At 64.1% G+C, this 115,343-nt stretch carries 104 protein-coding genes, 1 tRNA gene and 1 pseudogene (1 of these 106 running past the window's edge); 57 read left to right on the forward strand and 49 right to left on the reverse strand.

Annotation, left to right across the window (positions count from 1 at the left end; genetic code table 11):
• The first annotated feature begins 76 nt into the window (after positions 1-76).
• The gene (locus tag UP10_RS04505) at positions 77-1,225 is read left to right on the forward strand and encodes an IS110 family RNA-guided transposase (protein ID WP_044585437.1); all 1,149 of its coding nucleotides are present in this window, start codon (positions 77-79) and stop codon (positions 1,223-1,225) included.
• A 425-nt stretch (positions 1,226-1,650) separates the two neighbouring features.
• On the opposite strand, the gene UP10_RS04510 is transcribed toward UP10_RS04505, so the two are convergent.
• The gene (locus UP10_RS04510; protein WP_044586200.1) at positions 1,651-2,076 is read right to left on the reverse strand and encodes a DUF1330 domain-containing protein; all 426 of its coding nucleotides are present in this window, start codon (positions 2,074-2,076) and stop codon (positions 1,651-1,653) included.
• Between the two features lie 131 nt (positions 2,077-2,207).
• Here UP10_RS04510 and UP10_RS04515 point away from each other — a divergent pair, with 131 nt between their 5' ends.
• Entirely contained in the window at positions 2,208-4,475 is a 2,268-nt protein-coding gene (locus tag UP10_RS04515; RefSeq protein WP_044586201.1) for a transglycosylase domain-containing protein, read from the forward strand.
• A gap of 168 nt (positions 4,476-4,643) precedes the next feature.
• On the opposite strand, the gene UP10_RS04520 is transcribed toward UP10_RS04515, so the two are convergent.
• The 4 genes from UP10_RS04520 to UP10_RS04535 form a co-directional block, all read right to left on the reverse strand.
• Positions 4,644-5,483, reverse strand: a complete 840-nt coding sequence (locus UP10_RS04520) for a M48 family metallopeptidase (RefSeq protein ID WP_082076983.1) — start codon at positions 5,481-5,483, stop codon at positions 4,644-4,646.
• A 198-nt stretch (positions 5,484-5,681) separates the two neighbouring features.
• Positions 5,682-7,010, reverse strand: coding sequence for a polyhydroxyalkanoate depolymerase (locus UP10_RS04525; RefSeq protein WP_044586203.1), 1,329 nt, complete (start codon positions 7,008-7,010; stop codon positions 5,682-5,684).
• Between the two features lie 127 nt (positions 7,011-7,137).
• Positions 7,138-7,962 carry an ABC transporter permease gene (locus UP10_RS04530; RefSeq protein ID WP_044586204.1) on the reverse strand — a complete coding sequence of 275 codons (825 nt, stop codon included), beginning with the start codon at positions 7,960-7,962 and terminating at the stop codon, positions 7,138-7,140.
• Positions 7,959-8,789, reverse strand: coding sequence for an ABC transporter ATP-binding protein (locus tag UP10_RS04535; protein ID WP_082076984.1), 831 nt, complete (start codon positions 8,787-8,789; stop codon positions 7,959-7,961). Before UP10_RS04535 ends, UP10_RS04530 begins: the two co-directional genes overlap by 4 nt.
• Before the next feature lie 106 nt (positions 8,790-8,895).
• Between UP10_RS04535 and UP10_RS04540 the strand changes: the two genes are divergently transcribed.
• Complete coding sequence (locus UP10_RS04540) at positions 8,896-10,218, forward strand: ActS/PrrB/RegB family redox-sensitive histidine kinase (protein WP_044586205.1); 1,323 nt, start codon at positions 8,896-8,898, stop codon at positions 10,216-10,218.
• A gap of 130 nt (positions 10,219-10,348) precedes the next feature.
• A complete protein-coding gene (locus UP10_RS04545; protein WP_044586206.1) occupies positions 10,349-10,903 on the forward strand; it encodes an ActR/PrrA/RegA family redox response regulator transcription factor in 555 nt (184 codons plus the stop codon).
• 27 nt (positions 10,904-10,930) lie between these two features.
• Here the strand turns inward: UP10_RS04545 and UP10_RS04550 are convergent, their stop codons facing one another.
• Positions 10,931-11,413 (reverse strand): MmcB family DNA repair protein, encoded by a 483-nt coding sequence (locus UP10_RS04550; protein ID WP_044586207.1) that lies wholly within the window; start codon positions 11,411-11,413, stop codon positions 10,931-10,933.
• Between the two features lie 118 nt (positions 11,414-11,531).
• Here UP10_RS04550 and UP10_RS04555 point away from each other — a divergent pair, with 118 nt between their 5' ends.
• Positions 11,532-13,226 (forward strand): alpha-amylase family protein, encoded by a 1,695-nt coding sequence (locus tag UP10_RS04555; protein WP_044586208.1) that lies wholly within the window; start codon positions 11,532-11,534, stop codon positions 13,224-13,226.
• Here UP10_RS04555 and UP10_RS04560 read toward each other — a convergent pair.
• Together UP10_RS04560 and UP10_RS04565 are read right to left on the reverse strand one after the other, a co-directional pair.
• Complete coding sequence (locus UP10_RS04560; RefSeq protein WP_044586209.1) at positions 13,220-14,827, reverse strand: alpha-amylase family glycosyl hydrolase; 1,608 nt, start codon at positions 14,825-14,827, stop codon at positions 13,220-13,222. The genes UP10_RS04555 and UP10_RS04560 overlap by 7 nt on opposite strands.
• A gap of 96 nt (positions 14,828-14,923) precedes the next feature.
• On the reverse strand, positions 14,924-15,736 hold the full coding sequence (locus UP10_RS04565) for an RMD1 family protein (protein WP_044586210.1): 813 nt from the start codon (positions 15,734-15,736) through the stop codon (positions 14,924-14,926).
• A 129-nt stretch (positions 15,737-15,865) separates the two neighbouring features.
• Between UP10_RS04565 and UP10_RS04570 the strand changes: the two genes are divergently transcribed.
• Positions 15,866-16,534 (forward strand): MBL fold metallo-hydrolase, encoded by a 669-nt coding sequence (locus tag UP10_RS04570; RefSeq protein WP_044536255.1) that lies wholly within the window; start codon positions 15,866-15,868, stop codon positions 16,532-16,534.
• A gap of 3 nt (positions 16,535-16,537) precedes the next feature.
• Here the strand turns inward: UP10_RS04570 and UP10_RS04575 are convergent, their stop codons facing one another.
• Together UP10_RS04575 and UP10_RS04580 are read right to left on the reverse strand one after the other, a co-directional pair.
• The gene (locus tag UP10_RS04575) at positions 16,538-17,719 is read right to left on the reverse strand and encodes an extracellular catalytic domain type 1 short-chain-length polyhydroxyalkanoate depolymerase (protein ID WP_044586480.1); all 1,182 of its coding nucleotides are present in this window, start codon (positions 17,717-17,719) and stop codon (positions 16,538-16,540) included.
• 219 nt (positions 17,720-17,938) lie between these two features.
• Complete coding sequence (locus tag UP10_RS04580; RefSeq protein WP_044586481.1) at positions 17,939-19,345, reverse strand: MFS transporter; 1,407 nt, start codon at positions 19,343-19,345, stop codon at positions 17,939-17,941.
• 186 nt (positions 19,346-19,531) lie between these two features.
• Here UP10_RS04580 and sthA point away from each other — a divergent pair, with 186 nt between their 5' ends.
• From sthA to UP10_RS04600, 4 genes are all read left to right on the forward strand, one after another.
• Positions 19,532-20,923, forward strand: coding sequence for a Si-specific NAD(P)(+) transhydrogenase (sthA, locus tag UP10_RS04585; RefSeq protein ID WP_044586211.1), 1,392 nt, complete (start codon positions 19,532-19,534; stop codon positions 20,921-20,923).
• A gap of 192 nt (positions 20,924-21,115) precedes the next feature.
• The gene (locus UP10_RS04590; RefSeq protein ID WP_044586212.1) at positions 21,116-22,357 is read left to right on the forward strand and encodes an LLM class flavin-dependent oxidoreductase; all 1,242 of its coding nucleotides are present in this window, start codon (positions 21,116-21,118) and stop codon (positions 22,355-22,357) included.
• 166 nt (positions 22,358-22,523) lie between these two features.
• Positions 22,524-23,900, forward strand: a complete 1,377-nt coding sequence (locus UP10_RS04595) for a cytochrome P450 (RefSeq protein WP_044586213.1) — start codon at positions 22,524-22,526, stop codon at positions 23,898-23,900.
• A gap of 250 nt (positions 23,901-24,150) precedes the next feature.
• Positions 24,151-24,945: an adenylate/guanylate cyclase domain-containing protein gene (locus UP10_RS04600; protein WP_044586214.1), complete on the forward strand. Its 795-nt coding sequence runs from the start codon at positions 24,151-24,153 to the stop codon at positions 24,943-24,945.
• Between the two features lie 50 nt (positions 24,946-24,995).
• On the opposite strand, the gene UP10_RS04605 is transcribed toward UP10_RS04600, so the two are convergent.
• A complete protein-coding gene (locus UP10_RS04605; protein WP_044586215.1) occupies positions 24,996-26,018 on the reverse strand; it encodes an adenylate/guanylate cyclase domain-containing protein in 1,023 nt (340 codons plus the stop codon).
• Positions 26,019-26,200: 182 nt separating this feature from the next.
• A complete protein-coding gene (locus UP10_RS04610) occupies positions 26,201-27,043 on the reverse strand; it encodes an SDR family NAD(P)-dependent oxidoreductase (protein WP_044586216.1) in 843 nt (280 codons plus the stop codon).
• Between the two features lie 181 nt (positions 27,044-27,224).
• On the opposite strand from UP10_RS04610, the gene UP10_RS04615 reads away from it, so the two are divergent.
• Complete coding sequence (locus tag UP10_RS04615) at positions 27,225-28,187, forward strand: sensor histidine kinase (protein WP_044586217.1); 963 nt, start codon at positions 27,225-27,227, stop codon at positions 28,185-28,187.
• A gap of 208 nt (positions 28,188-28,395) precedes the next feature.
• Positions 28,396-30,171, forward strand: coding sequence for a putative bifunctional diguanylate cyclase/phosphodiesterase (locus tag UP10_RS04620; protein WP_044586218.1), 1,776 nt, complete (start codon positions 28,396-28,398; stop codon positions 30,169-30,171).
• A 149-nt stretch (positions 30,172-30,320) separates the two neighbouring features.
• Here the strand turns inward: UP10_RS04620 and UP10_RS04625 are convergent, their stop codons facing one another.
• A complete protein-coding gene (locus UP10_RS04625; RefSeq protein ID WP_044586219.1) occupies positions 30,321-30,959 on the reverse strand; it encodes a carboxymuconolactone decarboxylase family protein in 639 nt (212 codons plus the stop codon).
• A gap of 217 nt (positions 30,960-31,176) precedes the next feature.
• On the opposite strand from UP10_RS04625, the gene UP10_RS04630 reads away from it, so the two are divergent.
• The 3 genes from UP10_RS04630 (at position 31,177) to UP10_RS04640 (ending at position 36,925) form a co-directional block, all read left to right on the forward strand.
• Positions 31,177-34,278 (forward strand): bifunctional diguanylate cyclase/phosphodiesterase, encoded by a 3,102-nt coding sequence (locus UP10_RS04630; RefSeq protein ID WP_044586220.1) that lies wholly within the window; start codon positions 31,177-31,179, stop codon positions 34,276-34,278.
• Positions 34,279-34,598: 320 nt separating this feature from the next.
• Positions 34,599-35,003, forward strand: coding sequence for a YccF domain-containing protein (locus UP10_RS04635; RefSeq protein ID WP_044586482.1), 405 nt, complete (start codon positions 34,599-34,601; stop codon positions 35,001-35,003).
• Between the two features lie 212 nt (positions 35,004-35,215).
• The gene (locus UP10_RS04640; protein WP_044586221.1) at positions 35,216-36,925 is read left to right on the forward strand and encodes a methyl-accepting chemotaxis protein; all 1,710 of its coding nucleotides are present in this window, start codon (positions 35,216-35,218) and stop codon (positions 36,923-36,925) included.
• An 8-nt stretch (positions 36,926-36,933) separates the two neighbouring features.
• Here the strand turns inward: UP10_RS04640 and UP10_RS46615 are convergent, their stop codons facing one another.
• The 3 genes from UP10_RS46615 to UP10_RS46320 form a co-directional block, all read right to left on the reverse strand.
• Positions 36,934-37,191 carry a hypothetical protein gene (locus tag UP10_RS46615; protein WP_502692161.1) on the reverse strand — a complete coding sequence of 86 codons (258 nt, stop codon included), beginning with the start codon at positions 37,189-37,191 and terminating at the stop codon, positions 36,934-36,936.
• A 102-nt stretch (positions 37,192-37,293) separates the two neighbouring features.
• The gene (locus UP10_RS04645; protein WP_044586222.1) at positions 37,294-38,331 is read right to left on the reverse strand and encodes a hypothetical protein; all 1,038 of its coding nucleotides are present in this window, start codon (positions 38,329-38,331) and stop codon (positions 37,294-37,296) included.
• 52 nt (positions 38,332-38,383) lie between these two features.
• Complete coding sequence (locus UP10_RS46320) at positions 38,384-38,515, reverse strand: hypothetical protein (RefSeq protein ID WP_283807622.1); 132 nt, start codon at positions 38,513-38,515, stop codon at positions 38,384-38,386.
• 129 nt (positions 38,516-38,644) lie between these two features.
• Here UP10_RS46320 and UP10_RS04650 point away from each other — a divergent pair.
• Positions 38,645-38,721 (forward strand) — tRNA-Arg (locus UP10_RS04650).
• A 245-nt stretch (positions 38,722-38,966) separates the two neighbouring features.
• The gene (lysA, locus tag UP10_RS04655; RefSeq protein ID WP_044586223.1) at positions 38,967-40,232 is read left to right on the forward strand and encodes a diaminopimelate decarboxylase; all 1,266 of its coding nucleotides are present in this window, start codon (positions 38,967-38,969) and stop codon (positions 40,230-40,232) included.
• A gap of 101 nt (positions 40,233-40,333) precedes the next feature.
• Here the strand turns inward: lysA and UP10_RS04660 are convergent, their stop codons facing one another.
• On the reverse strand, positions 40,334-40,615 hold the full coding sequence (locus UP10_RS04660) for a hypothetical protein (RefSeq protein WP_044586224.1): 282 nt from the start codon (positions 40,613-40,615) through the stop codon (positions 40,334-40,336).
• A gap of 213 nt (positions 40,616-40,828) precedes the next feature.
• Here UP10_RS04660 and UP10_RS45715 point away from each other — a divergent pair, with 213 nt between their 5' ends.
• The gene (locus UP10_RS45715) at positions 40,829-41,557 is read left to right on the forward strand and encodes a TetR-like C-terminal domain-containing protein (RefSeq protein ID WP_156179666.1); all 729 of its coding nucleotides are present in this window, start codon (positions 40,829-40,831) and stop codon (positions 41,555-41,557) included.
• 17 nt (positions 41,558-41,574) lie between these two features.
• Here the strand turns inward: UP10_RS45715 and greA are convergent, their stop codons facing one another.
• From greA to UP10_RS04690, 4 genes are all read right to left on the reverse strand, one after another.
• Complete coding sequence (gene greA, locus UP10_RS04675; RefSeq protein WP_044586226.1) at positions 41,575-42,057, reverse strand: transcription elongation factor GreA; 483 nt, start codon at positions 42,055-42,057, stop codon at positions 41,575-41,577.
• 150 nt (positions 42,058-42,207) lie between these two features.
• The gene (locus UP10_RS04680) at positions 42,208-45,354 is read right to left on the reverse strand and encodes an efflux RND transporter permease subunit (RefSeq protein WP_044586227.1); all 3,147 of its coding nucleotides are present in this window, start codon (positions 45,352-45,354) and stop codon (positions 42,208-42,210) included.
• Positions 45,351-46,580 (reverse strand): efflux RND transporter periplasmic adaptor subunit, encoded by a 1,230-nt coding sequence (locus UP10_RS04685; RefSeq protein ID WP_082076986.1) that lies wholly within the window; start codon positions 46,578-46,580, stop codon positions 45,351-45,353. Before UP10_RS04685 ends, UP10_RS04680 begins: the two co-directional genes overlap by 4 nt.
• 348 nt (positions 46,581-46,928) lie before the next feature.
• A complete protein-coding gene (locus UP10_RS04690; protein ID WP_156179667.1) occupies positions 46,929-48,065 on the reverse strand; it encodes a hypothetical protein in 1,137 nt (378 codons plus the stop codon).
• A 572-nt stretch (positions 48,066-48,637) separates the two neighbouring features.
• Between UP10_RS04690 and UP10_RS04695 the strand changes: the two genes are divergently transcribed.
• From UP10_RS04695 to UP10_RS04705, 3 genes are all read left to right on the forward strand, one after another.
• On the forward strand, positions 48,638-48,838 hold the full coding sequence (locus UP10_RS04695) for a hypothetical protein (protein WP_044586229.1): 201 nt from the start codon (positions 48,638-48,640) through the stop codon (positions 48,836-48,838).
• Positions 48,839-49,060: 222 nt separating this feature from the next.
• Positions 49,061-49,642, forward strand: a complete 582-nt coding sequence (locus tag UP10_RS04700) for a cysteine hydrolase family protein (RefSeq protein WP_197086749.1) — start codon at positions 49,061-49,063, stop codon at positions 49,640-49,642.
• A 95-nt stretch (positions 49,643-49,737) separates the two neighbouring features.
• Positions 49,738-50,124: a TfoX/Sxy family protein gene (locus tag UP10_RS04705; protein WP_044586230.1), complete on the forward strand. Its 387-nt coding sequence runs from the start codon at positions 49,738-49,740 to the stop codon at positions 50,122-50,124.
• A 52-nt stretch (positions 50,125-50,176) separates the two neighbouring features.
• On the opposite strand, the gene UP10_RS04710 is transcribed toward UP10_RS04705, so the two are convergent.
• Positions 50,177-50,941, reverse strand: a complete 765-nt coding sequence (locus UP10_RS04710) for a dienelactone hydrolase family protein (RefSeq protein ID WP_197086743.1) — start codon at positions 50,939-50,941, stop codon at positions 50,177-50,179.
• A gap of 48 nt (positions 50,942-50,989) precedes the next feature.
• Positions 50,990-52,255, reverse strand: a complete 1,266-nt coding sequence (locus UP10_RS04715; protein WP_245321660.1) for a serine hydrolase domain-containing protein — start codon at positions 52,253-52,255, stop codon at positions 50,990-50,992.
• Positions 52,256-52,429: 174 nt separating this feature from the next.
• Here UP10_RS04715 and UP10_RS04720 point away from each other — a divergent pair, with 174 nt between their 5' ends.
• From UP10_RS04720 to UP10_RS04730, 3 genes are read left to right on the forward strand one after another with little or no spacing between them, the layout of a single operon-like run.
• Positions 52,430-52,735: a hypothetical protein gene (locus UP10_RS04720; RefSeq protein WP_082076987.1), complete on the forward strand. Its 306-nt coding sequence runs from the start codon at positions 52,430-52,432 to the stop codon at positions 52,733-52,735.
• Positions 52,736-52,748: 13 nt separating this feature from the next.
• Positions 52,749-53,390 carry a glutathione S-transferase family protein gene (locus tag UP10_RS04725; RefSeq protein WP_044586231.1) on the forward strand — a complete coding sequence of 214 codons (642 nt, stop codon included), beginning with the start codon at positions 52,749-52,751 and terminating at the stop codon, positions 53,388-53,390.
• 7 nt (positions 53,391-53,397) lie between these two features.
• A complete protein-coding gene (locus tag UP10_RS04730) occupies positions 53,398-53,910 on the forward strand; it encodes a DUF1697 domain-containing protein (protein ID WP_044586232.1) in 513 nt (170 codons plus the stop codon).
• Here UP10_RS04730 and UP10_RS04735 read toward each other — a convergent pair.
• The 12 genes from UP10_RS04735 to UP10_RS04780 all read right to left on the reverse strand — a co-directional run bounded on the left by UP10_RS04735 (position 53,907) and on the right by UP10_RS04780 (position 61,310).
• On the reverse strand, positions 53,907-55,136 hold the full coding sequence (locus UP10_RS04735; protein ID WP_044586233.1) for a threonine ammonia-lyase: 1,230 nt from the start codon (positions 55,134-55,136) through the stop codon (positions 53,907-53,909). The two genes, UP10_RS04730 and UP10_RS04735, sit on opposite strands and share 4 nt — an antisense overlap.
• Before the next feature lie 69 nt (positions 55,137-55,205).
• The gene (locus UP10_RS43970) at positions 55,206-55,355 is read right to left on the reverse strand and encodes a hypothetical protein (protein WP_156179668.1); all 150 of its coding nucleotides are present in this window, start codon (positions 55,353-55,355) and stop codon (positions 55,206-55,208) included.
• 96 nt (positions 55,356-55,451) lie between these two features.
• Positions 55,452-55,607 (reverse strand): response regulator, encoded by a 156-nt coding sequence (locus UP10_RS04740; protein ID WP_156179669.1) that lies wholly within the window; start codon positions 55,605-55,607, stop codon positions 55,452-55,454.
• Between the two features lie 54 nt (positions 55,608-55,661).
• Positions 55,662-56,066: an aminoacyl-tRNA deacylase gene (locus UP10_RS04745; RefSeq protein ID WP_245321661.1), complete on the reverse strand. Its 405-nt coding sequence runs from the start codon at positions 56,064-56,066 to the stop codon at positions 55,662-55,664.
• Positions 56,067-56,212: 146 nt separating this feature from the next.
• Positions 56,213-56,953 (reverse strand): di-trans,poly-cis-decaprenylcistransferase, encoded by a 741-nt coding sequence (locus UP10_RS04750; RefSeq protein ID WP_044586235.1) that lies wholly within the window; start codon positions 56,951-56,953, stop codon positions 56,213-56,215.
• Positions 56,954-56,986: 33 nt separating this feature from the next.
• Positions 56,987-57,367 (reverse strand): transcriptional regulator, encoded by a 381-nt coding sequence (locus UP10_RS04755; protein WP_044536226.1) that lies wholly within the window; start codon positions 57,365-57,367, stop codon positions 56,987-56,989.
• The gene (locus tag UP10_RS04760) at positions 57,354-57,971 is read right to left on the reverse strand and encodes a hypothetical protein (protein ID WP_044586236.1); all 618 of its coding nucleotides are present in this window, start codon (positions 57,969-57,971) and stop codon (positions 57,354-57,356) included. The genes UP10_RS04755 and UP10_RS04760 overlap by 14 nt, the downstream gene beginning before the upstream one ends.
• Before the next feature lie 255 nt (positions 57,972-58,226).
• The gene (locus UP10_RS04765; RefSeq protein WP_044586237.1) at positions 58,227-58,964 is read right to left on the reverse strand and encodes a DUF899 domain-containing protein; all 738 of its coding nucleotides are present in this window, start codon (positions 58,962-58,964) and stop codon (positions 58,227-58,229) included.
• An 18-nt stretch (positions 58,965-58,982) separates the two neighbouring features.
• Positions 58,983-59,330, reverse strand: coding sequence for an SRPBCC family protein (locus UP10_RS04770; RefSeq protein ID WP_156179670.1), 348 nt, complete (start codon positions 59,328-59,330; stop codon positions 58,983-58,985).
• Positions 59,330-59,812, reverse strand: coding sequence for an ArsR/SmtB family transcription factor (locus UP10_RS04775; protein ID WP_044586238.1), 483 nt, complete (start codon positions 59,810-59,812; stop codon positions 59,330-59,332). The genes UP10_RS04770 and UP10_RS04775 overlap by 1 nt, the downstream gene beginning before the upstream one ends.
• A gap of 86 nt (positions 59,813-59,898) precedes the next feature.
• Entirely contained in the window at positions 59,899-60,213 is a 315-nt protein-coding gene (locus tag UP10_RS42795) for a DUF3551 domain-containing protein (protein WP_502692164.1), read from the reverse strand.
• 125 nt (positions 60,214-60,338) lie between these two features.
• Positions 60,339-61,310: a Bug family tripartite tricarboxylate transporter substrate binding protein gene (locus UP10_RS04780; RefSeq protein WP_044586239.1), complete on the reverse strand. Its 972-nt coding sequence runs from the start codon at positions 61,308-61,310 to the stop codon at positions 60,339-60,341.
• Between the two features lie 170 nt (positions 61,311-61,480).
• On the opposite strand from UP10_RS04780, the gene UP10_RS04785 reads away from it, so the two are divergent.
• Positions 61,481-61,891 carry a VOC family protein gene (locus UP10_RS04785; protein WP_044586240.1) on the forward strand — a complete coding sequence of 137 codons (411 nt, stop codon included), beginning with the start codon at positions 61,481-61,483 and terminating at the stop codon, positions 61,889-61,891.
• 95 nt (positions 61,892-61,986) lie between these two features.
• Complete coding sequence (locus UP10_RS04790; protein WP_044586241.1) at positions 61,987-63,567, forward strand: AMP-binding protein; 1,581 nt, start codon at positions 61,987-61,989, stop codon at positions 63,565-63,567.
• Between the two features lie 120 nt (positions 63,568-63,687).
• On the opposite strand, the gene UP10_RS04795 is transcribed toward UP10_RS04790, so the two are convergent.
• The 4 genes from UP10_RS04795 to UP10_RS04810 form a co-directional block, all read right to left on the reverse strand.
• Positions 63,688-64,977 carry a cytochrome P450 gene (locus UP10_RS04795; protein WP_044586242.1) on the reverse strand — a complete coding sequence of 430 codons (1,290 nt, stop codon included), beginning with the start codon at positions 64,975-64,977 and terminating at the stop codon, positions 63,688-63,690.
• Positions 64,978-65,130: 153 nt separating this feature from the next.
• Positions 65,131-66,228 carry an HD domain-containing protein gene (locus UP10_RS04800; RefSeq protein ID WP_044586243.1) on the reverse strand — a complete coding sequence of 366 codons (1,098 nt, stop codon included), beginning with the start codon at positions 66,226-66,228 and terminating at the stop codon, positions 65,131-65,133.
• A 206-nt stretch (positions 66,229-66,434) separates the two neighbouring features.
• Complete coding sequence (locus tag UP10_RS04805) at positions 66,435-68,720, reverse strand: xanthine dehydrogenase family protein molybdopterin-binding subunit (RefSeq protein ID WP_044586244.1); 2,286 nt, start codon at positions 68,718-68,720, stop codon at positions 66,435-66,437.
• Complete coding sequence (locus UP10_RS04810) at positions 68,717-69,208, reverse strand: (2Fe-2S)-binding protein (protein ID WP_044586245.1); 492 nt, start codon at positions 69,206-69,208, stop codon at positions 68,717-68,719. The genes UP10_RS04805 and UP10_RS04810 overlap by 4 nt, the downstream gene beginning before the upstream one ends.
• Before the next feature lie 287 nt (positions 69,209-69,495).
• Here UP10_RS04810 and UP10_RS04815 point away from each other — a divergent pair, with 287 nt between their 5' ends.
• Genes UP10_RS04815 through UP10_RS04825 form a run of 3 tightly spaced genes read left to right on the forward strand, consistent with a single transcriptional unit; the run spans position 69,496 to position 71,356 of the window.
• Positions 69,496-70,284 (forward strand): alpha/beta fold hydrolase, encoded by a 789-nt coding sequence (locus tag UP10_RS04815; RefSeq protein WP_044586246.1) that lies wholly within the window; start codon positions 69,496-69,498, stop codon positions 70,282-70,284.
• The gene (locus UP10_RS04820) at positions 70,281-70,625 is read left to right on the forward strand and encodes a hypothetical protein (protein WP_044586247.1); all 345 of its coding nucleotides are present in this window, start codon (positions 70,281-70,283) and stop codon (positions 70,623-70,625) included. The genes UP10_RS04815 and UP10_RS04820 overlap by 4 nt, the downstream gene beginning before the upstream one ends.
• A gap of 56 nt (positions 70,626-70,681) precedes the next feature.
• Complete coding sequence (locus UP10_RS04825; RefSeq protein WP_044586248.1) at positions 70,682-71,356, forward strand: dienelactone hydrolase family protein; 675 nt, start codon at positions 70,682-70,684, stop codon at positions 71,354-71,356.
• A 150-nt stretch (positions 71,357-71,506) separates the two neighbouring features.
• Here the strand turns inward: UP10_RS04825 and UP10_RS04830 are convergent, their stop codons facing one another.
• From UP10_RS04830 to UP10_RS04840, 3 genes are all read right to left on the reverse strand, one after another.
• Positions 71,507-72,226: a polysaccharide biosynthesis/export family protein gene (locus UP10_RS04830; RefSeq protein ID WP_156179679.1), complete on the reverse strand. Its 720-nt coding sequence runs from the start codon at positions 72,224-72,226 to the stop codon at positions 71,507-71,509.
• 153 nt (positions 72,227-72,379) lie between these two features.
• Positions 72,380-73,036 (reverse strand): peptide-methionine (S)-S-oxide reductase MsrA, encoded by a 657-nt coding sequence (gene msrA, locus UP10_RS04835; RefSeq protein ID WP_044586250.1) that lies wholly within the window; start codon positions 73,034-73,036, stop codon positions 72,380-72,382.
• A gap of 206 nt (positions 73,037-73,242) precedes the next feature.
• Positions 73,243-73,560 (reverse strand): hypothetical protein, encoded by a 318-nt coding sequence (locus UP10_RS04840; RefSeq protein WP_044537787.1) that lies wholly within the window; start codon positions 73,558-73,560, stop codon positions 73,243-73,245.
• Between the two features lie 356 nt (positions 73,561-73,916).
• On the opposite strand from UP10_RS04840, the gene rpsT reads away from it, so the two are divergent.
• The 10 genes from rpsT to UP10_RS04890 all read left to right on the forward strand — a co-directional run bounded on the left by rpsT (position 73,917) and on the right by UP10_RS04890 (position 88,515).
• On the forward strand, positions 73,917-74,183 hold the full coding sequence (rpsT, locus tag UP10_RS04845) for a 30S ribosomal protein S20 (RefSeq protein ID WP_044537786.1): 267 nt from the start codon (positions 73,917-73,919) through the stop codon (positions 74,181-74,183).
• A gap of 1,193 nt (positions 74,184-75,376) precedes the next feature.
• Entirely contained in the window at positions 75,377-76,807 is a 1,431-nt protein-coding gene (gene dnaA, locus UP10_RS04850; protein ID WP_044586251.1) for a chromosomal replication initiator protein DnaA, read from the forward strand.
• 242 nt (positions 76,808-77,049) lie between these two features.
• Positions 77,050-78,168, forward strand: coding sequence for a DNA polymerase III subunit beta (gene dnaN / locus UP10_RS04855; RefSeq protein WP_044537784.1), 1,119 nt, complete (start codon positions 77,050-77,052; stop codon positions 78,166-78,168).
• Between the two features lie 127 nt (positions 78,169-78,295).
• Entirely contained in the window at positions 78,296-79,435 is a 1,140-nt protein-coding gene (gene recF, locus UP10_RS04860; RefSeq protein ID WP_044586252.1) for a DNA replication/repair protein RecF, read from the forward strand.
• Positions 79,436-79,666: 231 nt separating this feature from the next.
• Complete coding sequence (gene gyrB, locus UP10_RS04865; protein ID WP_044586253.1) at positions 79,667-82,102, forward strand: DNA topoisomerase (ATP-hydrolyzing) subunit B; 2,436 nt, start codon at positions 79,667-79,669, stop codon at positions 82,100-82,102.
• Between the two features lie 422 nt (positions 82,103-82,524).
• Complete coding sequence (locus UP10_RS04870; RefSeq protein WP_044586254.1) at positions 82,525-83,703, forward strand: pyridoxal-phosphate-dependent aminotransferase family protein; 1,179 nt, start codon at positions 82,525-82,527, stop codon at positions 83,701-83,703.
• Between the two features lie 31 nt (positions 83,704-83,734).
• The gene (locus UP10_RS04875) at positions 83,735-84,742 is read left to right on the forward strand and encodes an extracellular solute-binding protein (RefSeq protein ID WP_082076988.1); all 1,008 of its coding nucleotides are present in this window, start codon (positions 83,735-83,737) and stop codon (positions 84,740-84,742) included.
• Positions 84,743-84,746: 4 nt separating this feature from the next.
• The gene (locus UP10_RS04880; protein WP_044586255.1) at positions 84,747-85,808 is read left to right on the forward strand and encodes an ABC transporter ATP-binding protein; all 1,062 of its coding nucleotides are present in this window, start codon (positions 84,747-84,749) and stop codon (positions 85,806-85,808) included.
• Complete coding sequence (locus UP10_RS04885; RefSeq protein ID WP_044586256.1) at positions 85,805-87,442, forward strand: ABC transporter permease; 1,638 nt, start codon at positions 85,805-85,807, stop codon at positions 87,440-87,442. Before UP10_RS04880 ends, UP10_RS04885 begins: the two co-directional genes overlap by 4 nt.
• 17 nt (positions 87,443-87,459) lie before the next feature.
• A complete protein-coding gene (locus UP10_RS04890; RefSeq protein ID WP_044586492.1) occupies positions 87,460-88,515 on the forward strand; it encodes a threonine aldolase family protein in 1,056 nt (351 codons plus the stop codon).
• Between the two features lie 68 nt (positions 88,516-88,583).
• On the opposite strand, the gene UP10_RS04895 is transcribed toward UP10_RS04890, so the two are convergent.
• On the reverse strand, positions 88,584-89,498 hold the full coding sequence (locus UP10_RS04895; RefSeq protein ID WP_044586257.1) for a LysR family transcriptional regulator: 915 nt from the start codon (positions 89,496-89,498) through the stop codon (positions 88,584-88,586).
• A gap of 160 nt (positions 89,499-89,658) precedes the next feature.
• Between UP10_RS04895 and UP10_RS04900 the strand changes: the two genes are divergently transcribed.
• The 11 genes and pseudogenes from UP10_RS04900 (at position 89,659) to UP10_RS04950 (ending at position 99,465) form a co-directional block, all read left to right on the forward strand.
• Positions 89,659-90,624 carry an agmatinase gene (locus UP10_RS04900; RefSeq protein ID WP_044586258.1) on the forward strand — a complete coding sequence of 322 codons (966 nt, stop codon included), beginning with the start codon at positions 89,659-89,661 and terminating at the stop codon, positions 90,622-90,624.
• Between the two features lie 40 nt (positions 90,625-90,664).
• The gene (locus UP10_RS04905) at positions 90,665-91,522 is read left to right on the forward strand and encodes a transporter substrate-binding domain-containing protein (protein WP_050043569.1); all 858 of its coding nucleotides are present in this window, start codon (positions 90,665-90,667) and stop codon (positions 91,520-91,522) included.
• A gap of 68 nt (positions 91,523-91,590) precedes the next feature.
• Positions 91,591-92,250, forward strand: coding sequence for an amino acid ABC transporter permease (locus UP10_RS04910; RefSeq protein WP_044586259.1), 660 nt, complete (start codon positions 91,591-91,593; stop codon positions 92,248-92,250).
• A gap of 3 nt (positions 92,251-92,253) precedes the next feature.
• Positions 92,254-92,976: an amino acid ABC transporter permease gene (locus tag UP10_RS04915; protein WP_044586260.1), complete on the forward strand. Its 723-nt coding sequence runs from the start codon at positions 92,254-92,256 to the stop codon at positions 92,974-92,976.
• Entirely contained in the window at positions 92,973-93,788 is an 816-nt protein-coding gene (locus tag UP10_RS04920) for an amino acid ABC transporter ATP-binding protein (protein WP_044586261.1), read from the forward strand. Before UP10_RS04915 ends, UP10_RS04920 begins: the two co-directional genes overlap by 4 nt.
• Before the next feature lie 3 nt (positions 93,789-93,791).
• A complete protein-coding gene (locus UP10_RS04925) occupies positions 93,792-94,760 on the forward strand; it encodes an arginase family protein (RefSeq protein ID WP_044586262.1) in 969 nt (322 codons plus the stop codon).
• A gap of 11 nt (positions 94,761-94,771) precedes the next feature.
• A complete protein-coding gene (locus tag UP10_RS04930) occupies positions 94,772-95,389 on the forward strand; it encodes a DUF1989 domain-containing protein (RefSeq protein WP_044586263.1) in 618 nt (205 codons plus the stop codon).
• 180 nt (positions 95,390-95,569) lie between these two features.
• Positions 95,570-96,862: a UDP-N-acetylglucosamine 1-carboxyvinyltransferase gene (gene murA / locus UP10_RS04935; RefSeq protein ID WP_044586264.1), complete on the forward strand. Its 1,293-nt coding sequence runs from the start codon at positions 95,570-95,572 to the stop codon at positions 96,860-96,862.
• Positions 96,863-96,938: 76 nt separating this feature from the next.
• Positions 96,939-98,336 carry an MATE family efflux transporter gene (locus UP10_RS04940; RefSeq protein ID WP_044586265.1) on the forward strand — a complete coding sequence of 466 codons (1,398 nt, stop codon included), beginning with the start codon at positions 96,939-96,941 and terminating at the stop codon, positions 98,334-98,336.
• A complete protein-coding gene (locus UP10_RS04945) occupies positions 98,333-98,806 on the forward strand; it encodes a DUF2867 domain-containing protein (RefSeq protein WP_044586266.1) in 474 nt (157 codons plus the stop codon). Before UP10_RS04940 ends, UP10_RS04945 begins: the two co-directional genes overlap by 4 nt.
• Before the next feature lie 3 nt (positions 98,807-98,809).
• Positions 98,810-99,465 (forward strand): annotated as a pseudogene (locus UP10_RS04950) (2-hydroxychromene-2-carboxylate isomerase).
• Between the two features lie 6 nt (positions 99,466-99,471).
• Here UP10_RS04950 and UP10_RS04955 read toward each other — a convergent pair.
• On the reverse strand, positions 99,472-100,587 hold the full coding sequence (locus UP10_RS04955) for an FUSC family protein (protein WP_044586268.1): 1,116 nt from the start codon (positions 100,585-100,587) through the stop codon (positions 99,472-99,474).
• A 163-nt stretch (positions 100,588-100,750) separates the two neighbouring features.
• Between UP10_RS04955 and UP10_RS04960 the strand changes: the two genes are divergently transcribed.
• Entirely contained in the window at positions 100,751-102,121 is a 1,371-nt protein-coding gene (locus UP10_RS04960) for an MmgE/PrpD family protein (protein ID WP_044586269.1), read from the forward strand.
• A 156-nt stretch (positions 102,122-102,277) separates the two neighbouring features.
• Here the strand turns inward: UP10_RS04960 and UP10_RS04965 are convergent, their stop codons facing one another.
• From UP10_RS04965 to UP10_RS04975, 3 genes are all read right to left on the reverse strand, one after another.
• Positions 102,278-103,702 carry a serine hydrolase domain-containing protein gene (locus UP10_RS04965; RefSeq protein ID WP_044586494.1) on the reverse strand — a complete coding sequence of 475 codons (1,425 nt, stop codon included), beginning with the start codon at positions 103,700-103,702 and terminating at the stop codon, positions 102,278-102,280.
• A 377-nt stretch (positions 103,703-104,079) separates the two neighbouring features.
• Positions 104,080-105,141 carry a helix-turn-helix domain-containing protein gene (locus UP10_RS04970; RefSeq protein ID WP_044586270.1) on the reverse strand — a complete coding sequence of 354 codons (1,062 nt, stop codon included), beginning with the start codon at positions 105,139-105,141 and terminating at the stop codon, positions 104,080-104,082.
• 63 nt (positions 105,142-105,204) lie between these two features.
• Entirely contained in the window at positions 105,205-105,780 is a 576-nt protein-coding gene (locus UP10_RS04975) for a GNAT family N-acetyltransferase (protein WP_044586271.1), read from the reverse strand.
• Positions 105,781-105,918: 138 nt separating this feature from the next.
• Between UP10_RS04975 and UP10_RS04980 the strand changes: the two genes are divergently transcribed.
• The 4 genes from UP10_RS04980 (at position 105,919) to UP10_RS04995 (ending at position 111,140) form a co-directional block, all read left to right on the forward strand.
• Positions 105,919-106,836: a pirin family protein gene (locus UP10_RS04980; protein WP_044586272.1), complete on the forward strand. Its 918-nt coding sequence runs from the start codon at positions 105,919-105,921 to the stop codon at positions 106,834-106,836.
• A 75-nt stretch (positions 106,837-106,911) separates the two neighbouring features.
• Positions 106,912-107,826, forward strand: coding sequence for a phosphoribosylaminoimidazolesuccinocarboxamide synthase (locus tag UP10_RS04985; protein ID WP_044586273.1), 915 nt, complete (start codon positions 106,912-106,914; stop codon positions 107,824-107,826).
• 181 nt (positions 107,827-108,007) lie between these two features.
• Positions 108,008-108,805 carry a crotonase/enoyl-CoA hydratase family protein gene (locus UP10_RS04990; protein WP_044586274.1) on the forward strand — a complete coding sequence of 266 codons (798 nt, stop codon included), beginning with the start codon at positions 108,008-108,010 and terminating at the stop codon, positions 108,803-108,805.
• 136 nt (positions 108,806-108,941) lie between these two features.
• Positions 108,942-111,140, forward strand: a complete 2,199-nt coding sequence (locus UP10_RS04995) for an SLC26A/SulP transporter family protein (RefSeq protein ID WP_245321662.1) — start codon at positions 108,942-108,944, stop codon at positions 111,138-111,140.
• On the opposite strand, the gene UP10_RS05000 is transcribed toward UP10_RS04995, so the two are convergent.
• Positions 111,141-112,511, reverse strand: a complete 1,371-nt coding sequence (locus UP10_RS05000) for an NAD(P)/FAD-dependent oxidoreductase (RefSeq protein WP_044586276.1) — start codon at positions 112,509-112,511, stop codon at positions 111,141-111,143.
• Between the two features lie 56 nt (positions 112,512-112,567).
• A complete protein-coding gene (locus UP10_RS05005; protein WP_044586277.1) occupies positions 112,568-113,263 on the reverse strand; it encodes a GntR family transcriptional regulator in 696 nt (231 codons plus the stop codon).
• Positions 113,264-113,397: 134 nt separating this feature from the next.
• Between UP10_RS05005 and UP10_RS05010 the strand changes: the two genes are divergently transcribed.
• On the forward strand, positions 113,398-114,309 hold the full coding sequence (locus UP10_RS05010; RefSeq protein WP_245321663.1) for a transporter substrate-binding domain-containing protein: 912 nt from the start codon (positions 113,398-113,400) through the stop codon (positions 114,307-114,309).
• Positions 114,310-114,463: 154 nt separating this feature from the next.
• A protein-coding gene (locus UP10_RS05015) for a sensor domain-containing diguanylate cyclase (RefSeq protein WP_245321664.1) crosses the window boundary here: on the forward strand, positions 114,464-115,343 show its 5' portion. 740 nt of this gene lie beyond the right edge of the window; 880 of the gene's 1,620 nt are visible here — the first part of the coding sequence; the start codon lies at positions 114,464-114,466; its stop codon lies beyond the right edge, outside the window.

Here is a 115,343-nt window from a genome sequence, read left to right on the forward strand (position 1 = left end):
CGTAGATTCCATGGGGCGGTGAGCGTGGCCTTTCCGATAGGTTTGGGTTTCCACACTCGAACCATCGGAGAGTCAGATGCAAGCATCGACCATAGACACGCCCACCGCGGAGTATAATGGCACAATTTTCGTTGCGATCGAGCTGAGTCAGAAGACGTGGCTTGTGACGCTGCACAGCCCGGACCGGGAGCGGATTTCGCGCCACAAGCTTGAGGGGGGCGATCACGCCGAACTGCTGGCGTTGATCGAACGGACCCGCGCCCGGGCGGCGGAGAAGCTCGGATCGGTACCGCGGGTAGTGAGCTGCTATGAGGCGGGCTATGACGGCTTCTGGCTGCATCGGCTATTGGAAGCAGCCGGGATCACGAACTTTGTGTTCGACCCTGCGAGCATTGCGGTGGAACAGCGGGCGCGGCGGGCGAAGACGGATCGGATCGACGGCGAGCTTCTGCTGCGCACCCTGATGGCCTATTTGCGGGGTGAGCCGCGGGTGGTTCGGATCGTTCGCGTGCCGAGCGTGGAAGCCGAGGACGCCCGGCGCGCCAGCCGCGAACGCGACCGGCTGGTCACCGAGCAGACGGCCCATACCAACCGGGTCAAGGCGCTGCTGCGCCTGTTGGGACTGGCGGTTGGCAACCCGCGGCGCCGAGACTGGCTCGCCTGGCTCGCGCGACAGCGCGACTGGCAGGGCCAGCCGCTACCGGCACATCTTCTGGCCGAGGCCAAGCGCGAGCATGTGCGGCTGATGCTGGTGCGCGAGCAGTTGGCGGCGCTGGAAGAAGAACAAGCTGCACAAGCCCTTCCCGTTCCGGCACCGATCGCGGAGCGACGAGATCTGTTGCTCCGCCTCAAGGCGCTCGGTCCGGCCTTCACCGCAACCCTGGTGCACGAGCTGTTCTACAAGGACTTCCGCAACAGGCGCGAGGTCGCCGGCTATTGCGGCCTGACGCCCAGTCCATGGCGCAGCGGCGGCATCGATCGCGAGCAGGGCATCAGCAAGGCCGGCAATCGGCGTGCCCGCCACAAGGCGATCGAACTGGCCTGGCTCTGGCTCCGCCATCAGGGTGACAGCGCGCTTAGCCGCTGGTTCCGTACCCGCACGGCCAACGCCGGCAAGCGCGCCAAACGCATCGCCATCGTCGCACTGGCGCGCAAGCTGATCGTGGCGCTGTGGCGTTACCTCACCACCGGCCTGGTTCCCGAGCAGGCAACCATGAAGGCATAAAACAAACCACGTCACCACGCGCCGCGGCTTCGCCGCGCTCCGTGCGGGATGGATGATGACCGTGCCACCCTAGGGCTTCAACCGCCGTTTCGTAGATGGGTCTCATCCTCGCCAGGCTTCCTCGCCGCAAGCATGCGGAAGGTGGGTACGGATCAAACAATCCGACCGGATATGAGGTGATGCAGTGAGCTGCTGCAAACTTCGCAAGCCAATCCTCGCCCGTTGCCCGGTCGTCGCGCTGCGCTACGCATGGCTCCGCGCGCCGCCCTCTTTACTCCGCAATCCTGATCCAGACCCGAAGGACAGCCTTGACTCACAAATCCCCATATGAGGGTGGGCAAAGGCGCGCTTCGCGCCGTGCCCACCATCTGACATCCTGCTCGCGATCGTGGGCACACTTCGCTTTGCCCACCCTTGGATCGCTTCTATTTCGGCACCTCGCCGAAATTCTTCCCCACCGGCAGCACAGCGTGCCGGATCAGCCGCGAATCCTCCACCGCGGCCTGACGGTGCTTCACCGCCTCGCGATAGACGGGATCGCGGATCATCTCGACGAAGGCGCCGACGCTCGGATACTCGGCGATGAAGCAATGGTCCCAGCGCTCGGCCTCGGGGCCGATCAGCATCAGCTCGAACTTTCCTTGCCAGACGATGCGTCCGCCGAGCCGCTCGAACACCGGGCCGCTGTCGCGGCCATAGGCGGCGTAGGCTTCGGCACCGGTCGCCTTGCGACCGTCGGGATAGGCGGCGTACTCCCGCAGCCGGACCAGATTGAGCATGTGGATCGGGCCCGGCCGGTCGCTGTCCCGGAACTGCGCGAAAACGTCCTTGGTCGGATCGATATGGCCCATGCGGTGCTCCCTTGTTCCAGCACATCTAAGCACGCCCCGCCCAACGTCCTAATCCGGCGTTAAGCTTTGTGTAACCGCCCCTTAAACCGAGAACGCTAGCTTGCGCCCCCGTAAGGGTGTGAGCATTGCGGATGGCGTGGGGACATAAAAAAAGCGGTGGGCGCAAGGAGCCGCTGTTCGGGCTTCCGGCCGCGCTTTCCGACCTGCGGCTGTCGATCGCCGACCGCATTCCCGGCGGCGACGACGACAAGCCAGCCAAATCCAAACCCAGAGACAACAAGAACAACACCTCCGGCGGCGATTCCGGCGGTGAGAGGCCGCGTCCATCGCGCAGCGGCAGCAAGCGCCGCGGCAAATCACGCGGCACCGTCATCGGCCGACTGTTCTATTGGACCACGGTGCTGGGCCTGTGGGCCGGTATCGCTGTCATCGGCATCGTGGTGTATGTCGGCGCGCATCTGCCGCCGATCCAGTCGCTGGAGATACCGAAGCGGCCGCCGACCATCCAGATCGTCGGCCTCGACGGCAGCGTGCTGGCGCAGCGCGGCGAGATGGCCGGCGCCAATGTAGCGCTGAAGGACCTGCCGCCCTATCTGCCGAAGGCCTTCATCGCCATCGAGGACCGCCGCTTCTATTCGCATTACGGCGTCGACCCGATCGGCATTTTACGCGCAGCAGTCACCAACGTGCTGCATCGGGGCGTCTCGCAGGGCGGCTCGACGCTGACCCAGCAGCTCGCCAAGAACCTGTTCCTGACCCAGGAGCGCACCATGCAGCGCAAGCTGCAGGAGGCCGAGCTCGCGCTGTGGCTGGAGCGCAAGCATTCCAAGACCGAGATCCTCGAGCTCTATCTCAATCGCGTCTATTTCGGTTCCGGCGCCTATGGCGTCGAGGCCGCGGCACAACGCTATTTCGGCAAGTCGGCGAAGAATGTGACGGTCGCGGAAGCCGCGATGCTGGCGGGTCTGGTCAAATCGCCGTCGCGGCTGGCGCCGAACCGCAACCCGGAAGGCGCCGAGCAGCGCGCGCAACTCGTGCTCACTGCGATGGCGGACGCCGGTTTCATCACCGAAGCCCAGGCAAAAGCCTCGATCGGCCAGCCTTCGATCAATGTGAAGCCGGCCGGTGCCGGCACCGTGAACTATGTCGCCGACTGGATCGGTGAAGTGCTCGACGACCTGGTCGGCCAGATCGACCAGGACATCACGGTGCAGACCACGATCGATCCGAAGCTGCAGAACATCGCGGAAGCGGCCGTGATCGACGAGCTCGCCGCCAAGAGCGTGAAGTTCAATGTCAGCCAGGGCGCGCTGGTGGCGATGACGCCCGACGGCGCCGTCCGCGCCATGGTGGGGGGCCGGAACTACGCCGAGAGCCAGTACAATCGCGCGGTGACGGCGAAGCGCCAGCCGGGTTCGTCGTTCAAGCCGTTCGTCTATCTCACCGCGGTGGAATCAGGGCTGACGCCGGATACGATCCGGCAGGACGCGCCGCTCGACATCAAGGGCTGGAAGCCGGAGAATTACACCCACGAATATTTCGGCTCGGTGACGCTGACCCAGGCGCTGGCGATGTCGCTGAACACGGTCGCGGTGCGGCTCGGCCTCGAGGTCGGGCCCAAGAATGTGGTGCGCACCGCGCACCGGCTCGGCATCTCGTCGAAACTCGAGCCCAACGTTTCGATCGCGCTCGGCACATCCGAAGTCTCCGTGATCGAAATGGTCGGCGCCTATGCGCCGTTCGCAAATGGCGGGTTCGGCGTCTCACCGCATGTCGTGACCAGTATCCGCACCAGCTCGGGCAAGGTGCTGTACAACCGCGCCGCCGATCAGCCCAACCAGGTGATCGAGCCGCGCTATGATGCGATGATGAACAGCATGATGCGCGAGACGCTGATCTCGGGCACCGCGCGCAAGGCCGAGATCCCCGGCTGGACCGCCGCGGGCAAGACCGGCACCAGCCAGGATTATCGCGACGCCTGGTTCATTGGCTATACCGCCAATCTCGTCACCGGCGTCTGGCTCGGCAATGACGACAATTCGCCGACCAAGAAGGCAACCGGCGGCGGGCTGCCGGTGGAAGTATGGACGCGTTTCATGAAGGCCGCGCATCAAGGCGTGCCGGTCGCGACCATTCCGAATTCGCAAGGCAATTGGGGATCGGCGAACCTGATCCAGGTGTCATCGCAGGTCACCGCGCCATCTGCACCGACGGGACAGATGCAGACACAGATGCAGCCACCGCTGCCGCCGGCACAGATCCCAGCCGCTCCCGGCAGCTATTACCGCCCACCGCCACCGACCCGCACCTCGGCGCAAGCGAACCCGAACGCGCGGCCCGAAGCGGCGGCCGGACTAGATGGCTGGCTGACGGACCGACTGTTCGGCGGGCGTCGCTGAGCGCTCGGTGGAGCCGACGGGTCGTCATCCCCCGCGAAGGCGGGGGATCCAGTACGCCGCGGCTTCTCGATTAACAACGAACGTCTCTGGAATACCGGATCGCCCGCTTTCGCGGGCGATGACAGCATGAGATGCAGCGATGACAGCGCGGGGTGGGGCTAAGATCGCTCAATCCTCGATCCCGTAGCGATGCAGGTCGTTGCCGTGGGTGTCGAGCCAGTTCTTGGCGCGCGCGACCGATGAACAGACCTTGTCGACCACCCGCCAGAACCGCGGCGAGTGGTTCATCTCGACGAGATGCGCGACTTCATGCGCCGCGAGGTAGTCGAGCACGAAGGGCGGCGCCAGGATCAGCCGCCACGAGAATGACAGCGAGCCGGCCGAGGTGCACGAGCCCCAGCGGCTGGATTGATCGCGGATCGAAATCCGTTTCACCCGCACGCCGAGTTCGGCAGCGTAAAACTGCGCCGCCTTCTGCAGCTCCTTGCGCGCCTCGCGCTTGAGGAAGTCGTGCACGCGGCGGTCCATGTGCTCGACGCCGCCGGCGACGCAGAGAATCTTCTCGCCGCTGTCACGCGTCTCGGTCCAGACCGTGCCGCGCTCGCCGCTGCGGTGAACGAGGCGGTGCGGAACCCCGCGCAGCGGCACCGTCGTGCCGGGCTGGAATGGTGCTGCCTTCGGCAAACGGCCAAGGCGCGCGGCGATCCAGCCGCCATGGAGGTGGGCGAACTCCTTGGCCTCCGCGATCGTGCCGCGTGGCGGCATGGTCAAGATCGCTTCACGGTCCGTCGGATGGATTCGGAGCGTATAACGCCGCGCCCGCCGGTGCCGGCGAAGCCTGATCGTGAAGAATTGGGAGCCGTGCCTGACCAAAAGAGTCGCGGGTTCGGCAGGCCGCCGATAGAGGAGCGCGCGAGTAGCCATGTCTGACAGTCCGGGGAGCAGGAGTTCGCCCGGATTCTGCCATAACCGCCGCCATTGAAATCGCTCGGCGCAAAAACAAATCATTTGCCCAATATACAGGGGCTGGCCAGTTCTTGACCTCTACCTGCAGGGGCTCTGACCGGAATTTTTCAAGTGAATCAACGTCACAAACAATGCCCAAGGAATGAGGCCACATTCACCCCTTAAGCCATGCCGGATTCGATATTCCTTTAGTCAATTCAGCGACTTATGCCGCCGTCGGAATCGCGGCCGGAACGATACCTATTCGGCGGCGGCGGCGAGGGAAATCCGCGTAATGGCCGCCGAAACCATGAAATCGGAGATCCGCGGCACGATTTCGGAGCGGAAGCGCGAGCCATTGAAGACGCCGTAATGCCCGACACCCTTCTGCACGTAATGCACCCGGCGATCATTGGGAATCGCGGTGCAGAGCGCGTGCGTTGCCTCGGTCTGACCGAGGCCGGAGATATCGTCCTTCTCGCCTTCCACCGTCATCAGCGCGACGCGGCGGATCTTCGAGGGTTCGACCGGCTTGCCGCGATGGGTCATCTCGCCCTTCGGCAGCGCATGCTTGACGAATACGAGGTCGACGGTCTGCAGGTAATACTCCGCGGTCAGGTCCATCACCGCGAGATACTCGTCATAGAATTCGCGGTGCTTGTCGACGAGATCGCCGTCACCCTTCACCAGATTGGCGAACAGCGACTTGTGCGCGTCCATGTGCCGATCGAAGTTCATGCTGATGAAGCCGTTGAGCTGCAGGAACCCCGGATAGACGTCGCGCATCACGCCGGGATGCGGGAACGGCACCTTGGTGATGACATTGTTGCGGAACCAGTCGATGCCGCGCTCTTCGGCAAGGTTGTTGACCGCGGTCGGATTGCGGCGGGTATCGATCGGGCCACCCATCAGCGTCATCGACAGCGGCACGAACGGATCGTTGTTTGCTTCCATGACGGAGACCGCCGCAACCACTGGCACCGACGGCTGGCACACCGCAACGATGTGGATGTTGCCGCCCAGCGCATGCAGAATCTCGATCAGGTAATCGACATAGTCCTCGAGATCGAAACGGCCGGCCGCGAGCGGCACCATGCGCGCATCGGCCCAGTCGGTGATGTAAACCTCATGCGTCGGCAGGAACGCCTCGACGGTGCCGCGCAGCAGCGTCGCATAGTGGCCCGACATCGGCGCGACGATCAGCACACGCGGCTGCGGGCTGCGCAGCGGACGCGTCAGCTTGCGATCGAAATGCAAGAGGCGGCAGAACGGCTTCTCCCAGATCGAACGCACCTCGACCGGGGTGCGGACGCCGTTGACCTCGGTCGTCGGCAGATTCCATTCCGGCTTGCCGTAACGGCGGGTGGTGCGCTCGAACAATTCGCAGGCCGCCGCGACGTTCTTGCCGAACTCGGTATGGGTCCACGGATTGAGCGGATTCTGAAACAGGATCTTGGTGGCGTCGGTCACCGCACGAGCCGGATTGAGCGACGCATGCCCCATCTCGTACATCCAATAGAGCGGCGTCGTGAGTCCCGGACTGCCTTCCGCCACCAGTGGCGGGGCACCGCCAAATTCACCAATCGGCATTATCGTTCAGACCCCTGTTTTGCGCCGCAGCATACTGGACAATGCGTAATAATGCGTCAATGCGCCGCTGGTGGAATATAGGGACGGAATTCGCCTAAAAGGTCAAAATTCCACGAGAAAGTGACATTTATTCACCAACGCCGAGCAGCGATCCGTGACGCTTGGCGGCGCGCAAAAGGGCAAGGAAGATCGCAAAAGATGCAGCGAACAGGATCACGTTGATAACAAATGCATCGATCATGAGGTCGGCGCGGAAGACGTGGTCGATCAGCAGCGAGCGCATGCCCTCGAACACATAGGTCGGCGGCAAGGCCCAGGCGACATATTGCAGCCAGACCGGCAGCACCGTGACCGGATAATAGATGCAGGCGAGCGGCATCACCGCGAACATCAGCGTCCACACGATGCTCTCCGCCCCTAACCCGTTGCGCAGTACGAGGCCCGACGCGAACACACCGACCGACCAGCTCGTGAAGATCAAATTACAGAAGAACAGGATCAGCGGCAGCCCGATGGCGTAGAAGTTGAAGCCGAAAAAGAACAGCGCCATCAGCGTCATTGGAATCACGCCGATAGCGAGCCTGATCAGGCTCATGATCATCAGCGAGAGCAGGAACTCGATCGGCTTCAGCGGGCTCATCATCAGGTTGCCGAGATTGCGCGACCACATCTCTTCCAGGAACGAGATCGAGAAGCCGAGCTGGCCGCGGAACAGGATGTCCCACAGGATCACCGCGCCGATCAGCGAGCCGCCCGCCTTGGCGAAAAACCCCGAGGTTTGCGAGATATAGGTCTGCAGGAACCCCCAGGTGATGATCTGCAGCGTCGGCCAGTAGACCAGCTCCAGCAGCCGCGGCCATGACGACATCAGGAGATACCAATAGCGCAGCACCATCGCGTTGATGCGATGCAGCGATATGCCGCGATGCCGGTGACTGACGATCTCGCTCATGACGCGCCCTCCCGCATCCGCCCGCGCGCGACGTCGAGAAAAACCTCTTCCAGCGTGTCGCGGTTGTAGCGCGCCATGATCCGGTCAGGGCTGTCGTCGTCCTGGATCTTGCCGCACTTCATGATGATGACGCGGTCGCACAGGCGCTCGACCTCCAGCATGTTGTGCGATGCGAGCAGGATGGTCGCATTATGGGTCTTGCGATAGGTCTCGAGGTGCTGCCGCACCCAATCGGCGGTGTCGGGATCGAGCGACGCGGTCGGCTCGTCCAGTAGCAGCAGGTCCGGCTCGTTGATCAGCGCCTTCGCCAGCGCGACCCGGGTCTTTTGCCCGGCGGAGAGCTTGCCGCTGGCGCGGTCGAGGAACTCCTTCAGGTCGAGATCGGCGGCAAGCTGGTCGATCCGCTCGCGCAAATGCTTCACCGCATAGAGGCGCCCGAAGATCGTCAGGTTCTGCCGCACCGTGAGCCGCATCGGCATGTCGACATAGGGGCTCTCGAAATTCATCCGGCCGAGCACGTCGTAGCTCTGCTCGGGGATTTTTGCGCCCAGCACCTCGACGCGGCCCGAGGTCGGCAGCACTAGCCCCATGATCATCGCGATCGTCGTGGTCTTGCCGGCGCCATTGCCGCCGAGCAGGCCGGTGATGCTGCCGCGCGCGATGCGGAACGAGATGTCGTCGACCGCGCGGGTGGTCTTGTAGAGCTTGACCAGATGCGCGACATCGATCGCGGCCGGTCCCTTCACGTCGGCCGCGTGCGCCTGCAGATCGGCCGCTGTCGTTCGCAGATCGGGCGGCTGCCCCTGACCTGTCTCGTTCTGTTGCATATCGCCGTTCCTTGAGCCATTGCGACAATAAGCGCAAGGCGCGGGCCGCACCATCGAGCTAAGTCGCAAATTTGTGCGCCGCCCACAGCACAGCTAGAGTTCTGAGATGACCGACGTCGCCGCTTCGGATTTCCGCCAGCCACGCAGCTTTGTCCGCCTGGATACGATCCTGCGGCTACGCTGGCTGGCCGCGCTCGGCCAGCTCGTCGCGATCTTCATCGTCGCCCAGGGGCTGGAATTCGACGTTCCGATCATCCCCTGCGTCTGCATCGTCGCCTTCTCGGCGCTGCTCAATCTGGGACTTCAGATCGCCTTCAACCCGATGCAGCGGCTGGAGCCGGGCCATGCCGCAGCCCTGCTGGCGCTCAACATCGTCGAGCTCGCGGCGCTGCTGTATTTCACCGGCGGGCTGCAGAACCCGTTCTCGTTCCTGTTCCTGGCGCCGGTCTTGATCTCGGCCACGGTGCTGCCGGTCCGCCTGACCATTGCGCTCGGCTGCCTTGCGGTCGCCTGCGCCTCGGCGCTGTTCTTCTACCATCTGCCACTGCCATGGGATGCCGACGATCCGCTGGTGCTGCCGCCGATCTATCTGCTTGCCGTCTGGCTTTCGATCGTGCTCGCGATCGGCGTCACCAGCCTCTATGCGTTTCAGGTGACGGAGGAAGCGCGCCAGCTCTCCGATGCGCTGGCCGCGACTGAACTGGTGCTGACGCGCGAGCAGCATCTGACCCAGCTCGACGGCCTCGCCGCCGCGGCCGCGCATGAACTCGGCACACCGCTGTCGACGATCTTCCTGATCTCGCGCGAGCTCGAGAAGACGGTGCATGACCCAAGCCTCGCAAGCGACGTGAAGACCCTCCGCGAACAGGCGCAGCGCTGCCGCGATATCCTGAGCAAGATCGCGCAGCTGTCATCGAGCGGCGCACCATTCGACAACATGAAGCTGTCGACGCTGATCGAAGAGTCGGTGGCACCGCATCGCGACTTCGGCGTCGAGATCAAGGTGCGGCTTGCTGTCGCAGCTACGCGTGAACCCGTCGCTGCCCGCAATCCGGCGATCCTTTATGGCGTCGGAAACATTCTCGAAAATGCCGTCGATTTCGCGCACCAGACCGTCGAGGTGAATGCATGGTGGAATGCGGAAACCATCGAGATGGTCATCTCCGACGATGGTCCAGGCATTGCGCCGGACATGCTGAAACGGATCGGGGAACCCTATTTGTCGCGCCGCCGCAGCGCAGATGAGGCCCAAAATGCGCGCGGAGGCCTCGGTCTCGGGGTTTTCATCGCGCGGACGCTGCTGGAGCGCACCGGCGCCAAGGTCTCATTCAGCAACCGCATCTTCCCCGATCACGGCGCCGTGGTTCAGATCGTCTGGCCGCGCGAACGCTTTGAGGAAGCCGCCCCGGATGCTGAGACTGCCACCTAAGAACGGTTCTTAATCGCATCTCTTGCGCGTCGCTGGCATTAAGGATGCCGCCACCACGACTTTCGGCTGCCTTGGCAGGGTCGCAGTGCCGTCCCATATAATGGGTGTCTGACACAGGGAAAAATGGACCGTGAACGCTATCGCCGAACTGAATGATCACACCGACCGATCGCTCCTCATCGTCGAGGACGACAAGCCGTTCCTGGAGCGCCTGTCGCGCGCGATGGAGACGCGCGGCTTCACGGTGAAGTCATGCGATAGCGTGTCGGATGGTCTCGCCGAGATCGGCCGCGCTGCGCCCGCTTTCGCGGTTGTTGACCTCAGGCTTGGCGACGGCAACGGTCTCGACGTCGTCTCGGCGTTGAAGCGCAAGCGCCCCGAGGCGCGCGCGATCGTGCTGACCGGCTACGGCAACATCGCCACCGCCGTCACCGCGGTGAAGATGGGCGCCGTCGACTATCTCTCGAAGCCGGCCGATGCCGATGACGTCGTCGCCGCGTTGCTGGCGAGCGGCAACGAGAAGTCCGAGCTGCCGACCAATCCGATGTCGGCGGACCGCGTGCGTTGGGAACACATCCAGCGCATCTACGAGATGTGCAACCGCAACGTCTCGGAGACGGCGCGCCGCCTCAACATGCACCGCCGCACGCTGCAGCGCATTCTGGCGAAGCGCGCGCCGCGGTAAGTCGACGTTTCATATTGTTTTGCGCTTTTAAAGCTCATGCCCTTGCGGATCGACCAGCCGGTTGATCCGCTGCGCCGCGGCGACGGCAAAGCGCACCGTCATTGCCTTGCGCGTCGCGGCCGGCAGGCGATGCTCCGGCGCCTCGCAATGCAGATGCGCGCCATAGGCATCGGCGATGATCAATCCGGTGTCCGCCGGAAATATCTCGCACGGCAGATCCTGCGTGAAGGCGAAGAACAGCCGGTCGCAATGCATCCGATAGTCCTGCCACTTCTGGTCGGCGCGTAAATCCTCCACTGACGACTTGATCTCGACGATCCAGATCTCGCCGCGCTCGTTCAGCGCGACCACATCGGCTCGCCGGCCGGACGGAAGCGGCAACTCGCTGATGCAGGAAAATCCCAGCGATCTCAAAAGCCTCGCTGTGCCGCGCGCGATCGCAAGCGCAGTCTCCGACTGGCGTCGGTCGGGCGCCGGCACGAGCGCGATCTGGCGAGCGGGCTTTTCCATCCAGCAGAGACTAACCGATTCCGCGGCACGTGCCCAACAGCTGATAGCACCGGAACTCAGGGGTCCATTGCCGCTTATCTCACAGCCGCTGCAATGGGCGGACCGATGAGGGCTGCCCGTGATCGACGATCTCTGGTACAAGAACGCAGTGATCTACTGCCTCTCCGTCGGCACCTATATGGATGCCAATGGCGACGGAATCGGCGATTTCCAAGGCCTGCTGCGACGCCTGGATTATCTGGACGGGCTCGGGATCACCGCGATATGGCTGATGCCATTTCAACCCTCGCCCGGCAAGGACGACGGCTACGACATCTCGGACTATTACGGCGTCGATCCGCGCTACGGCACGCTGGGCGATTTCGTCGAATTCACCCATGGCTGCCGGCAGCGCGGCATCCGCGTGATCATCGATCTCGTGGTCAACCACACCTCGGACCAACATACCTGGTTTCAATCAGCGCGAAGTTCAAAGGATTCGCCCTATCGCGACTGGTATGTCTGGGCGGACAAGCGGCCTGCCACTGCCAACACCGGCATGGTCTTTCCCGGCGTGCAGAAATCGACCTGGACGCGCGACAAGCAGGCGGGGGCCTGGTACTTCCACCGCTTCTACGATTTCCAGCCCGATCTCAACACCTCGAACCCGCATGTGCAGGCCGAAATCCTCAAGATCATGGGGTTCTGGATCCAGCTTGGCGTCTCCGGCTTTCGCATGGACGCGGTACCCTTTGTGATCGCAACCAAGGGCGCGACGGTCCGTAAGCCGGTTGAGCAATACGACATGCTGCGAACGTTTCGCGAATTCCTGCAATGGCGTCAGGGTAACGCAATCATCCTCGCCGAAGCCAACGTGCAGCCCGAGACCGACATGGAGTATTTCGGAAGCGATGGCGACCGGATGCAGATGATGTTCAATTTCCATGTCAATCAGCATCTGTTCTACGCGATGGCGTCCGCCGACTCGCGATCGCTGGCGAAGGCGCTTGCCGCGACGAAGCCGCGGCCTGCGACGGCGCAGTGGGGCCTTTTCCTGCGTAATCATGATGAGCTCGACCTCGGCCGCCTCAGCAAGGCGCAGCGGGAGACCGTGTTCAAGGCGTTCGGACCGGAGAAGAGCATGCAGCTCTACGACCGCGGCATCCGCCGGCGCCTGGCACCGATGCTCGGCGGCGACCGCCGGCGCCTGGAGCTGGCCTACAGCCTGATGTGCACGCTTCCCGGCACGCCCGTGATCCGGTACGGAGACGAACTCGGCATGGGCGATAATCTCGACCTGCCCGAACGCAACTGTGCGCGCACGCCGATGCAGTGGTCGAACGAGCCGAATGCCGGCTTCACCGAAGCCGACAAGCCGTGCTCGCCGGTGATCGATAAGGGCGCCTACGGCTATGAGCACGTCAACGCCGCCAGGCAACGACGCGACCCCGATTCATTCCTGAACTGGACCGAGCGCGTCATCCGGATGCGCAAGGAGGTCCCTGAGATCGGTTGGGGAGATTTCAGGATAATCGCAACCCGCGATCCAGCCGTGCTGGCGATCCGTTACGACTGGCGTAACAACTCGGTGCTGTTCGTGCATAATCTTGCCGAACAGCCTCGCGAGATCTCGTTTGCTGTCGGGCTTTCGGACGACACCGGCAACTCTCTGGTCAACCTGTTGAGCGAGGATCACAGTCGCGCCGACGATCGCAGCCGTCACAAGCTTCTGATCGAGGGCTATGGCTATCGCTGGTATCGCGTCGGCGGTCTCGACTATTTGCTCAAGCGCAGCGACATCGATACGAAACCGCCTCGCGCGTCCCGTCAGTGATCCTGAGGTGGCCCGAGGATCACGCCTTCATTGACGCGCAGATCGAGCACGCCTTCGATCTTCTCACCCTGTCGGTCCATGAATGTCGATAGCAGGACTTCATTGCTGAATCCGATCGCGCTGGAGGTGATGGTCGCGGGCTCCGCCCCGAAATTCAGTGCGATCACCGCCACGCCATCGGCGCTGCGCCGCCGGTAGAGCATGACGTCGCCCTGCGCGGCCACGGGCTCATAGCTGCCATCGACGAGCTGCGGCAATCTTCGCCGCAGCGCAATCAGCGCCTTGTAGAGGTTCAGGATCGACGCCCGGTCTGCCTCCAGGCTCGCGACATTGTCCCTGGCGAAGTCGTGCGCCAGCGGCAGCCACGGCTCGACGCTCGAAAAGCCGGCGTTGCGCTCGGCGCTCCATTGCATCGGCGTGCGGCAGCCGTCGCGACCGACGCCGATACCAGGAACGTTCTTCTCGAAGGGATCGCGCACCTGATCCGGTGCGATCGGAACCTGGCGCATGCCGATCTCGTCGCCGTAATAGAGCGTTGGCGTCCCGCGCAACGTCAGCAGCAGCATTGCGGCTACCGGTGCCTGCGCCGGGCCGACCCGGCTCGCCACGCGCGGCCGGTCGTGATTGCCGAGCACCCAGTTCGGCCATGCGCCCGATGGCAGCGCCTTCTCATAGTCGGCGATGATGGTCTCGACCGAGCGCGCGCTCCACAGGGTGGACAGCAGCGCGAAATTGAACGGCATCTGCGCGCCGCTGAGATCGTTGCCGTAATAGGCGACGAGCCGGTGCAGCGGCAGATAGACCTCGCCGATCAGCACGCGGTTGTCGAACTCCTCGGTGACGCGGCGCATCTCGGTGATGACGGCATGCACCTCCGGCTGGTCGGTCGAATATTGCGTCAGGATTTTCTCGTGTGGCGGCCGGCCTTCGCGATAATGCGGGTTCGGCGGGTTGTCGCGGAAGTCGGCATCCTTGATCAGGTGCCAGATCACGTCGACGCGGAAGCCGTCGACGCCCTTGGCGAGCCAGAACCGCATCACGTCGTAGATTGCTTGCCTGACGTCACTATTGCGCCAGTTCAGGTCAGGCTGCTGGGCGAGGAAGGCGTGATAGTAATACTGGCCTGAGGCCTCGTCATATGCCCAAGCGCTGCCGCCGAACTCCGACAGCCAGTTGTTGGGCGCCCCACCGTCCGGCGCCGGATCGCGCCAGATGTACCAGTCGCGCCTGGGATTCTGGCGCGAACTCTTCGCCTCGATGAACCAGGGATGCTGGTCGGAGGTGTGGTTCGGCACCAGATCGAGGATCAGCCTGAGGCCGGCGTCGTGGGCGGCCGTGACCAGTGCGTCGAAATCTTCCATCGTCCCGAACAGCGGATCGATGCCGGTGTAATCGGAGATGTCGTAGCCGAAGTCGGCCATTGGTGACGGGAAAATCGGCGACAGCCAGACCGCATCGACGCCAAGCCGCGTCAGATAGGGCAGCCGCGCGATGATCCCCCTGATGTCGCCGACGCCGTCGCCATCGCTATCCCCGAACGAGCGCGGATAGATCTGATAGAAGATGCCGTGCCGCCACCAGTCCTTGTCGCCCTGATCCATCCCGCCCCCCTCGCAATCCGGCCCCAGCAAGCTAACGCCCGATGGTACCGGTTGGTTCAGGGATGACGCACAATTGGGGGCGGAAAGATGACGGGCTCAGTGCCGCGCCATCGCGATCTGGTAGATCGTAATCAGCACCTCGAACAGGATCAGGAAGACAATGATCAGCTCCAGCCGCAGCGAGCGGCTGGTGTCGATGATGTCGGTGAGGACCTGGGCGCTCTCGGCGATCACGGCGAGCTTGCGGTTCAACGATTCCGCCCGCTCCTTCAGCTCATACTCATCCTCGAGCCGGGCGTAGAGCCGCTCGAGCTGCGGCTTGTCCCAGAGGATGTCGGGCTTCTCCGCGATCTCGACCGGGCCAGCCACGCGGTGCCGCACCGACAGCGCATTGCCGATGTGCTTGAGGATTGCGACACGGCCAGCATGGATCCGCCCGCTCTTTGCCAGGTCGCGCGCGAACGGCTCGGTGGTGTCGAACACCGCCGCGACCTCGCGCTCGTGGCGCGCCAGCACCACGCTCTTGGCGAGCGCCTCGCCGACCAGGATCAGTCGCTCCGGCGACAGGCTTTGCAGATAGATCGGACCGCCGGGCGGGATCTGATCTTCCTTCTCCGAAGCGAGCTCGATGATCGCGATCTCCTCCTCGCGCCGCGCGAACGGACCGGTCGTCCGCGACTGCAGACTGCGCAGGAATTCATCCTCCTCCAGCGCGTTGAGGCCGATCAGGACCACGACGCCGTAACGGAACAGGATCGCGACGCCGTTATCGTTGACGCGGAACGCCAGCGGCGTGGTGGCCAGCACGTCGCCGCGCTCCAGGCCGGACGTGCTGATGCGGTCCGCGACAAAGAACGCGCGAGCGCTGGTCCGGGGTCCGCCGAGCGGCGATTTGGGGGCCTGGTTCATGGAGGTCGGGACTGCGGGGACCAATTGTTCTGTCATCACAAGTCTATCACGGTCTGTTTTGGATCACACGCCGGGCACCGCGCGTTTGTCCGTGTTGACGGCCGTTTCTGGTAGCCTATGGTGCCCCTCATGGATGACACAACCGAGACCAAACCGAAGGCTGGCGCGATCATCGTGCCGGTGACGCTGTTCGAGCAGAACTGCACCATCATCTGGCACGAGCCGACCAAGAAAGCCGTGGTGATCGACCCCGGCGGCGACGTGCCGAAGATCCAGGCGGCGATCAAGCAGACCGGCGTGACGGTCGAGAAGATCTGGCTGACCCACGGCCATATCGACCATGTCGGCGGCGCCGCCGAATTGCGCGATGCGCTGCAGGTCAAGATCGAAGGCCCGCATATCGCGGACAAGGTCCTGCTCGACAATGTGGTCTCGAGCGGCGAACGCTTCGGCATGACCGGGGTGCGCAATTTCGGTCCCGATCGCTGGCTCGACGAGGGCGACCAGGTCTCGATCGGCGACCTCACCTTCGACATCCTGCATTGCCCCGGCCATTCGCCGGGCAGCGTGGTGTTCTTCAACAAGGAGCTGCGCTTCGCCCATGTCGGCGACGTCCTGTTCGCCGGTTCGGTCGGGCGGACCGACCTGCCCGGCGGCAGTCATCCGACGCTGATCCAGTCGATCAAGGACAAGCTGCTGCCGCTCGGCGACGATGTCGGCTTCATCTGTGGCCATGGCGCCGGATCCAGCATTGGCCAGGAGCGGATGACGAACCCGTTCCTGACCGGCGAGATGTAAGCGCTACTTCATCAACCCCGCGGCGGTTAGCGCTCGCGCGATGACGCGACCGACATCGACACCCTTGCTCCGTGGCGTCTGCGGCCGGGCGCTGCTGCGGTCGGACATCGTTTCGGAGACAGGATCAGCCGCCGGCACCGGAATCGTCATTGAGATCGTGTCGGCGCGCTCGCGCGGGATTCCCGTCGGTGCAATCTGCGGCTGACGGACCTGATCGGTCAGGCCGAAGAAGCTTGCGATGTGATAGGTCGAGGAGATCCCGGCCTCGATCATGAACGCGCCTTCCACGCCATAGCGATCGTCATTGTCGGCAAGCCCGAGCGGCGTGCCATGGGCCATGTCGGTGATGCCATAGGATTCGACCAGCGTCTCGCCATCGGCGTTCCACCAGACCTCACGCGGATAGCCGCCGACATCGGCCTTCGACATCGCAGCCGGCGGCAGGCCGTGAACGTCGAGCCATTGCCGGACGATCGCGGCGGCATTGGCAGGACTGACGGTGCGGTCGGCGCTGCCGTGCCACACCGAGATTTTCGGCCAGGCGCCGTTGTGCTTCGAAGCGTTGCGGACGAGCGCCCCGAGCTCGGGGGCGGGCAGCGCGCTGCCCTGCATCATGGCCTGCAGCGCCTCGCGCAGATTGGTGGCGACGCCGAACGGCAGGCCGGCGATGATCGCGCCGCCCGCGAACACATCCGGATAGGTCGCGAGCATGACGGACGCCATCGCGCCGCCGGCGGAGAGACCCGTCACGTAGATGCGCCGCGGATCGATGTCATGCGCACCGGCCATGTACGCAATCATCTGCCTGATGGAGCTGGCCTCGCCCTGCCCCCGCGCGATGTCCTCGGGATCGAACCAGTTGAAGCAGGTGTTGCCGTTGTTGGACGACTGCTGCTCCGGCATCAGCAATGCGAAGCCATAGTGCCTCGCGAGCGTCGACCAGCCGGCGCCGAGATCATAGGCCGCAGCCGTCTGGCCGCAGCCATGCAGCACGACGACGAGCGCGGGCGTCCGCGCGAGCTGCGCGGGCACGAACGAGAACATCTTCAGTGCGCCGGGGTTGGCGCCGAATTCGGTCGTCTCGACGAGCGGCGTCGACACGGCGGGCGCAAATGCGCCGAGGCCGTTGAACGCGTTCATCTTCGGCAGATGACGCAGAAACTCGACGTTGTTGATCAAGGACAACAGCAACTCCTGAGGTGATTATTCTAGTTACGCACAGGGGAACAGATAGTTGCTGCACTGCAAAAAGAAAAGCCGTGTGCTGTCCCTCCCTGCGGAAATGTGAGAATCGGCGTTAATGCGTGATCGGCGCTGAAGTGCACGACGATCGGTTGAAATAGTTGCCTAGCACCTTGTTTGAGCATGATCTTTTCGAAAAAAGCGCGCCACGCGTCTCCGGATTCATGCGCTGACGCGGCGCATCCATGACAGAAATGCGGCTGAAATGGCGATCGACAGCACAAACAATGCGCACGCTGCGAACAATGCCACGCGTGCCGAAATAACAGTCTCAACGGCGAAGAAGACCGCACCGATCGTCGCGACACCGGCCGCGTTGCCGATCTGCGCCGTGGTGCCGTACATGCCGGAGCCCGCGCCCGCACTTGCCGGCTTCACGCTCGAGAGCACTGCGCTCGACAACGGCGCCATCACCAGTCCCTGACCATAGCCGAAGACCATCAGCACGAGCGCAAGCATCAGTGCCGACGGCGCCGCGACCACCTCAACGGTCGCCACCAGCACCGCGAGACCGACGATCTGCAACAGGCAGCCCTCGATCAGCACCAGCGTGCCGCGATGTTTCGCCCTGATACCGCTATGACGCGAGGCGACCACGAAGGTCAGCGCCAGTGGCACGAACACCAGCCCCGCCTGCAGCGGCGCAATCTGCAGGCCCTTCTGCATGAACATGGTCATGATCAGGTAGAAGGACAGATTGGCGAAGAAGAAGAAAAACACCGCGACCAGTCCGCGCATGAAGGCGGCATCTGCCAGCAGCGACAGATCGATCAACGGCATACCGCCGCGGCGCGCCACAGTGCGCTCCAGCCGCCCGAACGCCGCGATGATCGCAACACCTGCCGCCATCACCAACCAAATCCACGCCGCCCAATTGAGATCGCGGCCGAACAGCAACGGCCCGATCAGGCACAGCAGGCCGATGAACAGCACCACGGCGCCAGGAATATCGAGCCGCGTGCCGGCCCGGCGCGGCACCGTCGGCATGATCTTCAGCGCCGCCGCGATAATGACGGCGCCACAGGGCACGTTGACGAAGAACACCACGCGCCAGCCGAGGCCGGCGAGATCGAGCGTCACCAGCACGCCGCCGAGCATGAAGCCCGCGGCGCCCGCAAGCCCGAGCACAATGCCGTAGATGCCGAACGCTCGCGCGCGGGCGCCATCTGCGAACAACAGATGCAGCGTCGCCAGCACCTGCGGCACCATCAGCGCCGCGGTCGCGCCCTGCGCCAGCCGCGCGACAATAAGCTCCGGACCGGATTGCGCCAGGCCGCACCACAGCGACGTCACCGAGAAGCCCGCGACGCCGGTGATGAACACATTCCTAGTGCCGTAGATATCGCCGAGCCGGCCGCCGGTCACCACCAGCGTGGCATAGGCGATCAGGTAGATCGCGATGACAGCCTCGATCTGTGCCGGACTCGCGTGCAGCTCCAACGCGATGGTGGGGATCGCGACGTTGACGATGAAGGCGTCGACACCGAACATGAATTGCGCGGCGACGACAATCGCCAGCACCCACCAGCGGCGGGATGAGTCCGCTCGCGTCGATACGATCTGGTGCATGCGGTGCGGTCCTGTCGGGATTCTGTTGCATGCATCATCACCGGAAACGGTCATCCCGGCGATTACCTCGGAGGTAAGCTTGCTTGCCTCCGAGGGGAGCGAACGCCGGGATTGGCCCGATTGCTGCATGTATTTGAGCGCATTTTGCACCTTTTCAGTCGTTTCGCGCGTTCGGGACTGCCTTCGATGGTCGACTATGACATGCTGGTGATCGGCTCCGGCCCGTCCGGCCGCCGGGCTGCGGTGCAATTCGCCAAGCTCGGCAAGTCGGTGCTGGTGGTCGAAAAGGGACGCCGGGTCGGTGGCGTTTCGGTCCATACCGGCACGATCCCGTCGAAAACGCTGCGCGAGACCGTGCTCAACCTGTCCGGCTGGCGCGAGCGCGGCTTCTACGGGCGTTCCTACCGGGTCAAGCAGGACATTGCGGCCAACGATCTGATCGTGCGGCTGCAGAAGACGCTCGACCACGAGGTCGAGGTGCTCGAGCATCAGTTCAGCCGCAATCTGGTGCGCACCGCCAATGGCGAAGCGCGTTTCGTCGGCCCGCATCAGATCGAGGTGACGGCGCAGAACGGCGAGACCAAAGTGGTCTCCGCTGCCCATATCCTGATCGCGTGCGGCACGCGGCCGTTCCGGCCCGACTATGTGCCGTTCGACGGCAAATCGGTGTTCGACAGCGACGAGATCATCGAGCTGCCGAAGCTGCCGCGCAGCCTTGCCGTGATCGGCGCCGGCGTGATCGGGGTCGAATATGCCACCATCTTCTCTGCGCTCGACGTCGCCGTCACCCTGATCGAGCCGCGGCCGACCTTCCTCGACTTCATCGACAAGGAGCTGATCGACGAATTCATGCACGAGCTGCGCGATCGCAACGTCTCGCTGCGGCTCGGCTCCGCCGTCACGGCGATCGAGCGCGCCACCAGCGGCGCGATCCAGACCCGGCTTGCCGATGGCCGCGCCGTGACCTCGGAGATGCTGCTGTTCGCCGCCGGTCGCGTCGGCGCCACCGACCGGCTCAATCTCGACGCCGCCGGCATCACTGTCGACCACCGCGGCCGCATCGCGGTCGATCCGATGACGCTGCAGACCTCGGTGCCGCACATCTATGCCGCCGGAGACGTGATCGGCTTCCCGAGCCTGGCCTCGACCTCGATGGAGCAGGGCCGCGTCGCCGCCTGCCACGCGCTCGGCATGGAGCCGATGGCGCCGCCGGAATACTTCCCCTACGGCATCTATTCGGTGCCGGAGATCTCCACCACCGGATTGACCGAGGAGGAGGTCCGCACCCGCGGCATCCCCTACGAGGTCGGCATCGCGCGGTTTCGCGAGACCTCGCGCGGCCATATCATGGGGCTGAACAGCGGCATGATGAAAATGATCTTCTCGATCAAGACCCGCCGGCTGCTCGGGGTGCACATCCTGGGCGAAGGCGCGACCGAACTAATCCACATCGGCCAAGCGGTGCTCAATCTGAAGGGGACCATCGACTATTTCATCCAGAACACCTTCAACTATCCGACGCTCGCGGAGGCCTACAAGATCGCCGGGCTCGATGCCTGGAACAGGATGACGCGGTAGGCGCGGCCGACCGCCTGCGGCATCGCGCCGAACTTGCGTTGACGCGCTGGGAAACATTCCGGACCGCGGCAAGCGGGGCCGATTCGCGCAACAACCATGCGGGCGCCGCAGCCTCGAAGCATTGCCTTGCCCCGGGCCACCCCGTAGGTTGGCGGAAAGCCCCCAATAACAATCATCCGGAGAGAACGACCCATGGCGCGCCTCAAATTCGGAGCCTTCCTCGCCCCGCATCACCCGATCGGCGAGCATCCGATGCTGCAATTCCGCCGCGACCTCGATTTCGTCGAGCAGCTCGACGCACTCGGCTATGATGAATTCTGGTGCGGCGAGCACCATTCGTCGGGCTGGGAGACCATCGCCTCGCCGGAAATGTTCCTGGCCGCGGCCGGCGAACGCACCAAGCGCATCAAGCTCGGCACCGGCGTGATCTCGCTTCCCTATCACCATCCCTTCAACGTCGCGCAGCGCATGGTGCAGCTCGACCACATGACCGGCGGCCGCGCCATCTTCGGCTCCGGTCCGGGCGCACTCGCGTCCGACGCGCACACGCTCGGCATCGATCCGATGACCCAGCGCGACCGCCAGGACGAGGCGATTGCGGTGATCCGCCGCCTGTTCAACGGTGAGCGCGTCACGGCGAAGACCGACTGGTTCGAGATGAACGACGCCGCGCTGCAGATCCTGCCGCTACAGGAGGACATGCCGTTCGTGGTGGCCTCGCAGATCTCGCCGTCGGGCATGACGCTCGCCGGCAAATACGGCATCGGCATCATCTCGCTCGGCTCGATGTCGACGCAGGGCCTGATGGCACTGCCGCAGCAATGGCAATTCGCCGAGGACGCCGCGCAGAAAGCCGGCACCACGGTGAGCCGCGCGAACTGGCGCGTGCTGCTGTCGTGGCACGTCGCCGAGACCCGCGAGCAGGCGCGGCGCGAGGCCGGCCCCGGCCTGATGCGCTGGCACAATGATTATAATGTCGGCACATTGATGCGGCCGGGCCTGACCGCGTACGCTTCGCCCGATGAAGCGGTCGACAAGACCGCGTTCGTCGACGGCGCGGCCTCCACCATCGGCACACCCGACGATCTCGTGAAGATGATCAAGAACCTGGTCGATGTCTCCGGCGGCGTCGGCACCATCGTCGGCTTCGCCCATGACTGGGCCAATCCGGAAAACACCCGCCGCAGCTGGGACATGGTCGCGCGCTATGTTGTTCCTGAAATCAACGGCTATATCGACAGCCTGCGCAAGTCGCGCCAGTTCGTGATCGACAACCGCGCGGTGTTCGAGCGCGCCGGCCAGGCCGTGATGGCCAAGATCATGCAAAACGACAAAGCCGCCGCAGCACTTCAGCTTACCGGCACGGGACGTGTCGCCATCCCCGCGGTGAATGCGCCTGATTTGCAGAAGGCGGCCGCGAAACACAAGGCGTGATGTTTTAATCCCGCACTCCCTCAACTTTGGCCCCAGCGTCGCGCAGCAATACGCGGTGTCGTCGCCCAGCTTGTTGAAGACCACGGCGATCCGCCGCACCGGAGCTTTGCGATGGCGCCGCAAACCGGCTATTTATGAGCGAGACGCCCCGACCGGAGCACTGACCATGTCGATGCAGAGTGTCGCGCCCACCGCTTATACGTTCACGCCGCCCAAGCGAAATTCATTGACCCATATTCCCGGCGACGAGGGCTGGCCGATCATCGGCAAGACGCTGCAGGTGCTGGCGGACCCCAAGGGGTTCGTCGAGAAGAGCGCCGCGCGACACGGCCTCTGCTACCGCAGCCATATGTTCGGCGAGACCAACATCGTGCTGCTCGGGCCCGAGGCCAACGAACTCGTGCTGTTCGACCAGGCGAAACAATTCTCCTCCGAGCACGGCTGGGGCCCGATTCTCGGCCTGCTGTTCCCGCGCGGCCTGATGCTGCGCGACTTCGACGAGCATCGGCTGCACCGCCGTGCGCTGTCATTCGCCTTCAAGGACAAGCCGATGAAGTCATACTTCACCGGACTCGACCGCGGCATCGCCGCGCGGGTGGCGCAGTGGAAAGCCAGACCCGGCGAGATGCTGGTCTATCCAGCGATGAAGCAGCTCACGCTCGACCTCGCTGCGACCTCCTTCCTCGGCGCCGACATCGGCCCCGAGGTCGACCAGATCAACCGCGCCTTTGTCGACATGGTGGCCGCGGCGGTGGCACCGATCCGCAAGCCGCTGCCGGGCACGCAGATGGCGCGCGGGGTCAAGGGACGCAAACGGATCATCGCCTATTTCTCCGAGCAGATTCCGATCCGGCGCGCCAAAGGCGGCGGCGACGATCTGTTCTCGCAACTGTGCCAGGCGACCCACGAGGACGGCGCGCTGCTGTCCGAGCCTGATATCATCGACCATATGAGCTTCCTGATGATGGCGGCGCACGACACGCTGACCTCGTCGCTGACGTCGTTCGTCGGCGAGCTCGCCGCCAATCCCGACTGGCAGAACAAGCTGCGTGACGAGGTCGGCGCGCTCGGCATTGCCGCTGATCAACCCACCAGCCTGGACCATCTCAACGCTCTGCCGATGGCGGAGATGGCGTTCAAGGAAGCATTGCGGCTGAAGCCGCCGGTGCCGTCGATGCCGCGCCGCGCGGTCCGCGACTTCTCGTTCAGGGCTTATGCGATTCCCGCCGGCACGCTGGTCGGCGTCAATCCGCTGTTCACCCATCATATGAAGGAGATCTGGCCCGAGCCCGAGAGGTTCGACCCGATGCGCTTCACCGACGAAGCACAACGCGCGCGCCATCGCTTCGCGTGGGTGCCGTTCGGCGGCGGCGCGCATATGTGTATCGGGCTGCATTTTGCCTACATGCAGGCGAAGTGCTTTGCGCGGCATTTCGTGCAGAACCTCGAAGTATCGCTGCCGCCGGGCTACAAGGCCGACTGGCAGATGTGGCCGATCCCGAAGCCGCGCGATGGCCTGCGGGTTATGGTGAAGCCGGCGTAGGACAGAGCCTCATCAACGTCGATAACTGACAGTTTCGTAGGGTGGGCAAAGGAGCGTAGCGACGTGCCCACCATTCACGCCGTGCTCGTGATGGTGGGCACGCTGTCGCTTTGCCCACCCTACCCGGCTCGCGCGTTGGTACGAGAGCCGTTGACGACGTTTCGATGGGAGGAATGTTGCCAACGCCCGAATGGTTGACTACGCTTTGCCCTAGATAAGCCCATACGGTCTTTCGATCTGCGGCACGTTCATGCCCAAATTCCTTCGCATCGGAGTCCATCAGTCGAACGTGTCCGGGTACACCTCGAAGGCATGGTGTATTCGGCGGGTTGGCTCGACGGTTCTCCTGAAGTGGGGCGCCGTGGAGGTCCATGGCGCGGGAGAAGGGCGCAAGGTTTACTGGACGCTTCCACCGCGCGATAAAACAATCCGCTGCCGCACGGAGCAGCGTGCCAAGGACTATGCAAAAGCCGCAATCGCACGGCGACGCAGCCATCGTTACGAACCGCTGACTGGAAACATCGCGCCCCGGCGACGAACCGCCAATCGCAGCGCCGAGCTCGGACAAGCACTCGCCACGATCCTCTTTGTCGATATTGTCCGATCCACCGAAAAAGCCGCACGGCTCGGCGATTCGCGCTGGGCCCAGGTGATGAATCACTATTACGCCGCCGTCCGCAGAGAGCTGAAGACTTTGCGCGGAAAAGAAGTTGTCACGACGGGAGACGGATTGCTGGCGACGTTCCGCGCGCCGGCCGCCGGGGTCCGTTGTGCGACCGCCATCCGTGAAGCCGTGCGCACGCTGGGGCTGGAGATCAGGGTAGGGCTGCACGCGGGCGAATACAAGGTGAGCGGGGCGGAGGTGATTGGTCTCGCGATTCACATCGGCGCGCGCGTCGCGGCCAAAGCACGTGCCGGCGAAGTCCTGGTTTCGAGCGCGGTCAGGGATCTGATGTCGACGTCTGAAATCCGCTTCACGGATCGCGGCGTTCACCAACTCAAGGGCATACCGCAGCGATGGCGCCTGTATCGGGTCGAGCATTAGGAATTGCAGGGTGGACAAAGGAGTGTAGCGACGTGACCACCATCACGCTCTCAAGCCGACGCGACCACCGCCCCGATCCCGACCACCTCGATGCCGTCGATACGGCCGCGGATCGGCAGCGTGCCGAGATCATGCACGGCAAATGGCGGCGCTGAAGCAAAGCGCGCCATCGCAGCGCGCGAGGCGAGGAAGCCGCCATCGACCTTGCGGCTCAATTCTTCCAGCCGCGCCGCGGTGTTCATGACGTCGCCGTTGAACACGATGGCAGGCTTGACGTCGCCGATCTCGCCGACGATCACCGGCCCGAAATGCAGGCTGCCACGGATTTGCGGTGCGGCACCGAATTCGCGCTCGAACTCCGGCACGGCCTTCTGCAAGGCGCGGCGCATCGCCACGAAGCAGCGCAGCGGCCGGCAATCAATCGCGCCGGACTGCTCCGGCCAGGTCACGATGATCTCGTCGCCGATGTAGTTCAGCACCTCGCCACGATAGTCCACGACCGATTCGGTGAGCAGGCGGAAGGTACGGTCGAGAAAGCGGTGAATGCCGATGCCGCCGAGCTGCTCGGCGAGACCGGTGGACCCGGCAATGTCGACGAACAGCACGAAGCGGTTCTCCTCGACCGGCGAATGGTAACGGCCGGAGACGAAGTTCAGGAAGACGCGCGGGCCGATCAGATTGGCGATGCTGAAACCGAAGTTCAGGATCACCGAGATCACCGCCGAATAGGCGATGCTGCGCCAAAAATCCTCGATCGAGGTTTGCAACTCCAGGCCGGCGGCGCGCTCGCCGACCTGAAGCAACTGGATGGCAATGATGAAAACGGCATAGATCGTGCTTCGGACAGCCACAAGGGCAACGAACGGCAAGCGGCGGAGCCACTCCGAGTCCTGCAGGATGAACAACTCGACGCTACCGATCACCACGGCGGTCACGAAGGTGTAAGCAAGCGCCGCGATGAGCTGGGGCGCTGTATGGCGGCCTTGCGCGAGATTGACCGCAACGCTCGCCACCGCACCGGCGACGATGATGGCGCCGAGATAGCGCAGCTGCCGCTCGAGCCTCGCGTTCATGGGAAACGGAGCCGGCTAAAGCAACTGACCATTGCGAACAGCATGATGTCCTCCCCCGTCATTGCGAGCAGCTCACCACAAAATTGCAGAGCAATTTTGCGCTGAAACGACGAAGCAATCCATTCCTCCGCTAGTGGGCCATGGATTGCTTCGCTTCGCTCGCAATGACGGATGCTCCAGAATTAACCCGTCCCCTGATCGAACGCCTTGCGCAGGGCGACATAGCCTGCCTGCTGCTGCGTCCAGTTGCGGCCGCCGGTGATGGCGCCATCGACGACGAGATCGTGGCCGTTGATGAAGCCCGACTCGTCGCTCGCCAGGAACACCGCCGCATGCGCGATGTCGTCAGGCAGGCCGGCACGCGGGATCGGCTGCGCCGCCTTGTAGATCTCACGCATCACCACCGGCGTCTTCTCGGCAGCCTCGGTCGACAAGCCGAGCGCCTTGCCGAAAATGCCGGTCGCGATCGCGCCGGGCGAGATCGAGTTGACGCGGATGCCGTCCTCGCCAAGTTCCATCGCCACGCATTTGGTGAAATGGATCACGGCGGCCTTGGCCGCGCCATAGACCATCGATGAGGAGAAACCGGCGAGCCTGCCGGCGATGCTGCCATTGTTGATGATGCTGCCGGAACCCTGTTTGCGCATATGGGGCGCGGCATGCTTCATGCCGAGCATGACGCTGCGCAGCAAGGTCGCCATCGCGGCATCGAATCGCGCAACGTCGAGGCCTTCGATGCCTCCGGTCTGCGCCGGGCCGCCGGCATTGTTGAACAGGCAGTCGATCCGACCGAATTTGTCGACCGTCAGCGCGATCAGCGCCTGCATCTGATCCTCGACCGTGACGTCGGTCTGGCGGAACAGGCAGTTAAAACCGAGTTGCTTCGCCAGCGCCTCGCCTTCCGCCGCGCGGCGGCCCGCGATCACGATCTTTGCTCCTTCCGCGACGAAGACTTCCGCCGTGCGCAACCCGATGCCGCTGGTCGCGCCCGTAATCACCGCGACTTTGCCGTCCAGCCGTCCCATCCCGATCCCCCAGTCCAATTTGATGCCGCAGATATTCCGCGTCCATCCCGGGCAACGCAAGCACAGCTACGCTCGCATGCGACGCTGGCACGGGTCCGGCTGTGGCCGGAAGGACACAACTGCAGGTTTTCGGTCGCGGCGGCCTTATTTTGGGTCCGCTGATCACGTGAAGTAACAGCGGATGACGAAGCTGATCGATGAATTCAGGACGGGTTGGCAGGGCATTTCCCAGCCCTCGACGCTTTTCGCGGGCAGTTTCGCCCTGCTCTGTCTCGTTTTGGCCACGGCCACCCGCTTCGGGCTCGCCCAGATCAGGCCGGATGTGTTCTTCACGCCGTATTTTCCGGCCGTGTTCTTCGCCACCGCCTTCGGCGGCTTCCGGATCGGGATCGCCACCGCGCTTGCCAGCGGCGCGCTCGGCGTCGCCGTCAATTTCAGCGGAACAAGCGTCGATCCCGCCCGCTTTGCGCTGTTGATGATCTTCTGGGCGGTGTGCGGCATCGCGATCTGGGGCGTCGAGCACTACCGCTCGATGGTCGCGCAACAACGCGAAATCGCCCAGCGGCTGATCGAGGAAGAGCAATACCGCAAGATGGTGGTCGACGAATTGCAGCACCGGCTGAAGAACAAGTCCTCGACCATTCATGCCGTGCTGCACCAAGCGCTGCAGGACCGGCCTGACGTCTGGGACCGCATCGATCACCGCATCCGCGCGCTGTCGGCAACCGACGATCTGATCACGCGGGTCGACGGCTATGGATGCGATATCAAGGATTTGCTCCGCTCGGAGCTCGGGCCTTACGGCCATGTGCGGTTCAACCTCAATGGCGAGCAATTGTTTCTGCCCGCCAAGCTCGCGGTCTCGCTGGCGCTGATCTTCCATGAACTCGCCACCAACGCCGGCAAATACGGCGCCTTCTCCTCGCCACGCGGGTTCCTCCAGGTGTCGTGGACGGCGGGCGATGGCCGCCTCAATGTGACCTGGGACGAAACCGAGGGGCCGGCGGTCGAAGCGATCGGCGAAGCCGGCTTCGGCACCAAGCTGTTGAATTCGGCGCTGCGGCCGTTCGACGGCAAGACCGAGATCAGCTACCTGAAGACCGGCATTCACTGCACCATGCAGTGTCAGCTTCCCGCCGGTTGAGAAACCGATCCCGGCCCGATACGCTATTTCAGGTGCGCACGGAAACCGTGGGAACCGAAATCGCTCGCGCAAGCGCCAACGCCGCGCGTTGATAGTCTGTTAATGACGATTGCCGACGGCTTGCGAAGCCCACAGCTCTCTCATGCTGTCACGGCTTTTCTCAGTTCCGCTTAACCAAAACTACAACGGACTTTGCCAAGCTTCGCGCATGCATAGTCTCACCAAACACGATTTTCAGTCCGGTGCGTTAGCGGCCGGAAATGAAGGCAATTCCAGCAATGAATTGCAAATTTTGCGGGATCTTCTCCGCCTGCTGCCCTCGGGCGTGACTGTTCAGGACGAGCGCGGCGAATTCATCCTTGTTAACGAAGCGGCCGCGGCACAATTGCAGCTCGCGGCCGATGCCAGCCAGCCGACGCAGATCGACGACCGCCACGAGACCTGCCTCGAACTGCTGCGCAGCGGCAGCCCGGTCGTGCTCGAAGAGGCCCTGACCTGCGGCGCGTCCAAGCATGTGTTCCTCACCTCGCACCGGCCGGTGCAGATCGCCGGGCGCAATCTCCTGATCTCGGCCTCGGCCGACATCTCCGACCAGAAGGCGTTCGAGGACCAGCTGTTCCGCTCTGCCTATTACGACGAGCTGACCGACCTGCCGACGCGCCGGGTGATCGAGCATCGGGTCAACGGCCTCATACGCCGCGACGGGCCGCAGGCGCATTTCGCCCTCGCCTTCCTCGACGTCGACAATTTCAAGCACATCAACGACTATTATGGCCACGCGATCGGCGATGCGCTGCTGATCGAGCTCTCCAAGCGGCTCGGGCACGCCTTGCGCGACACCGACATCCTGTCGCGCATCTCGGGCGACGAGTTCCTGCTGCTGCTGAACCCGGTCAGCGGCGATCACGAGGTCGCCGAGTTCATCCATATGATACAGGAACGGCTGAAGGCGCCGTTTTTCATCGATCAGTCCGAAATCTTCGCCTCGACCTCGATCGGCGTCAGCCTGCATCCCGAGCACGGCCGGGACTACGAGGCGCTGCGACAGAACGCCGATATCGCGATGTATCGGGTGAAGAACAACGGCAAGGGCGCGACCGCGTTCTTCGACGATAGCATGGAGCGCGAGGCGCTGGCGCGGATGAAGATCGAGCAGTCGCTGCGGCTCGCGATCCTGGAGAAGCGCTTCTGCTGTGCGTTTCAGCCCAAGGTCGATATCCGCACCCAGGAGGTCAAGGGCATCGAGGCGCTGGTGCGGCTGCGCGACGACGAGGGCGTGATCCAGGCGCCCGGCACCTTCATCAACCTCGCCGTCGAACTCGGGCTGATCGACGAGCTGACGCATCTGGTGCTGGCGGAAATCGTCAAGTCGATCGACCTGATCAACCACACCTTCGGTCCGACCACGACGATCAGCATGAACGTCGCCGCCAAGCAGGCCGCCAACCCCGACTTCATGCGCTCGTTCGCCCGCGCGATCGAGGACACCGGCTTTGCCAGGCGCTTCATGATCGAGGTGACCGAGGACGCCTTCATCACCAAATCGCAATTCCAGGACCAGATCCTGCCGATGCTGCGCCAGATCGGCGTCGGCATCTCGATCGACGATTTCGGCATCGGCTATTCGTCGCTGTCGGCGCTTGCCGACATCACCGCCGACGAAATCAAGATCGACCGGTCCTTCATCACGGACATCCACAAGCGGCCGCGCAGCCAGGGCATCCTGCGCGCGATAGAATCCTTGAGCGAGGTGCTCGGCATGACCGTGATCGCCGAGGGGATCGAGTCCTATGAGGAGCTCGCCTATCTGCAGGCGGCGACCAAGATCCGCTATGCGCAGGGTTACTACTTCGCCAGGCCGATCTTCCTCGAGGACCTCAGGCCCGCGACGCCGCACACCAGCGAGACGCGCGGCAGCCTGGCAGCCCGCCCGGCCCAGGACAGCCGCGCGACCTACTCTCGCGCCAGCAGCTATCGAAGGTAGGACGGGATAATTTTGCTGCGTCTCATCGTCATTGCGAGCGAAGCGAAGCAATCCATACCTCCACTTGCGGAGCCATGGATTGCTTCGTCGCTTTGCTCGTCGCAATGACGCGGTTAGCTCTGTGATTCAGGACTTCAAAGCCGCCCGCGCTACTTCTCCAGCACCGGAAGCGGCGGCACGCTGTCGTTCGGCGCGCCGGCCTGCATGGTGATCAGCGTCATCGAGACCAGGTCGTAATAGCCCATGATGGCGATGATATCCATGATGCCGCGCTCGCCGAACTTGTCCTGTGCGGCCTGGTAGACGGCATCGCTGACCTTCCTGTCGCGATAGAGCGCGATGCCGAGATCGTACAGCGCCGCCTCATCGTCCTTCATCCCGTCAGGCCGCGTGCCCTTGGCGATCGCGTCCAGGACCTTCGGATCGAGGCCGCCCTTCAGCGCAAGTGGGTGGTGCGCGAACCATTCATACTGCGCGGTCCAGTGCCGCGCCGTGATCAGGATCGCCATTTCGCTCAAGCGCGGCGGTAGCGACGTGTTCCAGCGCAGATACTCCGACAGCGCGGACAGCTTTGGCGCCAGATCGGGATTGCGGATATAGGCGCGATAGGGCGGCGCGGTGAACTTGGCGTTGCGCGGCGGCGCCGAAATCAGGTCAGCCCAGGCCTTCTGCGCCGGCGACAACTCCTCGGCCTTGAGCGGCGCGAAGCGGGTGATGTCCTCGGCCCGGCCGGCCTGCGCAGTCAGCGCCAAGGCCGCCAGAATCCCTGCCTTCAGCAATCGTCGCATTATCGCTCTCCCTTTTTCGAGGCGGACGTCTCGCCGCCCTTGTCGGGCGAGCTTAATCGCGGTCGACCCGGATGCAACCGAATACCGCCGATGGCGGCAGCCCCCCTGCAACCATCATGTTCAGAATCCCGCCCCTCCAATTAAGCGACGAGTAACCGGTTTTCCTAACCGCTTGTGCGAACTCCGCAGCGTATGCATGGCATCCAGGGGATGAGAAATGCGTGGATCGATGCAGGGGCAGGCGGGCGTCCCATCGGGACAGAGTGTGAACTGGCGGATCGCTGCGACCATCCGCGGGCCGGTGCTGTGGCTGACCGTCTGCGGCGCCCTGCTGGTATCAGCGATCTTCGCCGGCACCATCATGATGGTCGGTGAATACCGCGAGCGCGCCCTCGCCAACAGCGAGCGCGAGCTGGAGAACACCGTTCTGCTGCTCGCCCGCCATTTCGATCAGCAGTTCGAGGATTCCGACATCATCGCCTCGAACATGATCGAGAAGTTGAGGATTTCCGAGATCACCTCGCCGGAGGCGTTCCGCGCGAAGATGTCGACGCCGGAAACTCATCAGATGCTGAAGACCAAGGCGGTCTCGTTCCTCGGCCACCTCGTGCTGTTCGATGCCGACGGAAAGGCCATCACCTGGTCGGGCGATCTGCCGCCGCCGGCCAAGCTGAATATCGCCGAACGCGACTACTTCAAGAGCTTCAAGTTCAATGCGCATCCGGAGCCGGTGCGCATCGAAACCCTGCGCAGCCTGATCATCGGCGGCCTCAGCACCGTAATCGCCCATCGCCTGAGCGGACCGGACGGCACATTCCTCGGCGTCATGACCCGGCGCATCGATCCCCTGAACTACGAGAAGTTCTTTGCCTCGGTGGCGCCGGGTGCGAGTGCCGCGATCACGATGTTCCAAACCGACGGCATCATGCTCGCGCGCTATCCGCATGTCGAGGCGATGATCGGCAGGAAGCTCGACAATGCCCCATTGGTCGATCTCGTTGCGCGGCAGGGCGGCCAGCACACGCGGCGTCTGGCCAGCCCGATCGACGGCATTGACCGGCTCGGCTCGGCCGTCAGGCTCACGCATTTTCCGGCAGTCGTGGTCGCCACCAACACGGTGGAGGCGGCGCTCGGCGACTGGCGGGCGCAAACCCGCTTCCTGGTCTCCGTCGCCACACTCGCCGCTGTTATCGTCGCCCTGGTGCTGTTCGTCCTTGTCAGGCAGATCATGCGGCAGAACCGCGAGGCGCAGCAGCGGCTGGAGTCGGAGCGGCAGCAGCTCGACACCGCGCTCAACAACATGATCCAGGGCCTCGTGCTGTTCGACGCCAACGCACGCGTGGTGGTGTGCAACCAGCGCTATCTCGACATGTGCTGGCTGTCGGCCGATGTCGTCAAGCCCGGCCACAGCATCGAGGAATTGATGCAGCAGCGCAGGGCGACCGGATCTTTCGACGGCGACGTCGATGAATTCTGCACCATGGTCCGAACCAACATGGCTGCCGGCAAGGTGGCGGAGATCATCACCTCATCCGTCGACGGGCGCTGCTTCTCGATCATCAACCGGCCGCTGGCCCATGGCGGCTGGGTCGCCACCATCGAGGACATCACCGAGCGGCGCAACCTCGAGCAGGAGCGTGACCGCAACTACACCTTCCTGCGCCAGATCATCGACCATATCCCGTCGCAGATCACGGTGAAGGATGCCCTCACGAGGCAATATCTCCTGGTCAACCGAATTGCCGAGGACGTGTTCGCGGAGGCGGGCAAGACGATCGTCGGCAAGACCGCCTTTGACATTGTTCCGGCGTCGGACGCCGACATCGTCACCCGCGACGACGACCGTGTGCTGCGCTCGCCCGACGAGCTGTTCGTGGCCGAGCAGACCTGGAAAACGCCAACCGGCGGTCACCGCTATGTCATCTCGAAGCGCATCGGTATCCGCGACGAGGCGGGCGAACCGCGCTACGTCATCAACGTCATCGACGACGTGACCGAACAGCGGCGCGCCAACGAGAAGATCGCGCACCTCGCCCATTACGACGCACTGACCGACCTGCCGAACCGCGTCCTATTTCGCGATCAAATCGAGCGTGAGCTGGAGAAGGCGAAGCACGGCGGGCAATTCGCGCTGCTCTACATCGATATCGACGAATTCAAGGGCATCAACGACTCGCTCGGCCATCACGTCGGCGACGATCTGCTCAAGACCATTGCCGGCCGCATCAAGGCCTGCCTGAAGCATGGCGACCTGATCGCGCGGCTCGGCGGCGACGAGTTCGCGGTGATCCAGACCGCGATCGGCGGCACCGAGGACGTTGAGGGTTTCGTCGCCCGCGTCCACCACGCGATCCGGCAGCCCTGCGACTGTCTCGGCCATCATTTGTCGACCGACGCCAGCATCGGCGTCGCGCTGGCGCCGCGGGATGGCACCGACCTCGATCAGCTGATCCGCAACGCGGACATCGCCATGTATGACGCCAAGGCGGAAGGCCGCCGCACCCATCGCTTCTTCGAGCCGGAGATGGGCGCCAACGCAAGGGCACGGCTGAGGATGGAGCAGGATCTGCGGCAGGCGATGATCGACGGCGCCTTCGAGATTTATTACCAGCCGCTGCTCGGCCTCGACAGCGACGAGGTGACCGGCTGCGAGGCGCTGCTGCGCTGGCGCCATGCCGAGCGCGGCATGGTCTCGCCGGCTGAATTCATCCCCGTCGCGGAGGACACCGGCCTGATCGTCGAGCTCGGCGAGTGGGTGCTGCGGACCGCGTGCATGGAGGCTGCGACCTGGCCGAACAACATCCGCCTTGCCGTCAACGTCTCCCCCATCCAGTTGAAGAATGCCACGCTGGCGCTGAAGGTCGCCAGCGCGCTCGCCGCCTCCGGCCTGAACCCTGACAGGCTCGAGCTCGAGATCACCGAGGCGGTGCTGATCGGCGACGACGACGTGGCGCTGGCGATCCTGCACCAGCTCCGCGACATCGGCGTCAGGATCGCACTCGACGATTTCGGCACCGGCTATTCGTCGCTGAGCTACCTGAAGCGCTTCCCGTTCGACAAGATCAAGATCGACCGCTCTTTCATCAGCGACATCGCGGTCGACGGCTCGGCGACGATCGTGCAGTCGGTGGTCAACATCGCCGCCTCGCGCGACATGACCACGACAGCGGAAGGTGTGGAGACCGAACAGCAGCGCGACCTGCTGCGCCATCTCGGCTGCACCGAGATGCAGGGCTATCTGTTCAGCGCCCCGAAGCCCGCTGCCGAACTCAGGTCGTTGCTCGCTTCTCGCGGCCAAAAGGCACGCGCGATCGCGTAGAGCAATCGATCCCGTGGCAGGCTCGGGGCGTACTGCCAAAATATCGAAAACAACCCCATGCAAAGTAGCCGGCGGCTCCCGGCGCTCGACATGACAACTTGACATGTCGGGCAACTCAGCGGTATTATTCCATTATTCCGAAATCTCGCAAGCGCCCTTCGCTCCAGACGATCGCGTATGGCGTTTGTGGCCTTCTCCCGCAAGCGGGAGAGGGAATACAGCTCCTTCGCCGCCGCTATTCGACCTAACCTCATCCCTACCGTACCGCTCGCCGCAGGCCTATATTGAGCGTGGTCTCACCCGACGCGAAGGTCTCATCGATGCAGCCGGTCTCTATCCTCCTGAACATCTTCTGGATTCTACTCGGTGGGGCCTGGATGGCGTTCGGCTGGCTGGTTGCCGCCGTGATCATGGCCATCACCATCATCGGCCTGCCCTGGGCGCGCGCCGCCTTCAACATCGCGGTTTATACGCTGCTGCCGTTCGGTTCGCGCGCGGTACGCCGCGATGAACTGACCGGCCAGGGCGACCTCGGCACCGGGCCGCTTGGCCTGATCGGCAATCTGATCTGGTTCATCCTGGCCGGCTGGTGGCTTGCGATCGGACACCTGATCACCGCGATCCTGCTCGCGGTCACCATCATCGGCATCCCCTTCGCCTGGGCCCATCTCAAGCTCGCCGGCATCGCGCTGTGGCCGATCGGCAAGGTCATCGTGCCGGCGTGATGATCGGGAGCGAGGGGCCTCTTGACGATGAGCCGCCGGGCTGGCGGCTCACATCGCGGCCTGGCCGCGCCTGATTGAGCCCCCGCCGTGGCACGACGGTCACTTTGTTAACTCAGTTCTTAACGAATTCATTCTATTTTGCCGCATCCTACCTCATGGACAGTCTGCCGCCCGGTTCCTGGGCGGCGTTCTCAGCACATCGAAGAGGCAGAATGCCGGTCCTCAAGACCCCGTTTTCGTTCCGCTCGATCGGGACCAAGCTTGCGATCATGACCGTGGTCGGCGCGATTTGCATGGCGCTGGTGGCATCCACCGTTCTCTGGATTGCCCGGGGCCAGCTCGTCACGGAGCGCACCGAGAAGGCACATGCCATCGTCGACGTGGCGTGGAATCTCGCCGACGGCTATTACAAGGCCTACAAGGCCGGCCAGATGACCGAAGAGGAAGCCAGGAAGCGCTTCCTGGAGGCCAACAATTCCGTCTGGTACGAAGACCACACCAACTACGTCTTCATCTACGACTACGAGACCGGGCTTTGCGTTTCCAACCCCGGCATTCCGCAGTTCGTCGGCAAGGACATGCGCCCCAACAAGGACGCCAATGGCCTGCCCTTCGCGGTCATGCTGATGGAGCTGGCGAAGAAGGGCCAGGGCACCCTGCGCTACGCATTCCGCCGCAGCGGCAGCGATGCCACCCCGCTCGACAAGGTCGCCTTCACGCGTGGCTTCGCACCGTGGAACCTGATGATCGGGTCGGCCGAATACATGTCGGAGGTCGATACCTCGTTCTGGTCGATGGTGCAGATGGCCTCCGGCGTCATCGCCGTGCTGATGCTGATCTCGATCCTGATCGCCTGGGCTGTCGGGCGCAGCGTGGTGAAGCCGCTGTCGAGCCTGAAGGAGCGGATGGCGTCGCTCAGCGCCGGTCAGCTTGACGCGCCGGTATCGCATGCAGACCGCCGCGACGAGATCGGCGAGATGGCGCGCACCGTGCAGGTATTCCGGGACGCGATGCTCGAAACCAACCGCCTGCGCGCGCAACAGGCGGCCGCAGAGCAGAACCAGGCCGCGACACGAAAGATCGACATGAACCGTCTTGCCGATCAGTTCGAAAGCGAGGTCGGCGAGATCATCGAGATGGTGTCGGTCGCCGCCGGTCAGCTCGAGCAATCCTCGACGACGCTGTCGAAAACCGCCGACACCGTCGAGCGGGTCAGCGGCCGCGCCTCCAATGCATCCGGCGAGGCCTCCTCGAACGTGCATTCGGTGGCGGCCGCGAGCGAAGAACTTGCAGCCTCGATCGGCGAGATCAGCCGCCAGGTCGGAGCGTCCGCGCGTATCGCCGGCGAGGCGGTGGCGCAGGCACAGAAGACCGATATCCGTATCGGCGAATTGTCGAAGGCCGCAAGCCGCATCGGCGACGTGGTCGATCTGATCCAGACGATCGCCGGACAGACCAACCTGCTGGCGCTGAACGCGACCATCGAGGCCGCCCGCGCCGGCGACGCCGGTCGAGGCTTTGCGGTGGTGGCCTCTGAAGTGAAGTCGCTTGCCGAGCAGACCGCGAAGGCGACCGACGAGATCAGCCAGCAGATCTCGGACATTCAGTCGGCAACCCAGGATTCTGTTGCGGCCATCAAGGAAATCGGCACGACGATCGGGCGCATCTCGGAGATTTCAGCATCGATCTCGTCGTCGGTCGAGCAGCAGGGCTCGGCCACCCAGGAGATTTCCCGCAACGTGCAACGTGCCGCCGCAGGCACCTCGCAGGTCGAAGCCAGCATCGTGGACGTGCAGCGCGGCGCGGCGGAAACCGGTGGGGCCTCTGCTCAGGTGCAGGCGGCCGCGCAATCCCTGGCCAATGAGAGCGCCCGGCTCAAACGCGGCGTCGGTAGCTTCCTGAGTTCGATCAGGGCGGCGTAGGAAAGGCTTTAGAGCCAATCCTTCGTCGTCTGGGAGCAAGCCTGGTAATCGCGCCTCCAGATGAACCCATGGCCACCGCAGGGAGGACGGGCGCGCGAGGTGGCAGGGCATTCGTTCCTGACGCGTGCGCCGGTGCCCCAGCCGTCAATCACGCAAGCGCCCATCGCGGTGCTGTGGCAACCGGCGCCGCATTCGTCTGCGGCGTTGGCCGAGCCACAGCCTAGCAACGTAACTGCCGTCAGAACCGCGAGCAAAGATCCTCTCATGCTGTCCTCCATCGGGCTGCAGGTCGTCGTCCTGCATACAAATGTAGGCCGCATCGATCGCGCTTGCCACCGACAACGTCTCACATCTAGGTGCGCGCAAGATCAGCGCGCGGCCGCGCAGCCGGGAATATCGAACACCGCGGTCAGGCCGCAGGGCGAGGTCAGCATCTTGCCGCCCTCATGGCCTACGCCGGGCACATCCCATTCGCTGTGGTTCGGCGTGCCGTTGTCGCGGGCCTGCATGACCGCGACATAGGCGTGGCCGCGCGCGTAACGATACGGTCCTTCGGCTTCGGCCATGCAGGATTTGTCGAGTGCGGGATGGTTCGGATTGGTGTCGAGCGTTCCCAAGAGATAGATGACGCGCCGCGCGACGTAGGCCTGCTCCAGTGCGGCTGGCGTTGGCTCGGCGAGATAGGGCGGACGCTCGTCCATGCCGAACTTCCAGTCGTTGTAACCGTGGCAGCTCGCCGCGATCGCAGTATCCGGCCGATCCTTGCTGAAATAGGCATATGAGGACGGGTTAGCGACCACAAAGCGCACACCGATGCCTTCATGCAGCAGCGGCTGATCGCCCTTCGTCGCGATCGCATAGCGCTGCACCACCTGCCCGCCACCGGAATGGCCGAACACCACGACCTGCTTCAGGTTCGGAAACAGCGTGCGGTCGCCGAGCTTCGCCAGGATGGCGTCGAGCGCGTCGAACGAACTCGCCGGGCCCGGCCCGAGCGCGGGATCGCCGCCCTCCCAGCCATAGAGACTCCAGCGCAGCGTGTCGGCCGGCAGCTTGAAGGCATTCACGTCGGATTCGACGAGGAATTGCGGCGCGATCATCAGCGTGCTCTTGCCGGCATCGCCGGCGGCGGCCTGTGCCTCCAGCGCGGAACGGAAATAATCGTCGGCATTACGCAGCGCGCCATGGAGTACAAGGACGGCGCGCATGATGTCCGGCAGCGGCTTGGACCAGTCCGCCGACAGATAGAGTGGGAATGTCGCGGTGCCGACCGCGATGCGCGCGCTGGCGATCTCCTTGACCGGCTTATCGTGACGCTCGACGTCTTCCGTCATCGGCGCGGCAGGGGCGCGAGCCGCCATCGCGACAAGCAGCGTCAATGCCGCAAGCCAGACTCGGTGATGCATGGTGGGTGCTCCGTCAATGCTGTGCCCGCGGGAAAGATGGGATCGGGCTTGATCATGGCGCATCGGGCGCTTGTTCACCCGTGAACTTTTGGAAAGGCGTTTCACCGATTCTCAAGCCGCCAGCCGCCCGCGATTGTTCGCCGCGAGGATCGGGCAGATACCCGCCAAATTCCGGCGGCTGCATGACGATCTCCCTCGAAACACAGCCGTTTTCGCGCGCGCGGTCATGTTTGGAGGACCAGTTTAAAGCCTCCCGGCGGCCCGCCAAGGCCGTTGCCGACAGAGGACCAATCAGCTAAATGAACCCCTGTACGCACCCGTAGCTCAGCTGGATAGAGCGTTGCCCTCCGAAGGCAAAGGTCACACGTTCGAATCGTGTCGGGTGCGCCATTACATTCCAAAACTGGGCATACCAGAACCCGCCGTTTTAGCGCTTGAGGCCGCGGCGAGAGTACGCGGCAGCACGCTTTTCGACCCCTTCAGTTTGGCGTCCGCAACGCTCGCGCGCTTGCATAAGTCTTGATTAATGCACCCGAACAGGCCGAAATGCTGCGGGGCGAGATCGCCTGCGCTTTCCCTCGAGCCACGTATGGCCGAACCACTTTCGGCCATTACCCCAGACGGAAGAGCTGTTCGTGACGAGACCACAATCCCTGCGGCCGGACCTGATCAACGCCGCGCTCACATCCGCTCAACGCGTGGGCACGCCACTTTGGCTCTACGAAGCCGAGCCGATACGGCAGCGGGTCAGGCAATTGTCGGGATTCGATTGCGTCCGCTTCGCCCAAAAGGCCAACAGCAACACGCATATCCTGCGCCTGCTCCGGTCGATGGGGGTCGCGGTCGACGCCGTCTCCCTCGGCGAGATCGAACGCGCGCTGCGGGCAGGCTACGTGCCCGGCACGACCGCGCATGACATCGTGTTTACCGCCGACATCATCGACGAGGCGACGCTGGCGCGCGTCCTCGCACTGGGAATTCCCGTCAATTGCGGATCGCCTGACATGCTGAGGCAACTCGGTCGCGTGGGGCGCGGCCATCCGGTTTGGCTCAGGATCAATCCAGGCTTCGGACATGGTCACAACCGCAAGACCAACACGGGTGGTCCTTCGAGCAAGCATGGAATCTGGCACGAGGAGTTCGAGGACAGCCTGCGTCTCGTCGACGAATACGGACTATCCCTGATCGGACTTCACATGCATATCGGCTCGGGCGTCGACTATGCGCACTTGCATCGTGTCTGCGACAGCATGCTGGATGCCGTGCGGCGCGCCAATCGGCCTCTGTTGGCAATCTCGGCGGGCGGCGGGCTCTCGGTACCTTATCGGCCGGGCGAACCGGAGATCGATATCGCCGAATATTATGCAGCATGGAACAAGACCAGGCTCGAGGCCGAGCGGATCACGGGTGGCCGGATACGCCTCGAATTGGAGCCAGGCCGATACCTCGTGGGCAATGCCGGGCTTCTCGTCGCCGAGGTTCGCGCGGTCAAGAATGTGGCCGGCAACCATTTCGTGCTGCTGGATGCGGGCTTCAACGAACTGGCCCGCCCCATCCTTTACGGCAGTCACCACGACATCTGCTTTGTCACGCGAGCCGGTGCGCCGGTTGCCGGTCCGATCCGTCCCATCGCGGTTGCCGGGCCGCTCTGCGAAGCGGGCGACGTCTTCACCCAGCATGATGGCGGCTTCGTCGAGTTCCGCGAACTCCCGCTGCCGGAGGTTGGCGACATCGCGATCCTGCGCGACGCGGGGGCCTATGGCGCGACCATGTCTTCAAACTACAACACGCGACCGCTGGCGCCTGAGGTCATGCTCGATGCGGGAGCGCTCTCGGTCATCCGCAAGCGTCAGTTGATCGAGCAACTGCTTGATCTTGAATCCGATGGAGGACCGCTCTGATGGTTGCGCCAGCGGCGCTGTACCCTTTGCTGGCGCAGACAGACGGCTTAACCAACGCGCGAACGTGCGCGCGACGCCGCCGCGATCAGATGAACCCGTAACTAGGCGGCAATTGCCTGCTGAAGCGCGATCGCCTGGTCGCGATTCTGGAACGCGATCGCGGTGTGGGTGTAATCGTCTGCGGTCTGCGAACGGGCGATGTGATCGAGAACCTCGCGGCCTTTGATGACGTGAAGGTCGGTTCCGCTCTGCGAGGGAAAGATGCCGACGACGACGTCGTAGGCCGTAATGACCGCCCGCAGCGCGCTTGCCTTGTCGTCAGAGGCCTCGATGAAAATACGAACGTCCGCTGCGAGATCCCGCAGTTCATCAAAATCGATCACCTGGCCACTCCGACGCAACTCATCGACCGACTCTAGCGCCAACGTGCTTACTGAAAGATAAAGGAACTCACGGGCCGAACGCTGCGTGCTTGCGATCGCTTACGATGGCGAGCACTGCTCAAACCGTCTTCGCCATCCGTAGCGGGTCCTGCCCGGCGGCTTGTACACTGAGAGGACTGCCGGCACGAGCAGGACCAGCAGACCACCGGCGGCATGAAGCACGAGTTGGGCCCCGACCGCGCGAAGCTCGGCACGCGGCAATGTGGTCTCCGCGGCCAGGCCGACGGCGTAACCAATCAGCTTCATCTTGGACAGCAACACCGCAATGGCAAACGCCGTCAGCAAGAATTTGATCAGGACCCAGTAGTGTCGGAACAAACCCCAGGGCGTGCCCAGCGACTGGATAAGTCCGGTCAGCAACGAAACGGATGCCAATGGGACGATCGCGAACTGGTTGATCAACTGCATCGAAGGGTAGGCCGCGCGCACCGTCGGCGCATCATGACTGATCAGACCGGCGATCGCGAGAACCAGAAAGCCCGCGATCGCACCGAGCAGGCCGACCGAGCCGGTAACATGCGCCGTGAGCGCGAACTCGCGCCCAGAAGGAGGATCTGGCGAAATCAGGAGACAGCAAAGATCGAACATGCCCATGGTCATATCGATCTCTACAAAGCGCTGGTTGGCGGTCGCGGCGGCGCCATCGCGCTCGGAACCATTCGCCAGATCCTGTCGGACCTGGTGCGCAATGAACTGGCGGCAACCGTTGACAAGACGTCGGCGGAAATTATCCCGCGCGACGTCGTCGTCCAGTATGTCGTTGGTGCCTTCATGGCCGTGATGACCTGGTGGTTGGACGGTGGCGCAAAGCTGCCGCCTCGGCAGATCGATTCGATGTTTCGACAGCTGGCGACCGAAGGCATCATGCGGTCGTATGCGTGAGGGTGGTGGTTGACCGCTCAGGCGATCGCAACAATTTCGAGTTCCTGATTGCCCGACCCCACCACGTCTCCCACGCCCTTGCCCATCAGCGACTTCGCGACCGGAGACGCAAAGGAAATCGAGCCGGCCTTGGGATCGGCCTCGTCCTCTCCCACAATGCGATAGGTCTGCACGCGCCCGTCAGCGCGGCTGAAAGTCACCGTGCTTCCAAAGGCAACTGTTTCGGTTGAAGCAGGATCGGGGACGACCTGGGCTGTGCGCAGCCTTTCCGCGAAGTATCGTGCGTCGCGCAAGGGAGCTGCCGACTGCCGTCGCCGCTCATTGACGTCCTCGAGCTGCTGCGCGGCCTCGTGCGCGTCACGCGCCTGGCGGAACTGAGCCTCCAACGCTTTCAACCCTGCCTCGGTCACCAGATTGGGATGCGGTGAAATCGGACGGTCGGGCAACAGCGTCTCGGACGCGGTTTCGGCGCTCTCTTCCTTGATGAAGGCAACACTCAATCTGGAACTCCGTCGAAGAGGAGGCAGTATAGCCGCACTTCACTCTGTCAGCTAAGCATGATCCGGAAAAGTGGAACCCGGTTCTCCGAAAAGATCATGCTCAAACAAAGAGATTAGATCATGATGCGATTCCTGTAATCGCATCACGATCTAATGCGCCGGAGCCTCCGGCACCTTGCCCTTGCCGCCGAACCTGCTCTTCACGCCCTCGCGCATGCGCTGGAAGGTGACGTAGAGCATCGGCACCAGGAAGATGCCGATCGAGCTTGCGGCGAGCATGCCGCCGAACACCGCCGTTCCGACGGCGCGGCGGCTGATTTCGGCGGCGCCGGTTGCGACCACCAGCGGCAACAGGCCGAGGATGAAGGCTATCGAGGTCATCATGACCGCGCGGAAGCGCATCTGCGATCCCAACAGCGCGGCGTCCACGATCGGCATGCCGGCTTCGCGTTGCTCCTTGGCGAACTCCACGATCAGGATGCCGTTCTTGGCGGCGAGCGCGATCAGCACGACGAGGCCGATCTGGCCGTAGAGATCGAGATTCAGCCCCGCGAGCTTGATCGCGAGATAGGAGCCGAACACGCCGACCGTGATCGCCAGCAGCACGGGAATCGGGATCGTCCAGCTCTCGTATAGCGCCACCAGGAACAGATAGGCGAACAGCACCGCGAGCGCGAGGATAATGCCGGTCTGGCCGGCGGCCGCCTGCTCCTGATAGGCGGTGCCGGTCCATTCGTAGGAATAGCCGGCCGGCAGCGTCGCCTTGGAGATCTCGGCCATGGCCGCGATCGCGGTGCCCGACGACACGCCCGCCGCCGGGCCGCCGTTCACGGTAACCGAGCGGAAATTGTTGTAGCGGGTGATCACTTGCGGACCGGTGACGATCCGCAAGGACGCGATCGACCGGATCGGCACCATCTCGCCGGTCGCGTTGCGCACATAGATCTGCCAGATGTCCGGGATGTCGCCGCGGTCGGCCGCCTCGCCCTGCACATTGACCTGCCAGGTGCGGCCGTACAGGTTGAAGTTGTTGACATAGATGCCTCCGAGCGTGGCCTGCAGCGCGGTGAAGACATCGCTCATGTTGAGACCGAGCGCCTGCGCCTTGGCCCGATCGATGTCGAGATAAACCGACGGATTGGTCGCGGTGAAGGTCGAGAACACGCGGGTCAGTCGCGGGTCGCGGTTGGCCGCGGCGATCAACCCGCCCATCACGCTGCCGAGGGAGGCCGGATCCTGCCCTTCCAGCGCGTCGAGCTGATATTCGAAGCCGCCGGAGGTCGAGAGCCCGATGATCGGCGGCAGGTTGAACGGCAGGACCGAGGCCTGACGGATCTGCGATCCCCCGATGAAGGTCTGCCGGATCGCGGCCTGCACCGAATCGGTGACCGCCTTGCGGTCGGCGAACGGCTTCATGCGCGCCACCATGAACGCCGAATTGGGTTCGCTGGCGCCATCGAGCAGCGAGAAGCCGATGATCGACAGCACGTGGTCGACCGCGGGGTTCTTCTTCAAGAGCGCCTCGACCTGTTTGGTCGCCTCGCTGGTGCGCGCCACCGACGCGCCGTCGGGCAATTGGACGGCGATGAAGAACGCGCCCTGGTCCTCCTCGGGCAGGAAGCCGGTCGGAGTCAGCCGCGACACGCCGAAGATAGCGCCGGCGAACACCAGAACGCCGACCAGCGAAAGCACCGCGACGCGCAGAAGCCGCCGCACCCCGCCGGCATAGCGGTCGCGCACCCAATCGATGCCGCCGAGCACCCGTCCCATGATGCCGTGGCGCGGCCCGGTGTGGCGCAGGAAGACGGCGCAAAGCGCCGGCGACAGCGTCAGCGCGTTCAACGCCGAGATCACCATCGCCGCGCTGATCGTCACCGCGAACTGACGGAACAGCGTTCCGGAAATTCCGGGGATGAAGGCGATCGGTACGAACACCGAGAGCAGCACCAGCGAGATCGCGATGATCGGTGCAGTGATCTGCGTCATCGCCTTCTTGGTGGCGTCGGCCGGCGACAGCTCCGGCTCTTCCTCCATGACGCGCTCGACGTTCTCGACCACCACGATGGCGTCGTCGACCACGATGCCGATAGCCAGCACCATCGCCAGCAGCGAGACCGTGTTGGCGGAGTAACCGAGCGCCAGCAGCACCGCGAAAGCGCCGATCAGGCTGACCGGAACCGCCACCGCCGGAATGATCGTGGCGCGCAGATTGCCGAGGAACAGGAACACCACAATGACGACGAGCACGAAGGCCTCGCCGAGCGTCTTCATCACCTCGGTGATCGTATCGGAGACGAAGGTCGTGGAATCATACTGTACGAGATAGGTCAGGCCCGGCGGAAACCGCTCCGACAGCGTTGCCAGCGTGGCTTGGACCGCCTTGGCCGTCGTCACCGCATTGGCGCCGGGGGCGAGATAGATGCCCATCGGCACGCCGGGATTGCCGTCGATGCGCGACTCGGAGTCCATGTTCTGCGCGCCGATCTCGACGCGGGCGACATCCCTGATCCGCAGCACCGATCCGTCCGGATTGGCCCGCAACACGATCTCGCCGAACTGCGCTGACGTCGTGAGGCGGCCCTGCGTCTGCACATTGAACTGGAACTGCTGATCGGTGCTGATCGGGCGCGCGCCGATGCGGCCGACCGGCGCCTGGACGCTTTGGGCGCGGATCGCCGCGATCACGTCCGATGGCGCCAGATTGAGGCTGGTGAGACGCTGGGTGTCGAACCAGATCCGCATCGAATAGTTCAGCTTGGCGAACAGCGACGCCTGTCCGACACCGGGCGTGCGGGATATCGCGTCCAGCACGTTGATGATGGCGTAGTTGGTGATGAACAGCGGGTCCTGCTCGCCGCTCTTGCTGTACAGCACGATGAACTGCAGCACCGCCGAGGATTTCTTCTGCACGACCAGGCCTTGCGCCTGCACCTCGGTCGGCAATTGCGCGAGCGCGCTCTGCACCCGGTTGTTGACGTTGACGGTGTTGATGTCCGGATTGCTGCCGAGCGCGAACGAGACCGTCAGCGTATAGCTGCCGTCATTGCCGCTGGTCGACTTCATGTAGAGCATCTTGTCGACGCCCACGACCTGGGCTTCGAGCGGTTGGGCGACGCTCGATTCCACCACGTCGGCGGAGGCGCCGGGAAATACCGCTGTCACCGTGACCTGTGGCGGCACGATGTCGGGGAATTGGGCCACCGGGATCTGCATCAGCGCCAGCGCGCCCGCGATCGTGATCACGAACGCGATGACGATCGCAAGCCGCGGACGATCGACGAAGACTGCGGAAATCATGGCGTTGCGCCCGCCGGTTTCGTGCTGCCCCCGCTCTCGGCCGAGGTCTTCATGCTCGACTGGATCAGCGCGCTGGCCGGCCCCGGCGCGACCGGTTGTCCTGCCCGCACTTTCTGTAGACCCTCGACGATCACCTTGTCGCCGAGCGAGATGCCTTCAGTCACCGCCGCGATCGTCGACGTCGATTGCCCGAGCTTGATCCGCCGCTGCTCGGCCTTGTTGTCGGCACCGACGACGTAGACATATTCGCCCTGCTGGTCCGACAGCACTGCCGAGCGCGGGATCGCCAGCACCTCGACCGGCTCCACGCCTTCCAGCAGGACCGTCACGAACTCGTTGTCGGTGAGCTCGCGGACCGCGCCGCCGGCCTCGGGGGCATTATACAAGGCCGGGTTGGGAATGGTGCCGCGCAGCGTAATCGTGTCGGTGTTCTGCGCGATGGTGTTGTTGACGAAATTCAGTTCGCCGACCTTGTCATAGAGCCGGCCGTCCGTCAGCCTGATACGGATGACGACCGCCTTGAAGCCTCCGCGCGTCACGTAGCGCTCGCGCAGCGTCAGCGATTCGCGCACCGACACCGGGAAGGTGACATACATCGGGTCCTGGCTGACGATGGTCGTCAACGTACCCGAGCTCGGCGTGACGACGTTGCCCTCGGTAACCGCGGTGCGCCCGATCTTGCCGTCGATCGGCGAATGAATCTCGGTGTAATCCAGATTGATCTTGGACAAATCGACCTGCGCCTGCGCTGCCTGCACCTGCGCCTCGAGGCTCTCCTGGTTGGCGGTCGCGGAATCAACGGTCGATTGCTGGCCGGCGGGGCCGGCGAGCAGGGCCTTGGCGCGGTCCAGGGTCAGCTTGGCGTTGACCAGCGTCGCCTGCAGCTGGGCGACCTGCGCCTTCTTCGATGCAAGGTCGGCTTCGAACGGACCGCGCTCGAGCTGATAGAGCAGATCGCTGGTCTTGACTTCCGCGCCATCGACGAAGTTCCGCTTCTCGAGGAAGGCGGTGACGCGCGCGACCACGTTGACGCGATTGGTGGCCTCGATTCGTCCGAGAAACTCGTTGGACTCGGTGATCGGCCGCTTGACCGCCTCGATCACGCCGACCGCCGGAGGCGCCGAGGCAGCCGTTTGGGCATCGGCCGCCGAAATCCCCACAACCGCAAGTCCCGCGGTTACGAGAAGGCCTGCCGTTCGACCGAACGTTCTTGTCGTGCCATTCATATGTCCTGCCCTTCGGCTATCGGCAATCTCTACATGGCGGATGTGACGTCGAGTTTCCCTGAAGCGTGAAAAGACGAGGATCAGCACGTGGCGTTACCGAGGATCATAACGCGCTCAATCTGCCTCAGACAATCCTGTAACCGCTGTGCCGCATTTTTGACCCGACCCACGGCCGATCAGGGGCTTGACAGTCACGGTGCCGTCCCCCGTGTCCGGCGCCGGGAACCGGCACCCGAACATCCACTCGCTCGAATTGACAGGGACGAATTGACAGGGACGATGGAGGTGTCCGCCTGCTACGCGCAGATCACCGCGCCGGGCAGACCGCGGCGATGGCGACCGTGGCGCTCACAACGCAATCGCGTTCTTCAGACGAGCCGTGACTTGATAGGTCGGCGACGCCAATCGCTGTTGCAGCCACAGCCGTGCATTCTTGCCGCTGACCTCGTGCTTGCCTTCGAACACCGTCATGCCGATCAAATGCGCATGATCGGACGACGCGTACACGGATCGCATTTCCATGAACGTCTCGTCCCTGCCATACGCGATCGAGTTTGCCAGGTCGTGACTTCCCAGCTCGAAGAAGAGCGGGCATGGACTGACGAGATCAGCCAGCTGACCGCCCATGTATTTGGTACGGCTGTTGCTGAAATGGACGTATGAGGCGAGCTCCATGCCCAAATTCTTGCTGATGATGGGAGACATCAGAAACTTCGTCTCGTCGCGCATATATCCGGACGCAACGGTCGGTCTCATGCGTCCGGTTGCGGCCTCGAGGTGAACCACCAGCAGCGCACCCCAGGACACGCCATACACGCCAACGTTCAGAGCGGACGCGCCCACCAGTTTCCTGCAGACGAATTCGCCCGCCTCGATCGACGCACATGACACGTTGTGGGCAGAGACGCCGTGGGAAGCCAGCATCGCCGCGATATTGTTCTGGCTCTCCTGATTTCCGATCTGGACGATGTACGGGCTCCAGACGACATAGCCATCCTCGCACAGCCGCTTGCCGATAGCGTTCATGTAGTCGGGATCGGCATCGACGAAGCAGCGCTCCGGCGTGCTGGCCATGCCGTGCGCAAGCAGGATCAATCCCTTGATGTCTCCAGCCGGAATGCCGAGACATCCTCGCACCGGAATTCCACATTCCAGGTTGAACTCGACCTTTGTGACCGAAAAGCCGTCCTCCGTCCGCTTCCACAGGACCTGAATCTCGTCGCTCGACGGCCGATACAGGCGGCGCTGCCGGAACAGCGATCTCATCTCCGGGCGGATCTCCGCCCCTGTTGCGTCAGGTCTCAGCTTTCCAGCCGTCGCAATGTCGAAGAACGACCGGCAGAACGTATCGTAGCCAAGGCTTGGCAAATCGACGTTCGCGCACGCGCCATCGCAATGGCTGAGCCCCAGCGCGTCGTTGCCGCGAACCGCGGCCGGCCCGACCAGGGTCATCAACAGTCCGGAAAGTGCCCTGCGGCTGATCACCGATCCCCCCATAGCCACCCAGCCCAGCTAGGACCAGAAGTCGCCGCGACGCAAATTAAAGGATGGTCATGATCGCCGAGCGCGCGCGGCGTTGCAGACGCGCAACGCTTTTGGGCTGAAAGCCGCCGCAATTGCGCGAGACAGGTTTCAGAATATTTCAGATCGTTTCAGTTCGGCGATCGGTACGGATCCACACGGCAAGCTCGGCACCATGCTGCGGCGCACATGGAGTGCCCTTGTTGGACGGTCCCTACTGTACAGTCTTCGGCTTGGCGTCGGCGACCTTGTCGGCGGCCGGCTTCGGCACGTCGCCGAAATCGAGTTTCTTCTGCAGACCGATTTGCAGGTTCAGCGCCCATGGCTGGACTTCGTCGGGACGCCGGACCTGCCGGACCGAGGCGCCGGCGGTGCCGATGAATCCCTCGCCGAAATCGTGACATTCGGCCTCGGCTCGTCACGCACCGTGCAGGACACGACGTTGTCGTTCGCATCGCTTGACACGGCGTTGGCACACGAGGCCGCGGTCAGCTACGGGTGGCCCCCGCGGTGGTGGCGGCGGACTGATCGGCTCGGTGCTGGCTCCGATCACCACCGCCGTTTCGGTGCTGAACGTCAACGCACTGAACAATGTGAACGTGCTGGGCGGCGGCGTGAATGTGCTGAACGGCAACAAGACCAACGTATCGGCAATCCTGCCGATCAGCCTCAAGAATACCAGCATCCTCTCTGGTATCCTTGGCGGCGGCCGCTCGCATGGCTGCGGGTGCAATTGAGCGGGATTGTCGGGAGGGCATCCAGGTGCCCTCCCCCACCCCGGCAAGCGAGAGCGCCGTCTGCATGCTCCTCGCCATTCAACGAATTTCACCGGCTTCACAGACATCCACAATCGCGGGGACTGCGCGCCGGGTTCCGAAGACGATTGGCGTGAACGATCTCCTCCTGGTCCAGCGATAGCATTTTGACCGGAGAGAACCAGGCTTCCATTCATGCAGGCAATGGGAACGCTCGATCTGTCCGCCGCCAGCTCCGCCCTGATCGTCATCGACGCTCAAGAGTCCTTTCGTCACCGGCCATACTTCTGCGACGAAGGCCTCGCGGCCTACATCGAGCGCCAACAGGCCCTCATCGATGGCGCAAAAGCCAAGGGCATTCCCGTCGTACAAATCTTTCATATCGAAGACAGTGGCGCCTTCTCCGAAGCGTCGGGTTTCGTGACCACGCTGGCGCCGCTGCAGCTCAAACCGGACGCGGTCTTTCGGAAGCGCCGCCATAGCGCGCTGGTCGGTACCGGTCTCGACGTCTGGCTGACGAGCAATGGTATCCGTCACCTGATCGTGTCCGGTATTCGCACCGAGCAGTGCAGCGAAACAACCACGCGGCATGCGTCGGATCTTGGCTACAAGGTGAGCTTTGTCAGCGAGGCGACGTTGACCTTCCCGATGACCGATGCAGAGGGACGTGTGTGGAGCGCCAGCGAGATTCGTCGTCGTACCGAGCTCGTGCTGTCCGGACGGTTTGCTCACATCGCAACGGTCACCGAGGTTCTCGCCGATCCCACGGAGCAGGTTGCCGCATGACGGCCACGCCGGGGTGTTTCACGTGAGCGGCGCTTGCTCGGCGTCGAGGTTCCGGCCATCATTCGGTCGGTTGTGATCGCCCGAGAGAACCGAGGATGGTTGCCAGCGACGCCTTTGCCGAATTCCTGCGCGAGCAGCTTGCGCCGCTCGGCCACGTCACGATGCGGCGCATGTTCGGCAAGTCCGGCGTGTTCTGCGACGGCGTGATGCTCGGGATGGTGACGGACAACACGTTCTATGTGCGGGTCGACGAGCAGAACCGCGAGACGTTCAAGGAGGCCGCGTCCAGCCCGCCGCTCAACTACGCGAAGCATGGCCACACCATCGATCTTGCATTCTGGCGCGTGCCGGACCGGCTGTTCGACGAAACAGACGAATTCGTCGCATGGGCGCAAGCTGCGCTTGCAGCCGCGCACCGGGTTGCCGCGAAGCGAGACCGGCCGTCGCCGCCGAAACGAAAAACACCCGCGAAATCGAGGTAAAGCGGGACTCCATCGCGGTCATGCTTCGCGCACCAAAGACGGACGGTCGCGCTCAAGCCGCGGTCAGGCGGGACTGGAAGAAGCCGATCACGCGGCTGATCGCATCGGCCGTCATCGGATCATTGTCCGCGAAGTCGAAGCCGTGGGCCTTGCCCGGATATTTGACGAACTCCGCCGGCGCGCCGACCGCCTTGCCCAGCTTGACGAGCGCTTCGCCGCTTGCGAGCGGCACGTTGCGGTCGGCCTCGCCGTGCAGCTCGATCAGCGGCGGCAAATGCTTCACGTCAGGTGCGATCTTCTCGGGCATGCCGCCGTAGAGCACGGCCAGCGCAGACACGCGCGCATCGCGCGCCGCCGCTGCCGCTGCAACGTAGCCGCCCAGCGAAAAGCCGAGCAGACCGATCCGGCCCGAACTGTCCGCGCCTGCCAGCACCGCGGTCAGCACGGACGAGACGCGCCCGGCCCAGGCCTCGAAGCGCCCGGTCTCGTAGGCCTCGCGGCTCTCGCGCGTGTGCAGCGTCTCGAAGGCGTGCTCGTCGGCCGGGGTGTAGTAGCGGACCAGATAGGCGTCGATGCCATCAGCGGTCAGCGCGTTGGCATAGCGCTCATAGGCCGGCAGCCTGAGATCGAAGCCGCGCGAGCCGTGCAGGAGAAGCACGGCAGGGCGCTTGCCGGCGTGCGCCGAAGCATACCGGCTCAGCGCAACGCGGCCGTCGCCGACCTCGACACTGAGCTTTTCCGTCGCCGCCGCCAGCGGACGGGACGCTGCAACGCAGGCAAGACCGCCAAGCAGGCTTCTTCGGCTGAGTGTGTGCACTAAGACCTCGATCGGACTGCGCAGTTCAAGGCTGCGTTGTCAGCCATATCACGTCGCAACGTACGCCCGGTAGAGCGCGCGCTCGAACGCGCGATAGGCCGCAAGCGCATGCGCATCGGCAAAGGGCAGGATCTGCATCATGATCACACCGGCAAGGCCGGACGCCGGGTCGATCCAGTAGTAGGTGTTGTAGAGGCCGGCCCAGGTCAGGCTGCCGGCCTTGCGGCCGCCGGAAACGGGATCGAGGTTGATCATGTGGCCGAGGCCCCAGCGCAACCGGACCCCCGGAAAGAAATCGACATCGTTCGAAATGGCCGGATTGGTCGTCTTCATCACGCCGGCGTCGAGATTGCCGATCTGGTTATCAGCCATCATCGCCACGGTCTGCGACCGCAGGATCGATGTACCACCTAAGCTGCCGCCGTTCAGGAGCGTCTGCAGCAAGATGAGGTAGTCAGCCGCGGTCGAATAGATACCGCCGCCACCGGAGAACGTCCTTGGCGCGGTGTGTTTCTCCAGCGGTTGCGGCACCAGCGTGCCGTCGTTCTGGCGGACATGCAGATGCGCCTCGCGGGCGCGCTGCTGCTCGGTGATCGTGAAGCCGGTATCGTTCATGCCGAGCGGACCGAGGATGTGATCGCCGAAGTAGCGGTCAAGCGTCAGCCCGCTTGCGATCTCCACCAGCCGGCCGACCCGGTCGAGGCTTCCGCCGTAGGCCCAGCCTCTGTCGGGATCGAACATCAGCACGCTGCGCGGCAGCGCCGGGTTGGATCGCGCGGCCCGGAAATAGCGTCCGACATCGGCATCCCATAGCGGATAGCTGAAGCCCGACGTATGCGACAGCAGGTTGCGCAGCGTGATCGGCGTTCGCGCCGGTCGCAGTTGCGGGGTGCCCTTGGCGTCGAAGCCGGTGAGAACCAGTGGCGCGGCCAGCGTCGGATCGATATTGGCCGCGGGCTCGTCGAGCTTCAGCCGACCCTGCTCGACCAGCTGCAGCGCCGCAACCGAGGTCAGAAGCTTGACCATCGAGGCGATGCGAAACACGGTATCGATGGACATTTGCGCGCCCGCGCCTTTCGCGCGAACGCCGAACACGCCCTGATAGATCGTGGCCCGCGCGCTGGCCGCCATGGCGACGATTCCGGGCACCTCCCCGGCATCGACGCGGGCCCGCAATGCCGCGTCAATGTCGCGGCTTTGCCGCAAGGCGCGGAGCGGGCCTGAGACCGCCACGGGCGCATTGGCCATCGTGGCCGCGGCGGCGATCGCCGCCGTGCGCAGCATCATATCGCGCCGACTGAACCGCGCTACCATCCGCAGGGCCACTCCCCTCTGGCCCGGCCGGTTATGCCGGAGCGCCCGGCTCGATACAATCGCCGACCGCAAGGACCACATGTTCAAACCGCGCCGGGTGCGCTAGTGATAGCTCCCTTCACAGATCCGTGCGTCCGTCCCGGCGCACATTATCCAGTCAATGAGTGGACCTGAATGGCCGAAGCCGACCTCGACGCCGTCATCCGGCAAACCGCAAGAACACAGACCAAGGCCGTGATGGCGGCCGCGAAGAAGCGCCAGGCCGTGTGGGTGGCGCGCGCCGCCAAGGCCAAGGACAAGGACGCCAAGGCGCGCTTCCGCTTCCTCGCCAAGAGCACCCTGCTGAACGCGACCGTAACAGCCAAGCGCCTGCAGAACTCGGCCGAGAACGCCGCCGACGCTTATGCTCGCGCCATGAAGAAGGCAATCGAGGAGCCGATGCCGGTGAAGAAAACAGCCAAGAAGACCGCGGACGCCTGAGAAAGGAAGCTCCATGCTCACGGTCCATCATCTCGGCAAATCGCAATCGGAGCGGATCGTCTGGCTGTGCGAGGAGCTGGAGATCCCCTATGAGCTGAAGCACTATGCGCGCGATCCCGTCACGATCCTGGCGCCGGCCGACTACAAGGCGCTGCATCCGATCGGCGCCGCGCCCGTTATCACCGATGGCGACCTGGTGCTGGCCGAGTCCGGCGCCGTGGTCGAATACATCATCGCGAAATATGGCAACGGACGGCTGGCCGTGAGGCCCGATCATCCCGACTTCGCGCCATTCCTGTACTGGTTTCATTTCGCCAACGGCACGCTGCAGGCCCAGATGGGCCGCAACATGATCCTGAACCGGCTCAACCTCGCGGCCGACAATCCGATGCTGGTCGCGACCAAAGCGCGGCTCGACCGTTCCTTCGAACTGGTCAACGCGCGCGTGCGCGACGCAAACTATCTCGCCGGCGACGAGTTCACGTCGGCCGACATCATGATCGGCTTCTCGCTCACGACGATGCGCTATTTCCTGCCCTACGACTTCGAGCGCTGTCCCGACATCAAGGCCTATCTCGGCCGCATTGCCGCGCGCCCGGCCTACCGGCGCGCGATGGAGAAGGGCGATCCCGGCATGGCGCTGCTGCTGACGTGAGGCCCTGATGCCCCGTTATGTCGCCCTGCTGCGCGCGGTGAATGTCGGCGGCACCGGCAAGCTGCCGATGACCGAGTTGAAGGCGATGTGCGTCGGCGAGGGCTTCGGCGAGGTCCAGACCTATATCGCCAGCGGCAATGTGGTGTTCTCCTCGAATCTCGGCGCGGCGAAGGTCAAGGCGGCGCTGGAGAAGCGGTTGCACGCCTATGCCGGCAAGCCGGTCGGCGTAGTGGTCCGGAGCGCGGACGAGATCGCCGCGGTACTGAAGGCCAATCCGTTTCCGAAGCAGCCGCCGAACTGGACGGTCGCGATCTTTCTCGACGAGCCGCCGGCCAAGGACGCTTTGAAGGACATCAAGGGCCAGCAGGACGAGCAGGTCCGGCTCGGCAAGCGCGAGATCTATGTCGCCTATGGTAGCGGCATCGGCCGCTCAAAGCTGAAGATCCCCGCGGCCATCAACGGCACCGCGCGCAACATCAACACGATCGCCAAGCTTGCGGAGTTGGTGGCGGGCGACTAACCGCCCCGCACGGTAAATCCCGCTGCACCGAGTTTCGTCAGCACGTCTTCCAGATGCGCGCGGTCGCGGGTCTCGATCACGAGCTCCAGCAGCGTCGCCTTCGCCGGCAGGTCCGAGAAGGTGCGCTGATGCGAGACCTCGATGATGTTGGCGCCAACCTCGGCGAGCAGGACCGACACCGCCGCGAGCTGTCCGGGCCGGTCGACGATGTCGAGCGCAAGCTGGGTCAGCCGGCCCTCGCGCGCGAGCTCGCGGGTCAGCACCGAAGCGATCAATCGCGTGTCGATATTGCCGCCGGTCAGCACCAGGCCGACTGAGCGGCCGGCAAAGCGTTCCGGTGCTGCGAGCACGGCGGCAAGCCCGGCAGCGCCGGCGCCCTCGACCACGGTCTTCTCGATCGAGATCAAGGTTGCGACCGCGCGCTCGATCTGGTCCTCGCTGACCAGCATGATGTCGTCGACCAGGTCGCGGACGATTGCCCTGGTGATCTTTCCGGGCGCCTTGACCGCGATGCCCTCGGCGAGCGTGTCGCCGCGCATCGGCAATTGCTCGCCACGGATCGCGTTGTACATCGACGGATAGAGTTGCGCCTGCACGCCGACGATGCGTATCGACGGTTTCAATGCCTTCGCGGCGGTCGCGATACCCGAGATCAATCCGCCGCCACCAATCGGCACAACCAGCACATCGAGCTCGGGCACCGCCTCGAGCATTTCGAGCCCGATCGTGCCCTGGCCGGCAATGATCAGGGGATCGTCATAGGGATGGACCAGAGTGAAGCCATGCGCCGCGGCATGCGACCTAACGAATGTGGCGGCCTCCTCCAGCGTCCGTCCGGTGATGATGACCTCGGCGCCGTGACGCCGTGTGTTCTCGATCTTCACCATCGGCGAACCGACCGGCATCACGATGGTGGCGGGAATGCCGAGGCGTTTCGCGTGATAGGCCACGCCCTGAGCGTGATTACCGGCCGACATCGCGATCACGCCGCGCTTGCGCTCCTCCGGCGACAGCGCCTGCAGGCGGTTCAGCGCGCCACGCTCCTTGAAGGTCGCGGTGAACTGCAGGTTCTCGAACTTCAGGAACAGACGGCAGCCGCAGATCTCGCCCATCGTGCGGCTTTCATTGCACGCCGTGACCATGACCGAATCGCGGATGATAACCGCGGCCTGGCGTACATCGGCGAGTGTCACGGTGGCTTGGGCGGTATCGGGGAGGTGCGGCATCGGATAGCTTCGCTTTCGACCGTTTCGGAAAGCGAAGCCTACCGGCTTTTGCGGGTAAAAACGACTGTGCTATCGCGCGGTCAGCGCCGCTTCCGCTGCCTTGGCCGGCTCGGAGCGTTCAATCTCATCGCATTTCGGGCATACCAGCGCGGTGCGAAAATGCTTGTCGAGCACAATGGCTCGCGTTCTGCCGCACTGGCAGCGCATCGGCTTGTCCATGAGAGATCGACCCGATTTCAAAATCAATGAAGCGTGCGCTTAGCTACCCCGGTCCGGTTAACCTAAGATGACTCGCAGCCGAAAAACCCATAAGGCTCAAAAGAAGGCCCAGCTGAGATCGATGCCATAGCTGGCCCTGAGCAGCGCAACGAATAGGGCGGCAAGAGCGAGCAACAGGAGTTGCCGGACAATATTGATTTGAAGCGAATTGGCAGGAAACGCGCGTGCAATCGATTGAGTCAAAGCAGTCATTTGCGACCTCCGAAGCAATACCCCAGATGTAGGTCGCGCCTGACGCTGCGAGGTTCAGCGGTGCTCGGAGAACGGCCGGCGACGGCCGGGTTCCCTGCGCACAATTTGCGGCCTCGTGCGATTCTTGAAGCGGTGACCAACCACGATCAGTGCACCTTGCACGTGGGTCGACGTCTCTGGTGGCGGCTCGGGCGGCAAATTATCCTGTGTCACGGCTTCCAGCGCATGCAGGAACGCGCGGCCGGCCAGTGTGATCTCCCAGCCTTCGGCATCACGCAACACGTAGCCATTGCCAAAGATGTCGATATCGGGAACCCGCGACGCCAGGCGCTTGATCCGCGCCTGCCAGTCCGCGCCGCTCGATGCGAGAATTGCGAGATCGTGTTTGAGGGACTCGAGCGTGGCGCGGCCGCTGCCGTGACTGGCCAATACTTTCAGAATCGCAACCTGTATGCTCACTCACGCCTCGACCGCCACGGTTCTTTTTGTTCTGCGCAGCCAGTGCGGAAGCTATCGCGCTGATGACTCCACCGTCCAGTCGCGGACCGCAGTTATCCAGAGTTCAGGCAACGGTATGTGCTTACGCAGGCGTGGCGATCATCGCTCTAGAGATTCGGAACGGCCTCCGGTGCGATCGACGTCAGCCCGCCGAAGCGGCGCTCGCGGCGATGGAAGGAGGCCAGTGCATCGGCGAGATCGTCGGTATCGAATTCGGGCCACATCCGCTCGGTGAAATGTAGCTCGGCATAGGCGCCCTCCCAGAGCAGGAAGTCCGACAGCCGCTTCTCGCCCGAAGTGCGGATGATGAGATCGACGTCGCGCAGACCGGTTTCGCCGGTGATGAGATCGGCAAAAGCCTCGCGGCTGAGCGGGCCTGTACTTGCCGCCCGCACCGCCGCGTTCAGGATCGCGTCGCGCGCCGAATAGTCGATCGCGATACGCAGATGGAGCGTGGTGCCGTCGACGGTCGCGGCTTCGGCGCGCGCGATGGCGTTGGCGATGCCGTCAGGCAGGCGGTCGCGGCGGCCGATCACGGTGAGACGGACGCCGTTGCGCACCAGCGCGTCGATCTCGTTGGCGAGATAGAACCGCAACAGCGTCATCAAGGCGGATACCTCGGCCCTTGGACGCCGCCAATTGTCGCTGGAGAACGCGTAAAGTGTCAGCGTGCCGACGCCTTGGTCTGGCGCCGCCTCGACCACGCGGCGGATCGCCTCCACCCCGGCCTCGTGCCCGCGCAGTCGCGACAGGCCGCGCCGCGTCGCCCACCGGCCATTGCCGTCCATGATGATGCCGACATGCAGCAGCGCGGCAGAGTCCTGGTCGGGCGAGAGCTCACTTTGCATCACAAAGTCTCCGGTCAAAAAAATGCATGGGAATCAGGCTGGCAGGATGCCGAGCCGCGTGGCCGTGCCGGCGTCCTTGCCGGCGGCCTTCGCGGCATCGCGCACCAACTGCTCGAGCACGGCGAGATAGTCGAGGAAGCGGCGGCGGCCTGATTTCGTCAGACGGCAAGTGGTATGCGGGCGATTGCCCTCATAGCCCTTGATGACGTCAACCAGGCCGGCCTCCTGCAGCACCTGCAGGTGCCGGCTGAGATTGCCGTCGGTCAGGCCGCAAAGCTGCTTGAGATCGGCGAAGGCCAGGCCCTTCGGATGGGCCATCAGCGAGGTCAGCAGTCCGAGCCGCGCCTTCTCGTGGATGACGCGGTCGAGGCCGTCATAGGCGAATGGCGCACTGGTCGCGTCAGTCTTCGGCATCATTGTCTCCGGAAGCGAAATAAAGCAGCGCGGCGAGCAGGAGCTGGCCGATCGCGAACGGCAGCCCCATGGTCCAGGGCGACAGCGCGTGAGTCTGGCTTGCGATCAAGAGCACCGTGAAGCCCGAGAGGAAATACCAGGCGCCGCCGAACGCGATCGAGCGCGGCAGCAGACGGACCGACGCGAACACGCCGAGGCTGACCAGCACCTGCCACAGGCCCGGCAACATCCACAATGTCTCGGGCGCGAATTTCCATTGCAGGATCGCAAGCAGCACGCCGGCAACCGCGGCCGGCAGGAACTGCTCGATCGCCTGCTGCACCATCGCGTCCGCCAGGCCGGAATGATGCCGCCGTGAGCGCGCCTGCATCTCGATCCAGATCAGCACGGCAGACAGCAGAGCTGCCGCGGCCCAGCCGGCGAGGAAGGCGATCGGATGCGAGGTGGGATCGTCGAGCCAGAGGTGCTGCGCCAGTACGGCGACGAGCGCGATGCCGCTGGTGGCGGCGACGGTGGCCGGACCATAGCCGCGGAACGCGGTTCCCGCCGCAATCTGGCTGCGGATCGCGAGGATATCAGCCAACGCCTTGTCGAGGTCGCGCATTTTTCCGCTCGAACTTTGTATTGCAAAGTATACGGGATCGCCAAGTGAAAGCAAGTCGCATCGCGGTGCGTCCGTATCAAGATGTTTAAGAGAAAGTTACCACACGGATGGGGCTTCCCACCTGATGCATTCCGATATTGTGCTTGCTTCCGTCATTGCGAGCGCAAGCGAAGCAATCCATCTATCCACGCGCAGAGACATGGATTGCTTCGTCGCTAGCGCTCCTCGCAATGACGGTGGCTGGCGCGCGACGCGTCAGCTATGACAACAGGATGCCTGAACTGGTGCCGGTTGGTACTGGTCCCGCAGTCTTACCCAATCCATCGGATAGGGCAGCCCCTCTTCGTGGCGCCCGAGCGGCGTCAGGTCGAGATATTGGTAGGCGGCGTTCATCATGTCGAGGCCGCGTGCAAAGGTGGAGTAGGTGTGGAAGACGTCACCGGTCTCGTCGCGATAGAACACGCTGATGCCGGGCAACTCGTCGCCATACGGCGGCGTGGTTCCGAAGTTGTAGCGCGCCTCGCCCTTGTCCATTTGCTCACGGCTAAACGAGACGGCGTAATCGAAGTTGAACTCGTTATTCCCCGATGAGACCCAGTCGAAGGTCCAGTCCATCCGCCTCTTGAACGCCTCGAGCTTCGCCAGCGGCGCGCGCGAGATCGCGGCCATCGTGGTATCGCGCGCGGCAAGATGCGCCACCGTGCGATCGAGACCGTCGGCCCAGAACGAACAGTGCTTGCAAGCCGCGTCCCATTCCGGCGCGAACATGATGTGCTGCACGACGAGCTGCGGCCGGCCCTTGAACAGCTCGCCAAGGGTGATCTCGCCTTTGGGCCCGTCAAAGACATAGTCCTTGTCGACCTTGACCCAGGGAAGCTCGCGTCGTTCGCGGCTCAGCGCTTCACGGGCCTGAGTGAACTCCTTCTCACGGACCATCAGGTCTGTGCGGGCCGCGACCCACTCCTCGCGCGAGACGATCTTGTGCGGTTGCATGGTATGCCCCTTCCGTATTCAGGCTTCGACGAAGCTTTCAAGATTGCCGAGGAACTCGGTCCAGCCGCGCTCGTGGTTGTCGCGGGCGGTCTCATCGACGAACTGGGCGTGATGGAAGGTGAGCAGCGTGCCGCCGGCATCAGGCTTGATCGACACCGTTACCAGCGACTCACGTTCCGGCGTCGAATGCCAGGCCCAGCTGAACACCAGACGCTCGTTCGGCACCACCTCGCGATAGACGCCACCAACCTCGTGATGTTCGCCGTTCGAGCCCGTGAAGCTGATGCGGTAACATCCGCCGACGCGGACATCGAGCTCCGCATGCGCCGAGCCGGGCTTGATCTGCCCGGGCCCGAACCACTGCACTAGGTTTTCCGGATCGGTCCACGCGGCGTAGACTTTTTCGGGCCGCGCGCGGAGACGCCGCGTGAGGGTGAGACTTGGGCGCGTGGGATTTGGGCGCGCGGCGAGGCCGGCGCCGGCTGCGACGGCAGATTTGTTGGCGGATCTGTTGGCCATGGGTCGTCCTCCACAAAGGCGGCAAGGCGGTCGAGATTGTCGGACCAGAATTGCGCATAGTGATTGAGCCAGTTCATCGCCTGCTCCATCGGCCGGGCGGTGAGCCGGCACGCCACCGTGCGGCCAGTCTTTTCGCGTGCGACCAGGCCGGCATCCGAGAGCACGTCGAGATGCTTCATGATCGCGGGCAACGACATCGCAAACGGCTGGGCGAGCTCGCTCACCGACAGGCTCTCCTGCTCACCGAGCCGGGCCAGAAGGGTCCGGCGGGTCGGGTCGCAAAGCGCTGCGAAGGTGCGGTCCAGCGTCTCGTCCAGATACTTAACCATAAGGTTTAGTATAGCCGCAAGCCGTGTGGCGTCAAGGCCGCGGCTTCACGATCGCGTCAATGCCACGGAATCAGAGATTCACGCACTTAGTGCCGATGGACGTGTCGGTGTCGTCGCCGATGCGGTTGCGGCAGGGACTGAAACTGAGACTGCTCGCGAAACAGGAAGCGAGGGTTTTCCCCGCAGGCGAGGTACTGGCCTGACACACTTGCCTCGCATTGTTCAAAGGTTTGATACATGCATTCACCGGGATAACCCCAGCTCGGGCCTTGCGCGCACCACGGATAATCATTGGGATCGGCCCAAGCGGGAGCGATGTTGGCGACGCCGGTGAGCATCATCGCCCCCAATGCGAGCACGGCCAGTCGCGATAGACGCATGATCGAATCTCCCGCTCTCATGGCGCCGCAACAGATAGCGCGGCACGCGAGGTAAAGTTTCCGGTGTGACGTTTTATTCCGCTGTTGGCGGATTCGAGCAATGCCGCATCATCTCGCGGCATCACGATCACGTGCGGCACCGTAGCCTATTCGACCTTGAGCCCGGCGAATTCGACCACTTTCCTCCACTTGTCGGTCTCGGCCTTGATGTCGTTGCCGAAGGCTTCCGGCGTCTGGATCAAGGAGTCGCCGCCAAGCTCGACCAGGCGCTTCCGCATATTGGGCTCGGCGAGGACGGCGTTGATCTCGGTGTTGAGCCTCGCGATCAGTTCCTTCGGCGTATTCTTCGGCGCCCCCATGCCGAACAGCGCGCTCGCCTCATAGCCCTTCACGGTTTCGGCGATCGCCGGCACGTCAGGCAGTTGCGACGAGCGTTCCGACGTCGTCACGCCGAGCGCGCGCAGCGAGCCGGCGCGGATGTGCTGGATGATCGAGGGCATGTTGTCGAAGATCACCTGCACCTGGCCGCCGAGCATGTCGGTGATCGCAGGTGCCGCGCCGCGATACGGCACGTGCTGCATCTTGCAGCCGGTCATCGACATGAACATCTCGCCGGAGAGATGCACCGAAGTACCGTTACCGGAAGACGCCATGTTCACCTTGCCGGGATTGGCCTTCACATAGTCGATGAACTCGGCGACGGTCTTGGCCGGCACGTCCTTGGCGACCGTCATCACGTTCGGCACGCGGTTGAAGGAGGCGATCGGCGCGACGTCGCGCACGAAATTGAACTTCAAATTCGTGTAGAGCGAAGCGTTGATGTAATTGGCCGGATTGACCAGCAACACCGTATAGCCGTCCGGCTCGGCGTTGATTGCCGCTTCGGTGCCAATGTTGTTGCCGGCGCCCGGCTTGTTCTCGACCACGAATTGCTGCCCGAGCTTCTCCGACAGCCGCTGCCCGATCAGGCGCGCAATGATGTCGGTGGCGCCGCCCGGCGGATAGCCGACGATCCAGCGCACCGGCCGCGCCGGATAATCGGCTGCGGACGCCCGGCCGATCGCGAGTGTCGAAATCCCCGATCCGATCAGGCCCAGCGCAGTGCGGCGTGAGATCATGAAGTTTGCTCCCGATGCGGCAGGTTTGCCCCCTGCCCGTTGCTGTTGAATTGCGCGCGCCGGCATTTTAACAAACAAAGCCTGTTGCGGCCAGTGCGACACATAAGCAGCCGACCGCGACGAAAGGCTAAGCTTTCGCTAGAAAACGCTCTCAACCGAAAGAAGTGATCATGGCTGTCAAGGTGAATTCGCTCGACCATCTCGTGATCAATGTCGCCGACGTCGCGCGTTCGGTTGCCTGGTACAGCACGATCCTCGGCATGGAGGTGAAGGTGTTCGATCCTGGCGCAGGCAAGACGCCGCGCACCTCGCTGGTGTTCGGCAACCAGAAGATCAATGTGCGGCCGCGCGATGCCGACAAGGTCGAGTGGTTCACCGCCGATCACGAGATGGCCGGCAGCGACGATCTCTGCTTCCTGACCTCGAGCACGCCAGATCAGGTCGTTGCACATCTGAAGGCCAATGGCGTCGCGATCGAGGAAGGCCCGGTGGCCAAGCAGGGCGCCCGCGGCACGCTGCGCTCAATCTATTGCCGCGATCCGGACGGGAGTCTGATCGAGATTTCGTCGTATGCGGACTGATTGCTGACGCGTGGCATTTGCCCGCCGCGCGATCCGATGGCACAAAGGCTCCCGACAACAAGCAAGCAGCCGCTGAAGCTGCGCGGGGAGGACACATGACCAATTCGAAGGCCGCGCGGGGCATCGTGGGACCGTTCGCCGGGCTCGACGTGCCGTGGCTGCTCCGGATGCGCGCCGAGGTGCGCCGCGATCATCCATTCCTGATCTGGGCGCCGTTCGATGCGCCGGCGCGGCGCTGGTCCTACGGCGAATTCCATGAGCGGGTCGGCGCGCTGGCGGCCGGACTTGCCAAGCGTGGCATCAGGCAGGGCGACTACGTCCTGATCCATCTCGACAATTGCATCGAGGCTGTGCTGTCGTGGTTTGCCTGCGTCGAGCTCGGCGCCATAGCGGTCACCACCAACACCCGCTCGGCGGCAGCCGAGATCGAGTATTTTGCCGGCCATTGCGGCGCAGTCGCAGCCATCACCCAGCCGGCCTATGCCGAACTGATATCGGCCAATTGCAAGGGGCTGCGTTGGATCGCCGTGACCTCGCATGACGCAGGGCAAGCGCCCGTGCAGGCGCCATCGCGCGGCAACAGCTTTGAATCGCTGTTTGCCGATAGCGCCGACCCGCCGCGCCGCGCGACCGATCCGCTCGCACCGTGCAGTGTGCAATATACCTCCGGCACGACGTCGCGGCCGAAGGCCGTGCTGTGGACGCATGCCAACGCATTGTGGGGCGCCAAGATCAACGCCGCGCACCAGGACCTGCACGCATCAGACGTGCATCAGACTTACTTGCCGCTGTTTCACACCAATGCCCTGGCCTATTCGATGCTGGCATCGCTGTGGGTTGGGGGATCCTGCGTGATCCAGCCGCGCTTCTCGGCGAGCCGCTTCTGGCCGGTGGCGCTGGAGCATGGCTGCACCTGGACCTCGACCATCCCGTTCTGCATGAAGGCGCTGCTCGAGCACGAGGTCCCCAGGGATCACAAATTCCGGCTCTGGGGCACCGCAGTGAACGACCCGCCGCCGTTCGCGGTGTTCGGCGTCAAGATCATCGGCTGGTGGGGCATGACCGAAACCATCACCCATGGCATCATCGGCGAGGTCGACCAGCCCAACACGCCGATGTCGATCGGCCGGGCCGCGCCAGAATACGAGATCCGCATCACCAACGACGACGGCACACCGACCGGCGTCGGCGAGACCGGCAACCTGCTGATCAAGGGCGTTCCGGGCCTGTCGCTGTTTGCCGAATATCTGCACAACGAGAAAGCCACAAGCGAAAGCTTCGACGAGCACGGCTATTTCATCACCGGCGATCGCATCACCCTGCTCGATCGGGGCTACCTCAAGTTCGGCGACCGCGCCAAGGACATGCTGAAGGTCGGCGGCGAGAACGTCGCGGCCTCCGAGATCGAGCAGGTGATCGCGGTAGTACCGGGAGTGCGCGAGGCCGCGGTGGTCGCAAAGAAGCACCCGATGCTGGACGAAGTGCCGGTCGTCTTTATCATCCCGCAGGCCGACGTTGCCGCATTGCCGGCCGACCTGCACGACAACGTCATGACCGCCTGCCGCGCTGGCCTCGCCGACTTCAAATTGCCCAGGGAAATCCGCTTCGTCGACGAGATGCCGCGCTCGACCCTGGAGAAGGTGGCGAAGGCGGAGTTGCGGAAAATGCTGGAGTGACCGTACACGCGTAGGGTGGGCAAAAGCGAAGCGTGCCCACCATTCACGGCAGTGCTCTCGATGGTGGGCACGTCGCTGCGCTCCTTTGCCCACCCTACAAGGCTCGCAACGACGCGGAAACTAATTCACCTCGAACCGGATCGGAAGCCTCTTCGGGCCATTGACAAAAGTGGCCTGAGTCATCTTCACCTCGCCGTCGAGCGACAGCGACTTCAGCCGCGGCAGCAGCTCCTCGAACAGGATACGCATTTCGAGCTTGGCCAGATACTGGCCGAGGCAAAGATGCGCGCCATAGCCGAACGCGACGTGGCGGTTGGGCCTGCGGTCGCCGCGAAAGCGATCGGGATCCTCGAACACGTCTTCGTCGCGATTGCCTGAGGCGTAGCACAGCATCAGCCAGTCGCCTTTCGCGATCCTGCGGTCGCCCAATTCCGTATCCGCGGTGGCCGACCGCATGAAATGCTTGACCGGCGTCATCCAGCGAATCGCCTCGTCGACCAGGCCCGCGATCAATTCCGGATTGGCTTTGACCCTGGCAAACTGATCCGGGTCTTCGGCCAACGCCCAGATCGCGCCGGCTGTCGAGGACGACGTGGTGTCGTGGCCCGCTGTCGCGACGATCATGTAATAGCTGGTGACATCATGCTCAGGCATGTAGTCGCCGCCGATCTTCGCGTTGGCGATGACGGTGGCGAGATCCTCACGCGGATTGCGGCGGCGATCCTCGGTGATGGCGCGGAAATAGGCCGAGAAGTCAGCGACCACCGCCTGCATCATCGCGGAAAACTGCTCGGCGCCCAGCGCCTCGCGGCTGCGCGCCGTGTCGGGATCCTGCGGGCCGAACAGCTCCTGGGTCAGCTTGAGCATCCGCGGCTCGTCCGCTTCGGGAACGCCGAGGATCTCCATAATGACATGCAGGGGATAGCCGAGCGCGACGTCCTCAACAAAATCGCAGGCTCCGCCCTTGTCGAACATGCGCTGCACCGTGGCGCGCGCGATCTCGCGGACGCGGCTTTCGAACTTGCCGAGATTGGCCGGCATGAACCAGCCCTGCGTCAGCGCGCGATATTTCGGGTGATCGGGCGCGTCCATCTGCACCAGCGAGCGCACCAGATTGGGCCCGCCGGTGATCTTGCGGACCCGCTCCTCGAGCGCCTGCGTGGTCAGCGTGGTGGGGCGGTCGGCATTGTGGAACAGCTCGTTCTGTCGGCTGATGGCCAGGATATGGGCGTGCTTGGTCACCACCCAGAACGGATCGAACCGCTCGGGGCGCGCGATGCCGAGCGGGTTGTTGGCGCGGAGCCAGCGATAGCTGTCGTGGATGCGATGGTCGGCGTAAGCCGCGGGATCGACGAGGGTGGCCGCGATGTCGGCGGGGATGTCGAGATCCCCGGTCGCTGTCGTATTCATGCGTCGTCCTCGCCGCCTGGCAGTCATCGGTCACGCCGATGATCGCCGCAATCTAGGCGGAGGCAAGGACGGGGACTTGCGTTGAATGGCTAGGGCCGATCGACCGTCATTCAGGGGCGATGCGAAGCATCGAACCCGGAACGACAGAGAAAATCAGTAATGCCCGAACGCCACCGGGCGGAAGGCCTGCAGCAATTGCTGGTCGAGCTTGCCGCTCATTTCTTCCATCATCGTGAACGCCTTGGCGTGGGTGAACTGCAGCCGGTAGGCGCGCTTCTCCACCAGCGCGGCATAGACGTCGACGATGGTGGTGACGCGGACGATGTCGCTGATCTCGTCGCCGCTGAGACCGTTGGGATAGCCGGTGCCGTCGAGGAATTCGTGGTGATGCAGGATCACGTCGAGCATTTCAGGCGGAAAGCCACCCTGCGCCGACAGCGCCTCGTAGCCGCGGCGGGGATGCTCGCGCATCTCGTCCATTTCCTCGACCGTCAGCTCGCCGGGCTTGTCGAGCAACGCGACCGGAACGAAGGCCTTGCCGACGTCGTGTAGCAGTGCGGCGCGGGCGAGCCGGCGCTGGTCGTCATCGCGCATGCCAAGATGTTGCGAAAACGCCACCGCAAAGCCGGTCACGAACAGGCAATGGCGATAGGTTTCGACGTGATGACAGCCGACGGCGGTCAGCCATTCGCGCAGAGAATTGTGCTTGATCGCCTTGAGGATCTTGTTTTCGGCCGCGATGATATCATCGAAGGTCAGCGGTTCGCCGGCCGGTATCCGCTCGAACATCTTGACCATCACCGCGTGTGCAGCCTCGACGCCGCGGTTGAGCGCCTTGCCGCGGTCGGTCTCGTCATAGCCGCTGTCGTCGGGGAATGCGGCGCGGATGCGCTGCAGGATGCCGCGCGCGTCGAACGGCCGCGAGATGGTGTCGGTGGCGCCGAGCGCCCAGGCCTGCATCGAGGCGTGGTGCAGCGCGTCCGCCAGCACGAACAGCCGCGGCATCTCGCGATAGGCCTCGGCCTGCAGCTTGGAGCGGACCAGTTGCACGCTTTCGGGGGAGCGCAGATTGATGTCGACCACGATGCCCGAGAGATCGCGGGCGGGCTGCTCGGGAATTTCCGACGTCAGGATGGTATCGACCTCGCCCACCGACCGCAGGATGCTGGCGAGCTCGTTGCTCTGATCGCTTCGGTCCGACGCCAGCAACAAGCGGCGCTTCGAAGTCTTGTTGTTGGCTAAGGCTGTCATGAAATCCCCGTCGCGGTAACGCCCGACAGCCGGACGCTACCGGACGATGCGTTCCCTCGGGCTTAATGGGGATGCTGAACGGCGGTTGAGCGGAATGGATACAATTTGAGGAACCGTGGAATCCTGCAGCAAAATCAGGCATGGTCGAAAAAATCCGCCGGAGAAAATCTCCGGCGGAACACTATTTTTGATGAGGCGAAAGGCGGTTATGCCTTCATCGCCGCCTTCACCGCATCCGCCGTGATCGGCAGCGCGCGGACGCGAGCGCCGACCGCGTTGAAGACGGCGTTGCCGATCGCCGGCGCCACCACCGTCACCGCGGGCTCGCCGACGCCGGTCGCCTTCTCGCCATTGGCGATGATGTTGACCGTGACTTCCGGCATCTGGCTCATCCGCAACGGCGTGTAGGTGTCGAAGTTGGTCTGCTCAATGCCGCCGTCTTTCAACGTCGCCTTCTCGAACAGCGCCAGCGACATGCCCCACAGCGCCGCGCCCTCGACCTGGGCACGGATGTTGTCGGGATGCACCTGGGTGCCGACATCGGTCGCGACCGTCAGCTTCTTCACCGTCACCTCGCCCGATGGCGCGACAGCGACATGGGCAACGCAGGCGGTCCAGCTGGCGGTGGCACGCTCCTGCGACGATACGCAGGCGACGCCCATGGCTTCACCCTTCGGCAGCTTCTTGGTGCCGTAGCCGGCGAGACCCATCGCGGCGAGAAGCGTGTTACGCAGCCGCTGCGCGCCGCCGTCGTTCTTGCCCTTACCATCGAGCAGTTCGACGCGGAACAAGGCCGGATCCTTGCCAGTCGCATGCGCGATCTCGTCGACCATGCTTTCGATCGCCCAGAAGGTCCAACCCGGGGCCACCGAACGAAGCTGACCCGACGGGGTGGCATTGTGCGCCATCTCGTTCTTGATCGCCCGCACATAGTGGTTGGGCACGGTGTAGAAGAAGTCCGCACCATTGACCGTGAAGGCGTCGAGCGGTCCCTTCTTGTCGACCGAGGGCGACAGGAAATCGGGGATTCCCCAGCGCTGGGTCGGCCAGGCCGAAACCACGTCGTGACTGAGCGCGACGAGCTTGCCGTCGCCGTCCAGGCCGGCCTTCACTTTCTGCAAGGTGAGCGGACGCGAGAAATCCATCGTCATGTCATTTTCGCGCGTGTAGATCACCTTGACCGGCTTGCCTGTGGCTTTCGCCGCCTGCACCGCCGGCACCATCATGTCGGCGTCGAGACGCCGGCCGAAACCGCCGCCCAGCCACATCTGGTGCATCACGACATATTTCGGATCGAGCCCGGCGGCGCCGGCTGCGATCGCGCCAGAGCGCGTCGCGAACTGGTTGCCGGAATAGATGTGCAGGATGTCGCCCTTGAACTCCGCGGTGGCGTTCATCGGCTCCATCGGCGCGTGGATGTTGATGCTGGTGGTGTACTCCGCCTCCAACACCTTGGCCGCCGTGCCGAACGCCGCGTTCGGATCGCCGTCCTTGACGAAGTACTCGCCGGAATCGCTGAGGGCTTGAAGCCGCCTGGCTTCGGTCTGCAGCGACTCGCTCGACAGCTTCGCGTTCGGACCGCCGTCATAGGCGATCTTCAGCGCATCCGCTGCCTTGCGGGCATTTGAGTAGGTGTTCGCGACCGCGACCACCCAACCCGTCGTGGTTGCGGTCTTGTCGTCCAGCGTCACGGCCTTGACGAAGCCCGGCACCTTCTTGGCCGCGCTGTCGTCGACCGATTTCACCGTGGCGCCGTAGCGCACCGGCGGGGTCACCAAGGCGCCGTACAGCATGCCGGGCAGCATGACGTCGATGCCGTATTTCGCGGTGCCGTTGGTCTTGGAGGGGATGTCGAGCTGCGGCACCGAGACGCCGATCATGGTGTATTGATCTGGCGTCTTGAGCTTGATCGCCTTGAGGTCATCCGGTGTGAAGGTCTTGGTCGCCTTGCCGCTCTTCACCACGTCGGCGAACGACATCGACTTCTTCGACTTCGGATGGCTGATGGTGGAATCGCGGACCACCAGCTCGGCGGCAGGCACGCCCATCGCGGCGGCTGCCGCTTCGGTCAGTGCCATGCGGCCGGCCGCGCCAGCGCGGCCCATCGCATCGAAGTTCATCATCGTCGACCAGCTGCCGCCGGTGATCTGCGCACCGAGGACAGGGTCGTTGAACTTCGGATCGTTGGAGGCGAGCTGAACGCGCATGTCCTTCCAGGACACGCCGAGCTCTTCGGCCACGATCTGCGCCATGGTCGAAGCGATATGCTGGCCCATGTCCGCCTTGCCGCAGGTCACGGTGACGAGACCATCGGGGGCGATCGCGTACCAGACGCTCGGCTCGAAGTTCGTCGGCGCCGCGGCAAGTGCCTGATCGATGCCGGGAACGGCCGCGTAGCCGAGCACGAGACCGGTTGCAGCGGTGCCGACCAGGAAGGAACGGCGGCTGAGATCAGCTTGTGTGCCTTGTGGGGTTTTCACGTGCGTATTCATGTGGGTCTCCGCTCGCTGCCGGTGGCTGATGCCGTGCGCATATCGGCGGCGGCGCGCATGATCGCCTTTTGAATTCGCGAATAAGTCATGCAACGGCAGAGATTGCCGTCCATGTGCGCGACCACTTCCTCCTTGGTCGGGTTGGAATTCTTCGACAGCAGCGAAGCCGCCTGCATGATCTGGCCGGACTGGCAGTAGCCGCATTGCGGGACCTGCTCGGCGATCCACGCCTTCTGCAAGGGATGATCGCCCTTGGCGGAGAGGCCTTCGATGGTGGTGATCTTCTTGCCGACGGCGTCGGAAACCGAGGTCTGGCAGGACCGCACCGCTTCGCCGTTGAGGTGGACCGTGCAAGCGCCACAGAGACCCGCGCCGCAACCGAACTTGGTGCCGGTCATCTGCAATTGCTCGCGGATGACCCAAAGCAGCGGCGTGTCGTTGGCCGCCTCGACGGACATATTCCGTCCGTTGATATTGAGATTAGGCATCTCTCTCCCCTTCCGGTGTATGAAGCCACTTACGGCGGCTGCTCACTGTTGGGTCATGGCTGGCGCCCACCGGGTAAGCGACAGTTGCCAAGACAATGATCCGGTTACCGCTTGGAGGCAATTCAATTTGGAACCGTTCAAAGATAATAAATTTTCTGATATGCCTGTTGTGCGCTGCGGCAATTGCATGAAGCTTTTGAAATACCAGTATTGATGCCCTATCGATGGCTCCTACCAAGGTCGGTAGTGCTGCCGAACAGAACATCGACACAACAAGGAGCCTTTGAATGGCCAAGCTCGACCGTGGCGGCGTCAATATCCACTACGAGGTCTACGGCAGCGGCCCGCCGCTGATTCTCACCCACGGCTATTCATCGACCTCGGCGATGTGGCAGGGCCAGGTTGAGGCATTGTCGAAACATCACAGGCTGGTGCTGTGGGACATGCGCGGCCATGGGCTATCAGACTATCCCGACGATCCCGCCGCCTACAGCGAGGCCCTGACGGTCGGCGATATCGCAGCCCTGCTCGATGCTGAAGGCGCTGAGACAGCGATCGTCGGCGGCTTGTCGCTTGGCGGTTATATGTCGCTGGCCTTCCATCGCGCCCATCCGGAGCGGGTGCGCGCGCTCTTGATCATCGACACCGGCCCGGGATTCAAGAAGGACGATGCCCGCGATATCTGGAACAAGCGTGCCCGCGACACCGGCGACCGGTTCGACCGCGAAGGGCTGGAGGTGCTGAGGACGTCGAGCGCGGAGCGCGCCTCGGTCAGGCATCGTAATGCCAGTGGTCTGGCACTCGCTGCACGCGGCATGCTCGCGCAGCGCGACGCGCGGGTGATTGAATCGCTGCCCGACATCAGGGTGCCGTCGCTGGTCGTGGTCGGCGCCGACGACACCCCGTTCCTGGCTGCCTCCGACTACATGGCTGCAAAGATTCCCGGCGCGCAGAAGGCGGTGATCCCGAACGCCGGCCACGCCGTCAATATCGACCAGCCGCAGGCCTTCATCGATGCCGTGCTGCCGTTCCTCGATCACCTTGCGGCCGACGCGCCGGGAAAGACTGCGTCATGAAGACTGGTGTCATTGCTTTGTTGCTGGCCGCAGGCGCAACGGCAGCCGCTCACGCCGAGAGGCTGCCGCCGTTCGGCGGCACGGCCACGCGCCCATTCACCGGGACACTGTCGAACAACACGCCGCTGGTGTTCGGCATGGGCGTCGATGATGCCCAGCACGCGCTCGGCACGCCCTTCACCTATGTCAGCGGACGGTCCGGCGAGGAGGTCTTCCTGACCTTCCGCGACCTCGGCGGCAGCGGGCTGTTCCCGCATCATGACCGGCTCTATCTGCAGTTCCGCAAGGGCTGGCTTGCCGGCTGGAAGGGCGACTGGGGCGAGAACTGGATGTGGCGATAGACGTTACGCTATCGCCAATATTCCTCATGCAACCACCACCAAGAATGGGATGACCCATGGGACAAGATATCAAGCTCACCGCTTCGGACGGTTTTGAACTCGGCGCCTATCGCGCCGATCCTGCCAGTGCGCCCAACGGCGCTGTTGTCGTGATCCAGGAGATTTTTGGCGTCAATCACCACATCCGCTCGGTCTGTGATCGGCTGGCGACGGAAGGCTATGTCGCCGTCGCACCGTCGATCTTCGACCGCATCACACCGAACTTCCAGTGCGGCTATTCGGGGGATGAAATCGCCCATGCGCGAAAGTTCGTCGCCAGCCCGGACTGGGCCGCGATGCTGCGCGACACCCAGGCGGCGATCGAGGCGGTGAAATCGGTCGGGCCGGTCGGCATCATCGGCTTCTGTCTCGGCGGCAGCATCGCCTATGCGGCCGCTACCAAGCTGGCGGGGCTCTCGGCCGCGGTCGGCTATTACGGCGGCGCGGTCGTGCGCTTCGCCGACGACAAGCCGACCGTGCCGACGCAGCTGCATTTCGGCGAGAAGGATTCTGGCATTCCCTTGAGCGATGTCGAGACCATCAAGTCGAGGCGGCCCGAGGTCGAGGTCTTCATCTATCCCAATGCCCAGCACGGCTTCCATTGCGACGAGCGCGCCAGCTACGACAAGGCCAGCGCCGACATCGCCTGGCCGCGCAGCCTGGCGTTCTTTGGGAAGCATTTGAAGAAGTAAGACGGATTCGGGCCTTTCCGCTTCGTCATTCCGGGGCGCGCGACGCGCGAACCCGGAATCCATCCATCCACGCGCCCTGCGGCGAAATGGATTCTGGGCCTGCGCCTCGCGGCGTATCCCGGAATGACGCGTGGGGAGATACTGCCTGGTCTAAAACCAGCGCTCGCCGACGAACACGGTGTCGCCAGGACTCATTGGCGTGCCCAGCGGCACCACGAAGCGGCCGGCGCCGCCGGCATCGGTGTGCGTCAGCGTGACGCTGTCGCGCCGGGCGCGTGGCGAGAAGCCGCCGGCAATCGCGACTGCGCTCTCGACCGTCATGTTGGGCACGTAGGGATATTGGCCGGGGGCTGCGACTTCGCCGAGGATGAAGAACGGGCGATAGGACTCGATCTCGACCGCCACCGACGGCTCGCGGATGAAGCCGTTGCGCAGCTTTGCCGCGATCTCGCCGGCGAGCCCGGCCGGCGTGCGGCCGCGCGCCGGCACCGAGCCGATCAGCGGCATGGTGATCGAGCCTGCGGCATCGATCGCATAGGTGTTGGTGAGGCCTTCCTGGCCATAGACCACGACGCGCAGCTTGTCGCCGGCGTCGAGATGATAGGCATTGTCGTAACGGGCCGCTTCGACCGGCGCGGCATAGACCACCGGGGCGGCGGCGGGCCCAGCATAATAACCGCGAGGGGAACCGGCAAAGGCCGAGCGCAGCGCGCTGATCGCACCGCCGCCGCCTGCATCCGCGACCGGACTTGGTGCGTAGGTTCCCGGCGCGTAGGTCTGACCATAAGCGACGGAATCGAGATCACCTTGCGGCGCGACCGCAACCGGACCGGCCGTGCTCATGCAGCCCGACAATGCGAGCGCCATCATGACGGCAGTGATCGGCAATCGTAACGCGTGCACAACCCGCACCGGACCATCCCTCAAAGCGAGACAGTCCTAGTCTTGCACCGGTTATGGTTAATAAACGGTTTTCGGGAAGGGGACCCCCCCCCCGCCCCGCTCTCGCGGGGAGAGAAAAGCCTAGGCGGTGACGCCAACGCCGATCGGGCAGGACACGCCGGTGCCGCCGAGCCCGCAATAGCCCGCCGGATTCTTGGCGAGGTATTGCTGGTGGTAGTCCTCGGCGAAGTAGAACTCGCCGGCTGGCGCGATCTCGGTGGTGATGGCGCCAAGGCCCTTGGCGGCGAGCGCCTTCTGATAGGCGGCCTTCGAGCTATCTGCGGCTTTGCGCTGCGCATCGTTGAACGTGTAGATCGCGGAACGATACTGCGTGCCGATGTCGTTGCCCTGGCGCATGCCCTGGGTCGGGTTGTGGTTCTCCCAGAACGTCTTCAGCAGCGTCTCATAGGAGATCTTCTTCGGATCGAACACGACCAGCACCGCCTCGGTGTGGCCGGTGCGTCCCGAACAGGTCTCTTCATAGGTCGGATTCGGCGTGTGGCCGCCGGCATAGCCGACCGCAGTCGTATAGATGCCGTCGCCGAGTTCCCAGAACTTGCGCTCCGCGCCCCAGAAGCAACCGAGCCCGAACACCGCCTGCTCGAGGCCTTGCGGATAGGGCGGCTGCAACTTGCTGCCATTGACGAAATGCGTGGTCGCGGTCGGAAGCGGCGTCGCGCGGCCCGGCAGCGCCTCGGCGGCGCTCGGCAACGCGGTGGTCTTGCGCATGAACAACATGGACACCCTCCAGGCGGAACATCGGCCGACGCGGCAACAGCCTGCGGGCCGGTTGCCACCTATATATGTCTTTACGCGAACATTGGCAGCCCCGTTTCGGACGGCTGCGGGAGCGTTTTCGAGCGAAAGCCTGCCCCACACTTGATGCGCGGTGGATATCGGTTCGCGCAAAGAAAACGCGTCAAAACAATAATCCAGAACGCCGGTCAGTCGCGGGCGTAGCCGATCAGCGGCTTCCGCGGCCGGAATAGGAGCATCAGCAAAATGCCGGCGATGCCGAGCACGGCGAACACCGGCTGATCCAGGATGATCCTGATCACACTGTTCCAGAGCCACGGCGCGTGGCCCTCCACCCAAATGCGGAACGCCTGCTGGCTGGACTGGTGGATGTCATTCCAGAACTGGCCGAACCGGGTGAACCGCAGGCTCTGGTCGGCGACATAGCGGGCGCCGTCATAGACCATGAAGATGAATCCGCCGGCCAGCAGCAGAAGGCCGATCAGACGGAAAAAACCGCGGATCATGCGTCACCCAAATTCCCTGTCGCGCCCCACGCGCCGCCAGCCCTTACCGGGCGCCTCCCGGAAATTCAACCTCTTCAGCACCTTATCTGGCCGTCGCGGGCCCAATTTCGGGCCGTTTTTGGGCCTGGAAAGCGTTGACGCTGCACCCTGCGCCATCTATAAGACCGGCCAATGGCGGCGGGCGCAATCCTGCCGCCGCTGTTCTTTGGACAGTGCTGCAGGTGGGAGCATGGATTTGCTCCCTGGCATGGCCGCCTCGGAACACCCTTGGACAATACACACGAGTAGAGACTTGAACCGGCCGGTGCGCGCGAGCCCGACCACCGAGCGATCACCGCCGAAGGACAGTTGAGACCATGGCCAATACCACTTCCGCCAAGAAGGCGACCCGCAAGATTGCCCGCCGCACCATCGTTAACAAGTCGCGCCGCACCCAGATGCGTGGCGCGGTCCGTACTGTCGAGGAAGCGATCAAGACCGGCGACCGCGCTGCGGCGTTGAAGGCGATGACGCACGCCGAACCCGAACTGATGAAGGCAGCGCAGCGCAACATCGTTCACAAGAACCACGCGAGCCGGAAGGTATCGCGACTGTCGGCAGCGATCGCGAAGCTCGCGAAGTAAGCTGACGGAAAAGAACACTCGTCACGAAGCCCGGCGCAAGCCGGGCTTTTTGTTTTTTAGCGGTGGAATAGTTTTATCTCGCAAGACTGGCGTCGTTGCTGCGCGACGAACTGCGTGTCATGCTTCGCTTGTCCGTAGTTCTACCGGACGCCGTTTCGCGCGACGCGCGCGTCGATGATCTCGCGCTAAGCAACGCAAATGGAATAGCGCGGAGCTTCGCCAGCGGCGAGGAGTTACCCTGCAAAAGTAATCGTGAAAAATCACGCTTCGCGAGTTACTTATGCACATAGCACTCGACAGCGATTGGAATATCGACCGTCGCGAGAGCAAACGTAAACAATTTATGAAATATTTTTGGTATTGCACCGTCGTTTGTGACGCGAGTGAATCTGCGCGCTGAATCAAAATCTTGCTTTCGCGATTGCGCGTTTGCAGCGACGCAACAGTCGCGAAGACTCTCCGCATCCGTCGAATCCACGGATTGTAAGAAAATCCCCTTGGTGTATTTAATTGCTTGTCCGCGACGCCCTCGGCTCTCCAGATCAGCGCGGTTTGAGACCCATGGGCGGACGTGCAAATCGGCGGCGGTATGCGCGTTAGCGACGCTTTCCAAGCGAAGCTAGATTGACAACTCATAGCGATATGAGGACGGTTGACCTGTGTCTAAATTTCTCCGGCGGTGTGCCCAGCTCTTCGGGTGCTTCGAACAAGAGAGACCAGGAGTGATTGTCAGAGTCTGGCAGTGCGGCATGCGAAGCGAGTGGACGGGTTGACGAGGAAGACACGCGGCGGCGCAGCGACCGACATTTCGGTGTTCGGTAGCGGCAACTGAATTTGAAGACACAAGCAAGCTGATAGCTTGCCGCGACACGTCGCGGTGGGAGGGGGAGGACGTATGATTTACGGTAGCATCACTGCAGTCGACGCCACGACAGCTGGAACGCAGATTTCAAATGGTGCCGTAATCAACCCCTCGGACGTGGTCTCCTACCCGCAGAGACCGTCGAGTACGCGCTGACCTCGCGGGACGCTTCTTCTCCAAACGACTGATCTGGCCGACGGCGCATTGTCGCCGAGCGGGAGATCTATGTCCGGAGCAGACAGCGCCCGCTGGAGGTCACGCCTTGGCAGGAAACCTGCACGGCGGTTTCGCAACAATATCCATCTCTCAGTCTGGAAGAAGCACGAAGGCAATGACGAACACGGAACAAGATCGCTGGTCGCGGGTAAAGGGACGGTTGCGGACGACCGTTGGCGAGGACGTCTATTCGAGCTGGTTTGCGCGGATGGACCTGGAAAGCGTGCGTGATGAGAGCGTGCACCTGTCGGTTCCGACCCGGTTCCTGAAGAGCTGGATCCAGGCGCACTACGCCGATCGCGTGCTCACCTGCTGGCAGGCCGAAATGCCCGAGGTGCATCGCATCGACCTCACCGTGCGCTCCGCGATCCGTGCGGCGGCGCCGGTCAAGGAAGCCGCGGCCCCCGTCGAGGCACGCCGCGTCGAGCGCACCGATGGCCGCCCTGCGCCGGAATTGCGTTCGTTCGCGACCGCGCCGGTGTCCGCAAGCCATGACGCGCTCGGCGGCTCGCCGCTCGATCCGCGCCTGACCTTTGCGAGCTTCGTCGTCGGCCGCTCCAACACGCTGGCGCACGCCGCCGCGCGGCAGGTCGCGGAAGGACGCCGCGGCGATCCCGTGATGTTCAACCCGCTCTACATCCATGCCGGCGTCGGCCTCGGCAAAACCCATCTGCTGCAGGCGGTGACCTGGGCCGGTAACTCCGGCAGCGAGCGCAAGGTGCTGTATCTCACCGCCGAGAAGTTCATGTACGGCTTCGTCGCCGCGCTGAAGACGCAGACGGCACTGGCGTTCAAGGAGGCGCTGCGCGGCATCGACGTGCTGGTCATCGACGATTTGCAGTTCCTGCAGGGCAAGTCGACGCAGGCTGAGTTCTGCCACACGCTGAACGCGCTGATCGATGCCGGCCGCCAGGTCGTGATCGCGGCCGATCGTCCGCCGTCGGACCTGGAGAGCCTCGACGACCGCGTGCGCTCGCGGCTCGCCGGCGGGCTGGTGGTCGAGATGGGGTCGCTCGGCGAGGAACTGCGGCTCGGCATTCTGAAATCGCGTGTCGCCGCAGCCCGCGCGCATCATGCAACTTTCGAAGTACCGGAACCGGTGCTGGATTATCTGGCGCGCACCATCACCCATAATGGCCGCGATCTCGAAGGCGCGATCAACCGGCTGCTGGCGCATTCCAAGCTCAACAACCAGCCGGTGACGCTGGAGATGGCCGAGCGCGAGGTGCGCGACCTGATCCGGCCGCAGGAACCGAAGCGGATCAAGATCGAGGACATCCAGCGCGTGGTCGCCCGGCAGTACAATGTCAGCCGCTCCGACTTGCTGTCGTCCCGCCGCACCGCCAATGTGGTGCGCCCGCGTCAGGTTGCGATGTATCTGGCCAAGACGCTGACCTTGCGCTCGCTGCCGGAAATCGGCCGGCGCTTCGGTGGCCGCGACCACACCACCGTGCTGCATGCCGTGCGCAAGATTGAGGCACTGGTCACCAAGGATACAGCCCTCTCGGAAGAGGTCGAATCGCTGAAGCGCCAGCTGCAGGAGTAAGGCTGCCTGCCACGTCGCCCTTTCCCTGTTCGCAAGGGGAAGGGCGAACGTTATTTCCGGCTCAAAACGTGGGGGAACGGTCTCCGTTTCCCTTGCGCCCGACCGCCATCCGCGCCACCTTGCGGTCCCCCCGTGGGTTTGATCAACTCCGATATTGATCCGGCTTTTCGGGTTTCAACGCCGCGGTGCTGCCATGAACGGCCGCCCGGCTTTTCCATCTGAGGGATCTGGCGGGTATTGCAATGAAGGTCACCGTCGAGCGCGCGCAACTCCTGAAATCGCTGGGCCACGTCCATCGCGTGGTCGAGCGCCGCAACACCATCCCGATCCTCGGCAATGTGCTGATCCGCGCCGAGGGCACCAAATTGTCGCTGAAGGCGACCGACCTCGACCTCGAGGTGACGGAGACGCTGGCCGCCGAGACCGGAACCGCCGGCTCGACCACCGTGCCCGCGCACATGTTCTACGACATCGTCCGCAAGCTGCCCGACGGCTCGCAGATCGTGCTGGAGGCCGACGGCGACCGTTCGATCCTGGCGGTGCGCGCCGGCCGCTCGCGTTTCACGCTGCAGACGCTGCCCGAGAGCGATTTCCCCGATCTTGCCGCCGGCGACATGACGCATTCGTTCTCGCTGCCGGCCGCCGACCTCAAGCGCCTGATCGACCGCACCCAGTTTGCGATCTCGACCGAGGAGACCCGCTACTATCTCAACGGCATCTATCTGCACGCCGCCGGCAGCGCCAAGGCAGCGACGCTCCGCGGCGTCGCCACCGATGGCCATCGCCTGGCGCAGATCGATCTGGTGCTGCCGAAAGGCGCGACCGGCATGCCCGGGGTGATCGTGCCGCGCAAGACGGTCGGCGAGGTGCAGCGGCTGATCGAGGACGGCGAGGCCGAGATCGCGATCGAGCTGTCGCAGGGCAAGATCCGCTTCTCGCTCGGCAATGTGGTGCTGACCTCGAAGCTGATCGACGGCACCTTCCCTGACTATGGCCGCGTCATTCCGCAGAACAACGACAAGGAACTCGTCGTCGACAAGAAGGATTTCGAGGCCGCCGTCGACCGTGTCTCGACCATCTCCAGCGAACGCGGCCGCGCGGTGAAGCTCGCGCTGTCGCCGGGCAAGCTGGTGCTCTCGGTCACCAACCCGGATTCCGGCAGCGCCACCGAAGAGCTCGAGGTCGAATACGCCTCCGACGCGCTCGATATCGGATTCAACTCGCGCTATCTGCTCGACATTGCCGCCCAGATCGAGGGCGAAGTCGCCGTGCTCAGGCTCGCCGACCCCGGCTCGCCGACGCTGGTCCAGGACAAGGACAACAAGGGCGCGCTCTACGTGCTGATGCCGATGCGGGTGTGATGTGCTTTCTGTCTGCTCGACTTGTTACTAGATTACGTCATGCCCGGGCTTGTCCCGGGCATCCACGTCTTTGCTGCGTCTAAGTCGTGGATGGCCGGGACAAGCCCAGGCGTGACGAAGGACAGACATGACCCCGTCCCGCATTCATCGGCTGTCGCTGACGCATTTCCGCAATTACCGGGCGGCGACGCTGTCGGCGCGGGGCGACATGGTGGTGCTGGTCGGGCCGAACGGCGCCGGCAAGACCAATTGCCTGGAGGCAATCTCGTTGCTGTCGCCGGGCCGCGGCCTGCGCCGCGCCACGCTGGAGGACATCGCCGACAACCAGGGCGACGGCTCCTGGGCGGTGTCATCAGAGGTCGAGGGCGCGCTCGGACTCGCAACGCTGGGCACTGGCATCGATGCGCCGACCGGCGAGGCTGCCGCAACCGGCCGGCGCTGCCGCATCGACCGTGAGCCGGTGAGTTCGGCGACCGCCTTCGGCGATCATTTGCGCATGGTGTGGCTGACGCCGACGATGGACGGGCTGTTCCTCGGCGCCGCGTCCGAACGGCGGCGCTTCTTCGACCGCCTGGTGCTCGCGATCGATTCCGACCATTCCAGCCGCGTTTCGGCGCTCGAACGCTCGCTGCGCTCGCGCAACCGGCTGCTCGAAGTGCGCAACTATGACGATCATTGGTGTGACGCGATCGAGCGCGAGACCGCGGAGCTTGCGGTCGCGGTCGCCGCATCGCGCGGCCAGACCGCCGCCAAACTCGCCGTGATGCTGCGCGAGCGCGGCGCGGCGTCGGCCTTCCCTTCGGCCGAGATCATGCTCGACGGCTGGATGGAGAATGCGCTGCTGCAGGAACCCGCCACCGCGGTCGAAGACCGCTACCGCGAGATCCTGCGCGCCAGCCGCCCACGCGACGCCGCCGCCGGGCGCACGCTGGACGGCCCGCATCTGACCGACCTGCAGGTGGTCTATGCGCCGAAGAACATGCCGGCGCGGGACGCCTCGACCGGCGAGCAGAAGGCGCTGCTGATCGGGCTGGTGCTGGCGCACGCGACGATGGTTGCGGAGATGACCGGCATCGTGCCGCTGCTGCTGCTCGACGAAGTCGTCGCCCATCTCGATCCCAACAGACGCAGGGCGCTGTTCGAGGAACTCGCCAAGCTCGGCGCGCAGGTCTGGATGACCGGCGCCGATCCCGCAGCTTTCATCGACATCGGCCTCACGGGCGAGATCTTCGACGTCGAGTCCGGCTGCGTCACCCGTCGCGGCTGAGGGATGCGGGACCGCACTCCGAAAAGCCCTCGAATCTGCCTCCAAATCGGGCTTTTCAGAGCCTTCGGAATCGACCTCTGACGGTCTTGAAAGACAGTGAAAAAATCCCATTTATTCAATAACTTGTGGACATAGACTTTGCGCTAGGCGCAATACCTCTTTCGTGGCACAAATAGTGGAATCAGCGCCCCTCTTGCGCCGCTGATTCGGGACACTCCTCGAAGGCCTCACATGACAGAACCTGCCCGGCAGACCCCTGCCGAATCTGAGCATCCCATTCCGATCGAATATGGTGCGGAATCGATCCGGGTGCTGAAGGGCCTCGATGCCGTGCGCAAGCGGCCCGGCATGTATATCGGCGACACCGACGACGGCTCCGGCCTGCACCACATGGTCTACGAAGTCGTCGACAACGCCATCGACGAAGCGCTGGCCGGCCATGCCACCGCGGTCGAAGTCGTGCTCAACGCCGACAACTCCGTCACCGTGCGCGACGACGGCCGCGGCATCCCCGTCGACATCCACAAGGGCGAAGGCATTTCGGCGGCCGAGGTCATCATGACCCAGCTCCACGCCGGCGGAAAATTCGACCAGAATTCCTACAAGGTTTCCGGCGGCCTGCACGGCGTCGGCGTCTCCGTCGTCAACGCACTGTCGAGCAAGCTGCAATTGCGGGTCTGGCGCGACGGCAAGGAGCATTTCATCGAGTTCGCCCATGGCGACGCGGTGGCTCCGCTCGAGACCTTGGGCGACGCCAACGGCAAGCGCGGCACTGAGGTTACGTTCCTCGCCTCGACGGAAACCTTCACCAATGTCGAGTATGATTTCGCGACGTTGGAGCATCGCCTGCGCGAGCTCGCGTTCCTCAATTCGGGCGTCAACATCGTACTCTCCGACATGCGCCACGCGGTCGAGAAGCGCGAGGCGATGCGTTACGACGGCGGCGTCGAGGAATTCGTCAAATACCTCGACCGCAACAAGAAGGCGATCGTGCCGGCTCCGATCATGGTGCGCGCGGAGGCCAACGGCATCGGCGTCGAGGCGGCGCTGTGGTGGAACGACAGCTACCATGAGAACGTGCTGTGCTTCACCAACAACATCCCGCAGCGCGACGGCGGTACCCATCTGGCCGGCTTCCGCGGCGCGCTGACGCGCCAGGTCAACGGCTATGCCGAGGCCAATGCGAAGAAGGAAAAGATCGCACTGACCGGCGATGACTGCCGCGAAGGCCTCACCGCGGTGCTGTCGGTGAAGGTGCCCGATCCGAAATTCTCGTCGCAGACCAAGGACAAACTGGTGTCCTCGGAAGTCCGCCCGGTGGTCGAGAACGTCCTGAACGAGGCGCTCGCGGCCTGGTTCGAGGAGCATCCGAAGGAAGCCAAGGAGATCGTCGGCAAGGTGATCCAGGCGGCGGCAGCCCGCGAAGCCGCCCGCAAGGCCCGCGAGCTGACCCGCAAGAACCCGCTCAGCGTCTCCTCGCTGCCCGGCAAGCTCGCCGACTGCCAGGAAAAGGATCCCGCCAAGTCCGAGCTCTTCATCGTCGAGGGTGACTCGGCCGGCGGCAGCGCCAAGCAGGGCCGCAACCGTGAGTTCCAGGCGGTGCTGCCGCTGCGCGGCAAGATCCTCAATGTCGAGCGCGTTCGCCCCGACAAGATGCTGTCGTCCGAGCAGATCGGCACGCTGATCACGGCGCTTGGCACCGGCATCAGCGACGATTTCTCGGTCGAGAAGCTGCGCTATCACAAGATCATCGTGATGACCGACGCCGACGTCGACGGCGCGCACATCCGCACGCTGCTCTTGACCTTCTTCTATCGTCAGATGCGCGCGATCATCGATGGCGGCTTTCTCTATATCGCCCAGCCGCCGCTCTATAAGGTCTCGCGCGGCAAGTCCGAGCAATATTTGAAGGACGAGCGCGCGCTGGAGGACTATCTGATCTCGACCGGGCTCGACGAATGCGTGTTCAAGCCGGCCTCCGGCGACGACCGCTCGGGCCGCGACCTGTTGTCGCTGGTTGAGGACGCCCGAATCATCCGCTCCGTGTTGCGCAATCTGCACAGCCGCTATAGTCGCGCGGTGATCGAGCAGGCCGCTATCGCGGGCGTGTTGACCCCCAAGATCACCAGCGATGTCGATACCGCGAACTCGGCGGCCGACTACATCGCCAAGCGGCTGGACGCCGTTGCTGACGAAGTCGAGCGCGGCTGGATCGGTTCTTTCACCGAAGGGCAGGGTTTCCAGTTCGAGCGCACCGTGCGCGGGGTCAAGGAAGCGGCTGTTATCGACGACGCGTTTCTCGGCTCAGCGGATGCGCGCAAGCTCGACGAATATGCAACCAGGCTGCAAGAGACCTACGTGCGTGCAGGCAAGCTGCGCCGCAAGGATGCAGAGCAAGCCATCCACGGTCCCGTCGGCCTGTTCGAGGCCGTCACCGACGCCGCCCGCAAGGGCGTTTCGTTGCAGCGCTACAAAGGTCTCGGCGAAATGAATCCGGGCCAGCTCTGGGAGACCACGCTCGATACCAACGCACGCTCGCTGCTGCAGGTGAAGGTCAAGGAGGTCGACGAGGCCGACGATATCTTCACCAAATTGATGGGCGACGTGGTCGAACCGCGCCGCGACTTCATCCAGGAAAACTCGCTCAGCGCCAACATCGACATCTGAGCGCCGAGGCGCACGCCGAGGACGCGACGACGAGAGGTTGGCATCTCCACATCTCGGATCGCGCTACTTCGCAGTCGATACGGCGCTGGACGGCGAAGACGACGGTCCGTCGACACCCAGACCGGGCGGCGTCAGGAAGCGCCTGTTTCGGCCGATGGCAGGCTGATGATCCGCGGCGCGCCGACCTCCTAGGGCAGTTGCGCGCCGAGCACAAGCGAGAGCTGATGCGAGGCGCTGCGTGCACCGGCTCCCACAAACTGTCCGGGATCGCCAGCCCGCGCTGGACGGCGGCGCCCCCTTGCGTCTTCAGCATCGAAATCCCTGTCTTGGCGATTTTCGGTTGACCTTGGCTCGCCACACCCGCGAAATGCTGAGACCGGAGCCGCCGTCCCCTACCTGCGCCAGAACGGTGATTTCAAGCTATGACCCGCACAGAAACGCCAACCGCCATCGCACCGACGGGATATCGTCTTCGGCTTCCCGGCCCGACTGAAGTGCCCGAGCGGGTGCGGCAGGCAATTGCCGGAGTGATGGTCAATCATCGCGGTCCCGAATGCCGGACTGCGATCGGCCAGGCTGAGGAGATGATCCGCCCGATCTTGGGCACCACGAACCGCATCCTGTTCTTTGCCGCCTCCGGAACCGGCGTCATGGAGGCCGCGCTCGTCAACGTGGCCGGACCCGGCAGCCGGATCCTGGTGATCGAGCATGGTCAGTTCGGTGAGCGTTTCACCGCGATCGCCAAGGCCATGAACATCACAGTCGACACGGTCGCGATCGAATGGGGCAAGCCGATCGATGTTGCTGCGGTGGAGGCTCGGTTGAGCGAGCAGGCCTATCGAGCTGTCATCGTCGTGCACAATGAGAGCTCGACCGGAATCGTGGCCGATCTCGCAGCTCTTGGCGCACTCTTGCGCGACCGGCCGACGCTGTTGATCGCAGATTCGGTGAGCGGCCTAGGCGGCATCGAGATGCTGCAGGACGAATGGGGCGTCGACATCGTTGTCTCGGCCTCGCAGAAGGCCTTGATGTGCCCGCCGGGCCTCGCGCTTGCCAGCGTGAGCGCCAAGGCGTGGCGCGTGATCGGTCAGGACGAGGGAAGATCGGTGTTCTATTGGGATTTCCGCCGCGCGCTGAAATCCGCGGAGCAGAACGAGACGGCGTTCACAGCGCCGGTGAGCCATATCTATGGCCTGCGTGAAGCCCTGACGATGATGCACGAGGAGGGATTCTCCAATGTGCTCGCGCGCCACAAGCGGCTATCCGGCGCGCTGCGCGCCGGCGGCGCGGCGCTCGGACTTGCTGATTTTTGCAGCGATGGGCCGCGCTCAAGCACGGTCGTGGTTTTCAAAGTCCCGGACGGGCTCGAGGGCGGAGCCATCGTGCGGCAGCTCTACCAGGATCATCGCACGGTGATCGCCGGCGCCCGCAACCGTCTCTCCGGCCGTGTCATCCGGTTTGGCACGATGGGCGCTTTGAATGCCGGGACCATTCTGACCGACCTTCTGCATCTCGAAGACGCACTGACGAAGCTCGGCCTGCCGATAGAACCCGGTGCCGGACTCAAGGCCGCCACCGAGCACCTCGCCGCAACCACATGAGCAACGGCTAAACTTACAAGGGCGAACCACGATGAGATCTCCTGCCTCAGTCCTCGCCCGCGTCGTGACGCTCGCCGCATCGCTGTTCGCGGCCGGGTTGGCCTCGGCCCAGGAGAACGTCGTGCTCTATTCGTCCAACGACGACACCGTGAACAAGCTTGTCGCCGACGGCTTCACCAAGGCGACCGGAATCAGGGTCGACGTGGTCTCGACCGGATCAGGTGTTCTTGTGCGCCGCGTCGCCTCCGAGGCCGCCAATCCGCAGGGCGACGTGATCTGGGGCGTCAGTGCGACGCTCCTGCGATTGGCCAGTCCGCACCTTCAGGCCTACCCGGCCAAAGGCCGCGAAGCCGTGCCGGACCAGTTTCGCGATCCGAACGACCTTTGGCTGGGCACCAACATCCAGGTCGTTGTGATTGGCCAGAACACCAAGGCGATCGACAAGGCCAGTGGACCCAAATCCTGGGCCGACCTCCTCGACCCGACATGGAAGGGCAGGCTCGCTTATACCGACCCGTCCAACTCCGGATTCTCTTATGCCGCTGCCACCACGCTTCTCTCGCTGTGGGGCGAGGGAGACGCGGCCTGGACCAAGATCGGCGAGCTGCTTGCGAATGCGAAGGTGCTCAACCGCTCGACCCAGGTCTTCGACGGCATCGGCAGCGGCGAGTATCCGCTCGGCATCACCCTCGAATATGCCGGCTTCCTGTGGGCCCATAATGGCGCGCCGGTGAGCGTCGTCTATCCGGCCGAGGGCACATATGCAGGCGTCGAGGGCGCCGCGGTCCTGAAAGGCGGACCGAACCCCGAGGCAGCCAAAAAGCTCGTCGACTATCTGGCCAGCAAGGAGGTCCAGGAGATGCTCCTGAAGGTGACCTTCAGGCGCCCTGCCCGCCAGGATATCGAACTCGACGCATTGGCGTCCGGCATGGCGCCGTTCTCGGCGATCAAGGTGTTGCCCTACGACGAAGGCAAATGGGAAGCGGCGCGGCGCGACATCCTCGCGCGGCTGAAGACCACGATCCAGAACACGCGCTGATCCGATGACGGCGATCCGGATTGAAAGCCTGACCCGCACCTTCGGTGCGGTGCGGGCCGTGGACGACATCTCGCTCGATATCGCGCATGGCGAGCTATTCACGCTGCTTGGGCCTTCAGGCTGTGGCAAGACGACGCTGCTGCGCTTGATCGCCGGCTTCGTCGATGTCGAATCCGGCTCCATTTCCTTCGACGACCGGCGCATCGACGGTCTGCCCGCGCATCGCCGCGACACCGGCATGGTGTTTCAAAACTATGCGATCTTCCCCAACCATACCGTGGCCGAAAACGTGGCTTACGGGCTGAAGGCCCGGAAGGTCCCGGCTGCCGAGATCGGGGCGCGTGTCGAGAAGGCACTCGAGCGGGTGCGTCTCGCCGGCTACGGTCAACGCTCGCCACACCAGCTCTCGGGCGGTCAGCTGCAGCGCGTGGCGATCGCCCGCGCGCTCGTGATCGAACCCGCTGTGCTCCTGTTCGACGAGCCCTTGTCCAATCTCGACGCGCAGCTGCGCACCGAAATGCGGATCGAGGTCCGGCAGTTGCAGCAGTCGCTCGGTCTGACTGCGATTTACGTCACGCATGATCAGGAGGAGGCGCTGGCGATTTCCGACCGCATCGCCGTCTTGCGTCACGGCAGGGTCGAGCAAGTGGACACACCCGAACACATCTACCGGCTGCCGCAAACCGCCTTCGTGGCCGAGTTCCTCGGCTCGACCAATATGGTGCCAGGCATCGCAGGAGCCTTCGACGGCAACAACACCGTTGTCGTGGCAGCCGGAACGGAGTTCACGGTCAGGGGCGAGATCGCCGCGCCCGGGGTGCCGGTGCTGCTGTCGCTGCGGCCGGAGGCCTTGCGGCTGGGGAACGATTCCACCGGCCCACTGGTTCAAGCCCGGCTGGCGTTGCGCGAGTTTCTCGGCCCGGTGCAGCGACTTCACGCAACCCTGCCGGACGGGACCCAGATTCGGATCGCGGCGCTCGGCGGACAGGTGTTCGATGTCTCGCCCGGCGCGCCGCTCGCCCTCACCTACGACCCCGCGCAGATCACGGCATTTCCGGCGCCATGAAACGCTTCGCCACCATCGTGACACTGGCGGCGCTGGTGCTACTCGCGGTGTTTCTGCTCTACCCGCTGGCGCTCGTTCTGGATGCGAGCATACGGATCGACGGCACGGGCGGCCTGACACTTGGCAACTACGCGGCGATTGTGAAGAGCCACTATTATCTCGGCTCGATCGGCAACAGTCTGCTCTGCGCCGCGCTCGCGACGGCGTTCGCATGCGCCATCGGCATCCCGCTCGCCTTCTGTCTCGCCCGCATCGATATCCCAGGCCGCGCGCTCTTGCTGACGCTTGCGACCCTGCCGCTGGTCCTGCCCTCGTTCGTCAGCGCCTACGCGCTGGTGCTGCTGTTCGGCCATGCCGGCGTCGTCACCACGGCGTTGCGCGGGATCGGCATTCCTGTCGGCTCGATCTACGGCCTGCCCGGCATCGTCATCGTGTTCACGTTGACGCTCTACCCGTACGTTGTCATGCCGGTCCTGGCCGGTTTCCAGGCAGTCGACGCCTCGATGGAAGAGGCCGCCCGCAATCTCGGCGGTTCGCGGCCCTATGTAATCCGCACCGTGCTGCTGCCGATCGTGATGCCGGCGATCCTCGCCGGCGGATTGCTGGTCTTCATCGAGGCACTGGAGAGTTTCGGCGTGCCGGCAGTGCTGGCCGAAGACCGGCCATTCCTGGCCGTCGACATCTTCAAGCTCTTCGCCGGTGAATCCGACGCTAACCCGGCCGCGGCGGGCGCGCTCAGCGTGCTGCTGATCGCCTGTACGGCAGCGACGCTTCTCGTTCAACGGCACTATCTCGGCAAGCGCCGTTTCTCGACGAGTGCCCGCAGCGCGCCCGCGAAATTGCCGCTGACGCCGGGACTGCGGCTGGCGGCTACGATCGTGAGTTGGGGCATCGTGATCGTTTCGTTGCTGCCCTTCGCGGCGGTGTTGATGGTCTCATTTCTGCGCTTCCGCGGCCCCGTCCTGACTTGGGAGCTGGGATTGGGCAACTACGCCACCTTGCTGTCGGGCTCCTATCGGCCGCTGCTCAATACGCTGACACTCGCCAGCATCGCGGCCGTCGCCACCATGCTGATTGGTGCCCCGATCGGATATGTCGTCGCCCGGCACCGCTCCCGTCTGTCGGGGTTGCTCGACTTCGTCGGCATGGTGCCGTTTGCGGTCTCGGGCACGATCCTGGCGATCGGGCTCATCATCGCGTTCAACAGCGGTCCATTGGTCTTGACGGGCGGCTGGTTGATCCTGGTCATCGCCTACGTCGTCCGCAAATTGCCGTTCGCGATCCGGTCGTCCTCGGCAATTGTGCATCAGCTCGATCCCTCGCTCGAGGAAGCCTCGATCAATCTCGGGGTCTCGCCAGCCAAAACCTTCGCGACCCTGACGGTGCCCTTGATGGCGAGTGGTCTTGTCGGCGGGCTGGTGCTGGTCTGGATCACGGCGGCATCGGAGTTAAGCGCGACCATCGTCCTCTATGCGAGCGGCTGGGTCACCACGACCGTTGTCATGTACCATGCCATCGAGGGCACCGGCGCGGGGCTCGCGGCCGCCGCTGCCGCCGTGCTTATCCTCGTCACCGCAATTCCGTTGCTGCTGATCAACCGGCGCACCGGCGAGCAGGAAACAACCGTGATATGACGGCAGGACGGAACGGCATGAACGAAGCAACCCGGGCGCTCCCGAATTTCCGCAGCGATAACGTCGCGCCGGTCAGCCCCGAGATATTGCGGGCGATCGAGGAGGCCAATCGCGGCCCCGCCGCCGCTTATGGCGACGACGATTGTTCGAAGCTGCTCAATCGGCGCTTCTCGACGCTGTTCGAGACCGAGGCCACGGTGTTCCCGGTCTCGACCGGCACAGCGGCCAACGCCTTGTCGCTTGCGAGCTGCGTACGGCCCTATGGCGCGATCTATTGTCACGAAGAGGCGCATATTCACACGGCAGAGGGCGGCGCGGCAGAAGCCTTCACCGGCGGCGCGAAGCTGCTCCCTTTGCCCGGCCAGCACTTTCGGATCGAGCCGTCGATGCTACGCGAGGCGCTCGCTGGCGCGGCCTGGGGCGTCCGCAATCGCTCTCAGCCCGATGCGGTGTCGATCACGCAGGCCAGTGAATATGGCACCGTCTATCCGCTCGCCGAAATCACCGAGATCGGCGCAATTGCTCACGACAGGCATCTGTCGCTGCACATGGATGGTGCGCGGTTCGCTAATGCGCTGGCGCGACTCGGCTGCAGCCCGGCCGACATGACCTGGCGAGCCGGCGTCGACATCTTGTCTTTCGGGGCGACCAAGAACGGGGCGATGTCGGCGGATGCGATCGTGGTGTTCGACCAGAACCTCGTCGAGTCCCTGTCCTATCGGCTGCGCCGCGCTGGCCAGACCTCGTCGAAGATGCGCTATGCGTCTGCACAGCTGCTCGCTTACGTCGAGGATCGGCTTTATCTGCGGCTCGCGGCGAAGGCCAATGCCGTGGCAGCCCGGCTCGGCGCGGGTCTCGCTGCGCTGCCCGGCGTTCGGCTCGTGGCGCCAGTGGAAGCCAATCTGGTTTTCCTCAACCTGCCGGCGGTGGCCATCAACCGGCTCGCGGCAACCGGGCTGCACTTCGCGCGGCGGGACCACGATGTGATCCGGTTCGTCGCCCGCTTTGACAGCACCGAACAGGAGGCGGACGAGGTCATCGCGCTCGTCCGTGGCGCAATCACTGGAAGCTGAGCAGTCATTGGCGGACCTCGATGGCGACTAGCTAGGGGGCCTGTTTCCCGTCGAGCAACAGCTCTCGTTCAATCCGCGGACTGCGGCCAGGTCAGCAGTTTAGCTAGCAGCCGGCCACTCGGCGGCAACGGCCGATCGATCGACGAGATCAGCGAGAACTGGGTTGTATAGCGGAACGCCTCGGCTTCCGAGACCTCCTCTAGATGATGGATCGGGCCCAGCATCTCGACGTAGTGCGTCGGCAAAAAGCCGACAAAGCCGCCGCCGACCAGCATCGTTGCGACAGCCTCCAGCCCAAAGGCGACGGCATGCTGCTTGATGTGCAGGCGCCGCGCGAGATTTTGCGTGCGCCGATCGTTGGTACGCGTCACCAGAGCGATGTTGCTGTCGCGCAGGTTCCTGAGCGTCAGCGGTGCCGCGGCCGCCGTGTAAAGCCGGAACTCTTCGGTGAATAGCGAGACGTAATCGAGTTTGCCGTTGCCGGTGGGCTGTCCGCTGATGGCGAGATGCAGGCGTCGCTCCAGCACGTCCTCGACAAGCGCGCTCGGCATGCCGATCGCGATATTGAGCGTGACATTGGGCGCAGCGGCGCGAAACCGGGCGAGGGTGTCCGCGAAGCGGCAGCGCGGGTTGGACAGGCAGTTGTCGGCGATGCCGATCTTCAACTCGCCGGAGGCAATGTTGCGGGCCAGGTTGAGCTCATGATGCACCATTTCAAGCGCGTCACAGGCGGCAATGCTGGCGTGCAGGGCGCGGTGGCCGAAATCGGTCAGTTCAAAGCCGGACGGGCCGCGAAAGCAGAGCCGGCTGCCGAGCCGCGTTTCCAACGCCAGCAGATGACGGCTGATAGTCGATCGTTCCATGCCGAGCTGAGTTTCGGCGGCGGTCAGGCCGCCAGCTTCGGCAACGGCGCGAAAGATCCGCAACAGCCGCAGGTCGACTTCGGTGAGATGTGGAACTGGCGCGTGCGCGACGTGCTTCATGTTGCACTCCCTACAAGCATGGTTTCGCAGACTGTCATTCCAGGCGTTCTCCCGCCCGGGCTACGGTGGGGCAGCTGCCGATAAGTTCGGCGCACCACCCGCTGTGACCTCGATCCGACTTATCTCAAGCTGACTTATCTCAAGCTGACTTGGAGGACGTATGGCTCTACCCCTGACGGTGCCGCCTTCGCTGAGGCACCAGAGCCTGCTCTGGTCGCCCATCTGCACTGACCTCGACACCCTCGACGCGCACATCGCCATCCTCGGTATCCCGTTTGGCAGCGCCTATCATGCCTCCGCGATCACCAACGATCAGTCGAAAGCGCCAGACGCTGTCCGCTCGGTCACCGATCGCATCTGCCGCAGCCTGGAACGCTACGATTTCGACGTCGGCGGCCCGATCTATGGCGGTCGGGCGCTGAAAGTGGTCGATGTCGGCAATGTTCCAGCCGACATGACCGATCTTCGCAGCCACTCCATCCGCGCTGAAGAAGCGGTAAGCAAGATTCTTGCCGCCGGTGCCATGCCGATCACCCTCGGCGGCGACCATGGCATCCCGATCCCGATCCTGCGGGCCTACAAGGGACATGGCCCGATCACGCTGATCCAGGTCGACGCCCACATCGACTGGCGCGACGAGGTCAATGGCGTCCGCGACGGCCTGTCCAGCCCGATCCGCCGGGCCTCCGAGATGCCGCACGTCGGCGAAATCTTCCAGATCGGGATTCGCGCCCAGGGCAGCGCGCGGCCCGAAGAGGTTGCGGCGGCGGCTGCCTACGGGTCCAACATCATTCCGGCCTTCGAAGTGCACGACAAGGGCATGGACGCGGTGCTCGAGCGGATTCCGGATGGCGGCCAATACTACATCACCATCGACGCTGACGGACTTGATCCGAGCGTGATGCCCGCTGTCGAGGGCCCGGCGCCGGGCGGGCTCACCTTTCATCAGGTCCGCAAGCTCATCCACGGCCTGGTCGGCAAGGGCCGCGTGGTCGGCATGGACATCGTGGAGATCACGCCGTCCATCGACGTCAACATGATCAGCTGCATCACTGCCGGACGTCTGATCGTGAATCTGATCGGCGCGGCGGTGAGGGCGAATTATTTCGACGCACCGCCCGTGTGAGGCGGCAGCGGCTTTCGGACCCCGGGAAAAGGATAGGACGATGTTGAGGATCGACCGCAAGACGCTGGGCTCTCTCGCCGGCGGTATCTGTTTAGCTCTCGTCGCGAGCCAGCAGGCGTTCGCCGAGACGACACTGGAAAAGATCCAGCGGACCGGCGAATTGACGGTCGGCACCGAAGCGGCCTTTCCGCCCTTCGAGTTCGTCAAGGACGGCAAGATCGTCGGCTACGGCTCCGATATTCTGGCCGAAGTGGTCAAGGAGCTCGGTGTCAAGAAGCTGAACCAGCTCGACCTGCCGTGGCAGGGCATCCTGCCGGGCGTGCTGGCCGGAAAGTTCGACTTTGTCGCCACCACGGTCGGCATCAATCCGGAGCGCGCCAGGCGATACGCCTACACCATGCCCATCGCCGATGGCGTGCCCTATGCCATGAAACGCAAGGGCGACAACCTCACCAAGCCGGAGGACCTCAACGGCAAGGTGGTGGCAACCCAGCTTGCGTCATCGACCGAGCCGGTTGCCCGTGCGCTCGACGCCAAACTGAAGGCCGCCGGCGGGCCGGGCTTCAAGGAATTGAAACTCTTCACCGCGTTCCCCGAAAGCTATGTGGCGCTCGCGAGCGGCGAAGTCGATGCGGTGATCCAGTCGCTGCCGAGCCTCGCAGCCCTGGTCAAGGAGAAGCCTGACGTCTTCGAGCTGCTCGCGCCGACGCCGCAGGACGGCGGTTTCAACTATCTCGCCTGGGTGACACGGCCCGACGACAAGGATCTGCGGGACGCCATTTCCGCCGTGATCCGCAAGATGCGCGACGACGGCCGCCTCGCGGCCCTGCAGAAAAAATGGTTCGGCTTCGAAATGACGATTCCCGATCAGGGCTATCTGCCGCCCGGCGCGATGTAGGCCGCGCGGCGGCGAGGCAGCAGGAGGCGCGGTAACATTCGTTTCACGCGACATCAAGGGCACCCTCCATGGGCTTCAAGCTCGATTACCTGTTGTCGATCCTGCCAAGTCTCATGAACGCGGCGCTGGTCAATATCCGGCTGGCCGCCATCATCATGCTGCTCTCAGTTGTGCTCGGCACTGCGTTCACGATCGTGCGGTCGCTGAAAATCATTGCGGTGAACATGATCATCGCCGTCATCATCAGCTTCGTGCGCGGCACGCCGCTGCTGATCCAGATCTTCATCGTCTATTATGTGCTGCCGGCCATCGGTCTCGATCTCTCGCCGGAGGTGGCCGGCGTCTCCGCCATTGTGTTCAACAGCATGGTCTTTGTCAGCGAGAGCATGCGCGGCGGCCTCGCCACCATCGAGGCCGGCCAGATCGAGGCGGCGACGGCGCTCGGCCTGCCGCCGCGTGCGATCTGGCTGAAGGTCGTGCTGCCGCAACTGTTCCGCCGCATCGTTCCGGTGCTGATCAACGAGGCGACCATCGTGGTGAAGGGCACCGCGCTGTTGTCGGTCATCACGGTCGTCGACGTGCTGCGTACCGCGCAGCAGATCGCCAGCGCGAACTACCGACCGTTTGAAACCATGATCGGATCGGCCCTGGTGTTCCTGGTCATCAATCTCGTCATCAGCCTGTCCGGCAGGATGACGGAGGCGCGCTTCGCCACGGCACGGATCTGAGCAATGCACTTTGATCCCACCGTGCTCGCCGACTACTGGCCGCTGCTGCTGCAGGGCGCCTGGCTGACCATCCAGGTCTCGGTAGCGGCGATGGCGATCGGCTATGCGGCGGGAATCGTGGTGGCGTTGATCGCACTGATGCCGGGTTGGCCGCTGCGGCTTGTCACCGCCTTCTATGTCGAGACGCTGCGCAACATCCCCTTCATCATCCTTCTCGTCGTGGTCTATTACGGCTTGCCGTTTGCGGGCATCCGCCTGCCGGCGACGCTGGTCGGGACCGTGGCGCTGGCGCTCTTCGCCAGCGCCTATTACGCCGAGATCGTGCGTGCTGCGATCCTTGCCCTGCCGCGCGGCCAGTTCGAAAGCGCTCGCGCCATCGGCATGTCACCCGCCAGCGCCATGTGGCACGTGTTGGCGCCGCAGATCCTGCGCGCGCTGGTGCCACCGTCCACCAACATGACGCTGACCATGATGAAGGAGTCGGCCGTGCTCTCCTCCATCACGGTGCCGGAGCTCACCTACCAGAGCCTGGTGGTGCAGGGGAACACATTCGCGCCCTTCGAGGTGTTCGCGGCGGTGGCATCGATCTACTGGCTGATCGCGAGCGTGATCGCGGAAGCCTCGCGACGCCTGGAGCGCCGGGTCGGCACAGCGCAGGCCGAGAGCGTCAGCCACAACCCGATCGCCGAGCGCTATCTCTCGCTCGTCGCGCGGAGGGCCTCATGAGTGCGCCCATCCTGCGGGTCTCGGCCTTGACCAAGCGCTTTTTCGGCGTCACCGCGCTTGATCAGGTCTATCTCGATGTGCGCGAAGGCGAGATCGTCGCGTTGATCGGCCCAAGCGGCTGCGGCAAGAGCACGCTGCTGCGCTGCTTGACCTGGCTCGAACAGCCCGATGACGGCTTCATCGAAGTGACCGGCAAGCCGTTCGGGCGTGAACTGACGCCGGGTGGCGTGGTCCGCCGGCAAAGCCGCCGCCAGATCGATGCGTTGCGCCCGAAAATCGGCATCGTCTTCCAGCAGTTCAATCTCTGGCCGCACATGACTGCGCTGGAGAACGTGGTGCGCGCACAGATTGTCGTGCGGCGCCGCCCGCGCGCGGAGGCGATTCGGCGCGGCGAGGAGCTGCTGGAGCGGCTCGGGCTCGCCGACCGCATGGACCGTTATCCGCATGCGCTCTCCGGCGGGCAGAAGCAGCGGGTGGCGATCGCGCGGGCGCTGGCGATGGATCCGGCGCTGATGCTGTTCGACGAGCCGACCTCCGCGCTGGATCCCGAGCTGGTGGGCGAGGTGCTCACCGTGCTGCGATCATTGGCCGAGATCGGCATGACCATGCTGGTCGTCACCCATGAGATCGGCTTCGCAGCCAACGTCGCCGACCGCATCGCCTTCATGGACCATGGCCGCATCCTGGAACAAGGGCCGGCGCGCGAAATCATTTCCGCACCGAAAGAGCCGCGCCTGCGCAGTTTTCTCGATCTGGTGCAGGCGGACCGCCGCCCGGTCGATCCTCTGACCCCGAGCAACATCACGGAGTAAGCCATGTCCCGCGTCAACCGGCCCTATGTCGGCATCCCGTCCTTCCTGCGTGCACCAATCTGTGAGGACCTGTCCACGCTTGACGCGGCCATCGCCGTGCTCGGCGTGCCGTTCGACGAGGGTTCGCCGTTCCTGCCCGGCAGCCGCTTTGCGCCGCGCGCATTGCGTGAGCATTCGCTGCGGTTCTATGGCAGCGGCCGGGGCTATTACGATCCGGAGACCCGGCGCGAATATCTGGTCGAGGAAATGTCGCGGGGACTGATCGCCGATGCCGGCGACGTCGACATCCATCCGGCCAACGCGCCCCGCACCTTTGACAACATCACCGCCATGGTGCGCGGCATTATCGATCGCGGCGCACTGCCGGTGGTGCTCGGCGGCGATCATGCCATCACCTATCCGGTGTTCCGGGCCTTCGACGAGAAGCTGCACGTCATCCATTTCGATGCGCACACCGACTACGCGCCGTTCGAGAATGACCTGACCATCACCAACAGCCATGCCTTTCGCCATATCGCCGGCATGGACAACACGCTGAGCCTGACCCAGGTCGGGATTCGCAGTCTGCGCCATTCGCCGGCGCAGGTGGAGGACATCATCAACGCCGGCAACCGGGTGATTCCGATGGGCGAGTTCCGCCGGATCGGCCCGCAAGGCGTCGCCGACCTGCTACCCGCGAACTCGCGGGTCTATGTCAGCATCGATGTCGACGCCATGGACATGTCGCTGGTACCGGGCTGTGTCTCGGCCGAGCCCAACGGGATGAGTTACGGCGAGCTTCGCGACAGCCTGAAGGCCATTGCCGAGCGGCACGATATCGCTGGCTTCGATTTCGTCGAGGTCAACCCGCCGCTTGATGTCGGCACCGGCGTCACCGCCTATCTCGGCGCGCTGACCGTCATCGAATTCCTGGGTCATATCTGCGCCCAGCCCCGCTGGGCGGCGCACCGCGCCAACCGTCACGCCACCTGAAGGAGGAAATCATGACCGAGCCACACGACACCATTCCAGCCACGCGCGGCAAGGCGGTACGGCTGAGCAAGGGACAAGCCGTGCAGATTATCAATACCCATGGCTCGCAGGTGGTGGACACCTGGGCCTTCTGCGCAGAGGACCTCGGACATCACATGTCGATGGAGCACACAAGGGTCGAGAACGGCAGGTTGATGCCGGCTGCGGGCCAGACCCTGTTCACCAACAAGCGCGAACCGATCCTGGTGCTGGAGAAAGACACCTCGCCCGGCATCCACGACACGCTGATGGCGGCGTGCGACCGCTGGCGCTACGAACATCTGGGCTGCACGCACTATCACCGCAACTGCGCCGACAACATGATCGAGGCCATGGCGGAAATCGGCCTGACCGCCGGCCATGTGCCCCAGCCGCTCAATCTGTTTATGAACATCCCGGTCAATGCCGACCTCAGCCTGACCCAAGGCGAGCCGCTGAGCCGGCCGGGCGACCACGTCACCCTGCGCGCGACACGCGATTGCTATGTGGTGTTCTCAGCCTGTCCGCAGGATATCACGCCGATCAACGGTGCCGGCCGCAAGCCGACCGAGGCGCATATAAGGCTGACCGGCACGTCGGCTGTTTCTTGAACGGAGACGCTCGGCGCTGGCCCGCGGCGCCGAGCAGGGCTCATGAGAGGCGGTTTGCAGGGTCCGGGATTTACGTTATTCGAGTCATGGATTTGTGTTACGGTTGGCCAGCGCCCCTTGATTCTATTGTTGAATTTCGGGTAACTCAGTCAGACTTTATGTGTCAGGGGACATTTCCGCGTGGCGCCGATCCAGTACATCGTAGAAGGCGGCCGCCGGCTCTCCGGCACCATCGAGCCGTCCGGCAACAAGAACGCCGCGCTGCCGATCATCGCCGCGGCGCTTCTAACCGAACATCCGGTCACGCTGACCAACGTCCCGCGCATCCGCGACACCGAAACCCTTGTCGAGCTGTGCCGCTCGGTCGGCGCCTCAGCGGAATGGACCGAGCGCAACACTCTTGTGATCCATGCCAAGGAGATCCGCGCCGCCGATCTCGATCCCGAGCTGTGTGCACGCATCCGCGCCTCGATCCTGCTCGCGGGCCCGCTGCTCGCCCGCTGCGGCGAGGTGGCGCTGCCGCCGCCCGGCGGCGATGTGATCGGCCGCCGCCGCCTCGACACGCACTTTTTGGCCTTCGAACAGCTCGGCGCCACCGTCACCGCGACGCACCGGCTCGAATTCCGCGCCTCGCGGCTGAAGGGCGCCGACGTGTTCCTCGACGAGCCCAGCGTCACCGCGACCGAGAACGCGCTGGTGGCCGCCGTGGCCGCTCGCGGCACCACTTACTTGCGCAACGCGGCCTCCGAGCCGCATGTGCAGGACCTCGCGCATTTCCTGGTCGCGCTCGGCGCCAAGATCGAGGGCATCGGCACCAACACCATCATCGTGCATGGGCCGGCGACGCTCGGCGGCACGACCTACGCAATCCAGCCCGACCATATCGAAGTCGGTTCGCTGATCGGGCTCGCCGCGGTAACACGCTCGCCGCTGCGTATCGCGCGGGCCGGCGTCGAGCATCTGCGCTCGATCCGGATGGGTTTTGAGCGACTCGGCATCGTCTGCGGCGTCGAGGGCGACGATCTCGTGGTGCCGTCCGGCCAGACCATGAAAATCCAGGACGATTTCGGCGGCCATGTGCCGAAGCTTGAGGATCAGCCCTGGCCGGCCTTCCCGGCGGACCTGATGTCGATCGCAATCGTCACTGCTACCCAGTGCGACGGCATCATCCTGATGCACGAGAAGATGTTCGAATCGCGAATGTTCTTCGTCGACAATCTGATCGCGATGGGCGGCCGCATCGTGCTGTGCGACCCGCATCGCGCGGTCGTCGCAGGTCCCAGCCGGCTGCGCGGTGCGCCGATGAGTTCGCCCGATATCCGCGCGGGCATGGCGATGCTGCTCGCCGCTGTTTGTGCCGAGGGCACCTCGACGATCAACAACGCCGACCAGATCGAGCGTGGCTATGAGCGGATCGACGAACGGCTGAACGCGCTCGGCGCCAGGATCAAGCGGATTCCGGCGCGGACCTAGTCCCTCTGCGGCAGCTTGATCGCCTGCGGCAGCTTGGCCATGCTTTTGGCCCGCTTGCCGTGCTAAGCGTGCCGCCATGACCTCCATCGACAAGATCGAACCGGCCGCGCCGCGCGCGGCCGTCAACGTCACTGGCAACCTGCTCACCGCCGAGCTTGCGGAAACGTTGAAGCTCGCGGTGCCGCTTGCGCTGACGCAACTCGGCCAGATCGCGATGATGACGACCGACCTCGCCTTTATCGGACGGCTGGGCAGCGATACCGTGGCCGCGGCCGCGCTGGCGCACACCGTGTTCTTCGTCAGCTTCACCTTCGGCATGGGGCTGGTCTCGGCGGTCTCGCCATTGGCGGCGCAGGCGTTCGGGGCGCGCGACCCGCGCGTGATGCGGCGCGCGCTGCGCGTCGGGCTGTGGGCGGCGCTGTTCATCGCGCTGCCGCTGATGGCGCTGCCGTTCCATGGTGAAACCGTGCTGCTCGCGCTCGGCCAGGCGCCCGCGGCTGCGCATCTGGCCCAGCAATATCTGTTCGGGCTGGTCTGGGGCATCCTGCCAGCACTTTGGTTCATTGCGCTCCGTGGCTTCATGAGCGCGGTGAACCGGCCGGAGCCGGTGCTGTGGATCACGTTGGCTGCGATCCCGGCCAATGCCCTGTTGGTCTATCTGCTGCTCTACGGCAAATGGGGCATGCCGCAGCTCGGCCTGTTCGGCGCGGGACTTGCGACCACGCTGGTCAATTCCGCAATGTTCCTCGCCGGCGCGTGGTTCGCCGCGCGCCGGCATCCGTTCCGGAAATACCACGTGTTCAGCCGGATCTGGCGGATCGACTGGCCGCTGATGGGCAAGCTGGTGGCCGTCGGGGCGCCGATCTCGCTGTCGTTCCTGCTGGAGTACGGCATGTTCGGTGCCGCCGGCCTCTTGATGGGCCTGATCAGCACCACCGCGCTGGCGGCGCATCAGATCGCACTGCAGATCGCCGCAATCCTGTTCATGGTGCCGTTCGGCATCAGCATGGCAGCAACCGTGCGGGTCGGCCACGCGGTCGGCCGGCGCGACCCGGGCGCACTCCGGCGCGCCGGCTATGTCGCGATCGCACTCAGCGCCGCCTTCATGAGCATCATGACGCTCGCGGTGATCCTGGCGCGATTCGAGATCGCGGCGATCTTCCTTGGCGAAGCGACCGACACCACGGCACAGCTCACCGCGACGCTGCTGCTGATCGGCGCGACCTTCTTCATCGCCGACGGCGTCCAGACAACTATGGCCGGCGCGCTGCGCGGCATGAACGACACAAGGGTACCGCTGTTGTTCGCCACCATCAGCTACTGGCTGGTCGGCTTCGCGGCTGCCTACGTGCTTGCCTTCCAAACGGCGCTTGGTGCGATCGGCGTCTGGATCGGACTGTCGCTCGGGACCGCTGTCTATGCCGTCCTCCTGATCTTGCGTTTCCGCCGGTTGACGAGCAGATTGCCTATATGAAAGTCGACGAAATCACACCGAACGCCGACTCCACCGCGCTGCTCGCGGGCGCGCAATTCATGGACGCGTTCCGCATCGAAACCGAACACTCCGATCTCGACGCACGGCATGCAGCTGAAGTGATGGTCGAGCAGCAACCGCGCTGGTTCGAGACGTTGCAGACGCTGCGCAACATTCTGGTCAAGCCATTCGGCCTCAAGACCTCCGGCGCGGAACGCGGTGTGCCCCGCGACATGATCGGGATATTCCCTGTCGTCAGCCAAACGCAGGCGCGGCTGGTCGCGGGCTTCAACGACAAGCATCTCGACTTCCGGATCGTCGTCGACGTTGCCGCAGCGGGAAACGGCCGCAACGTCACGCTCACCATGCTCGTGCTGACGCACAACTCGCTCGGCCGCGCCTATCTCGCGCTGATCATGCCGTTTCATCGGCTGATCGTACCGGCGATGCTGCGCAAGGTTGCGAACTGAATCATGACGCTCGCAGTCGACCTCTTCTTCTCGTTCCGCAGCCCCTACAGCTATCTGGCGCTGCCGAAGACGCTGAAGATGGCCGCCGACTACGATGTCGCCGTGAATCTGCGGCCGGTCTATCCGCTCGCCGTGCGAGTGCCCGGCTTCTTCAAGACGGCAAATCCGCAATTCGCGCGCTACGTCGTGCTCGACAGCCGCCGTGTCGCCCAGCACGACGACATCCCGTTCCGCTTTCCGCGGCCGGATCCGATCGTGCAGGACATGACGACGCTCGATGTCGCCGAGCACCAGCCCTACATCCACCGCCTGACCCGGCTCGGCGCCGCCGCGCAGCTCGAGGGACGTTCGCTTCCCTTCGCCTCCGCCATCAGCCGCGTGCTGTGGGACGGCAGCATCAAGGGCTGGAACGAACGCGATCACCTTGCGAAAGCCGCAACAGCCGCCGGCTTCGATCTCGCGGCGATGGAGGCGGCCATCGCCACTGATCCTGACCGCTACGCGCGGGTCATCAAGGGCAACGAGGACGCGCATGCCGCGTCCGGCCATTGGGGTGTGCCGACTTTCGTGTTCGAGAACGAACCATTCTTCGGCCAGAACCGGATCGACCTGCTGATCTGCGGATGGAAAGCAGGGGCCTCGCGCGCCGAGATGCATAGCCTGAGTCAGGCTGTGCGTTCTTCCGCAATATCCTCGTCCACACACCAATTTCCGTGGCAGCGCTTGAGATCCGTCAGGTTCTGCCGCATCTGCTCCAGCGAAAATCCGAGCGCGTAGAAGCGCTCGGCAGCGTCGACCGGCAGGCCGCGGATCAAACCATCATGACGTATCGCGGCGACCTCGTCGCTGTAGGCGTGCAGCGCCGCGTCGACCGGAGCGATGTCCACGGCGCCGACGCCTGCACGAAGGGTCACGGCGACGGACGTCATGTAGGTGACGATCGCATTGCTCACGTCGGACAACGGCCGCGCCAGCCGCGCCTGGATGTCAGCCGGCAGCGGAGTGCCGCTGGCGCGGCCGATCATCACGACATCGTGCCGCAGCCGCTGGACCGTGCGCAATAGCGGGCCGGTCTCCGGCCCGGAGGACAAATGCACGGCGCGCTCGCGCTCGGCTTCCGCGCCTGTTGCGTTGAGGTTGGTTACCGCCGTGCCAATCCCGTCCTGGATCCGGTGCAGCGCATCGTTGTCGAGACCGCGGGTCAGGCCGGCCAGCAATTCGGCGAACGCGGCCGAGAGCAGTTCCAGCAGCTTCGCCGCATTGATCCGTATCTGGCTGACCGCGCGCGACGGCAGCACCAGGAACGAGATCACAAGCCCGGTCAGCGCGCCGACCGTGACCTCGAGGACGCGGTCGATCGCGGAGTCCAGCGGATTGGTCTGATGTATCGTTGGCAGCAGCAGCACGATCACGGCCGTCACTGTCGCCGAGTTCAGGCTCGGGTTAAGCGACGCGATGAAGGCGAGCGGCACGATCGCCAGCACCAGCAGCGCCAGCAGACTGCCCTCACCGGAATGCGGGATCAGCACCGCGATTGCCCCGCCATAGATGGCGCCACCGATGGTACCGAGCATGTAGTCGCGGGTCGCCTTTAGCGAGCGGCCGACGCTCATCTGGGTGACGATCAAAGACGTCAGCACGGCCCACAGTGGCAGCATCAGGTGAAACGCGACCGCGATGGCATAGGCCGCCACCCCCGAAGCCGCGATCCGGATTGCCAGCGCCAATTGCGTCCTGCGAGCCCAGAACGGGTCGAACATGCGTTTTGCGAAGGTCCTCATGCAGCCTGATCCGGAATCAATGGAAAGGTCCTTGATAGGTGAATTCGAGTTAAGCCACTTGGAGCATGGCTGCTGCCCGCGGCGGCAAGGCGGCTTGAAGGCAAGTCTACTTGAAAGGCAAGTCAGCCCCGCCTACCCTGCGCCGCGAAATTGAGGAAACACGATGGCTCACGAAACCGCAACGCTTGCCGCCTATGTCGCCGACCTGAAATATTCCGACATCCCGCCGGAGGTGCTGGAGCGCGCCAAGGTGCTGACGCTGGATTTCCTCGGCAGCGCCATCCGCGCCCGCCGCGACGCGGAATCGACGCCCTCGCTGGTGAAGATGCTGGAGGCGCTGGCGCTGGACGGCAAGGGCGAGGCCACCGTGTTCGGCGACGGCAAGACCTGGACACCGGCCGTGGCGGCGCTGCTCAATGGCGCGCTCGGCCATTCGCTTGATTTCGACGACACCCACGCGGATTCCTCGCTGCATCCCAGCGCGCCCGTGGTGCCCGCCGCATTCGCGGTCGGCGAGATGGTCGGGGCCTCCGGCCGCGACGTGCTGACCGCGATCGTCGCCGGCTACGAAGTGTGCTGCCGGCTCGGCAACGCGCTCGACCCGACCTCGCATTACGCCCGCGGCTTCCACCCGACCGCGACCGCAGGCACCTATGGCGCCGCCGCCGCCGCGGCAAAGCTGTTCGGCCTGTCGAAAGAGCAGATCGCCTCCGCCTTCGGCGTCTCCGGCAGCCAGGCCGCCGGTTCGCTGCAGTTTTTAGTCAACGGCGCCTGGAACAAGCGCTACCAGGTCGGTGCTGCCGCGATGAACGGCGTGATCGCAGCGACGCTGGCGCGCAACGATTTCGTAGGCTCGTCCGAATCGGTCGAGGGCAGGCACGGCCTGCTGGTCGGCTACAGCGACAATGCGCATCCGGACAAGGCGGTGGCCGGCTTGGGCCACACCTACGAGACCATGAAGATCGGCGTAAAACCCTATCCGAGCTGCCGCTACACCCATGCCGCGATCGACGCGCTGATCGCGATGCGCAGGGAGCACAATCTGACCCCCGACCAGATCAAAAAGGTCGAGATCGGCCTGCACCGCAACGGCATCACGCTGACGGGCGACGCCGCCACCAAGCGGCACCCGACCTCGATCGTCGGCGGCCAGTTCTCGATGTTCTTCACTGGCGCCATCGCGCTGGATCAGGGACGCTTCGGCTGGGACGATTACGAGCGGCTGGGCGACAAGGCGATCGACGCACTCGCCGACAAATTCGACGTGGTGCAGGACGACCGCCTCGAGGTTGGCCGCCCCCACCCGTTCGGCGCCCGCGTCTCCATCACCACCGACGACGGTGTGCATGAGCGGCTCTACGCCGATCCCTCCGGCGAACCGGCCTCGTTTCCCGATGCGCAGGCGATGCAGCAGAAGTTTCTGACGCTGGCGAGGCCGGTGCTCAACAAGCGCGCGGACCAGCTCGCGGATGCGATTCTCTCGCTGGAGCAGTTCGATCGCGTGGAAACGGCGACGCAGTTGGGACGGCAGTAATAGCCGCTGTCGTCCCGGCCAAGGCCGGGGCCCATACTCCGCGGCGGGTGTTGTGATCGGGACTCGTCGTTCCAGCGTGGCGCAACAATTGCCATTCGTGGTTATGGGTCCCGACCCTCGCCGGGACGACACGGACTTTGTTGCGCGGCCGGTGGGTCAATTCCCACCCGCAAGCGTCGCCTTGCCTGACGCCGCTACGACATCGCGGACGAGATCGAACACGCCATCCGCCTCCACCGGCCAGTTCGGCGAGCGGCCGAGACGGACGATGACGAGCCGCTCCGACGGCACGACGATCACATATTGCCCGATCGTGCCCTTGGCGAAGAAGGCATCGCGCGGCCAGCCGTGTTCGATGCGGTAGTTGGCGCCATGGCTGTCGCCGCGATTGGTCCAGAAGCCGGCGCCATAGCCGACCCAGGCGTTCGGCGTCGCTGACGCGGAGTATTTCACCCAGCCTTCCGGCAGGATGCGTTTTCCGCCGGCCATGCCGTCGTTGAAATAGAGCTGGCCGAACCGCGCCCAGTCGCGCGCACTCGCCAGCATCTGGCTCGATCCTTCCGGCGTTCCCGCGGCATCGAACTCCAGAACGACATTACGCATGCCGAGCGGGCCGAACAATTCGCGGCGCGCAAAGCGCATCACGTCCGCCGCGTGACCGCCGGCCGCATTGCGGATCAGATGCGAGAGGATGATGAAATTGCCGTCGTGATAATTCCAGGCCGCGCCGGGTGTGCTCTCCAGCGGAATGCTCTCGGCATACGCGGCCATGTCCGATTCCATGAACTTCATCCGGTTGACTGGTTCGAGCGTCGAGGTCAGCGAAGCCTGCAGCGAGCTGCCAAGCGCGAGTCCCGCGGTGTGACGCAGCAATTGGTCGACCGATATCGCGTGGCGCGGATCGCTTTGGTTCTGCCAGGCAGCGATCGGGACCGGCTGATCGACCGTCAACTTGCCGTCGCGCACCAGAATTCCGACCAGCGCCGAAATCACCGATTTGGTCGCGGAGAACCCGAGCAGCGGCGTATCGATGCCGATGCCGTCGGCGTAACGCTCGGCGACAATGTGGCCGTCCTTCATGACGACGATCGCGCGGGTGTGGCGGAACGGCGGTTGCGTCGGCTCGGCGAAGGCGCGGTCGAGCGCAACGGCGAGCTGCGGGTTTTGCGGCGCGACCACCGCGGGACCGGCGACCTCAGGCAGCAGTGCTACTTGCGGCGTCGCCGGTGGCAGCGCGGTATCGGCCGGAGCTTCGCCATGATCGAGAGTGCAGCCGAGCCCGTCACGATAAACGGCGTGACTACGGCCGAGGCCAAACAGCGTCACGGTGACGTCCTTGCGCGCGCGGTCGACCTTTGTGTCCATCGCCCAGGTGATCAGGCTGGTGCCCGGCATCGCCTCCATGGTCTCGGAGAAAATCCGGCCCGGTTCGAGGCCTGTCACGAAGGTCTCAGAGCAGATGATGTTGGCGACAAAGCCGGTCGCGACCTTCGGCACTTCGCGGGCGCGGGCGGCGGACCAGACAAGCGCGGTAAACGCGGTGGTGGCGGCAAGGATGAGAAACAGCTTTCGACGGGTCACGGTATCCTCCGGCATGGCGCAATGGGCGCGCGGCCGGGATTAGGCGGGACCGGGCGCGGAAGCGCTCGCCAGATTTGGAAATCGGGATGGTCGAAAGTTGAGGGTGGCTGGCCGATTCTGAAATTATGCAGGGATTACAAAGGTCCAGGAAAGGGGCACGTCGTCCCTTCTCCCCTTGTGGGAGAAGGTGGCCATAGGCGGCCTCTGGCCGCCGTTCGTCAAAAAGGACGCCGACGCGTTGCATCGGCTATGCGCAGTCCGCGACGGATGAGGGGCCTGCTTCCGCGGAGAGAAACCCCCACCCGGCTTCGATGCTTCCGCATCGAAGCCACCCTCTTCCACAACGGGAGAGGGTGTAGAGGGCCCGTCGCAGGCAATTACGCCGCGCTGACCTTCAGCCGCCGGTATTCCGTCGGCGTCACGCCTGTCGTCGCCTTGAAGGCGCGATTGAAAGGCCCGAGCGATTGGAAACCGGCATCCATCGCAATCGTGATGACGGGGACTTCAGCCTGGGTGGGATCGGCGAGCGCGGCCTTGGCCTCCTCGATCCGGTGGTTGTTGAGGAAGACGTTGAAATTGCGATAGCCGAGCCGCTGGTTGATCAGCCGCCTCAGGCGGTATTCGGGGATCTTCAGCCGGCTCGCCAGCGTGCCGATGGTGATGTTGTCGTGGCGATAGATACGCTCATCCGCCATCAGCCGCATCAGGGCGTCGACCAGCTTCCGGTCGGCCGAATCCTCCGCGGCGGCCGGCGGCGCGTTGAGCACAACCGCCTCGGGCGAGCCGGTGAACAGGTCGGCACCGTCGACACGCAACATCGCCGAGGTGATCGCGGCCACGAGACCGGTGAGCACGGCGACATTCAGCAGGTTGGCCCATTCCACCGTCACGCGGCTCCCGGCATACGCGATCTGCAGCACCGCGTTCATTCCGCCGTACAGCGCAGACGCAGCGACGATGAAGACGCGGACACGGCGGCGTCGCTCGACCAGGTCCGCAGACCACGCCGTGATGGTCTGCGCCACCGCCAGCGCGATGAAGACCAGCACGAGCAAATTGACCATCACGATCGCGGTCCGCGCGTTGCCGCCGGGCGCAAACCACATGCAGTTGACGAAGCTGAAGGCGACGACCGCGGCCCAGATCGGGCCATGCCACCAGCGCAGCTGAAAGGCGTCATCGAACAGCGCGCGGGTGAACAGCCAGAACACCACGATATTGCCGGTCGAGAGCGCGATCAGCGGCGCATGCCCGGCCGAGACCGGCGCCCCGGCGCCGATCGACGCGGTCATCGCATGCGCGGCCGAGCCGAGCGCGAAGGCAATCGTAAGCCGCCCGGCCAGCACCTTGCCGAAATCCGAGACCAGCGAGGCCGCAAGCACCAGCAGCAGCGCCACGGTGGCGGCGCGCAGGCACAGTTCTGTCGCGGCAAGGGTCATCGATCGGTTGGCTTCAAGTTGGAAACAGCAGCGGCACGAACATCGGTCCTCACACGTGACTTTTCAAGAACCATCGCGAGGCCACCGACCTCGCAGCGTGACCCAGATATCGACGATGTCGCCCTCGAGCTTGCCCGCGCCCTCGTTCTCGGCGCCCAATCGCCGCGCCACGACCTGCGAGGCGACGTTGGCCGGACCGATGCAGTGGATGATACGGTCGACCGTAAAATTGGCGAACACCCAATCGATCGCGGCGCGCGCCGCTTCCACCGCATAGCCCCGCCCGCGACACTCTTTGGCGATGCCCCAGCCGACCTCGAAGCCCGGCCAACCCGGCGGATAATACGGCCCGACGCGGCCGATATAGCGGCCCGAGGATTTCTCCTCGACCGCGAACATGCCGAAGCCATGCAGCGCCCAGTGCCCGGAGATCACGGCCGCGTTGCGCCAACCTTTCAGCTCCGATGTGATCGGTTGGTGATCCGGCGTGATGAAGCGCGCGGTTTCAGGATCGGACAGCATCGCCGTGTTGTCAGCGACATCGGACGCGCGCCACGGCCGCAGGATGAGGCGCGCGGTTTCGATCACGGGACCATCGACCTGCAGCAGCTTCGCGCCGGGCTTGATCAGAGAAACCATCGCTCACCTCAGTTTCCAGGATTGCTCTCGCGGATATCGCACGGCGTACGCAAATAGACCACGGTCACTGCGCCGCGACCGGCGCGACGAGGCGATCAAATCCTGTTACGATCACCGCAATCACGAAGGAGTCTTCTCATGAGCTGGCAACCCTCCACCGACCCAGAGCTCGGCGATCCAAGGACCTGCGATGCGATCGACCTCGTCATCGTGCCGCGCACCCGCGATCTCGGCGACGGCTTTGCGGTGCGCCGCGCGCTGCCGCATGGCAAGCGGCAGATGGTCGGTCCCTTCATCTTCTTCGATCATTTCGGACCGGTGCAATATCTCGCCGGCAAGGGCATGGACGTGCGGCCGCATCCGCATATCGGCCTTGCCACGGTCACCTATCTGTTCGACGGCAGCATCATGCACCGCGACAGCGAGGGCAACGTCCGGGAGATCCAGCCCGGCGCGATGAATCTGATGACCGCGGGCCGCGGCATCGCACATTCCGAGCGCACCCCCGAGGTGCAGCGCCGCGATGGCCAGAAAATGCTCGGTCTGCAGAGCTGGATCGCCTTGCCCGCGGGCAAGGAAGAAATCGCGCCGTCGTTCCAGCATTATGCTGCCGGCGAATTGCCTATTATCAATGAGCGCGACTTCACTGCGCGCGTGATCGCAGGCTCGGCGTTCGGCATCACCTCGCCAGTCAGCATGGTATCGCCGTGGTTCTATGCCGAGGTCACCGCGCAGTCAGGGACGAGCGTGCCGCTCGACCCTGACCATGAGGAGCGCGCGATCTACCTGGTCGACGGCGAGGTCGAGATCACCAATGAACGCTATGAGGGGCCGCGGCTGCTGATCTTCCGGCCCGGCGATCGCATCACCGTGAAGACGACGAAGCCAACGCGCATGATGTTCCTCGGCGGCGACGCGCTGGAGGGGCCGCGCCACATCTGGTGGAATTTCGTTTCTTCCAGCAAGGAGCGGATCGAGCAGGCCAAACAGGACTGGAAAACCGGCCGATTCACGCAAGTTCCGCAGGAACATGAGTTCATTCCACTGCCGGAGTGAGCTATCTCCTGTCGTAGGCTCCCTTGCCGCCCGCGCGACGCCCGCGCGGGCGCGCGGCTTTCGAAAGATCACGCCATGACTGCGATGCTATCAAGCGATTTGCCCCTGCCCCGGATCGGCCGCGGCAAGGTGCGCGATATCTATGCCGTCGGCGACGACCGTGTGCTGCTGCTCACCACGGACCGCATCTCGGCCTTCGACGTGGTGATGACTGAGACCATCCCGATGAAGGGCGCGGTGCTCACGCAGATCAGCGCCTGGTGGTTCCGGCAGCTCGAGGGCACCGTGCCGCACCACATGATCAGCGCCGATGCCGACGAGATCATCCGTGCGGTGCCCGCGCTGAAGGACCATCGTGCCGACATCGTCGGGCGCGCGATGCTCTGCAAGCGCACGACGGTGTTCCCGATCGAATGCGTGATCCGCGGCTACATCTCCGGCTCGGCGTGGAAGGAATACGCGGCCGACGGCACGCTCGCCGGCGAGAAGCTGCCCGCGGGCCTGGTCGAGAGCCAGAAGCTCGAGCCCGCGATCTTCAGCCCGGCGACCAAGGCGGAGGCCGGCCACGACGAGAACATCACCGTGGCCCGCGTACGCGAGATCCTCGGCGCCGACGTCGCGGCGACGCTGGAGACCATGGCGCGCGATGTCTACGGCTATGGTGAAAAGACCAGCCGAACCCGCGGCATCATCATCGCGGATACGAAATTCGAGTTCGGCCGCGACAAGGATGGCCGCATCATCCTGATCGACGAGGTGATGACGCCGGATTCCTCGCGCTTCTGGGCGGTCGACGCCTACAGGCCCGGCCGGCCGCAGCCGAGCTTCGACAAGCAGCCGTTGCGCGACTATCTCGACATCGAGCGCCGCGCCGGCCGCTGGAACGGCGACGCCCCCGCGCCGCCATTGCCAGCGAGCGTCGTTGATACCACCAGCAAGCGGTATCTCGAGGCTTACAGCCGCGTGACGGGGACGGAGCTGAAGGTCTAGCTCCAGCGCCATTGCGGATCGCGTAGCGACAGCGCAAATTCCCTCTCCGTCATTCCGGGACGCTCCGAAGGAGCGGGCCCGGAATCCATTCATCCGCACGCGCCGTGTGGCGAAATGGATTCCGGGTTCGCGCTTCGCGCGCCCCGGAATGACGACAAGGAAAACACCCAGGGAGCGCCCCATGTCCGAAGCCGACTCCGTGCTCGTCGCGCGCGATGGCCCCATCTCCATCAACCGTCCGCATTGCCGCAACGCTGTCGACGGCGCGACTGCGCGCAAATTGTATGACGCATTCTTGGCGTTCGACGCCGATCAAGACGCATCGGTCGCCGTCTTCACCGGAACCGGCGGCACCTTCTGCGCGGGCGCGGACCTTAAGGCGGTGGCGGCAGGCGATCCCAACAAGAAGCGCGAGATCGGCGGCCACAAAACGATCGCGCCGATGGGGCCGAGCCGGTTGCGACTGTCTAAGCCCGTCATCGCGGCGATCGAAGGCTTTGCCGTCGCTGGCGGCATGGAACTCGCGCTGTGGGCCGACATGCGCGTGGTCGCCGAGGATGCGACCTTCGGCGTCTTCTGTCGCCGCTTCGGCGTGCCGCTGATCGATCTCGGCACCGTCCGCCTGCCACGACTGATCGGCCACTCGCAGGCGATCGACCTGATCCTCACCGGACGCCCGGTCGGCGGACCCGAGGCACTGCGCATGGGACTTGCGAACCGGCTGGTGCCGAAGGGCGAGACCCGCGCGCACGCAATCGTGCTCGCCAAGGAGATCGCGCAATTCCCGCAAAAATGCCTGCGCGCCGACCGGCTGTCGGCGCTGCGACAATGGGACCTCGAGGAGGAGGACGCAATCAGGAACGAGATGCGCGGCGGGCTCGAAGTGATCGCATCAGGCGAGACGCTATCAGGCGCGACGCGCTTCGCCTCGGGCGTCGGCCGTCATGGCGCATTCGGTGGCGAGAGCGGAGGCGGTTGAACTCCCTGTTGGTCTGGCGAACGACAGGACGACAAGGGTTCACGTGCGCGCGTTGAGAGCCGCTGTCACAAAAATCCTGTTGTGGTCCTGCGCCGCGCTCGTCTACGACTGACGGCTAAATTTCGGGATATTCTTTGTGATCAGCCGATCGCTTTATCTCGGCTCGCGTGCGCGGCGGGCCTTCAATGATATTCTTGGTGGGAGCGCAGCCAGCGTCCTCAGCATCACGTTCGGCCTGTCCTACGCGCTGCTGATCTTTGCCGGGCCGTTGTCGCCCTATCTGTCCTACGGCGTCGCCGCGGCCTTCATCAGTTCGGCGGTGCTTGCGACATTCATCGCGTTGGGCAGTTCGCTGCCATTTGCGATTGCCGGGCCTGAAAGTTCCACCGCCGCTGTGACCGGGATTCTGGCGACCTCGCTGGTCGAGCGCATCAGTGCCGCGAATCCGTCGGCGCCGCTGCTCGCGCCGGTGCTGATCACGCTCGGCCTGTCGACCGTCATCACCGGCCTCGTGCTGTGCGGCCTTGGCTTGACGCGGATGGGCCGCGCGATCCGCTATGTGCCCTATCCCGTGGTCGGCGGCTTCCTCGGCGCGACCGGACTGTTGATCGTGCTGGGCGCGATCAGGGTCATCACCGATCACCCCGTGCAGTTCAGCACCCTGTTCCGCTTCACGAACCTCATCACCGTCTCAGAGCTTTGCGCGGCCGGCGCGATGGCGCTGGTGCTGTATCTGACCTGGCACCGCTCGCGGACGCCGCTTGGCCTGCCGATCATCCTGATCGGCGGCGTACTCGTCGCGCATCTGGCGTTCTGGATCGTCGGCATCTCGCCCGAGGAAGCCCGCGCGGCCGGTTGGACCTTCCAGCCGCCGCCACCCTCGAGCTTCATGCTGCCCTGGCACGCCGACGAGCTCGCGCATTACCCCTGGTCGGCGGTCCCGGACCTGCTCGGCAATTTGATCGCGGTCGTATTCGTCACCGCGGCCTCGACGCTGTTCAACACCACCGGGATCGAGGTCGCCGCGCATCGCGAAGCCAATCTGGAGCGCGAGCTCAACATCACCGGCTTTGCCAACATCATGACCGGCGCGCTGGCCGGCTATGCCGGCTGCATCTCGGTCAGCCGCACGGTCCTCAATTTCTCGAGCGGCGGGCGCGGCCGGTTGTCCGGCTTCACCGTCGCCGCGACGTCGCTATTGATGCTGGCCGTCGCGCCGGAATTGCTCGGCTACATGCCGAAATTCGTGCTTGGCGGGCTGCTGATCTATCTCGGCGCCGACCAGTTGCACAAATGGATCATCGAATCGCGCAAACGGCTGTCGAAGGCCGAATACGCATCGCTGCTCGCGATCATCGCCATCATCGTCACCTGGGGATTCGTCCCGGGTATCCTGATCGGCATCATCATCGGCTGCGCGACGTTCGCGTTCAGTGCAGCGCGCATCGAGGCGGTCAAGTACAGCTTCGACGGCTCGGAATATCGCAGTTCCCTGGACCGCTCGCGCGACGACCAGGAGGTGCTGCTGGCCCATGGCGGCAAGATCCGCGGGCTCAACCTGCAAAGCTATCTGTTCTTCGGCTCCGCCAACCGGCTCTACCAGCACGTCAAGGCGTTACTGCAGGAACATCCGGAGTGCCGCTACCTGCTGTTCGACTTCAAGCTCGTCACCGGCATCGATTCGTCCGCGGCCTACAGCTTTGCGCAGATCAAGCGCAGCGCGCACGATGTCGGCGTCGAGCTGGTGCTCGTTTATCTGTCGGCCACGGCAGAGAAACTGCTGCGCTCGAGCGATTTCATCACCGAGGGCGTCACGATTATTCCCGAGCTCGATCATGCGCTGGAATGGTGCGAGAACGAGCTCATCGCGCAGCATCAAGGGCTCACCCAGGAAGCGGCTAGTCTGCGCGGCTGGTTCACAGAGATTCTCGACAGCGAGCGCGACGCCGACGAGCTGATCCGCCGCTGCCAGCGTATCGAGGTCGACGCCGGCGAGACTATCGTGCGCGCCGGCGATGCCGCCGATTCCATGCACTTCATCCTCGACGGGCGCGTCGGCATCATGGTGCCCGCCGACGACGGCCGCACCACGCGGGTTCGCAGTCTCGGCCCGACCACAACGATCGGCGAAATGGGCCTCGTCTCGCACGCCCCGCGCAGCGCGACGATCCAGGCCGAGGTCGCAAGCGTGCTCTACGTGCTGAACGCGCTCCAGTTCGCAGCGATCAAGGACGAAGACCCTGAGCTCAGCCACAAGCTGCTGACATATTTCGTCTCCGTGATGGCCGAGCGGCTGACCTTCGCGAACCGCACCATCGCGGTACTGCGGCGGTAGCTACAGCAACCCGCGGCTGGCGGTCGCCTCCAACTCGGCCATCAGCGTCTTGTCCTCGTAGCGCGCGAGCGAGAGGCTGCGGGCGAATCCTGGCGCCGGCGCGCCGACGACGGCGCGGGCGCAGAGATCGCCGGCGGCGCCGGCGCCCATCGTGCCGTAGCCGGAGAGCGCGGTCGCCAGGAACACGCCCGGGGTTTTCGCCGCGCCGATCAGCGGCCAGTTTTCTTTCGTCATCGGATAGTAGCCGCCATAGTGCACGCGGTCGCGCGGCAAGGCGCCGAGATAGTGCGCAAGCGCCGGCTGCAGCCGGCTCGCCGCGCGCAACACCACTTCGGGGAAATAAGGGTTCAGCTCCGGCTCACGAACTGGCTCGGTTGTCGTTTCTTCATTGAAGGCCCAGCCGAGCTTGATCCATTCGCCGTGATCGCCGCCATCGGGCCGGCAATGGATGCTGCCGGGCATCGGTTCAAGAAGACCCGCAAATTCGGGCGCGGATGCGAGCGCCTCGCGCTCGTCGTCGGACCAGGCCAGCGTCTGGCCGTCGAGATCGATCGCAAATGGCATCCGGCGGTCGACCGCATGATTGCGATCGGCGAAAGCGATCTTTTGCTGCAGGACATTGAAAATTGGCAATTGCTCGCCGTGCATCGCCGACACGTGCGCGGCGAACGGGCCCGCGGCGTTGACGATGATGTCGGCCTTGATGGTCTGCCTGACGTCATCGGCCAGCACATCGACGGCGAACCGGTCGGCCTTGGCGATGCCGAGAACTTTCGCCTGCTGAAACTGCGCGCCTGAGTGCCGCATGGTCTCCAGCATGTACTGGCCGAGCTGCTGGCCGCTGATGTCACCCGCCCTCCGGATATGCAGGCCGGTGGCGACTTCGCGATCGAATTTCGGATAGTAGGTCTGGACCAGATCGCGGCCGAGCAGCACGTCGACGCCGTCCGGCGCGCTCTGCCAGTCCGCCGACAGCGCCGGCGCGTAGCCGCTCGCCGTGCCTTCGTGCAGGCGGATCAGCTTTGACGCTGAAGCGCCATAGCCGGCGAACAATTGCTGCAGCAGCTCGTCCGGCTTCTCCTCGCGCGTGACGAGGAGGTAGCCGCGGCGCGTCATGTGGATGCGATTGTCGCTGCGGCGCGCGATCTCCTCCATCAAATCGGTAGAGTGGTTGGTGAAATCGGCCATCGTCGGATGCGGCCACCAATTGCGGTAGTTCTCGCCCGACTGCGCCGACGTCAACGTCATCGGCTGGCCTTCGTCGACGATCAAAAGGCGCGACCGCTTGTGCTGGACAGCGAGGTAATAGGCCGTGGCAATGCCGACGATTCCAGCACCGATCACCAGGATTTCAACGTCGTCAGTCTTCACACGCACTCTCCCAAGGCCTCGCGGCGAGGCCAACGATGTTGATTCGGAAATAGCGATCAACCCTCGGCGCCGGCGTCCCGCGTGGCCTGACGCTGCGCAGACCGCAGCGTCTTCTGGGTCTGCTCGATGTGCTCGCGCAGCAGGCGGATCGCCTTCTCGGTCTCACCCTCGCGGCACAATTCCAGCAGCCGGTAATGCTCGCGCTGCGGACGCTCCTTGCCGGTCGCGCGCGATACCAAGGCTCGCGTGAAGCGACCGACGTGACCGTAATTCGCTTCGATCATCGTCAGCAGCCGTGGGCGGTTGCACGGCGCGTAGAGCGTCGCATGGAATGTCCAGTTGAAGGCGCCCCATTGCGCCGGATCGGGCTCGCGATCGTAGGAGCGGAGGATCTTCGTCGCCTCATCGAGATCCATCTCGCCCATCGCCGGGATCGCCAGCCGCAGCGCATGGCATTCGAGCGCGATGCGGATTTCGAGCAGCTCCACGACCTCGTCGATCGACAGGTCCGAGACCACAGCGCCGCGATTGGGCAGGATCGTCACAAAACCCTCGGCCTCGAGTTGCCGCAACGCTTCGCGAACCGGGATGCGGCTGGTGCCGAACCGTTCGGCCAGTTCGTCCTGCCGGAGCTGGAGGCCGGGTGCGAGCTCGCCCGATGAGATCGCGCGGCGCAGCGCCTCGCGCACCGTATCCGGCGTCGATCCGTGCGCTCCAGCCAGTCGGTTTCCTGCGGCGGCTCCCGGTCCCATCCCGGCTCCTCGATGCTTGCGGCGGCCCGCGATGTCGCGGCCGACTGCCAGATTGTATAAAATCTATTTGCTGATTATGCAATACTCTGTACAAGGCGGGTCGATTTCAGTCCGTCTTATCCAAGGGGATCGCGATGAATCAGCCGAAGCACACAGCCGCAAAAGCATTGTTCCGCTCGTTCATGCTGGCCGTGGTGGTCGTTGTCCCCGCTTATGCCCAGTCGCCTGGCGGCACGCTGGCCAAGATCAGGGACACCAGCGAAATCCGGCTCGGCCACCGCGATGTGTCGGTGCCGTTTTCCTATCTCGACGAGAATCAGAAGCCGGTCGGTTTTGCGATGGACCTCTGCGCACGGATCGTCGATGCCGTGAAGAGCGAACTCAAACTGCCATCGCTGCAGACCAAACTGCAGCCGATCCAGCTCTCGACCCAGATTCCGCTGATCGAGAACGGCACCATCGATATCGTCTGCGGTCCCGCGACCAACACGCTGGAGCGGCAGAAGGTAGTGGCCTTCAGCGACACCATCTTCGTCTCGAGCATCCGCGCCGTGGTGCAGAAGGATGCGCCGATCAGGTCATTCGAGGATCTGAGCGGCCGGCCGGTGTCGCTGACCTCGGGCTCGACCTCGATCGGGCTCTTGGCCGCGCGCGGCCAGGAGAAGAATTTCCAGACCAGGAACATCCTGACCCCGGTTCATGGGGCATCGTTCCTGGCGCTAACAACCGGCCGCAGCGAAGCCTTCATCATGGATGACATCCTGCTCGCGAGCCTGATTGCCAACAGCGCCAAGCCCTCCGACTGGCGCATCATCGACGACAGCCTGCGCACCGAGCCCTATGGGTTGATCATTCGCAAGGGCGATCCGGAATTCAAGGCGCTCGTGGACACGACGCTGACCGCCATGATGAGGAGCAACGCGTTCGGGGAACTCTACGCAAAATGGTTCAAGACTCCGATTCCGCCGAGGAACGTGAACCTGAACTTCCCGATGACGGCGCCTTTGAAGGACGCGGTCGCCAATCCGAACGACAAGGGCGTCTGACGAACCGACCCGCGAGAAAATGCACGGCTGTGGGGCAAAACAGCCGGTTCCCGTCAACGGCCTGTTAAGCAGGAACCGAGATCACAAGAGAAATTTCAGGCCTTTGTAGCTCCGAAGGGGTTCGATTGGCGCGTGCTCATTGGAAAACGCCGCCATGTCAGTACCCCATATGTCAGTGCCCAATCTCAAGGTCCGCGGCCGTACGCTGCTGGCCGCCAAGGTCATCTTCAACTTCGGCCAGTCCATCATCGACTGCGTGGTGCGACGGATCACCGACGATGGCGCGACGATCGAACTTGAAAGCGGGCTCGGTATCCCGGAACACTTCCAGCTCTCGATCGCCAGCGAAGCCGCGGTGCTCCCCTGCAAGCTGGTCTGGCAATCGGAAAAGCAGATCGGGGTCACCTTCGAAACCCAACAGGCCGCCGACGCGGCGACAGCCAAGCAGGATGCGTCAGAGGAACGCGGCGGAGACCATGTCGTGCGCAGCCAGATGCTGGCGCTGCGTGCGGCACTCGATCAGGTGCCGCTCGGCATCGTTCTGCTCGACGCAAGGCTGAACGCCCGTTTCATCAATCAGGCCTTCCGGCGGATGTGGGCGCTATCCGACGCGGTCGCCGACCGGCACCCGTCGTTTGCCGCGCTGATGTTCCACGGGCGCGACACCGGTGCCTATGAAATTCCCGCAGACCGGCTCGAAGCCTATGTCGCCGAGCGCATCGAGCGCGTCGCCAGGAATGAGGGCTTCCAGCAAGACCTGCGCCGCACCAAGGGCGACGTCATCCGCATGCAGTGTACGCCGCTGCCCGACGGCGGCCGCATGCTGAGCTACATGGAGGTCACCGATATCGTCCGTCAGTCGGACGAGCTGAGGACGCTGCGGGACGCACTGGAAAATGTCCAGGATGGCGTGCTGCTGCTCGATGCCGATCTCAAGGCGACCTTCATGAACCAGAAAGTGCGAAAATTCTGGGAGATCGACGAACAGGAGGCGGCGAAACACCCGTCCTATGCCTCGCTGATTACCCGCACGC

It is taken from the genome of Bradyrhizobium sp. LTSPM299 (assembly GCF_000938235.1).
Taxonomy (GTDB): Bacteria; Pseudomonadota; Alphaproteobacteria; order Rhizobiales; family Xanthobacteraceae; genus Bradyrhizobium.

Coding starts and splice junctions, on each gene's coding strand:
- UP10_RS04505 (WP_044585437.1), top strand. CDS start 77: ATGCAAGCATCGACCATAGACACGCCCACCGCGGAGTATAATGGCACA.
- UP10_RS04510 (WP_044586200.1), bottom strand. CDS start 2,076: ATGGGCCATATCGATCCGACCAAGGACGTTTTCGCGCAGTTCCGGGAC.
- UP10_RS04515 (WP_044586201.1), top strand. CDS start 2,208: ATGGCGTGGGGACATAAAAAAAGCGGTGGGCGCAAGGAGCCGCTGTTC.
- UP10_RS04520 (WP_082076983.1), bottom strand. CDS start 5,483: ATGATTTGTTTTTGCGCCGAGCGATTTCAATGGCGGCGGTTATGGCAG.
- UP10_RS04525 (WP_044586203.1), bottom strand. CDS start 7,010: ATGCCGATTGGTGAATTTGGCGGTGCCCCGCCACTGGTGGCGGAAGGC.
- UP10_RS04530 (WP_044586204.1), bottom strand. CDS start 7,962: ATGAGCGAGATCGTCAGTCACCGGCATCGCGGCATATCGCTGCATCGC.
- UP10_RS04535 (WP_082076984.1), bottom strand. CDS start 8,789: ATGCAACAGAACGAGACAGGTCAGGGGCAGCCGCCCGATCTGCGAACG.
- UP10_RS04540 (WP_044586205.1), top strand. CDS start 8,896: ATGACCGACGTCGCCGCTTCGGATTTCCGCCAGCCACGCAGCTTTGTC.
- UP10_RS04550 (WP_044586207.1), bottom strand. CDS start 11,413: ATGGAAAAGCCCGCTCGCCAGATCGCGCTCGTGCCGGCGCCCGACCGA.
- UP10_RS04560 (WP_044586209.1), bottom strand. CDS start 14,827: ATGGATCAGGGCGACAAGGACTGGTGGCGGCACGGCATCTTCTATCAG.
- UP10_RS04565 (WP_044586210.1), bottom strand. CDS start 15,736: ATGAACCAGGCCCCCAAATCGCCGCTCGGCGGACCCCGGACCAGCGCT.
- UP10_RS04570 (WP_044536255.1), top strand. CDS start 15,866: ATGGATGACACAACCGAGACCAAACCGAAGGCTGGCGCGATCATCGTG.
- UP10_RS04580 (WP_044586481.1), bottom strand. CDS start 19,345: ATGCACCAGATCGTATCGACGCGAGCGGACTCATCCCGCCGCTGGTGG.
- sthA (WP_044586211.1), top strand. CDS start 19,532: ATGGTCGACTATGACATGCTGGTGATCGGCTCCGGCCCGTCCGGCCGC.
- UP10_RS04590 (WP_044586212.1), top strand. CDS start 21,116: ATGGCGCGCCTCAAATTCGGAGCCTTCCTCGCCCCGCATCACCCGATC.
- UP10_RS04595 (WP_044586213.1), top strand. CDS start 22,524: ATGTCGATGCAGAGTGTCGCGCCCACCGCTTATACGTTCACGCCGCCC.
- UP10_RS04600 (WP_044586214.1), top strand. CDS start 24,151: ATGCCCAAATTCCTTCGCATCGGAGTCCATCAGTCGAACGTGTCCGGG.
- UP10_RS04605 (WP_044586215.1), bottom strand. CDS start 26,018: ATGAACGCGAGGCTCGAGCGGCAGCTGCGCTATCTCGGCGCCATCATC.
- UP10_RS04610 (WP_044586216.1), bottom strand. CDS start 27,043: ATGGGACGGCTGGACGGCAAAGTCGCGGTGATTACGGGCGCGACCAGC.
- UP10_RS04615 (WP_044586217.1), top strand. CDS start 27,225: ATGACGAAGCTGATCGATGAATTCAGGACGGGTTGGCAGGGCATTTCC.
- UP10_RS04620 (WP_044586218.1), top strand. CDS start 28,396: ATGCATAGTCTCACCAAACACGATTTTCAGTCCGGTGCGTTAGCGGCC.
- UP10_RS04625 (WP_044586219.1), bottom strand. CDS start 30,959: ATGCGACGATTGCTGAAGGCAGGGATTCTGGCGGCCTTGGCGCTGACT.
- UP10_RS04630 (WP_044586220.1), top strand. CDS start 31,177: ATGCGTGGATCGATGCAGGGGCAGGCGGGCGTCCCATCGGGACAGAGT.
- UP10_RS04635 (WP_044586482.1), top strand. CDS start 34,599: ATGCAGCCGGTCTCTATCCTCCTGAACATCTTCTGGATTCTACTCGGT.
- UP10_RS04640 (WP_044586221.1), top strand. CDS start 35,216: ATGCCGGTCCTCAAGACCCCGTTTTCGTTCCGCTCGATCGGGACCAAG.
- UP10_RS46615 (WP_502692161.1), bottom strand. CDS start 37,191: ATGAGAGGATCTTTGCTCGCGGTTCTGACGGCAGTTACGTTGCTAGGC.
- UP10_RS04645 (WP_044586222.1), bottom strand. CDS start 38,331: ATGCATCACCGAGTCTGGCTTGCGGCATTGACGCTGCTTGTCGCGATG.
- UP10_RS46320 (WP_283807622.1), bottom strand. CDS start 38,515: ATGCAGCCGCCGGAATTTGGCGGGTATCTGCCCGATCCTCGCGGCGAA.
- UP10_RS45715 (WP_156179666.1), top strand. CDS start 40,829: ATGAAGCACGAGTTGGGCCCCGACCGCGCGAAGCTCGGCACGCGGCAA.
- UP10_RS04680 (WP_044586227.1), bottom strand. CDS start 45,354: ATGATTTCCGCAGTCTTCGTCGATCGTCCGCGGCTTGCGATCGTCATC.
- UP10_RS04685 (WP_082076986.1), bottom strand. CDS start 46,580: ATGAATGGCACGACAAGAACGTTCGGTCGAACGGCAGGCCTTCTCGTA.
- UP10_RS04700 (WP_197086749.1), top strand. CDS start 49,061: ATGGGAACGCTCGATCTGTCCGCCGCCAGCTCCGCCCTGATCGTCATC.
- UP10_RS04705 (WP_044586230.1), top strand. CDS start 49,738: ATGGTTGCCAGCGACGCCTTTGCCGAATTCCTGCGCGAGCAGCTTGCG.
- UP10_RS04715 (WP_245321660.1), bottom strand. CDS start 52,255: ATGGTAGCGCGGTTCAGTCGGCGCGATATGATGCTGCGCACGGCGGCG.
- UP10_RS04720 (WP_082076987.1), top strand. CDS start 52,430: ATGGCCGAAGCCGACCTCGACGCCGTCATCCGGCAAACCGCAAGAACA.
- UP10_RS04725 (WP_044586231.1), top strand. CDS start 52,749: ATGCTCACGGTCCATCATCTCGGCAAATCGCAATCGGAGCGGATCGTC.
- UP10_RS04730 (WP_044586232.1), top strand. CDS start 53,398: ATGCCCCGTTATGTCGCCCTGCTGCGCGCGGTGAATGTCGGCGGCACC.
- UP10_RS04735 (WP_044586233.1), bottom strand. CDS start 55,136: ATGCCGCACCTCCCCGATACCGCCCAAGCCACCGTGACACTCGCCGAT.
- UP10_RS43970 (WP_156179668.1), bottom strand. CDS start 55,355: ATGGACAAGCCGATGCGCTGCCAGTGCGGCAGAACGCGAGCCATTGTG.
- UP10_RS04740 (WP_156179669.1), bottom strand. CDS start 55,607: ATGACTGCTTTGACTCAATCGATTGCACGCGCGTTTCCTGCCAATTCG.
- UP10_RS04750 (WP_044586235.1), bottom strand. CDS start 56,953: ATGCAAAGTGAGCTCTCGCCCGACCAGGACTCTGCCGCGCTGCTGCAT.
- UP10_RS04755 (WP_044536226.1), bottom strand. CDS start 57,367: ATGCCGAAGACTGACGCGACCAGTGCGCCATTCGCCTATGACGGCCTC.
- UP10_RS04760 (WP_044586236.1), bottom strand. CDS start 57,971: ATGCGCGACCTCGACAAGGCGTTGGCTGATATCCTCGCGATCCGCAGC.
- UP10_RS04765 (WP_044586237.1), bottom strand. CDS start 58,964: ATGCAACCGCACAAGATCGTCTCGCGCGAGGAGTGGGTCGCGGCCCGC.
- UP10_RS04775 (WP_044586238.1), bottom strand. CDS start 59,812: ATGGTTAAGTATCTGGACGAGACGCTGGACCGCACCTTCGCAGCGCTT.
- UP10_RS42795 (WP_502692164.1), bottom strand. CDS start 60,213: ATGAGAGCGGGAGATTCGATCATGCGTCTATCGCGACTGGCCGTGCTC.
- UP10_RS04780 (WP_044586239.1), bottom strand. CDS start 61,310: ATGATCTCACGCCGCACTGCGCTGGGCCTGATCGGATCGGGGATTTCG.
- UP10_RS04785 (WP_044586240.1), top strand. CDS start 61,481: ATGGCTGTCAAGGTGAATTCGCTCGACCATCTCGTGATCAATGTCGCC.
- UP10_RS04790 (WP_044586241.1), top strand. CDS start 61,987: ATGACCAATTCGAAGGCCGCGCGGGGCATCGTGGGACCGTTCGCCGGG.
- UP10_RS04795 (WP_044586242.1), bottom strand. CDS start 64,977: ATGAATACGACAGCGACCGGGGATCTCGACATCCCCGCCGACATCGCG.
- UP10_RS04800 (WP_044586243.1), bottom strand. CDS start 66,228: ATGACAGCCTTAGCCAACAACAAGACTTCGAAGCGCCGCTTGTTGCTG.
- UP10_RS04805 (WP_044586244.1), bottom strand. CDS start 68,720: ATGAATACGCACGTGAAAACCCCACAAGGCACACAAGCTGATCTCAGC.
- UP10_RS04810 (WP_044586245.1), bottom strand. CDS start 69,208: ATGCCTAATCTCAATATCAACGGACGGAATATGTCCGTCGAGGCGGCC.
- UP10_RS04815 (WP_044586246.1), top strand. CDS start 69,496: ATGGCCAAGCTCGACCGTGGCGGCGTCAATATCCACTACGAGGTCTAC.
- UP10_RS04820 (WP_044586247.1), top strand. CDS start 70,281: ATGAAGACTGGTGTCATTGCTTTGTTGCTGGCCGCAGGCGCAACGGCA.
- UP10_RS04825 (WP_044586248.1), top strand. CDS start 70,682: ATGGGACAAGATATCAAGCTCACCGCTTCGGACGGTTTTGAACTCGGC.
- UP10_RS04830 (WP_156179679.1), bottom strand. CDS start 72,226: ATGATGGCGCTCGCATTGTCGGGCTGCATGAGCACGGCCGGTCCGGTT.
- msrA (WP_044586250.1), bottom strand. CDS start 73,036: ATGTTGTTCATGCGCAAGACCACCGCGTTGCCGAGCGCCGCCGAGGCG.
- UP10_RS04840 (WP_044537787.1), bottom strand. CDS start 73,560: ATGATCCGCGGTTTTTTCCGTCTGATCGGCCTTCTGCTGCTGGCCGGC.
- rpsT (WP_044537786.1), top strand. CDS start 73,917: ATGGCCAATACCACTTCCGCCAAGAAGGCGACCCGCAAGATTGCCCGC.
- dnaA (WP_044586251.1), top strand. CDS start 75,377: ATGACGAACACGGAACAAGATCGCTGGTCGCGGGTAAAGGGACGGTTG.
- dnaN (WP_044537784.1), top strand. CDS start 77,050: ATGAAGGTCACCGTCGAGCGCGCGCAACTCCTGAAATCGCTGGGCCAC.
- recF (WP_044586252.1), top strand. CDS start 78,296: ATGACCCCGTCCCGCATTCATCGGCTGTCGCTGACGCATTTCCGCAAT.
- gyrB (WP_044586253.1), top strand. CDS start 79,667: ATGACAGAACCTGCCCGGCAGACCCCTGCCGAATCTGAGCATCCCATT.
- UP10_RS04870 (WP_044586254.1), top strand. CDS start 82,525: ATGACCCGCACAGAAACGCCAACCGCCATCGCACCGACGGGATATCGT.
- UP10_RS04875 (WP_082076988.1), top strand. CDS start 83,735: ATGAGATCTCCTGCCTCAGTCCTCGCCCGCGTCGTGACGCTCGCCGCA.
- UP10_RS04880 (WP_044586255.1), top strand. CDS start 84,747: ATGACGGCGATCCGGATTGAAAGCCTGACCCGCACCTTCGGTGCGGTG.
- UP10_RS04885 (WP_044586256.1), top strand. CDS start 85,805: ATGAAACGCTTCGCCACCATCGTGACACTGGCGGCGCTGGTGCTACTC.
- UP10_RS04890 (WP_044586492.1), top strand. CDS start 87,460: ATGAACGAAGCAACCCGGGCGCTCCCGAATTTCCGCAGCGATAACGTC.
- UP10_RS04895 (WP_044586257.1), bottom strand. CDS start 89,498: ATGAAGCACGTCGCGCACGCGCCAGTTCCACATCTCACCGAAGTCGAC.
- UP10_RS04900 (WP_044586258.1), top strand. CDS start 89,659: ATGGCTCTACCCCTGACGGTGCCGCCTTCGCTGAGGCACCAGAGCCTG.
- UP10_RS04905 (WP_050043569.1), top strand. CDS start 90,665: ATGTTGAGGATCGACCGCAAGACGCTGGGCTCTCTCGCCGGCGGTATC.
- UP10_RS04910 (WP_044586259.1), top strand. CDS start 91,591: ATGGGCTTCAAGCTCGATTACCTGTTGTCGATCCTGCCAAGTCTCATG.
- UP10_RS04915 (WP_044586260.1), top strand. CDS start 92,254: ATGCACTTTGATCCCACCGTGCTCGCCGACTACTGGCCGCTGCTGCTG.
- UP10_RS04920 (WP_044586261.1), top strand. CDS start 92,973: ATGAGTGCGCCCATCCTGCGGGTCTCGGCCTTGACCAAGCGCTTTTTC.
- UP10_RS04925 (WP_044586262.1), top strand. CDS start 93,792: ATGTCCCGCGTCAACCGGCCCTATGTCGGCATCCCGTCCTTCCTGCGT.
- UP10_RS04930 (WP_044586263.1), top strand. CDS start 94,772: ATGACCGAGCCACACGACACCATTCCAGCCACGCGCGGCAAGGCGGTA.
- UP10_RS04940 (WP_044586265.1), top strand. CDS start 96,939: ATGACCTCCATCGACAAGATCGAACCGGCCGCGCCGCGCGCGGCCGTC.
- UP10_RS04945 (WP_044586266.1), top strand. CDS start 98,333: ATGAAAGTCGACGAAATCACACCGAACGCCGACTCCACCGCGCTGCTC.
- UP10_RS04955 (WP_044586268.1), bottom strand. CDS start 100,587: ATGAGGACCTTCGCAAAACGCATGTTCGACCCGTTCTGGGCTCGCAGG.
- UP10_RS04960 (WP_044586269.1), top strand. CDS start 100,751: ATGGCTCACGAAACCGCAACGCTTGCCGCCTATGTCGCCGACCTGAAA.
- UP10_RS04970 (WP_044586270.1), bottom strand. CDS start 105,141: ATGACCCTTGCCGCGACAGAACTGTGCCTGCGCGCCGCCACCGTGGCG.
- UP10_RS04975 (WP_044586271.1), bottom strand. CDS start 105,780: ATGGTTTCTCTGATCAAGCCCGGCGCGAAGCTGCTGCAGGTCGATGGT.
- UP10_RS04980 (WP_044586272.1), top strand. CDS start 105,919: ATGAGCTGGCAACCCTCCACCGACCCAGAGCTCGGCGATCCAAGGACC.
- UP10_RS04985 (WP_044586273.1), top strand. CDS start 106,912: ATGACTGCGATGCTATCAAGCGATTTGCCCCTGCCCCGGATCGGCCGC.
- UP10_RS04990 (WP_044586274.1), top strand. CDS start 108,008: ATGTCCGAAGCCGACTCCGTGCTCGTCGCGCGCGATGGCCCCATCTCC.
- UP10_RS05005 (WP_044586277.1), bottom strand. CDS start 113,263: ATGGGACCGGGAGCCGCCGCAGGAAACCGACTGGCTGGAGCGCACGGA.
- UP10_RS05010 (WP_245321663.1), top strand. CDS start 113,398: ATGAATCAGCCGAAGCACACAGCCGCAAAAGCATTGTTCCGCTCGTTC.